This window comes from Sorangium sp. So ce362 (assembly GCF_051519845.1).
In the GTDB taxonomy this organism is placed as follows: domain Bacteria; phylum Myxococcota_A; class Polyangia; order Polyangiales; family Polyangiaceae; genus Sorangium.
In genome coordinates, this window is the sequence record NZ_CP150332.1 from 56,652 (window position 1) to 171,994 (window position 115,343).

Below are 115,343 nucleotides of genomic sequence, written 5' to 3' on the forward strand. Positions count from 1 at the left end.
GCCCGAGGCCTCGAAGCCCTCGCCGTCGAAGGAGAAGCGAGCCGAGGCGCGCAAGCTGCCGAAGAAGTAGCCCCTGAAGTAGAGCGGGCCGCCCGGGAGATCCTACCCTCCCGAACGGCCCTTGATCGCCACCCGTTAGCCCGGAGCGACGACCCATGAGCCGTGTACCTCACCGCGCCTCGAGCGCCAAGAAGTCGACCTCGAAGTCTCCACGCCGCACCCCGAAGAGCCACGCCAGCGGCTCGCGCCCTCGCCGGAAGGCTGCCCGCCCGGCGCGCCCGACCGCGCCCCCTCGCCGCCCTCGAGCGGCGTCGCGCCTGGACAGCTCGACCCTGCGGGGCGCCATCAACAAGGCGCTCCGCGCGCTGCTGAAGCGGCTTGCCGGCGCGCCGACGGTGGACGGCAGCGGGACCGGCCCGGCCGCGCTCGTGCGGCTCGTGCTCGGCACCCTGGCGTTCATGCTCGAGCGCGATGACGAGCGGTTCCAGGTGGCGTTCGATAACGCCGCCCTGGCCTTCTCCAAGGCGGTGCGCACGGCGACCGGCGAGGCCGCAGGGCATGTCGACGGCGCCGCTGCTCGCGACGGAAGCGCGCCCCCCGCGCCCCCGGCGGCTGCTCCGCCCTCGCCGCCCTCGCCGCCCGTGCGGAGTCCAGCGGCGCCGCACCTGCGCGCGCTCGGCATCAAGTTCCACGCTGGCGTTGACGAGCTCGGGCCGGCATCGATCGCGGACATGATGGCGCTCCTGTTCGTGGGGGATAAGGATCCCTCGCTGGCGATCCAAGACAGCGTACGTCGCGACGTGCGGATCATCCGGGATGCGCTCCAGAGCTCCGCCGGCGTGGAGATGGTCGACACCGAAGCGATCGGCATGGCCCTCTGGCAGATCGAGTCGCGCTTGATCGTCGCCCGTGAACTCTACTGCCGCGTCCGGGAGGACTTCTTGGAGGAGCGCGCCGAGATCGCCGCCGCGAAGGGGGGCCGCTCATGAGCCGCGACAAGAACAAGCCCACGCCCGCTCAGCAGGAGTGGCTCTCCGACGTGCGTGCCCTGCTGGAGCAGGCCGTGAAGCTGGCCGAGCGCGGCGGGCGGATCGCGCGCTACCGGCCCGGCATCCCCGAGCATGTCGTTCTGGGGTACCTGGTCGGCACCATCCGCGCCGGCGTCTATTATGCCGAGCTCGCCCGCGCGGAGGGGCGGCCCTTGGAGGAGCGCCACCCGGGCGGCGGCTGGGCGACCAGGTACCTGGTCATGGGCGACCGGTCGGCCCAGGTGATCCCGTTCGCGCCGTACCTTGCCGCGAAGAGAGGGGGCGCCCGTGGGTAGCGCGCACGTCACGGCCGCGGTGGTGAGCATGCGGGACCGGTTCAACGATGCGCTAGAGGCCGCTCGAGCGGCGGGGAGGAGCTGAGTCATGAAGCAGAACGCACCGATCTATCGCCTTCACTTGGACGGGAAGTTGACGGAGGTTCGCGCGTCGCTGTGGGTCGTGAGAGACGGCGGCGAGGAGCTTGTGCGCGCGCTGGGAGGCGACGTCGAGCACGAGAGGGCGATCGGCATCCTCACGTCGTTGGGGCTCAAGGCGGATGACGCGGGGACCGCGTTCGTTGCCCATGACGCGGCCGCGTTGCGCTTTTGGATCGAGGGGATCCCGAGCACCCCCGAAGCCTGGGAGCTGACCATTCCGGAAAGCCTCGCGCCGACGCCTGGCGAAGAAGTCTCGCCGCGCCTCCTAGCTCTGCTGGCGGATGGCGACTACGCGGCGGTGATGACGCTGACCAGGGAGCGCCTGTCGCGGCGCTCTGCTCCGGGGAGCAACTGAACCATGCCGCGGAAGGCCACGGGCAACGTCTACTCCAGCGCGGGGAAGTGGTACGCCCGCGTGAAGCTCGGAGAGAAGCACCGGCCCAACATCGCGCTTCCCACGTGCACCAGCGAGGAGGCCGCCATCGCGCGCAAAGACGTGCTGGCGGGGCTCGCCTCGAAGGTGCGGGCCGCGCCGCACGTCTCCCCCGACATCGCCAGGGGGCTGCTCGAGCGCGCCGCACAGCGCGAAGGGAAGGCCCTCGCCGCGGTTGTCGAGGCGGTCGACACGCTCTGCAGGGCTCACCCGGGGGAGCTCCCCGCGGTGGGCCCGGCGGGGCTCGCCCTCTCGCCGTCGATGTCGTTCCAGGCCTTCGCGGAGCTCTGGACGTCGGGCGAGCTCGCGAAGCGCTACCCCGACCACGTGAAGGCCAAGCGCAGCGTCTCGGATGACGTCTACCGCCTCGCGGCGCACGTCTACCCGATCGCCGGCGGCGTCCCGGTCGGGGCGTTCACGCTGGACGACGCAGAGCGGGTGATGCGCTCGCTCCCGCGCGCCAGGGCGGCGAACACGCGGCGCCACGTCGCGCAGCTCATGGGGCGCGTGCTCTCGCTCGCCGTCTTCCCGGCGCGGCTCATCACGGCGAGCCCGCTCCCCCGGGGCTTCCTCCCGAAGCTCGGCGCGGCGAAGGCGATGGCGCACCTGTACCCGGACGAGGACGCCCGCCTCATGGCCTGCCCGGCGGTCCCGCTGTGCTTCAGGGTCCTCTATGGGTTCCTGGACCGGGAAGGATCGAGGGCGAGCGAGGCCGCAGGGCTGACGTTCGGCGATCTCGACCTCGAGCGCGGCGCCATCCGGCTGGACGTCAACAAGACGGACGAGCCCCGGGCGTGGAGTCTCGGGCCTGACGTCGTGCGCGCCCTCCGCGCGTGGCGCGCCCTCCGAGGCGACCCGCCGCCCGACGCGCTCGTGTTCCTCGATGCCCAGGGACACCAGATCAACGTGGACCGCGGCGCGGAGCGCTTCCGGGCTCACCTGCACGCTGCGAAGATCGAGCGCCCGGAGCTATTCGAGCGGAGCGACGTGCGCCAGCCGATCCGGATTCACGACATGAGGGCAACCTTCATCACGGTGAACCTGGCCAACGGCCGCTCGGAGACGTGGATCGCTGACCGGACGGGCCACCGCTCGAGCATCATGATCAACCGCTACCGCAGGGCGGCGCGCACCTTCGCCGAGCTCGGCTTGGGGCAGCTCGCGCCCCTGGACACGGCGATCCCGGAGCTCGCCCCGGACGGCGGGGGAAAGGGCGCTGGAAAGGGCGGAGCGGGGGAGAGCGCTTCGGGGGGCTCGACGCGAAACAGCGGTAATCACCGCGCGGTGCACGAGGGGGGACTCGAACCCCCAAGCCTCGCGGCGCCGGAACCTAAACCCGGTGCGTATACCAATTCCGCCACTCGTGCGCGCGCACGCTTGTGGCACCCCACGCCAGCCTCATCAAGCGGGAAAATGAGTTTGCTGCGCTGCGTCGATCGCGTCAGGGCGGAGGGGCAGGAGCAGCCCGGACGGGAGGCCCCGGCCCTGGAAGCCGAGCCTGGAGCAACGGGCGAATCGGCGGACAGCACCGCCCTGGAGGGGTCGCAAACCTGGGCTGGCCCGTGCGCACGAACCGCGCACCGGCGGTCGGGGACGCGGTGGGCAAGCCGACAGCATGGGGGGGCGCTCTTCGCCGGGGCGGAGAGGCCTTGCGGAGGGAGCGCGAAATGGGCACAGCGCCGGCCCCGGGAGCGGCGGGGCGGCCTCACCGGCGGCGTCGCTCGAAAGGGCCGCGTTGACGCCGAGAACCGGGGCCGACGAGGGGCGGGCGACGGCGGCGCCACGCTGTCGGCACGTGCGTTGCGAAGAGGGAGGACCGTCCGCGGACGCGGATGCTGCCGCTGAACGGTGGGGCGCGCGCGCGTCGCCGTCCCCGTCGATGCGGCGCAATTCGACTGCAAGCCGCAGGGAACCCCGATGACGTACCAACCGAACGTTCTCCTCTTGGATCAGGACCATGTCCTCCGGAGGGCCACGGGGCTCCTCCTCGGCAACCGCGGCGCCCTCGTCAGCCCGGCCGCGACGCTGGAGGAAGCGATCTCCCTCTCCCTCGAGCGCGTCTACGACGTCGCGCTGATCGATCTCGCTCCCGGGACCCAGGGCGCCCGGGAGATCCTGGGCCGCCTGCGGCGCGAGGGCACGATGCCGCGGCGGGTCGTCTTCTGCGCCGACGAGCCGATCTCGTGCGACGGAGCGGACGACGTGAGCGAGGTCCTCCTCAAGCCGTACGCCTTCGGCCGGCTGCTCAGCACGATCTTCGTCGACCTCAGCCCCCGGCCATCCACGAGGTCCGGGGTCTTTCCTCGCCTCCGGCTGGTCCGCGGCGGGCTCGACAATCCAGAGCGGAGCGGACCGGGCGAGCGAGGCGCGTGCGCACCCGGCCGGGCCGCCCCCGGCGCGGTAGATCGCCCGGCCGAGCCGCGCGGCGGCGACGTCGTCGGGGCGAGCGGCGCCGCCGTCGTCCGGCTCCAGCGCAGGACGCGCAGCGGCCCCTCGGGGCGCACGCTCAGGTCGCCGCGGCGCGCGCCGCGAGGTGCGCGCCATCCCGGATGACGATCCGCCGCCGGTCGAACGAGATCAGGCCGGCGCGCTTCAGCTTGCCCAGCAGCAGGGGGACCGCCTCGCGCGTGGACCCGATCCGCCGCGCGATCTCGGAGGAGCCCGTCCCGGTCGTCGAGCACGGTCGCGCTCTCCGACGCGACCGGCGGGCCCATCCCATCGCGTCGTCACCCAATTTTTCGGGATTTCAAGCCTCCCGATCGGGAGCCGATGGTGCAACGATCCATTGGCGGGAGCCAATTCTAACAGGCCGAGATCACGCTCCGGGCAGGGCGGATAATTCCACCATGGTGGAGCCTGATACCGTGTTCAGCGGTACAGGAGGCAGGCCCTGCGCTATTTTTTGGTGCAGACGTGAAAGCAAGACCCGGGCCGCTGCCCAGTTCGATGCTACGTTGGGGGTGAGGCCACCAATGAAACACTCGATGGCACGAACCTCGCGCAATGCCCCGGCCCCCGTTCGGCGGGTGGCGCAGGCGGCGAACTGAGAGAAGGAGCTCCTCATGGGCATGGAGATGAAGCTCCAGTTCAAGCTGTCCCAGCAGCTTGTGATGACCCCGCAGCTGGTGCAGGCCATCCGGCTGCTCCAGCTCTCGCGGCTCGAGCTGGTCGACGAGATCAGGAAGGAGCTGGACGGCAACCCGGTCCTCGCCGACGACATGACCGACCCGAAGGCGCGGGACGGGGAGAAGGGGGATCAGAGGGGGAGGAACGCCGACCTGCCGACAGAGCAGCGGCTCGAGAACGGCGAACGGTTCGACCGCGACACCGACATCGCGGCGCGCGAGACGGAAAAGCGGGTCAAGGAGGTCGACTGGGAGCAGTTCCTGGAAAACCGCCAGCTGCAGCAGGCCATGCCCGCGCACCGGGGCGGCTTCGAGGAGCTGCCGCCGATCGACCAGAACCTGACGAAGCCGTCGAACCTGCGCGACCACCTGCTCTGGCAGCTCCAGATGAGCGATTTCGTCGAGAACGAGCGGCAGTTCGCCCTGCTCGTCATCGGCAACATCGACGAGAAGGGATACCTCGACCTCAAGGGGGGAGAACGTCCCGACGGCACGAAGGGTCCCGACATGAGCCTCGCCGACCTGGCGCGGGAGGCGGAGCTGCACCCCGAGGACGCCGAGGAGGTGCTGGCGATGATCCAGCGCTTCGATCCGGTCGGGGTCGCGGCGCGCGATCTGTCGGAGTGCCTGCGGGTGCAGGCCGAGGTGCTCGGCTTCGACGAGATCGAGATGGCCATCATCAAGGACCACCTCCACAACGTGGAGCGGCGCAACTTCCCCGCGATCTCCAAGGCGCTGAAGATCCCGCTGGAGGAGGTCTACGACGCGGTCCAGGAGATCCAGAAGCTGGAGAGCGTGCCGGCGCGCAACTTCGCCGAGGTCGACGAGAAGACGATCGCCATCACCCCGGACGTGTACGTCATCAAGGACGGCTCTCAGTTCGTCGTCACCGACAACGACAAGGGGCTCCAGCGGCTCTACATCAACGAGAACCTCGCCCAGCGGATGCTCAAGGACCCGAAGGCGAAGGAGTTCATCAGCGAGAAGCTCCGGAGCGCGCAGTGGCTGATCCGGGCCATCGAGCAGCGGCGGCGCACGATCATCAAGGTGACCGAGTGCATCGTCGAGAAGCAGCGCGAGTTCCTGGAGCGCGGCGTGGGCTACCTGAAGCCCATGATCCTGCGGGACGTCGCCGAGTCGGTGGGCATGCACGAGTCGACCATCTCCCGCGTGACGTCGAACAAGTACGTGCACACGCCCCAGGGGCTCTTCGAGCTCAAGTACTTCTTCAACTCGTCGATCCACAGGGTGGCTGACGAGGACATCGCTTCGGAGAGCGTCAAGCAGGCGATCAAGAAGATCATCGCGGCCGAGGACAAGTCGAATCCCTACAGCGACCAGGCGATCGTCAAGATCCTCGAGGAGACGGACGGCATCAAGATCGCCCGCCGCACCGTGGCGAAGTACCGCGAGATGCTCGGCATCCTGAGCTCGTCGAAGCGCAAGAAGATGTTCTGAACGGCGCCGGACGCGCCCGCTCGACCCCCGTTTCAGCCCCCCTTTCCCGGCCTCCTGCCATGCCCGCCGAACCGATCACGGCCGCCCAGCTCTTCGAGCGCTTCTTCGCGCCGCACTACCCGCCCGACGCGCTCGCCGACCTCGCGGCCGTGCGCTCCACCGACGCAAATCCGGCTGGAAACCCGTCGATCTTGGCCCAGATCGAGCACGCGGCGGAGGTGTTCGCCCGGCTCGCGCCCGGGGCGTTCGACGTGCCCGACCTCGGGCTCGATTTCTCCGATGCGTCGGTCCACCGGCTGGGCGCGGCGCTGACGCGCGAGCGGCGCGACGCCTGGCTCTCGCCGGCAGGAGGAGCGGGCGGCGCGCGCGGGACGCGCGGCACGTCGACGGCGAGCGGGGCCGGCGAGCCGTCCATGCTGCTCACGCTCGTGACGCACGGGGCGCTCTATGTCGGCGCGTGCGTCGTCAAGAATCACGGGGGGAAATGGCAGGTCCGGAGGCCGCTGTGGGAGTCGCTGGTCCGGCTCGAGTCGAGCGCAGGGACCGGCGATCTCGCGCTCTTCCAGTGGTGGCTCAAGGCGCTCAGCGACGAGGAGATCGGCCGCGGCAGGCTCGTGGATCGCTACCGCACCCACGTGGAGGTGCCGACGTTCGACGCGGAGCGGTTGCCGGTCATCGCGGCGGGCGACCGGCGGATCCCGAGGCTCGCGAAGGTGCGCTACGACACGCTCTACAAGCACCTCCGCGCGCACCTGCCGGAGCTCAGGTCGGTGGGGGAGGACTTCCCGTCTCCGGAGCGCTTCGAGGAGATGGCCTTCAAGAGCATGGAGTTCGCGCTGCTCGGCGGCGGGCGGATGCTCCTCATGCACGGGGCGACCGCGGAGGGGGTGCACCTGTTCTGGCTCGACGCGAACGGCTTCGCGAAATCCGTGTACTACCCGGCCGACAGCTTCCCCGCCCACGTGGTCCAGGTCGAGGGCCAGAAGATCCGGGTGATCGTGCCCGTCCGCGGCGAGACCCAGGCGCACGAGATGCTCTGGTGGGGGGCGTAGCCGGCCGCGTCGCCGCGCGCCGGGCTGACCGGCGCGCGTCCCGGGAGTAGGCTCGCCCCGTGCTGTCGCCCGACGTCCGCTTCGAGGGGTTCACCGCGACCGACTGGATCCGCGTGCTGTCGTTGTTCCGGCCCAGACGCACGGGCATCGACGAGCGCGAGGCCGACCGGCCGCGCGGCGGCGTCGTCGCGGTCCGCGCGGGCGGCAAGCTCAGGAAGCTCGTGCACACCGACGCCGGCCGGCTCCGGATCGACGACGCGCAGCGCGCGGCCACGCTCTCCGCGGAGGAGCTCGCCGCGTCCCACCACGCGAGCTGGGCCGCCGTGATCGAGGCGGGCGCCCTCGAGGCGATCGTGGAGCGGTTCGGGGCGCGGGTGCGGCGCGGCGACGACCTCATCGCCCAGACGCTCCTCCTGCTGCAGCTCGCGCGCGAGGAGCTCCTCGTCGGGACGATCGATCTCTGGCCGGCTCGGCTGCGCGGCGTGCCGATCCCGTCGCCGGGCGTCGTGCGGGGCACGCTGGAGTCGCTCGCCGGGGTCGGCAAGACGACGGTGATCGGCCTGTTCGAGGGCGGGGAGCTCTGGACGAGCGTGGCGCTGCGCCGCGACGCGCGCGGGATCAGCCTGATCCTCGGGCCGGACGAGGTGCGCGAGGACATGGGGCTGCTCGCCGGCGACTGGCGCCGCGACTACCGGCACCTGTCGCGCGCCATCGAGGAGCGGGCAGGGGAGCTGTCGCTCGGCTGCTTCGCCGAGGCGGAGACCATCCGGAAGCTCGAGATCGATCCGAGCCCGGGCGCCTGGGCCCGGGCGGTCGCGGTGCGCGACGTGATCCTCGCGCCGGTGCCGGCGGCGCTCGCCATCCCGCTCGGGATCGACGCGGGACGCGCGGCGCTCAGCGCCCTCCGCGCGATCGCGGAGCGGATCGATCCGATGGGGATCGTGGGGCCCGCGATGCGGGCGGTGCTCGAGCGGGCCGGGACCGACAGCGAGATGGCCGCGATGCTGCCGTTCCACCCGCTGGAGCTGCTCCGCAAGCTCATCAGCCGCGAGCGCTGACCCGGCGCGGCCGCGCGTCGCCGCGGCCGCGCGCGTCGCCGCGATGGAAGCCTCAGGGGTGCGCGGTGCTCGAGTCGCCGCCCTGGACCGCCGGGGCGAGCTGGAAGCGGCGCTCCTCGCACGCGTACGCGGTGGGGGTCAGCTCGATGACGGTGTGCAGCGGGATCGGCAGCGTCGGACACGAGGGCGCGGGGCGATCGACGAGGTAGGCGTAGAGCGCGCGCAGCACCGCCTGGTGGCCGATCACGAGCACGGGCGAGCGCTGGCGCTCGAGCTGGATGATCAGCGGGTCGAGGCGCTGGATGACGTCCTCGTACGACTCGCCGCGAGGGTAGCGGTAGCGGAACTTGTCGGCCGCGCGCGCGTTGAAGACCTCGGGCATTTGCTGGCGGATCTCCTCGTAGGTCATGCCCTCGCAGACGCCCGCGTCGATCTCGTCGAGGGCGCGCCACGCGACGTGGTTCTGCGTTATCGGGCGCGCGGTCTGGATCGTGCGGCGCAGGGTGCTCGTCCAGACGTTGACGTGCTCGTCGTCGGAGCGCTCGCGGATGAAGCCGGCGAGGTTCTTCGCGTACTCGTCGCCGCGCGCGCTGAGATCCGAGTCGCCGCCGAGCAGGCCCTTCTCGTTGAACACGCTCTCGCCGTGGCGGGTCAGCCAGATCGGGTGCGGCGTGAGGTGCATGTTCATCAAGAGCGGGACGAGGCGCGCCGGCAGGTAGCCGTGGATGCGGTTCAGCACGACCTGGCGGCCGACGTCGATGATCTTGATGTAGCTCTTCTCGGGTTCGCCGAGCGGCTCGTACGCGCGGGCGTAGTGCGCGATGCGCGCGCGGAAGTCGCGCAGCGCCGCCTCCGGATCGACGCCCTGGTAGTCGGGCGAGCGGAGCTTCGTCTCGCGGACGTTGGTCTCGATGATCGACTCGTCGTTGCAGATCGACTCGATGAAGACGACCGGGAAGCCGTGCGCCTGGCAGCGCTCCATCACGAGGTTCCGGCGGGCGCGGGTGCTGTTCGTGGCGTCGTAGATCGCCACCTCGCCGCCGGAGCTGAGCCAGCCGATGAGATCGTCGAGCGCCGTCATCGCCATGCCGAGCAGCGCCTGGCGGCCCTCGGAGTTGTCCGGGTCGAAGAACTGGTGCGGCTGCGCGGTGCCGAGGTGCGCCCGGCGGTAGTTGCCCACGTTGAAGAGCCGCGTGGGGTGGCCGAGCCACGAGAGGTAGCGCGCGATTTTGCGGGCGATGGATGTCTTTCCCCGCGCGGGCAGGCCCACCATGGCGAGGACGATCGGCGACGAGTCGCGCGCGAGCGAGACCATGGGGAGCGTTCTAGCCGATGACGGTACGGCCGGCGACGACGACGGAAAGCAGCCGGCCGCTTCGCTGTCCGTCGCGCCGGTACGAGAAGAAGCGGGCGGGGTCACACGCGGTGCACCCCGGGACGTCATCGACCGAGGTTGCGTCGAGGCCGGACTCGGCGAGCTGGGCCTTGAGGATGCGCCGGACGTCCGCATGCGGGCGCGCGCCGGGGGCGCCGCGGACGATGGCGGCGTCGCCGGCGCTGGAGCAGGCGGCGAGATCGGCGGCGACGTCGTCGCCGATCTCGAAGCAGCAGGCCTCGATGTGCGGGCCGATCGCCGCGACGAGATCCGCGCCGGGGCCGGCGAGCGCCCTGAGCGCGCGGGCCGCCTCGACCACGACCCGGAGGACGGTGCCGCGCCAGCCGCTGTGGACCGCGGCGACGGCGCCGCTCCGGCGATCGGCGAGGAGGATGGGGGCACAGTCGGCGCTGCGAACGCCGCAGCCGACGCCGGGCACGCGTGCGAGGGTAATGTCGCCAACCTCACGGACGACGTCGTCACGATCCTCGTCTCCGGTGAGCACCCGCGCCGCCACGCCGTGGACCTGGCTGAGGTAATAGAGCCGCGCCGCCGGGATGCCGAGGCGCCGCGCGGCGCGCTCCAGGTTCTGGCGGACGGCGGCGGGGTCGTCCCCGAGCGCCACGGCGAAGCTCAGGGTGTCCCAGGGGGGGGCGCTGGCGCCGCCGCGCCGGGTGAAGAAGGCGTGCGAGAAGCCGGCGGAGGCGAGGAGCGGGCTCTCGAGCGCCTCGGCCGCCCCGGGGATGTCGATTTTTACGGTCATTTGGGGCGCCACGAACGATCGGATGCGTCGGCTGCTTCGGTCATAGACGATACGGGTGGGTTGCGTGGTATTTTCCCGCTCCACGCATGGCCGCCGGTCCGGACCCGAATATCGGTCGAGATCTGCTCGGGGGGCAGTTCCAGATTCTTCAGAAGATCGGCTCCGGTGGCATGGGGTCGGTCTACAAGGCCACGCAGCCGGCGATGAACCGGATGGTGGCGGTGAAGATCCTCCACCCGAAGCTCGCGAACCGAAAAGATCTTGTCTCTCGCTTCCGCCGCGAGGCGCGGGCGATGAGCCACCTCACGCACCCGAACACGGTCAAGGTGCTGCTCTACGGCGAGCTCGAGGACGGCTCGCTGTACATCGTGATGGAGTACCTGGAGGGCAAGAACCTGAACCAGGTGGTCCGCAAGGAAGGGCCGCTGCCCGTCGAGCGCGCGATCCCGATCCTCATCCAGGTCTGCGGCGCCCTGCAGGAGGCGCACATCCAGGGGATCGTGCACCGCGATCTCAAGCCCGAGAACATCTTCCTGTCGACCAACGGCGGGCTGAAGGACTACCCGAAGGTGCTCGACTTCGGCCTCGCGAAGGTGACGGAGCGCGAGCTCCGGCCGGGGTCGGTGATGCTCACGCAGGAGGGCATGGTCTTCGGGACGCCGGAGTTCATGTCGCCCGAGCAGGCGCAGGGCAAGGTGCTCGACGCGCGCAGCGACATCTACTCGCTCGCGACCATCCTGTACGAGGTGCTCACGGGCAAGCTGCCGTTCGAGGCGCGGACGCCCATGGAGTACATCCAGCACCACGTGACCAGGAATCCGATCCCGCTCGACGAGCGCGTGGCCGGGAAGCACTTCCCGCCGGGGCTCGGGGTGGTGCTCGGCAAGGCGCTCGAGAAGCGCCCCGAGGATCGGTTCGAGTCGGCCGCGGAGTTCGCCGACGCGCTCAAGCCGTTCGCAGGGGGCGCGGGCAAGGGCTACACGGCGATGATGCCGAAGAAGGCGAACCCGGCGCTCGAGCAGGCGGCAAAGCAGCACGCCGCCGCGCTCCAGGCGAGCAGGCCGCCCGGGTCGCCGCCGTTCAAGTCGCCTGCGAAGACGGTGCAGATGGCCCAGCAGCCGCAGGCGCCCGCCGCCAGGCCGGCGCACGCGCCCCTCGCCAAGGCGCCGGCCAGGGCGGAGGCGAAGCCGCTGCTCCTCGTCGGCATCGCAGCGGGGTGCCTGATCGCCGGCATCCTGATCACCATCGTGGCGATGCGGCTGTTCCACGGCTGAGCCTCCGCGGCTGCGCCCTGGATCGAGGCGAGCCTCCACGGGCGTGCTAGCGTCGCCGCTCCGGCGCGCCGGGCGCGCTGGATGCGCATCGCCTGCGCCAGCGTTCACGGGGACGTCGTCATGGCCTCGGAGCAATCAGGGAACCCAGGAGGAAACGAGAACGATCCGGCCAGGAGGGCCGATTCGTCGCGGCAGGCGTCGGAGCCGCCGCGGCGGGCGTCGGAGCCGCCGGGGCGGGCGTCGGAGCCGCCGGCGCGGAGGTCCGGACCGCCGGGGCGAGGGAGCGAGCCGCCGCAGCGGAGCAGCGCGGCGGCGCGGCCGGTGAGCGCGCCGCACATCGATGTCCCGTCGCGCCCGTCGCGCCCGCCTCCCCCGCCGGACGACGCGGCCGCACAGGAGCGGAGCGCCAGGATCGCCACCTGGGCGAAGCGCATCGGGATCGCGCTCGCGGCGCTGCTCGTCCTCGCCGCCGCCGCCGTCGTGCTCGTGGTCCGACATTACGAGGCGGATCTCCCCTCGACCCGCGAGCTCAAGGACTACCGGCCCCCGCAGGTGACGCGCATCCTCGCGCGCGACGGGACGCGCCTCGGCGAGCTCTTCACCGAGCGGCGCACCGTCGTGCGCATCGGCGAGATCCCGAACCAGGTGAAGCTGGCCACGCTCGCCGCCGAGGACGCGGGCTTCTACGAGCACGCCGGGCTGAACTACCTCGGCATGCTCCGCGCCCTCGCGGTGAACCTCCGCTCGACCCAGACCCGGCAGGGGGCGAGCACGATCACGCAGCAGGTCGTGAAGAACGTCCTGCTCACGCCGGACCGGACCTACAAGCGCAAGGCGCGCGAGATCATCCTGGCCCGCAGGATCGAGCAGGAGCTCACGAAGGACGAGATCCTGGAGCTCTACCTCAACAAGATCTACTTCGGCCACGGCCGCTACGGGGTCGAGGAGGCGAGCCGCTACTACTTCGGCAAGAGCGTGCGCGACGTGACGCTCGCCGAGGCCGCGCTGCTCGTCGCCGTCGTGAAGGGGCCGTCGGTGTACTCGCCCCGGGCGAACCTCGAGCGCGCCGTGGGGCGGCGCGACTTCGTGCTCGACCAGATGCAACGCAAGGGCTTCGCGGACGAGATCCAGGTCGAGCAAGCGAGGCGGGAGCCGGTGGTGCTCGCCATCGAGACCGAGTCGCTCGCCGAGCTCGCGCCCGAGGTGGTCAGCGAGGCGCAGCGCGTGCTGCGCGAGGTCGTCGGGCCCGCCGCGCAGCAGGGCGGCTACACGATCACGACCACGATCGATCCGGCGCTGCAGGCGGCGGCGCGCGCGGCCGTCCGCAAGAACCTCGACGCCTACGCGAAGCGGCACAAGCTGTTCGGCCCGCTCGCGCGGACCAAGAAGGAGCCGCCGCCCTTCGATGGGACACCGGCCGGCCACAAGGTCTTCCGGGGGATCGTGACCGGCGCCGACGACGCCCGAGGGACGCTCTCGGTGCGCGTGGGCACGCTGGAAGGCACGGTCGCGCTCCGCGGCGCGCAGCGGTACAACCCGAACGGGCTCGCGGCGAGCAAGTTCGCCGACGTCGACAAGGTGGTGCGCGTCAGCCTGATCGGCCCCGCGCCGGAGCCGGTCGTCGAGGCGGTCGCGCCGGGACAGGAAGAGGACGAGGACGCCGCCGCCGGCGAGGCGGCGCGCGCCGCGCCCGCAGGCAACCCGGCGAAGCCGGCGGCGCCGGTGCCGCTGCGGCTCGAGCTCGGACCCGAGGGGGCGCTCGTCGCCGTCGACGTGCGGACGCGCGAGATCGTCGCCCTCGTCGGCAGCTACGAGGCAGTGCGCGGCGGGCTCGACCGCGCGACGTTCGCGCGGCGGCAGCCCGGGTCGACGTTCAAGCCGTTCGTCTATGGCTACGGGATCCACGCGCGCACGCTGACGCCGTCGACGATCCTCGAGACGAACCCGCTGTCCATCGTCGATTACAAGCCGCAGAACCACGACGAGAGCGAGGGGAAGTCGCCTGCGCGGCTCCGCGAGGCGGTGGCGCACAGCGTGAACGTCGCCGCGGTGTCGGCGCTGTCGCGCGTCGGCGCCTCGAACGTGGTCGCCTTCGCCGGCGCGCTCGGCATCCAGTCGAAGCTCGGCGCGGACCTGTCGCTCGCGCTCGGCGCCTACGAGGTCACGCCGCGCGAGATGGCGGCCGCGTACGCGAGCATCGCCGCGGGCGGCGTCTACGAGCAGCCGGTCCTGATCACGAAGATCGTCGGGCCGGGCGGGGCGGAGATCCCGCTGCCGCCGCGCCCGCCGGCGCACCGCGTGATGGACGAGTCGGAGGCCTACGTGCTCACGAGCCTGCTGACGTCGGTCGTGCAGAGCGGGACCGGCAAGCAGGCGCGCGCGCTCGGGCGGCCGATCGCCGGCAAGACGGGGACGACGAACCAGTCGAAGGACACCTGGTTCGTCGGTTACTCGACCGACATCGCGTGCGCGGTGTGGACCGGCTACGACGACGCGGCGCCGCTCGGCAAGGGCGAGGCAGGCGCGACGTCGGCGCTGCCGGCGTTCGTGGATTTCATGAAGCAGGCGCACGGGAAGCGCCCGGTGGCCGACTTCCCGGTGCCGAACGGCGTCGTGCGCGTGAAGATCGATCCGCTGACGGGCCTCCTCGCGCGCGAGGGGCAGGAAGACGCCATCGAGGAGGTGTTCGTCGCCGGGACGGAGCCGGCCGACGAGGCGCCGGTCCCCGAGGCGGACGCGGGCGCGGAGGGCGCCGGCGGCGGAGCGCCGGAGGAGCTGCAGGGCGTCGTGCCGGCGCCAGGCGAGGGGCCGCGGCCGCCAGAGCCGGGGACGGCGCCGATCGAGCCGGAGCACGCGCCGGAGCCAGGACCGCTGCCGGCCGGCGACACGGCGCCGCCGCCGTTCTGAGCGACGCGCGGCGCGTGAGCGCCCCGGATCGGCTCGAGCGGCGGAGCGCCGGAGCGCCCGGAGAGCTCCTTCATCTCCCGGCGCACCGGCCGTGGTCGCCGCTCTACCCGGCGCCCGGTCTCGCCGTCCCTGTCGGGATCGAGCCGCTGGCGCCCGCGGCGACCTCGGGGAACGGGCCCGTGACGGCCAGCGTGAGCCCGTCTTCCTGCAGGTTCACGAAGAGCGCCTTGCCGTCGGGCGAAAAGCACACGCCGGCGAGCTCGCTCAGGCTCAGCGCGTTGCGCGCGAAGTCGAAGATCTGCCCGTCCTCCGTCACGCCTCGAAGATAGTTCCCCCGGCTGCCGTCCTCCGCCAGGAAGAGCTCTCCCCAGGGAGCAAGCGTGATGTTGTCGGGCGCGTCCAGATCCTCCGTGTCGGTCGCGTGGGCGATGACCTGGAGCGTGCCGCCGTCCTCCGCAGGGACCAGCTGGAAGATCTGCCCAGCGCCGGCCGGGCCGCCGCTCGTCGCGCAGAGGTACACGACACCTTGCGAGAGGCAGATGCCCTCCCCGCGCCGGAAGACGGCGGCCCCCTTGGCCTGGGCGTCCTTCCGGACCGTGTCGTCCTGCGGATCGGGATCGTCGACATCCACCCACGCGATCTCGCGGGGCTCCCCCAGCGCCCAGCCCGACGTATCGACCTTGCGGGCCCCGACGACGGCGAGCGCCTGGAGCCGACCCTCGAACGGAGCGGCGGGGTCCGTCGGCTTGAAGCGGTAGAAGCAGCCGTCCGCCCGATCCTCGGTCAGGTAAGCGATGTTCGTCGCGGGGTCGACGACCGCCGCTTCGTGGACGAAGCGGCCATAGCCGCTCAGGCGCTGCGGCGGCGCCACCCTGGACGCGTTCGCCGCGCACACGAAGACATAGCCGTGGCGAGCGTCGAGGTTCTCCTCGCAGGTGAGCCAGCCCCAGGGGCTCACGCCGCCCGCGCAGTTCCGGTTGGTGCCGACGAGCACGAGGTTGCTCGAGCGGCGCTCGAACGTCGCGGCGTCGAGCACGAGCCTCGTGACGCCGCCCATGCTCGCCGCGTCGTACGCCTCCGCCGGCGCATCCTGGCCGGCTCGGTACGGTCCGATCTTCTTGTCCGCCGGCTCGTTCTCGTGATTCCTGAGCAGAATCAACGTGTTATCCGGACCGGAAAAGCACCCCATTCCATCCGGACGGCCGGGCACCTGGTAGCCGTCCTCCATGTCGCCGCCGGCGCGCTCGAGGATCCGGTAGGTGAAGCCCGCGGGGAGGTCGAGGATGCCCGCTGGATCGGGCACGAGGGGCCCGAACCGGCCGGCCGCCTTCTTGGCCGCCCTCCGCGCGAAGATCAGGGAGAACGGCAGGGCCAGCGCCGCGGCGGCAGCCCCGCCGATGCGCAAGAAGGATCGCCTCGGGACGCGTCGCTTCATGACCATGATCTACGTCGAGCGACCACCGCGCGAAAGCCGTCGAGCGGGCGCGCCATGAGGCCGCCGCCGGGGTGATGCACAGGACGAGCGCCGGCCCGCGCGCGTTGACGGTTCGAGTTCGCGACAGCGCTCGTCAGGACGCGCGCCGCCGCGCGGCGTCACCCCACCTGGCTTCCGTCGGGAACGGGACGGATCAGGATCTTCGAGGACACTCGGCCCACGAACCGTCGCAGAAGCTGCTTCGCTCCGATCGCGCCGCCCGCGCCCACCGCGAAGACGAGCGGCGCCGCAGCGCCGCCGGTGACCGCGACGAGACCCGCCGCGAGCAGCACGCCGGCGCCGATGGCCACCGCGCCCGTCGAGGCCTCCTGGGCCGCGTGCGCGATCGCTTCGTTCTTCGTCATCTTGCCGCGCTGATAGGCCGTGACCCCCTCGTACGCGCCGAAGGCGCCGTCGATGACGAACCCGATCCCGGCCGCCTTGCCCGCGCCTTTCAGGACCTCCCGGCCCGCGGTCTTCATCACCTCGCGGGTCAGCGCCCTGGCGACCGCAGCCGACGCGCCGTCGGTGAGCGCCGCCTGGCCCACCTGCCGCGCCGCCTCCTGCGCGACGAGGGCGCCTGCCTGCTTTCCGCCCTGATCCACGATGATCTTCGCCGTTGCCTGCGCCCCCAGCGAGAGCCCGGGCGCGAACACGTCCACGATCGCCGTGGTGTTCTCGACCATCGCGCGCCGCAGGCCCTCCCGCGCGCCCTCGTCGAGCAGCCCCTTGCCCGCCGCCGAGAACAGCGCCTCTGCCGCCCCGCGGACGGCGACCGCGCCGCTCCCTGCCACCGAACCAAGGATCTTGTCTCGCCGTGAGCTCATCTCGACCTCGCCGTCTGCCTGCGCGCGCCCGTGCCTCGTCAAGGGGTAGCGTCCCGGGGCGGAAAGACAAGCTCAGCGCCGCGCGCTCTCACGTCGCGGCGCGGCCAGATCCGTCCCGGCGCGCGCCTGCGACGACGCGACGAAGCGCTCGACCGGCGGCGAGCAGAGGTCGCGGTCGCGGCGCGCAGATCGATCTGCGCAGCCTTGCTCGTGCGCTCGTCGTGGCTCGCAGCGCTGGCTCAGGCGCTCGCCGCCGGCGTGAAGACGACGCGCATACAGCCATCCTGCTTCTTCTTGAAGAGCTGGTATCCGCGCGGGCCCTCCTCGAGGCTCATCGGGTGTGTCACGAGGAACGACGGATCGATCTCGCCGCGCTCGAGGTGCTCGAGCAGGCGCGGGATGTAGCGCTGGCCGTGCTGCTGCCCCATCCGGAAGACCAGGCCCTTGTTCATGGCCGCGCCGATCGGGAACTTGTCGATGAGCCCGCCATAGACGCCGACGATCGATACCGTGCCTCCCTTGCGGCACGCCATGATCGCCTCGCGCAGAACGAACGGGCGATCCGTCTCGAGCCGCATCGCCTGCTTGGCGCGGTCGTAGGCGTACTCGAGGCCGCGCCCGTGGGCCTCCATCCCGACCGCGTCGATGCACGCGTCGGGGCCGCGGCCGCCCGTCATGTCGCGGAGCGCCTCGCGGACGTCCACCTCCTCGTAATTGAGCACCTCGGCGCGGCCGCGCTCCCTGGCCACCCGGAGGCGCTCGGGGAGCCGGTCGATCGCGATGACCCGCTCCGCTCCGAGCAGGTAGGCGCTGAGGATCGCCATCTGTCCCACGCCGCCGGCCCCCCAGATCGCGATCACGTCGCCGGGGCGGATCCCGCACATGTCCGCGGCCATGTAGCCCGTCGGCAAGGCGTCGGCCGCGAACACAGCGCGGTCGTCGGGGATCGCCTCCGGGACCTTGAAGGCGCCGTGATCGGCGAACGGGACGCGGACATACTCGGCGTGGCTGCCGGCAATGCCGCCAAAAGCATGGCTGTAACCGAAGATGGCGGCGGTCGTGTCGCCAAATGCCTTGTCGAGCACGGCGTGGCTCGGGTTCGAGTTGTCGCAGAGCGACCAGAGCTCGTGCTCGCAATAGAAGCAATGCCCGCAGCCGACGATCGAGCAGACGACGACGCGGTCGCCCTTTTTCAGCTTGCTCACGTCAGGGCCGACGTCGACGACCTCGCCGACGAACTCGTGCCCCAGGATGTCTCCCTTCTTCATCGTGGGCACAAACCCGTCGATCAGGTGCAGATCCGAGCCGCATACGGACGACATCTGGACGCGAACGATGGCGTCGTGCGGGGCGAGGATCCCCGGATCCGGCACCGTCTCGACGCGGAGATCGTTCACGCCATTCCAGCAGAGCGCGCGCATGGAGCCTCACCCCCCCAGCGCGGCCGATCTCCGGCCGCTGGGCTGTCCTTCGATCGTCGGTATCTCGCCGGCCTCCATCAGCTGCTTGAAGTGGCGGAGATCGTCCCTGAGCTGCTGATCCGGCGCCTCGCCGAAGACCTTCGCGATCGCCCGGCCGAGCGCGCCGGCAGGCGCCTCGTGGTCGATCGTCACATGGACCTCGGTGCCGCGGCCGCCCGGCGCGGGGACGAACCGGACCGAGCCCGCGTTCTCGATGTCGGCCGGCTCGCGGGAGCGCCACGCGATGAGCTCGTTCTCCCGATCCTCGATGATCTCGGCCCGCCACGACACCGAGCCGCCGGGCGCCCTCGCCTTCCACCGCGAGCGGCTGCCGTCGATGACCTCGACCTCGGTGAGGTGCTCCATGAAACGTGGTAAGTTATTGAAATTACGCCAGAATTTGTAGAGCTCGTCCGCGGGCCTGGCGACGGTCACGGTGCGCGCGACGCGCGTCGCCGCGGGGGCCAGCGCGTCGAACAGGCGGCCGGCGCGATCGCCGGCGCGGAGCAGCGGCGCGCGCGGGGCGGCGCGATCGCCGGGCGATCGAGCAGCACCGCGGCGGCCCGAGACGCCGTGCTGGATCAGCGCTCCGCCCGCGAGCGCGAGGACCAGGCCGGGCACGCTGCGGCGAGCGAACCCGTACGCCACGAGGGCGCTGCCGCCGATCGTGGAGAGCAAGCGCTCCGCCCTTCCAGCGGCTCTGTGCGCCCCAGCCTGGTCTCGCTCGGCCAGCGGCGGCACCTTGGAGATCGGTTCGAGCATCGTCATGGCATCACTCCTCCGCCACCTCGGTCAGCTCGCCTGCGCGCGCCGATGAGGGCCTCCGCCAGCCGAGCGCGCGGCCCTACGCCGCCGCGCGGGGGCGCGACCTCGTCCGGGGCGCGGCTCGATGAGGGCGAGGCGCCCTGTGCACACGCAGACGTCAGCTCGTGTTCACGGCGAGGTGAGGCAAGGCCCGCGCCTGCTCCGATCCAACCGCCGGGGGGGCTCCGGTCGTGTCGCGAGCGCGCGGCCCGCCGCGTGTGCGCCGCCGCGCCGTGCGCCGGACCTCAGAACCTCATGAGGAGGCGCGAGCCGAGGCCGCCCGGCGACGGCGTGAGCGAGAGCTCCGCCACGGGCGGCTTGCCGGGCGCCGGCGAGGCAGCCTCGGAGGGGCTCAGCAGGAGCAGCGTGACGCCGGCGCCGATGCCGACCAGCCCGACGCCGGCGAACACGCCCGCGAGCGTCGTGGCGGTCATCCCCGTCTCGTAGTCCCCTTGCAGCGACCGCGGGCACGTGTAGCCCCCGCCAGCGGCAGGGGAGCACCCGTCCTCGACCGCGGACAGCGCGCCGGCGCGCACGACGAGCGCCACCACGGTCGCGATCGCGCCCGCGCCGCCGACGCCGAGCGCGATGTAGCCGCCCGTGCGAAGACCGCTGGAAGCGGGCGGCGCGGCGGGGCCCGGGGGGGCGTCCGCGTCGCGCGCAGAGAGCGGCGCGGGCACGGTGAGCGGCACGTCCCGATGGGCGCCCGGGGTGAGCTCGATGCGCTCCGTGATCGGCGCGGCGCCGCCGTAGAAGAGCTCGACCGTGTGCGCGCCCAGATCGCGCTCGAGCGCGACGCCGAGGAGCCTCGGATCGAGCGGCTTGCCGTCCAGCACCACCCGCACCGACGACCTCCCCTCGGCGCCCTGGAGGCGGACGGTCAGCGTCCCGACCTTGTTGCCGAGCGCCCGGTAGCGGAGCTCGGCGTCCTCGCTCCACCCGGCATACTTCGCTTCATTGGACTGGAGCGCGGCGCGCCGGAGATCCCACCAGTCCCGCCTCGCCGAGGCGTAGCGGCCCATCTCCTCCTCGCACTCGGCGATGTTCCGCAGCGCGCCGAGCCCCTCGGGGTAGATCTCCAGCGCGCTCCGGAAGGCGATGACCGCCTGCTCGCACTGGCCGGCGCTCCGCAGCTCGCGGCCGCGGGCAAACAGCGTCTTCGCGTCCTCCTCGGCCCCGATGGCGAGCGCCGGGGCCGGCGCCGCCGCGAGCAGGGCGGCGCTGCACAGCGTGATGAGCTGTCGCTCAAAGGATCTCACTCTTGTCGATCTCCTTGCGGCGCCGGGGCACGGGGGGCGGCGGCGCGGACTTGGCGGGCGCCGTGGCGCGGGGAGCGGCCCCGTCAGGACGAGGCTGGGTCGAGCGCGGCCGCGAGGACGCGGGCGCCGTGGCGCGGGGAGCGGACCCCTCCGCCGACGCGACGCCGGCAGCCGGCTCTGCCGGCGCGACGCCGGCAGTCGGCTCCGCCGGCGCGACGCCGGCAGTCGGCTCCGCCGGCGCGACGCCGGCAGCTGGCGCCGCCGCGTCGGCCTGCGGTTGCGGCGGCGGCGAGCGCGGCGCCTCCTGGAGCGCGCCGCGCATGCCGGGGGACAGGTGCCGCGCCGCCTGATCCGGGCGCGGCCGATCGAGCAGGCGAAACGCGAGCGCGGCGGTGCCCACGAGCGTGCCCAGGCAGGCGACGACCACGGCGGCGAGCGCCGCCGGCCGCGCCGCCGGCCACCGCCTCGGCGGCGCCTCCGCGGGCTCGGGCGGCGGCGCCGTGAGCGCGGCGCGGTAGGCCCGCACCATCTCGCGGATCGAGGCGAACCGCTTCGCCTGCTCCTTCGCGAGGGTGCGCGCGAACCAGCCGTCGAGCCCCCGGGGAAGCGACCGCCGGACCGCCGTGGCAGGCTCGAAATCGCGGGTGCTGACCGCCACGATGAGCTCGGCGATGGTGTTGCCCTGAAACGGCGGCCAGTCGGTCAGCACCTCGTAGGCCAGCACGCCGAGCGCCCAGACGTCGGCCCGCGCGTCGACCGAGAGCGGCGTGGAGAGCTGCTCCGGGCTCATGTAGTTCGGAGAGCCCAGCATGACGTCGGCCTCCGTCTCACGCGGCCGATCGAGGCCGAGATCGCCGTGCAGCGCCTTGGCGATGCCGAAATCCGCGACCTTCACCGTCAGCTCCGCGCCGGGATCGTCGAGGAGCATCACGTTCGAGGGCTTCAGGTCGCGGTGCACGATGCCCATGTCGTGCGCGACGGTGAGCGCGTCGGCGATCTGATCGAGCATGTCCGCGAAGCGCATCGGATCGAGCGGCCCCCGCTCGCGCACCTCCGCGAACAGCGTTCGACCCCGGATGTACTCCATCACGAGATAGGGGATGTCGTCGTGAATGCCGGCGTCGTGAACGGCGACGATGTGCCGCGTGCGCGCGCCCAGGCGGGCCGAGATCTGGGCCTCGAACCGGAACCTCTCCAGGACGGTACGGCTCCGCGCGGGGTCGCCGGTCAGCGAGGCGCTGAGGAACTTGATGGCGAGCTCGGTCTTGAGCGTGACGTGTACGGCGAGCCACACCTCCGCCATGCCCCCGCGCCCGAGCGGCCGGACCAGGCGGTACTTGCCGTCGACGATCTCGTCGGCCTCGTGCTGCCAGTGGTCCGACTCGTCGGCGCCCGTCGGGCGCTCCACCGCGCTGGGGCTGACCCTGACGGTCGTCGGCATGCGGGGCGAGTCAGCGTCCACACGCGAAGGATAGTGGATGCAGCGTGCGGGACTGGCACTTTTTCACAGGGCCCGCTGTCGGTCCGTGTCCGCGTGTCCGCGTGTCCGCGCATCCGGCGAGCGCGAGACCGCGGTCGCGGTCCGCCGCGTGTCGGCGGCGAGCGCGGCCGTGTCACTCGGCGGCGTCGGCGAAGAGAGCCGCCGGCGGCTGCTCGAGGTGCGGCGGCGCCTGCGGGGCCGCCCGGCCCACGCCGCGGTCGAGCGCATCGCGGAGGAGCGCGCCCACGCCGGGGACGACGTTGTCGATCGCCGCGTCGGCCTCGCGCGGGTTCAACCACCAGAACGGGTTGAGCAGCCGGCGGAGATCGCGGAGGGAGCGCGTTGGGCGGCTGACCTCCACCGTGAGGGCCAGCGTTCCCAGGTTGGCATCGAGCCAGTCATCCATGTCGCCGACCGTGGGGTACCAGTGCGCCGCCTGCCGGACCTCGTACCGCTCGCGCGGCAGCGCGCGGCAGCCCGCGGCAGAAGGCATCCCCGAGCGCCCGATACAGCGGTGCGCGCGGGTTGGGCGCGCCGGTGTGCGCCCACGGATAGAGCAGGAGGTTGCCGCAGCTGTGGAAGCCGAGCGCGAGCGCAGGCCGCGTCTCCAGCGCGACGTCGCGCAGCGCGCGCGACTCGGGCTCCGAGAACGCATGCGGCCCCGTGTCGTGCGGCGACCACCTGAGCCGCGAGCCCGCGAACGGGTATAGCGCGCTTCCGAAGAGCGCCGCCTCCAGTTCCATCAGCGTCGAAAAGTCATCGCTTCGGAGCGTGCGCGCCACATAACGGCTCATCGTTGGGCCTCCTTATTTCAATTGAATCGTTGATCGGGGCGCAGCATGCCGGTGCTCGGTGGAGAACACGTCACAGAACCCCCGAGGTTGAGAGACACCCCGGGGACGCGGGCGCGTCGGAATGGCCGGGAGATCGCGTACGGAAGGTGCCAGATCGGCCACGTCATCGTGGCTTGAGGCGCCCTGCCACCGCGGCCGGGACCTCGAGCGCGAGGCCGGCGAAGGCCCGGGCGGTGTCGAGGAGCGCGGCGAGGCCCGAGGACGCGCGCCACCCGCCGGTCACGCCGGTCCAGTGCTTCATCGGAAAGAAGATGTTGCCGTCGGTGTGCGGCGCCGCGCGATCCAGGAAGGTCGCGCGGGTCGTGTACGCGGCGAGCAGCCGCTCCGTGAGGGCCGGGAAGGCGACGAACGCCGCGGCGGTGATGCGGCCGGCGACGCCGACGTACGTGTCGCGCCGCGGCCGCTCGGCGAGGGAGACCATCGCGGCCGCGACCCGCTCGGGGTCGACGATCGGCCGGATCGGCTGGACGGCGCGGCCCGTGTAATTGCCGGCGTGCTGGTAGATCGGGGTGTCGACCGACGCGGGAAGGAGCGTGCAGACGTGAATGTCCGGGGTGCCGGCGAGCTCCTGTCTCAGGCAGGACGCGAGCCCGAGGATCCCGAACTTGGAGATCACGTAGGCGCTCATCGTCGGCGCGCCGAACTTGCCGAGGGCGGAGACGTTGTTGATGAGCACACCGGCGCCCTGCGCGCGGAAACGGGGCAGCACGGCCCGCACCCCGTGCACGTAGCCGAGCAGGTTCGTCTCGATGACCTGGCGGTAGGTCTCGTAGGGCGCCTCGTCCGCGCGCGCGTAGAGGAACACCGCGGCGTTGTTCACCCAGACGTCGATCCTGCCGAACACGTCGATCGCGGCGCGGGCGAGGGCCCTGACGGCGCACTCGTCCCGCACGTCCGTCGGGACGGCGAGCGCGCGCGCGCCGACGCTGGCGCACTCGGCGGCGACCTCCTCCAGGGCCGACGCGTTCCGCGCGGCGATGACCACCTTCGCGCCGCGCCGCGCGAACGCGATCGCCGCCGCCCTGCCGATCCCCGAGGACGCCCCGGTGATAACGACCACCGAATCGCGAACGCACTTCCGCATGACTGACAACCTCCCGCGCGGTCTGCTGCTCGCCGAGAGGAAAGCAACGCGCGGGCCACGCTGGCTCGGATCGTGTACAGGGAATCCGAGGTAGCGCGCGATTCCTCGCATGCCGCGGGGGGACGTTTGCGCCCGTCACGCCATGCGCCGACAGAGGGCATGTCGTCGACACCGCGCCGCTTTCTCCAGGAGGATGGGCGGCCCGGAGAAGGGGTGCTCCGCCCGCGGAGGACCCCTGGGCCGCGTGCCCGCTCAGGGCGGGCTGCGCCGCGTCACCCGGAACGGCGTCCCGTTCTTGATGCGCAGGGCTATCGACAGCGCCGGCACGGCGGTCTGGCGCGGCGAGCCGGCGGCGAACGTGTAGCGCTGGACGAGGCGCGCCAGGATGAGCTGCGCCTCGGCCAGAGCGACCGTGCTGCCAATGCACTGGCGCTGGCCCGTTCCGAAAGGGATCCAGGCCAGCTTGTGGCGCGACGCCGTGCGCTCCGGCGTGAAGCGCCCCGGATCGAAGCGTTCGGGATCCTCCCAGCAGTCCGGATGACGATGGATGGCGTACGTCGGGGCGAGGACGAAGGTGCCCGCCGGGACATGAAAGCCGTCGATCTCGTCATCGACGACGGCCACCCGCACCAGCCACCAGAGCGGCGGGCGCACGCGCAGCGCCTCCTGGAAGACCATGCGGGTATAAGACAGCCTGGCGAGGTGGGAGGCATCCGGTCGGCTCCGGCCGACCACGCCATCGACCTCGGCGCGCAGCTCCGCCATGACGGCGGGCTCATGCAGCAGCAACTGCAGTGTCCACGCGAGCCCGGTCGAGGTCGTCTCGTAGCCAGCCAGGAACAGGGTCACGACCTCATCGCGCAGCTGGTCGGCGGTCATCCGCTGGCCGGTCTCGGGATCGACCGTGCTAATGAGCGTCGCGAGCAAGCCCCCGCTGTCCCCGGCGCGCTGCTGCCGGCGCTGGCTGCGCTCGATGATCTTGAGCAGGACCGCGTCCATGTCGCGGAGCGCCTGCTGGTAACGGCGCCTCCCGGGGACAGGGACCCAGGCAGGCAGCTCCTGCGCGACGATGCCGCGGAAGACGTAGTTGAGGGCGAACGTCACGCGGGCGGTGAGGAGCTCGATCTCCTCGCGGTCGATGTCGCCTCCGAGCACCGCTCTCGTGATCAGCTTCATGATGATCGGGCTGACGGCGTGCATCGGGTGGAGCGGTGAGCCCGTCCTCGCGGCGATGTCCCAGACCTCGAGCTCGTCATCGATGGCATCGACCATCACGCCGACGAGCTCGTCGATCCGCTCGCGGTGAAAGTGCGGCTGCATCATGCGGCGCTGGCGCAGCCAGTAGTCCCCTTCGCTCACGCCCAGGCCGTTGCCCAGCAGGGTCCTGATCGAGTCCCACAGCGCGCCGCCCTTCCCGTACTTCGAGCTGCAGTCCCGGAGGACATGCTGGACGTGCCTCGGGTGATTCACGACGATCATGCTCAAGGGACCGAGCCGCAGCCTGTACACGTCTCCGTGTCGCGCGCGGGCCCTCGGGAAGAACTCGGCTTGCTGGCTGAGCAGCGCCGGTAGCGACCCGAGCAGCGGCAGCCCGCCGTCCACGAGCGGCGGCATACGCGGGGCAGTGAGCGGTCGGCTGTCCGGAAACAGCGCAGAATTGGCTCCGATGTTCAAGGCCACTCGTCCTCCTGTTCCCTTTCCCTGCTCCGCCGACGGGGCCCTCCTCTCGACGGAGGGCCGGCGTGCGCTTCACAGCGAGAAATATTTCTCGTTCGAGTACCGGTGGGTGATCATGTACCAATCGAAGGTGCCGCGGATGACCGTGTACCCCGTACGAACGTACCTCGTGATCGCCTCCGCCATCCCCTCGTACCCGTCGACGAGCTCCGGGAGATCCCTCTCTATCTGGACCATGGCCTTCACCATGTCGTCGGCGAGCTTGCCCGCCAGGTCGCAGGCGCTCTGCAGCCCGATGCCGTGCTCGCGCTGAAGGAGGGCGACGAAATTGGCCTCCCCGCTCTTCACGTCCTTGTAGAGCCCGAGGAGCTCGTTGTGGATCACGATGACGAAGGCGACGAGCTCGGTGATGCTCTTGATGTATTGATCCTCCAGCACGGGCTGCATGCGCAGCCCGTGCGCGCGCTCGAGGAACACCGCGGCGAGCGGCATGAAGTAGCTGCTGCCGATGTTGTCCCGCCTCCGCATCAGGTGGGTGGTGGGTCCGAGGACGGTGCGCCGGTCCTGGAGCGCCTGGACCCTCAGCCCTTTGAGGTGGAACTGGAGGGCCCCGGCGAAGGCCTTGAAGAGCGGCGGCGACGCGAACGCCTCGATCTCCTTGAACCACCGGTGCCACGCCCTCACGATGTGATCGTCTCCCGCTGCAGGCGAGTCTCCGCGGGCGATCTGTCCGACCCTCCGAATGTAATCCAGCTTCTTCGAGGCGTCGGCGTTCACGTTGTCAATGACGTCGTCGATCGCGAAGAACAGCGCGAGGGATATCGCCCCGTACAGCACGAGCTCCTTCGGATGATCTGGGAAGATCAGCGCAGAGCAGTCGTCTAGCTTCATGCCCACCAAGACGTCATGACCGTCGGTCCCCCGTTCGATGAGCTCCGCGCTCACCATCCAGTCAATGTACGGGGCCCGTATCTGCTCCAGGTGCTCGCTCACCTTGTACTTCCCCGGGAGGAGCAGCTCCGGGGGCCTGATCTTCTCGAAGTCCGGGAAGTCGATGTCCATGCCACGCAAACGTTCGCCGAACTCCTCGGCCCTGTCCGATCCCTGGATCGCCCCAAACGCGGCTCGCTCGTTCATCTCGTTCTCCTCTCGGCGGCGCCACCCCGCGAGCCCGCCGGTCGTGCGTTCTGGCTCAATCGCCGTCGAGCGCCTTCAGGGCGAACGCGGTGACCAGGGCCTCCGAGCCGACGTAGATATCGGAGCGGCCCAGCTTGTAGATGGGTGATATAGGCCACGAGCCGTCCGACTTCTGCGCCCTTCGCAGGGCGTCCCTCTCGGATGCGTTGTCGACACGCAGGCGGTTGGCCGCGATGACCCTGAGCGCGAGCTCCAGGGGGACGCCGCTGCTCCCGATTCGCGCCCTCAGCAAGCCCTCGACGACGTGCGCATACTTCTGCGTGAACCTCTCGAAGTCCAGCAACCTCGACGCCCAGTAGAGGAGCACGTCCGGAGTTAGATAGTAATAGAAGGCGTCCGGACGCGCGATCTTCTCCGGGCGCAGGGAGTCGATCAGGTACTCCTCCGTGGGCCGCGCCTCGTCCTCCCTCCCCAGGAGGTAGGCCAGGTACAGCGCATTGGCGCAGGGGATCGGGTCGATCCTGCAGCGCCCTTCCCGCTCGCCCCTCGGGGGCATGTACACGTGGATGATGCCGGCTTCGTCGACGTTCTGCAGCACCTTCGAGACGGCCGAAAGAGCGACTCCGATGGGAGCGGCGCCGACCTTTATCAGGACCGACAACGCGAGCCCAGTGTCGTCCACGTCGCGGGGGAGCAGGCTCGCATCAACGAAGTACGAGAAGAGCCCGTCATCGTGGCTCTCGCCGAGAAACTCCGTGAGACGGCGCTTTACCCTGGAGCTCAGCCTGCTGTTCATCAGGAGGTCCAAGATGATCGCGGAGGTGAAGATCTCATCCGGCATCTCGATGCGGGACGTGAAATCCGGCGCCCGGCTCAGCGTGGCCTGGTAGCAGCGGTCGACGTCGAAGGTCTGGCTGAGGTAGCGATAGCCCCGGTCGATCGGGTCTTCATCTCTCCTGCCCAGCGCGCTCAACCGCTTCAGTATCCCTGCCTCCCCCTCTCGCGGGCTCAACATGTCGGCCTGTGTCGAGCACATGCTAACGGTTGACTGTCCGTCGGTGTGAAACGCGCGATCGCTCAGCATAGACGAGCCTCCTGCGGCATGCTGCGGATGCTGACAGCTCCATTCAGTCCACGACAAAATCGCGGAACGAACCACCAATGTCAACGCCCATGCGTGGGCTTGTGGTCGATGCCTACATGTCCGCTCAGCTGCGTCTACGAAGGAGCCAATGACGGCGCCTTCGTTATTTGTGTTATGATAACGTGGGCTTGTGCGATGACTCGCCGCAGGTCATTTCAGCGTTCTGGACACTGAAATGTTCTGGCGCTGAACGAGCGCCGCGCCGCGAGTCATGCATCTGGGACGGGAGCGCTCGCGCGATGTTGCCCGCCCGGGATGGGTGCGCATCACGTTTGCGGCTTCGGGGCGTGGCCCAGTTTGCCTTGGACAGAATCGATTTGCGGGGCGGACGGCAGGCGGACGATGGATCGATCGATCCTGACCGCATGCTCGAACCCGGTCACCGCCGGGCGTCTCGTCGCGCGCGTCCGCGGAGCCGCGGTCGGACCGCGGCGTCGGCGCTGCATCGCGCGTCGGCGGGCCTCAGCGCCGCGCGGCGACCTGAGGCCGGGACACGACGGCGTGGGTCACATCCACTTCCGCCTGCATCATGCGCAGGCAGGTCTGCAGGCCGTGCCGGAGATTGCGGAGCGTGAGCATGGGGCCGAGATCCACGCGCAGCGCGGTGAGCGTCTGCGCCACCGCAGGCCGGACGCCGGTCAACATGCACCGGGCGCCGAGCAGCTCCACCGCGCTCACCAGCCTCAGGAGCCGATCCGCCGTCGAGGAGTCCATGATCTCGACGCCGGTCACATCGATGATGACGAAGCGGGACTGCTTCCGCGCGATCTCCTCGAGCAGCTGGTCCGTCACCTCGCCGCTGCGCCGTGAGTCGAGCATGCCGATGATGGGCAGGACGAGGACGTCATCCCAGATCTCGAGGATCGGAGTCGAGAGCTGCTGGACGGTGAGCCGCAGGCGCTCGAGCGTGTCATTCCTCTCCTTCTCGCGGACGAGCTGCTGATCCATCTCCTGCTCCCACCGCTTGCGCTCGCTGACGTCACGGAACACGGCGACGGCGCCGACGAACGAGCCCTCGGGATCCAGGACCGGGCGCGCGCTCACGAGGAGCCAGCCGCCCTTCGGGTTCTTGTTGTTCCGGAAGAAGATCTCCTGCGCGGTGATGATCTCGCCTCGGAGCGCGCGGGCGAGGGGTAGATCGGTCGGGGGAAACGGCGTCTCCCCATCGACGTGGTAGAGTCCGTACCGCTTGCTCCACTCATCCGGCGAGCTATCGGCGATCGTGAGGTTGATGACCAGCTCGGCCGCCTGGTTGGAATACACGATCTTCCCGTCCTGCTGGCTCACCACCACGCCGTCGACGATGTTGTCCAGGATCGCCTGCTGCGCCCGCGCACGGTTCTCCAGCTGTTCAAGCGTGCTGGCTAGCTCCGCCGGCGAGGCGCGCTTGCCCTTGTCAGCTACGCGGCCGGCGGCCTTCTTCGCGCTGGTGCGCGCCTGCTTCTTGACCTCATCCGACTGGCGGGTGGGATTGGGAGAACGGTCCTTACCTTCGTTTCGGCGAACAGGTTTCATTCCAACGTCTCCTGCTGGCTACGGCACGAAGCTTTAGATGGGTTTCCAGGGCCAGCTCCATCGACCGGGACCTTCAATCCAGACGCAGGATCATCGAGAGCTCTGCCCTTCTGATGACGTACGCGGCTCACGCTATTATCGGCGTTCTGAGCCTTCCAAGACCGCGTCCCAGCTTGCCTCAATTCGAAAGAGGCTAAACCAGTGATGGTACGCGATCAATGGGCCATCTTACAAAAAAAGGTGTGTGGAACCCGGCTCTATGGCCGCGCGTTGACCACACCTCGGCTCGCACGTCGTCCGCATAGATCGCGAAGGTTTTGCCGGTCGAGGAGCGCGCAGCCCGGCAATGCATGGCTGGCGGTGCGCAGGTTCCTCACCTCGCTGGTGCGCCTCCGCGCGGCGACTGCCAGCGCGAAGGCGAGCGGCCACGCCGCGCCCAGGAGGCGTCAGGCGTAGAAGGGCTTGCCGGTCCTCGCCGCCTCGACGAGGGCCGGGGCGGGCGTCCAGCGCTTGCCGAAGCGGCGCTCGTAGACCTCGATGCGGCGGAGCACCTCGGCGGCGCCGAGGGCGTCGACGTAGCGGAACGGGCCGCCGCGGAAGGGCGGGAAACCGAGGCCGAAGATCGCGCCGATGTCGCCGTCGCGCGGGCTCCGCAGGATGCCCTCGCCGAGGCAGTACAGCGCCTCGTTCACGAGCTGGAGCGAGCACCGCATCTGGATCTCCTCGACGGCCACCGGCGGCTTGTCCTTCGCCCTCGGCACCGGCAGCCCGAGCACGGCATAGACGCTTTCGTCAGGGTGCTTCCCCTTGCCCTTCTTCCTCGCCGCCGCGCCGTACAGGTACATCCCGCGCTCGTTCTTGCGGCCCCGGCGGTCGTCGGAGAGCAGCTTGGCCATCGTGGGCGGCGGGGACATGCGATCGCCGAACGCCTCGATCATGATCGGGCCGATGTGCGCCGCCACGTCGATGCCCACCTCGTCGAGCAATGCCAGCGGGCCGACCGGCCAGCCCCACGCGACGAGCGCCCGGTCGACCTGCTCGATCGCCACCCCCTCGGCCAGGAGCCAGCTCGCCTCGTTCATGTACGGCCCGAGGATCCGGCTCGTGTAGAAGCCGACCCCGTCGTTCACGACGATGACCGTCTTGCCCTGCCGCTTGCCGACCGCCACCGCCGTCGCGACCACCTCGGGGGACGTCGCCTCCGTGCGGATGACCTCCAGCAACGGCATCCTGTGCACCGGGCTGAAGTAATGCATCCCCACCACGTTCTCCGGCCGCCTCGACGCGGCCGCGATCCGGGAGATCGGGATCGAGGACGTGTTCGACGCGACGATCACGCCGTCCTTGCCGTTCGCCTCGATGTCCCGCACGACCGCGTGCTTCACCGCGAGATCCTCGAACACCGCCTCGATCACGAGATCGGCGCTCCTCAGGCCCGAGCTGTCCGTCGTCGTCGTGAGCAGCGCGAGCTTCTGGTCCCGCTCGATCGGCGTGAGCTGCCGCTTCTTCACCCGGTCGCCGAGGATGTCGGTCACGACCTTGAGCCCGCGGCCGAGCGATGCGTCGTCGCGATCCCGGAGGCGCACCGCGATGCCGGCGTTCAGGCTGACATAGGCGATGCCGGCGCCCATCAGGCCGGCGCCGATCATCGCGATCTTCTCGACCTTCCTCGGCTGCACGGACGCATCGTCCACGCCGGTGTCCTTCTTCATCGCGTTCGTCGCGAAGAAGAGCTCCATCAGCCGGTGCGCCGTGCTCGACACGACGAGCTCGCCGAACGCCCGCGCCTCGACCTCCCTCGACGCGTCGAAGCCCCGGTCCGCATAGGTCCTCAACACCTCGATGATCCGCTCGGGCGCCGGATAGTGCCCGCCGGTTTTTTCACGCGTCTTCTTCTGTGCTTGCTGGAAAAGTACGGTCCTGCCGAGCGGGTTCTGCTCGAGGGCCGCGCGGGTGAGCGTGGCGGCGTCGAGCTTCGGCCCCTTCTTCGCGGCGCCGCCAGGGCGGAAGGGCGGGCCGCCTCCGACACGCGCGAGCTCCAGGGCGAGCGCCGCGGCCGTCTCCTTCAGGATGGGCGCGGGGACCACGTCGTCGGCGACGCCGAGCTGCCGCGCCTTCGAGGGGCGCATGTTCTTGCCGGTGAGGCCGTGGTCGAGCGCCGCCTGCAGGCCGGCGCGCTCCGCGAGCCGCTGCAGCCCGTTGATCCCGGGGAGCAGGCCGAGCTGCACCTCGGGCAGGCCGAGCACCGTCTTCCTGTCGTCGCTCAGCACCCGGGCGTGGCAGGCGAGCGCCACCTCGAGGCCGCCGCCGAGCGCGGCGCCGTGAATCGCGGCCACGATCGGCTTGGGCGAGCGCACGATCCGCAGGATCGCCTCGTGGCCGGCCCGGCACATCGCCTCGGCCTGGGTCGCCGTTGTGACGCTCTTCAGCATGTCGATGTCGGCGCCCGCGATCCAGGTGTCGGCCTTGCCGGACACGAGGATGGCGGCCTTGATGAGCGGGTTGCTGGCGATCTGGCCCATGATCCGCTCGAGATCGCCGGCGAACGTGGGCTTCAGCGTGTTGACCGCCTCGCCCGGGACATCGTACGTGACGACGCCGACGCCGTCGGGGCGCACCTCCAGGGAGACGGGGCTCTTGGCCGCGGGGGCCGGCGTCACGGGGTCGATCGTCGTCGTCATGCTGCCTCCAGGACCACGGCGGCGCCGAGGCCGCCCGCCGCGCAGACGGTGAGGAGCGCGTGCTGGCCGCCGCGCTTCTTGAGCTCGCGGAGCGTGGAGAGCACCATGCGCCCCCCCGTGGCCGCGAACGGGTGGCCGAGCGCGATCGAGCCGCCGTTCACGTTGAGCTTCTCCGGGTCGATCTCGCCGACGGCGGCGGAGCGGCCGAGCTTGTCCGCGGCGAACGACGGCGACGCGAGCGCCTTCAGGTTGGATGCGACCTGCGCGGCGAAGGCCTCGTGCATGTCGACGAGGTCCATGCGGTCGAGCGAGAGGCCGGCGCGATCGAGCGCCCGCGGCACGGCGAGCACCGGGGCCATGAGGAGCTGCCAGCCCGGGTCGACCGCCGCGTAGGCCCACGACTTCACGTACCCGAGCGGCTGGTAGCCGAGCGCCCTGGCCTTGCCTTCGCGCATGAGGAGCAGGGCGCTCGCCCCGTCGGTGAGCGGCGACGCGTTGCCCGCGGTGATGGTGCCGTGGCGGCGATCGAACGCCGGCGACAGCTTGGCGTAGGCGTCGAGGGTCGAGTCGTCCCGGACCACGTTGTCGCGCTCGACCGGCTTGTCGTAGGGCGGGGGGATCACGTGCATGACCTCGGCCGCGTACGTGCCGTCGCGCCAGGCGCGCGCGGCGTTCGTGTGCGAGCGGTGGGCGATGGCGTCCTGCTCGGCGCGCGTGATGCCGTTCTGCTTGGCCATCTTCTCGGCGGCCTCGCCCATCTGCTCGCCGGTGGTCGGCTCGCGCGAGAAGCCCGGGATCGGCGGCACGATGTCCTTCAGCGAGAGGCGGGAGAGGATCTCGAGCCGGGCGCCGAGCGTCCTGGCCTTCTGGAGGTCGGTCAGCGCGGAGGCGAGCTTCCGGGAGACGCCGAGCGGCACGTCGCTCATGCTGTCGGCGCCGCCGACGAGGGCGACGTCGTGCTGGCCGGCGAGCATCGCCTCGGCGGCGCTCGTCATGGCCTGGAGCGACGTCGCGCACGCGCGCGAGACGCTGTAGGCGTCGATGTCCTTGGGCAGGCCGGCGCGCAGCACGACCTCGCGCGCGATGTTGAGCCAGTCGAGCGTCGGCACGACCTGGCCGTAGACGACAAGCGTGACGTCGCGCGGGCTCACCTCGCTCCTCTGGAGGAGCTCCTTGACGACCGTGGTCGCGAGATCGACGGTGCGCAGCGCCTTGAGCGCCGTCCCCGCCTTGGTGAACGGCGTGCGCAGCCCAGCAACGACCGCCACCCGGTCCTTGCCGCTCTTCCCATTCTTGCCTGAAGCCATGTCGACTCCTCTGCTGCCGGAGAGCCCACCGCGGGCCCGCCCCGCGCGCCCCGCGCAGCCCCCCCGGATCCCGGCTCGCCGGTCGGGTGAAATCCCTTAGGTGCGCTGACGCGACGTGTCAACCTCGCTCGGTCGCTCGGGGATGGCTCGGGGGTGGAGAGAGGGACATGCGCGCTCCAGGAGTGAAGTGAGGATGGAAGATCGGTCGAGTCGTTACTATATCTAATTTGGCCCACACAGGATCTTCCCGATAGCGTTACTTGCCATGGGGAAACTACTTCAGTTCAGTGCGCTGCTCTGCGTCGCTGCGGCGATCGCGGGGTGTGCGACGACGGGCGCCAGCTCCACGGCCCCGGCGACGCCGGGCTATGTGTATGTCACCGGGCACCAGACCACGTTCGGGTTCACCACGCCCGAGGTGTGGAGGTGCCCTGAGCAGGCCGGGAAGGGCGAGTGTACGCGGGTCGAGGTGACGGAGGAGGGCGAATGAAGCGTTCTTTGAAATGGTGCCTGCTGCTCGCGGCGATAGGCTCCACGGGGTGCCAGGCTGTTTACACCGACATCCGGCACGTGGACGGAAACCGGTACATCATCACCCGTAACAAGTCGGGCCCCTTCACCAAGGCCCACGGCACGGTCCTCGACTGCCAGGCGAACGGCGACGCGATGACCTGCGCCGAGATCAGCGACCTTTAGAGCGGCGGGCACCCGCTTCGGATACGGGCCCACCTCGACGTTTTCGGTGCTCAGCTGGAGCGGCGGGCACCCGCTTCGGATACGGGCCCACCTCGGCGTTTTCGGTGCTCAGCGCACTGGAGTGCGCTTCCGCGCCGAAAACGCCGATCTGGGCCCGTCTCCTGTGCGGGTGACCGCCGCTCTGGCCAGATCGACGGCCGAAGAAGCAAAGGCGCAAAGGGACGTCGGGAAGATTCGTTCCTGGCTTCTTTTGGCGCCTTTGCGCCTTTGCGACTTTGCGTTGAATTCTCTCTCTGCGGCTCCGGCGCGCGCCATCTCGGCTCACGCCTCGCGCAGGAAGGCCTCGAGCAGCGTTGCGGATACGTCGAGGAGATCGCGCTCCGTCACGATGCCCACGAGCCGCTCGCCCGCGACCACGGGCAGGCAACCGACGCGCTGCTCGCGCAGGATCCGCATCGCCTCCAAGGTCGGCGTCTCAGGGGTGATCGTCACGGGATCGGTCCGCATGATGGACGCGACCGTGGGCGGGCCGGGACCGTTCGCCGCCGCGCGGCCGCGGGCGACCAGCCGGAGCAGCGCGCGGTGCGAGACGACGCCGACCAGCCGGCCCTGGTCGTCCTCGACCGGCACGTGGCGCACGTGCCGCCAGTCCATCACGCTCGCGGCGAAGTCGATGATGTCCGTGGGCCGCACCGTGAAGAGATCGGTCGACATGAACTGGCCCACGGTCCGGTAGCTGTCGCGCAGGAGGCCCCGGTCCGCCTCGAGCGCGGCAGGCTCCCAGGTGTGCACCGGGCGACCCGCCCCGCCGCTCCGGGCCTCCTCCTGCTGGCGGGCGAGCATCGCGGCGCAGAGCGCGCGGCACTGCAGCTCCGAGGTGCCCTGCCCGGCCATCGAGGCGAGCGAGCCGAGCGCCCACTGGGCGCCGGTCTGGCCGCGGCGCACGCGCTCCTCGACGACGCCGAGATAGCGGTCGATGTCGGCGGCGTCGATGCCCGCGGCCGCGAGGCCCCCCCGGGCGGCCGGGAGGAGGCGCGACAGGATGAGCTCCGGGGCGGGGAAGCTCCGCCCACAGGTCCACGCGAGCTGCGCCTTGAGGCCGTGGCGCGCCGCCGCGAAGAAGTTCGTCTTGGCGTCCTCGAACGGCATCTCGAGGTCGATGCGCGGGTGCTCGGCGGCGAGGCCGGACATCAGGCCGAAGAAGAAGGCGGCGTTCGCCACCTCGTCGAGGATCGTGGGCCCCGCGGGCAGCGCGCGGCTCTCGATGCGCAGGTGCGCGACCCCGCCCGAGACGCCGTAGCAGGGGCGGTTCCAGCGGTAGACGGTGCCGTTGTGGACGCGCAGGGCCTTGAGCTCCGGCACCTCGCCGCGCGCGAGCACCGAGAGCGGCGGCTCGCCGGTCTCGGCGGTCATGATCACGCGGAACCGCGCGATGTCCTCGCGGAAGAGCTCGAGCGCGCCGCCCTGCACCCAGCCGTCGCCGAAGTGGACGCGGGGCTTGTGCTGGCGGACCTCGCGCGCGCTCGGGCGGGTGTCGACCGAGCTCTCGAAGAGGGCGATCCGCGTCTCGTGCCAGAGCCGCTGCCCGAGGAGCAGCGGCGAGTTGACCGCGGCGGCGAGGACGGGCGCGGTCACCGCCTGGGCCAGGTTGTAGAGCGGCGCGAACTCCAGCGCCCCGACCTGGAGGTGGACCTGGAAGCTCGTGTTGCACGACTCGAGCAGGATGTTGTCGTGGGTCATCTCGAGCTCGTCGAGCCCGTGGATCGACACGCGGAAGTGGCCCTGGCGCAGCTCCAGGAGCGCGCGGTTGAGCTCGTGGTAGCGCGGCGCCGGCGTGAGGCTCTCCAGGCGGAGGTCGCCGGCGCGCAGCGTGGGGAGGATGCCCGCGAGCAGCACGTCGGCGCCGACGGCGCGCGCGGCCCCGGCAGCCCGGCCGACGACGTCGGAGAGCTCGGCCTCGAGCCGCCGCAGGCAGTCGCCGCCGAACGGGAGCGGGGTCAGGTTCGCCTCGAGGTTGAAGCGGGCGAGCTCGGTCGTGAGCCGGTCGTCGGCGGCCCGCTCGAGCACCTCCAGCGCGAGCGGCGCGGGGCGGAGCGCGCGGTCGACAAGGAACATCTCCTGCTCGGCGCCGATCCGGCGCACGCCCGACTCGATGCGATCTTCCTGGATGAGGCGCTCGAGCGCCTCCACGTCGTCGAGCAGCGCCCGCATGAAGGACCGGAGCTGCTCGTCGTTCGCCTGCTCGGAGACGTGGTGCTCGCCCATGGTGATCCGCCCCCTCCCTTCGCCCGCCCCGCTCCCGCTCCGCCGAAGCCTACGCCGAGCGGCGGCGCGGCGCGCGCTCAGAACCTGTGGCCGACCGCGAGCCGCAGCGTGGCGACCTTGTCCTCGGCGAGGCCGAACCCGAGCGGCGCGTCGAGCGCCACGAGCAGCCCCGCGCGGCCGTAGAAGCCGGGCTTCTCCGGCGTGTAGCTGACGAACGGCTCCAGCGCGAGCTGCGCCATGTCCTCGCGCGTGAGCGTCAGCGCGGCCTGGAGCCGGAGCCCGCCGCCCAGGGCGCCCTTGCCGCGCATCTCGAGCTCGTTGCCCTGCTCGAGCACGAGGTCGACGTCGCTCCCGCTGGTCGGGAGGGCGAGCATCACCGCGGTGTCCGCGCGGTAGACGAGCCGCGTGGCGAGCTCCGCCTCGACGCCGCCGCGGGCCCTCAGGGGAAAATGCTCGGGGATGAGCCGGTGCAGATCGAAGTAGGCGCGCGCCGGGGCGGTCGCCTGCAGCGTGGCGCGCGCGTCGGCGTTGGGGTCGGTGAGGACGGGGATCGAGAGCGCGCCGCCGCCGAAGACGGCGAGCTTGCGCGACATCGCGCGCGCGTAGTGGGCGCCGATCGTGGGGTTGCCGAAGAGGAGGCTGCCGGCGCTGCTGCTCTCGTCGACGCCGAGCCGGGACGACCGGAACGTGGCGGAGACGTTGCCGTAGGCGAGCGGGAGCTCCGCATCGAGGTGGAGCCGCTTGCGCCACTGGAGCTGACCGACGAGAGCGAAGCTCAGGCCGAACGTGCTCACCTCGGACTCGACGTCAGCCATCGACCACCCGGCCGACTTGCTCAGGACGTCCAGCTCGAGCGCCGCGTGGGAGCCCTGGCTTTTGATCCAGCTGTTCTTTTCCGCTGATGTGGCGATCGGAGCCGCCAGCCAGAGCGAGAGCAGGACGGCGGAGGAGAGCAGCGGTTTCGCGTTCAAGCGGTCCCAGCTGCGATGACTAACATGGTCCGGCCCGCCCGTGTTTACCGAACGGCGCGGTCGGCGCCCGCCGTCTCCTCGCCCTCTTCTTCCTCGTCGTCGCTGTCGTCCTCGTCGTCGCCGTCGTCCTCGTCCGCTTCCTCGTCGTCGTCAGCCTCGCTGTCGCCTTCGAAGAGCAGGGAGGGGGCGCCGCCGGCGCCGTGCTCCGCGAAGATCGTGTCGGCGGCGATCACGAGCTCCTGGAGGCGCTCCGCGTCGACGGGGCCGTACACAGCGAGCGCCATGGCGCGGTCCTGCACGAACAGCCACGCGTCGGGGAAGTCGCGCAGCGCATCGCGGACGCGCGCCGAGAGCCACCGGCCGATGGCCTTCGCTTCCGGCCCCTCGACAAGGAACTGCTCCATGAAGTCCGGGTCCTTCTTGAACTGGACGCCGGTGTTGGGGGCGCGGTTGCCGTCGATGATGGGCAGCGGGGAGACGGTGAGCCGGGGCGCCGCCTTGGCCAGCTTCGCGAGGACCACCTGGTACTCGCTGCCGTTCTTCGCGTCCGGCCCGGCGACCACGACGTAGGCGAGCTTCGGGACGAGCTCGTAGCGGGCGACGACCGCGCCGCCGCCCGTCTCCTCCAGCATGCGCTCGAGGCTGCTCGGTGACGAGCGCACCGGGCGAGGGCCGTCGATGTCGGCGATGGTCTTCCGGGCGTCGCGGTACGCCCCGGGGCGGCGAGCGGCCGCCTTCGGGGTCATCAGCGTACGCCAGCGCACGAGCTCGCCGTCGCGCCGCACCTCGTGCCGACCGCGCAAGCCGGTCAGGTACCAGACGACGAGCAACGCAAGGGGACCTACGTACCAGAGCCAGGGCATGGGGCGGCGATGCTAGCAAACCTCGCGGAGCGGCGGTGGGGTCACGCGCATCCGCGGTGGGGTTGCGCGCATCCAGGGCGGCATCGCGGGCGGCGGCGACGCTCAGGGCGCGGCGCCGGGGGCGGTGCCCGCGGGCACCGGCGCCGCGCCCGAGGGCGCCGGCGGCGCGTCGTCCCGCCGCTCGAAGATGCACCAGTAGCCGTTCTTGCTGTGACGGACCTTCCCGGCCACCTCGTAGATGCCCCGGAAGCGCCGGTCCTTGCGGAGCTTCTCCTGCGCCGGGAACGGGAGCTTGTCGCACGTGTCGGCGCCGCCGATGAACACGAAGTAGCGCGGCGCCTTGTCGAAGACGCGCTGCACGTAGCCGGGGCCCGTCTTGCGCGTGTAGCCGCCCGGGAGCTTGGAGATCACCGGGTCGACGAGGCCGAGGAGATCGAGCACCGGATAGTCGGTCGCGTACCCGATGTACCCGATGTCGCCCACCGCGACCTCGCCGGGCTTGCCGTGCTGCTGGAACCACGCGGCCGTGCCGCCGGCGGCGCTGTCCCAGAACCGCTTGTCGTCGTCGAGGATCCGGAGCTGGGCGCGATCGAGCCGCTGCGCCCGGAAGGCGCCCAGCGCGACGAGGCCGCCGACGGCGAGCACCCCGGCGCCCGCGGCGAGGGCGATCGCGCCGCCGGCGCGCGACTCGGCGGCGCGGGCCGAGAGCGCGGTGAGCAGCGGCTCGAGCAGCGAGCGGGCGCCGAGGCCGGCAAGGAGGAAGCAGAACGGCTCGAACGGGCTCATGAAGCGGTAGAACGGCATCCAGTCCCCGCCGACGAGGAGCACGTAGCCGCCCACCGCGAGCGCGAGGGCCGCGACGCACAGCGCGTCGCGGTGGCGCGAGACGATCGCCACGCAGAGGCCGAAGAGCGCGAGCAGGAGCACCGGCGAGGTGTGCGCCGCGTACTCCGCGAGGTAGTGCCGCCCGCCGGCCAGCTGCTCCGCGAGGCTGCCGGTCTTGGCGCTCAGCGTGTTCGGCAGCCACGTGCCGTAATAGCTGTACCGCCAGAGCATGTGGCACGCGATCGGCGCGGCGAAGACGACCCCGCGGAGGAGGTTCTGCCGCCCGAAGAAGCGCAGGCCGAGGAACAGCATCGGGATGCCGAGGAACATCGGCGCTTCGGGGCGCGTGAGGCCGGCCAGCCCGAAGACGAGGCCCGAGTACGGGAAGCCCGTCCCCCGGTCGCGCTCGCGGAACATCATCTCTGTGCCCGCGAGGACGAGCAGGAGGAAGAGCGGCGTCTCCAGGCCGAAGACGGCATATCCGCTCAGCACGATCGAGGTCGCGAACAGCCACGTGGCGATGCACGGGATCGCGCCGTGCGGGCGCAGCCGGGCCGAGAGGAGATAGACCGCGCCGAGCGAGCCGCAGGCGGCGAGCCCGCCGAGCGCCTTGGCGACGACGTCGGGGTCGAGGCCGAGCTTGATGCCGACCGCGAGCAGCACGGTCCAGAGGAAGTTCGTGTACCCCTCGATGTGCTCGCCGGTGTTGTAGACGAGCCCGAGGCCCCGGGCGAAGTTGCGCGCGTAGCGATAGGAGATGTACGCGTCGTCGATCGTGAACGAGCGCACCCGCACCATGTTCGCGACGAGCAGGAGCGCCGGCAGCACGAGGCCGAGCGCGAGGTGCAGGCGGCCGGAGAGCGGCGCGCCGCGCAGCCAGTCGCGCAGGCTCCGGGCAGGGGGCGCGTCCTGCGCGTCGCCGCCCGCCTCATCCACCACGTCGCCCACGTCGCCGTCGGCCGCGCCGCCCGGAGGAGCGACCTCGCCGCCCGGAGGAGCGACCTCGCCGCCCGGAGGAGCGACCTCGCCGCCCGGAGGAGCGACCCCGCCGCCCGGAGGAGCGACCCCGCCGCGCCCGCGCCCTTCTTCGTCCAGTTCCAGGGAAGCCATGTGCGCGTCTCCCTAGCATGGTTGGTCCATGTCCGGGTCGTTTCTTGGTCGAGCCGGTCATCCCAGCTATCCTTGAAACATGCGTGCAGCCATTGTCGCTCTCGTCGCCTCCTCCGCGCTTTTCCTCGCGGCCCCCGCGCTCGGCGCGCGGGGCGTGCCGTGCGGCTTCTATGGAATCGATCCGGGGGCGCCCGTCGAGGAAGGGAAGGTGATCCTCGACGAGGAGCTCGCGGAGCAGCTCGCGCGGGCGGGCGCCGGCGCCGTGCGCGTCGAGTTCCGGCTCGACGACGCCGAGGCGTGGGACCCGGACAAGCTCGACGAGGTCGACGCCGTCATCGACGCTGTCATCGACGCCGGCCTCGAGCCGCTCGGGCTGCTCTCCCACCGCACGCTCGGGGAAGGACAGGATCACTGGAACGACGATCGGGACGGGGACGGCAACAACGCGTATGTGGAGGCGTTCGCCGCGAGGGCAGAGGCGTTCATGACGAGGTACGCCGGGCGCGTCGAGCGCTGGGAGATCTGGAGTCAGCCGAACTGCTTCGAAAACCCTGATTACGCGCTCGATCCCGAGAACGCCGGCTGCACCTACATCCTGCCCCGCGTGCTCGCGCAGATCCTCGCCCAGATCCGCATCCGCAACGAGGCGCTCTTCAACGTCGGCGAGCTCTCGCTGATCACGGGCGGCCTGCTCGCCTCGGACGACGACGCCGTGCCGTTCTCGGGGGTCGATTACCTGCGCGAGCTCTACGATCAGCCCGTGTGGGACGAGCTCGCGCTGCGCTACGGCGAGCGGACGCCGTGGTCGCACCTCGGCCATCAGCTGTTCGTCGATCAGTTCCGCGAGGTCGATCCGAGGGGGCTCGGCGACTATCTCGACGAGGTGCGCGAGATCGCCGAGCAGGAGGGGGACGAGAGCCCCTTCTTCGTGACCGGGATGGCGTGGTCGACGACGCTCGTCGGCGAGGAGCTCCAGGCGGCGAACCTGACCACCTCGCTCGATCTGCTCTCGAAGCGGCGCGACGTCGCCGGCGCGGTCTGGGCCAGCTTTCAGGACGAGCCGCTCGACGACCAGCGCTACGGTCTGACCGACGAGTTCGGCGTCGCCAAGCTCGCGCTCGCCGCGCTCCGCGGGGCGGCCGCGGGCTGCGAACCCGAGCGAGGCGAGGGGACCGGGAGCAACGGCGGCGGGAACGGCTCGAGCAGCGGCGGCACGGTGGGCGCACCGCTGCCCGGCAGCAGCGGCCAGGGAGGGCGACCCATCGACGGGACGCGGCGCGTGAGCTCCTGCAGTTATGCCGCGGGCGTCCCCCGCGCCCGCGGCGCGTTGCCGGATGTCGCCTGGCTCGCGTTGCTCTCGGCATCCGCGATCGCGATCGCGATCGCGCGCTCCCGTCGCGTCATCTGAAGGCAACACAGGCGAGCGCGGGCATCGCTACACTCGAGCCGTGCCTCACAGATCGATGCGCTTCGCGCGGCTGATGGCCGTGCTCGTCGGTGTCTTGTTCTGGAACGGCTGCGGGAGCGACGACGGCGGCGACAACCCCTCCGGGGTGTGCGGTGACGGCGAGGTCGACGCGGGCGAGGTTGCGACGACGGCAACACGGCGGAGGGCGACAGCTGTTCGCCGACCTGCCATCACGAGGAGGTGCGGCCCCGCTGCGGCGACGGCGCGCTCGACCCCGGCGAGGCGTGCGACGACAGCAACGCGGCGGACGGCGACGGCTGCTCGGCGGCGTGCGAGATCGAGGTGCCCCCGCGCTGCGGCGACGGCGCCCTGGATCCGGGCGAGCCGTGCGACGACGGGAACGTCGCGTCCGGCGACGGCTGCGAGGTCGACTGCACGAAGACGCCGGCCCAGGAGATCGTGGGCGAGGCGCTGGCGCCGTTCGCGCAGGGGACGTGCGAGGTGGTCGCCGGCGCGGGCGCCACGCTGATCCGGGGCACCGTGCTCACGCCGGGCGCGGAGAAGCCGGTCAAATTCGACACCTTCCCGCTCGACGACGCGAGCGGCCGCGAGCTCGTGAGCGGCTGCGGCTACCCGGGCGACATGGTGAGAGGCGAGGACATCGACGGAGGGGACGCCTATTGCCCGCACATCGCCGAGGGGATCGAGGCGTCGGCGCGCAACGAGTTCGTCTGCTTGCACGCGGAGCCCAACGACGTGCTGCTGCCGCAGAGCGCGTACATCCACGGGATCGGCCTGACCGCGCCCGACTACGCGGCCATGGCGGCGAAGGGGACGGCGCTCATCTGGTCTCCGCGCTCCAACATCACCCTCTACGGCGACACGGCCGTGGTGACCGCCGCGGCCCGCCTCGGGGTGCAGATCGCGCTCGGCACGGACTGGATCGCGACCGGCTCGATGAACCTGCTGCGCGAGCTCCGGTGCGCGTCCTCGACCCGGTCGAGGCGCCGGCGCTGGCCGCGCTCGACCCCCCGTCGGCCACGGTGGCGCCGGGCGGCACGGTGTCGTTCACCGTGACGCTCGACATCCCGTCGCCGTCGGAGGGCGCCGTCGTGGCCCTCGCGCTCGAGCCGCCGGGCGCTGGCACCCTCCCGGCGTCGGTCGCGATCCCGGGCGGGCAGCAGAGCGCCACGTTCGACTACGTGGACGGCGGTTCGGCAGCCGGCGCCACCGTGACGGCGACGCTCGGGGCGATCTCGCTCTCCGCGACCGTCGAGACGGTCACGGTGACGGGACGACTCGTGATCAACGAGGTGGATTACGATCAGGAGAATACCGATGGTGCCGAGTTCATCGAGATCTACAACGGCACGGGCGGGCCCGTGGACCTCGCCGGTCACGCGCTCGTGTTGATCAACGGCGCTTCGGAGCTTCCGTCCGCCGACCAGACGTTCGATCTGAGCCCTGCCGGGACGCTCGCGGCGGGCCAGTACCTCGTGGTCGGCAGCACGGCGGTGGTCGGCAGCGACACCCTGCCGGAGGGGGCGCTGACGATCCCGTTCTCGGGCGCCCAGATCAACCGGGTGCAGAACGGAGCGCCCGACGGCCCCGACGGGATCGCGCTGGTGAACACGACGACGGGGAGCTTGATCGACGCCCTCTCCTGCGAGGGGAGCATCACCGCTGTCACGATCGGGGAGGTCAGTGTGAGTCTCGTCGAGGGCGAGCCATTGCCACGCCTCCGTGGCGGACGTAAACAATGCTCCTGGCTCGCTCTGCCGCCTGCCCGAGGGGACGGACACGAATCAGGCCGCGGCCGACTGGGCGTTCTCCGCGACGATCACGTCCGGCGCGGCGAACGTGCCGTGAGCCGCGGCCGAGGCGCGCAGCGCGTCCCGGCGGCCCTCACGGGTCCGGCTCCGCCGCGCGGCGGAGCCGGTGTCCTGGTGCTGTCAACTGGATCTGGACAGGAGAAGCCCTGAGCTGCTGCTCACGGGAGAGGCCCTGAGCTGCTGCTCACAGGCAGCCGCAGAGCGGGTCGCCCTGCTTGCACACGCACTTGCCGCCCTTCTTCGCCGACATCCCCGCACGGGCGCCCCGCGCGGCCTTGGTCGGCGCCGCCCGGCCGTGCTTGACCGCGGCCGACTTGGGCGAGAGCTTCGACGTCTTCGCGTCGGCTTCGTCCTCGCCCTCTGCCGCGGCCCTTGCCTCCTCCTCGGCCTTGTAGGCGGTGAACGCCTTCTGCGCCTTCTCGGCGTCGCTCTTGGCGGCGTCGAGCGCGAGGGTCAGCTCGGAGATCTTCTTGTTGCGCTCCTCGATCTGGAGGTTGAGCTGCGCGATCCTGTCCTGCTCGGCGACGCGCGCGGCCACCGCCTCGGCCTGGGCCGCCTCGGCCTCCTTCACCTTGCCGGCGAAGGTGGTGACCGTGACCGCAGCCGCGCCGGCCACGAGCAGGCCCATCACGACCGCGAACCGACCACGCCGCTTCTGCCGCGCGCCCTGGGCGAGCGCTTCGAGCTCGCGGTCCAGGTCGTCCGTGGTCGACATGGGCGGCACGCTGGCCGCCACCGGCGCGATGCTGGGAGGCGCCTGGAGCGCCGCGTGAGCGCCCACCCTTGGCCCCTGAACGTACGTATCGACGGGATAGGGGGGGGGCACCCCAGCCCTCTCTTGAGTGTGGTTCATCGCGCGAGACCTCCTCCTCCGTGAGCGGCTCCTCAGCAGGCAAATGTGGTGCCCGGTACGAAGACCTCGCCACGGTATCGCACGCACCGCCCAGGAGCGCGCAGAGAAGGCAAAACGAGGGATCTCGAGGCGCTCCAGGGGCGGGTCGCGCTCGATCCGGTGGATCAGTTGTTCTGGTACATGGAGCTCTCACCGGACCATCGCGTGTCCCCCCTGGTCCACCGGAGGTCCTGCCCTGCGCGGCGGAGCTCCCGCGCTGCTGGCAGGCACGGAGATCCGCCTCTGCTCGGTGCAGCACGAGCAGACCTTTCGTGAGTTTACCGCCTGCCAGGACGTGTCAATCGCCGTGCACCGGGCACCTTCGCGGGGAGCGCCGGCGTGGCGGCGGAGCGCGCCTCGACGTGGGGCGGACGTCAGGGCTGCAGCTTGGCGACGAACGCGTCGCTGCCCCCGGCGCTCGTCAGGGGGGCTCCGCCGAGATCGATGCTGCCGCTGAAATTGCCCGTCAGCGCGATGAACCCCAGCGGATCCACGTCGACGGCCGCGGCGCTCTGCGTCGTCGCGTCGCCGAACGACATGGCCCAGGCCGTCGTGCCGTCCGGTTTGAGCTTCGCCAGGAAAGCGTCGAAGCCGCCGCGGGACTCGAGCTGCGGGGGCTTGAGATCGATGGATCTCTCGAACTCTCCGGCCACGAGGACGTTGCCCGCCGGGTCGACCGTCACCCCGAGCGCCCGCTGATTCTCCGCATCCCCGAACTGACGGCTCCAGACATGCTTGCCCTCGGAGTCGAAGGCAGCGACCACCGCGTCGGACCCTCCGGCGTGCGGCGGGGGTGATCCGTCGAAGCTCATCTGTCCTTCGGTCATCCCCGCAACGAAGATGCTTCCCTGGGCGTCCACCGCGACCGACACGAACTCCTGGTCCATGTTGTCGCCGAAGGTCTTGGCCATGAGCGGCTCCCCGTTCTTGTCGAGCTTCGCCATGAAGGCGTCATAGCCGCGGGGGATGAGGTCCGTCTCCCCGAAGCGCATCGGGCCGGCGATGCTGCCGACCAGGACCACGCTGCCATCGGGCGTGAAGGCGGCGTCCAGTGCGACCTGAGGGCTCGTATTGCCGAAGTTCTTGCTCCAGATGTGTCCCCCCTGCGCGTCCATCTTCACAACGAAGATGTCCTCTCCGCCGAAGCTGACGAGGTTGGCCGCACCCAGCACCTCGGCCCGGTCGGTGAAGCTGCCGGCGACGACGATGTTGTCGTCCGCATCCACCGAGAGCCCGCGGACGGTGTCGGCCCCGGGACCGCTGATGCGCTTGATCCAGTCGAGATCGCCCGCCGCGTCGAGCTTCGCCACGAACACGTCCGTGCTGCCGGCGCTGGGGAGCGACGTCCCGTCGAAATAGAGGGTGTTCCCGTAGGTCCCGGCCAGGACCACGAGGTCGTTCTTGGCGTACGCCACGCGCGTGCAAACATCCGTGCCCGACCCGCCGAACGCCTTGTTCCAGATCGGGGTCCCGTCGGGGGCGAGCTTGACGACGAAGCCGTCGGTCGAGCCCTGGCTGGCGGCGAAATCCACGCTCCCGGAGAACCGCCCCGCGATCAGGATGTTCCCTGCCCTGTCGAAGGCGATGTCTTCACCGTGCTGCTCGCCGTCTCTTCCGATCTTGATGCTCCACTCGAGCGTTCCGGTGCACCTGGGCTCACCGTCGCAGCTCTCGTCGACATCATCAACATTGTCAGCGTCCACCGTGCAGCCCTCGGCCGTGGGGATCACCTGACCGACGCACGACCCGTCTCGCAGACAGCCGCCCTTGCACACGCCGAGACCATCGGTCATGGGGGGGCCTTGATAACAATACTCGCACGGCTCCATGCCGGTGGAAGAGGTCGTCGTCCCGCCGGCGCCGCCCTCCGCGCCGGTGCCGCCGCCGCCGCCGCCGGTGCCGCCGCCGCCCTGGCTGCCCGTCCCGCCTTGCCCGGCGCCGCCGACGTTCGCCGCGATCACGCCCTTGTCGAAGCACCCGCCCAGCGCGCCGGCCACGCCGAGCGCGCCGGAGAGGACCAAGAAGTCGCTGCGTCTCATCAGAACACCCCCGCGATCCCCGCGCCCCACGGCGATATCCACGGACGCGCCGTCGCGCCCCCGGGCCTCGACGCAGACGGCATGGTGAGGAGCAGCGCGACGCCGCCCGCGGCGAGCGCCCCGCCCGCGATGAACGCCGGCGCAGGGATGAGGCGCAGGGTGTTGTACGAGCTCAGCGTGTCGCGCGTCTTCGGCGTGTCCGGGCACACGACCTTCTCGGTACACCCGAGATCGATCAGGTCGCTGTGCAGCGCGCTGGTGACGCCGAACGTGATGCCGCCGAGGACGAGCGCCGCCGCGCCCGTGCCCACCGCGGACCAGCCGAGCACGCGCTGCGCGGTCGGCTGCGCGGGGGCGGCCGGGGAGGGGACGAAGACGGGCCGGCGGACGTCGGGGAACGCGAGCGCGACCGCCGTCTCCTGGCGCTCCTGCAGCGTGATCTCCTGCCGGACGACGCGGCCCCCCCACGCGCCCTCGACAAGGTGCTTGCCAGGATCGACAGGCCGGCTGACCCCCACGAGCGCCGGTGGCATGGGCTTGCCATCGATGGAGATCTGCACCTCGCGCTCCGGGGCGCCGCGCACCCCGACTGCGAGCTTGGGGATCCGTGGTTTGAGATCGCTATACGCCTCCTCGGCGTCGGCGACCGCCGCCCTGAAGACGTCGCTGGCCGAGGCGTCGAGCGGCGTGCGGCTCACGTGAAGGTAGCGCTCGGAGGCCTCGATGAGGCGCCCGAGGTGCTCGAGGCACCGCGCCGCGTACAGGCCGATCGTGGGCGCCTGGATCAGCTCTTCCGCGCGCCAGAGCTTGTCGAGCGCCGCCGCATACTCGCCCTTGTCGTAGAGATCGAGGCCCTCCTCCGCGAGCGCCCGGGCAGCGTTCACGGTGGCGGGGTCGACGTCGGCCGCTCGCGCGGGGGTCGCGAGCGCGATTGCAAATGCGAGCGCGACGGTGGTGGTGCCCAGAGCCCTCAATCGCGGGTGCATTCGTCTCCTCAGAAGCCGAGGCGGTCGGCCTTGGGCCGCGTCGCGCTGGAGGCCGAGGGCGCGGCCGCGGATGAGGAGGTCCTGGTCCGCTGCGCGGAGGAGGCGGCCTTGGCCGGTCGAGCGGGCGCCGCGGTCCAGGAGGCGGTCGCGGCGGGCACCCTGGAAGCCTGCGTCGCGCCGGCGTCGCCCGCAGGCACCGAGGTCGCCGCGGCGGCCGCGTCCCGGGAAGGCGCGATCTCGGGCGCCCCCGTGGCCGGAGCCGTCTCCGCCGGCGGATCGTTCGCCGGAGGAGCGGCCGGCGGCGCCTCGATCGCCGCCGGCGGCGACGCCGCGCCGGACGTCGTCACGTGCGCGTTCGGGTCGCTCCCCAGGGCGCGCCAGCCCACGAAGAGCACCACGCCGACGGCCGAAGCCGCGAGGCCGAGCACGAGGGCGGCGACCGGCGCGGCGCGGCGAGGCTTGCCGTCGACCTCCGCCCCCTCGTCGACGATGGGCGGCGAGGCCGCGCCCCCGCCGGGCGAGACGGAGACCGGCGGGGCGGACATCGGCGGCGCGGACATCGGCGGCGCGGACGCCGGCGGGATGGAGATCGGCGCGGCGGTCGCGGGGGCGGGAGTGGAGCTCAGCGATGCCCTCTCGGCCTCCGGCGCCTCGCCCTCCGGCAGGAGCGCCTCGCGCAGCGCCTCGACCATCGCCGTCGCCGAGGGGAACCGCGCGCTCGGATCGCGGCTGCACGCCTGGAGGAACCAGTCGTCGAACGCCGGCGGCACGGGCACGGACGCCACCCGCGAGGGGACGGGCAGCGGCTCACTGCATATCTCGAGGATCATCGCGCCGGGCGCCTCGGCCTTGATCGCCGCGCGGCCGCACACGCACTCGAAGGCGATGACCCCGAGGGCCCACAGGTCCGACCGGAAATCGACGGTCACCCCCTGCGCCTGCTCAGGGCTCATGTACGGCAGCGTCCCGATCAGCACGCCGGCCTGGGTCCCCATGCCCTCGCTGCCGTACAAGCGCGTCTTCGCGACGCCGAAGTCGAGGACCTTGGCCACCTCGCGGTCGTCGTCGCGGGCGAGGAAGATGTTGTCGGGCTTGAGGTCGCGGTGAACGATGCCGGCGTCGTGGGCCTTGCGGACGGCGCGCGCGACGTCGGCGAAGATGCGCGCCGTCTCGGCCGGAGCGAGCGCGCCGACGCGCCCGAGCCGGTGCGCGAGATCCTCGCCCTCGAGCAGCTCCATCGCGATGAAAGGGACGTCGTTGTCGACGCCGTGATCGAGGATCTGCACGACGTTCGGGCTGCGGAGCGCCGCCGCCGCCTGCGCCTCCTGGTGGAAGCGCGCGCGGACCGTCTCGTCCTTCGCGTACAGCGGGCCGAGCATCTTGATCGCGACCGGTGAGCCCAGCGTGAGATCGGCCGCGCGCCAGACGGTGCCCATGCTGCCCGAGCTGAGCGGGCGGATCAGCCGATACCGGCCGACCAGCACCTGTCCCTCCAGCCCGAACGCGTTCGTCGTCATTGTCGCAGGACCTGTCGTGCGCGCGTGGCCTACCCTACGCTGGTGATTGTTCAGTGCTGGTCAACAAGAACAACGGATAGACCTAAAGTCTACGGGGCATGGCGCGCTGCGTCAACCGGCGCACGCGCCTCGCGCTCGCAGGACGCTGCTAGAGCACCGAACAGGTTGAATCCCCTTGCAAGAGAGAGTTTGAACCACAGAGGCAGAGAGGGAACAACAACAAAAACTCTGCGCAACCGTGGCGTATTTCTCCGTCTCTCGAGCGGTCCGGTGATCTAGATGAGCACAAAATCTTCGGCCACGGAGACCTCCTCGGCCATGATGCTCGTTGTCTCGTCGTCGCGCTGGACGGCGAGCTTGTAGAGTTGTGCCAGCACGGCCGGGTGATCCTCGACCAGCCCCATGAACTCGGTGGCCGGCAGGTACAGCGTCACGGTGGGGTGGACGGCGATCACGTCGGCGTTCGCCGCGCGGCGGAGGACCATCGCGATCTCGCCGGCGACGTCGCCCGGGCCGAGCGTCGAGAGCACGAGCGGCTCGCCTCGGGCGTCGTCCGCGGCGTCGCGCCGGACCACGGCGACCTCGCCGGAGGCGATGAGGAACAGGCCGGGGGGCCGCTCGTCCTGCACGAGCAGCCGCTCGTTCTTCTCGAACGTGCGCGTGCGGAAGCGCTTCACGAGCACGGGCCTGTCGGTCTCGGGGACGACGCGGAGCACGTCGCTCATCCGGACGAGGTTCTCGACCATGCGGTCCCTGCAGTAGGCGGCCAGCTCCAGGCCCACCTCGGGCTCGCGCTGCGCGATCTCGTCGATCGCGTCGCGCTTCACCTCGAGGACGATGGACGGCCGCGTGGCGACGACGCTCCCGGTGCGCGGCGCCCGCGAGAGCAGCGCCATCTCGCCGAACATGGCGCCGTTCGTGAGCCGCGCGAGGAGGGTCTCCTCGTCCCCGCGCCGGCGCCGGGCCACGAGCTCGCCGCGCGCGACGAAGTACGCCTCGCTGCGCGCCGCGCCCTGCTCGATCACGGTCGTGCCCGCCGGGACCCAGATGGGCGTGAACGCGGCGCACAGGGCCCGGAGCGCGTCGCGCCCGATGGACGAGAAGACCGGCTGGGGCGCGATCCCGGGGTGGTCGGTCTGGGCGACCAGCCTGCGCGTCGCGTTGTGGATGATCTCGGTCGCCTTGTTGAGCAGGAGCGCGCCCTGGAGCACGGCGGCGAGCGGCTGGAACGCCTCGGCGGTCGGCAGGGGCGGCGGCGGGGGCGCGCCCTCGCCGAGCCGCGGCGAGTCCCTGCAGAACGAGTCGGCGATCAGGTCGAGCCCGGGGCCGGGATCGCCGCCGAAGCGCTCGCTCTCGCGCGCGGCCGCCACGGCGAGCGGCAGGTTCTCCAGGTCGATCGCGCGGATGACCGCGGTGGAGCACGCCTCGCGCGCGGTCTCGTGCCGGTTCAGCTCGCCGAGGAGGCGGCCGCAGAGGCAGAGCGCGGACGGCATGGTCGGGTCGTGCCGGACCAGCGCCGCGGCCCAACGGAGCGCGGCGTCGCGCTCTCCCGCGAGCGCGAGCGCGAGCGCTCGGTCGATCGGCGACTCCGCCTGGTGGGTCGAGCCCGGGAGTACCGGGGGGAGGGCCATGTAAGCGTGTATATCAGGGTTCCTTGAGCGACGGCAAAGAAGGCCGATCCGGTCGCAATGCGGCGGCTCGGCCGTCGCGGCGGCGCGCGGCCGGCGCTGCGCCTCGCGGGGAGGGGCCGGGCGCTGCGCTCAGCCGAGGTGCTGCTTCAGGAACTCGATGCTCCGCTCCCACGCGAGCTTGGCCGCATCGGGGTTGTAGACCTCGGGGCGCGTGTCGTTCGCGAACGCGTGGTCGGCGTCGTAGACGTGGAGCTCCATCGACTGGCCGCGGGCGGCGAGCTCCTTCCGGATCGCCTCGGCGGCGGCCGGCGTCGCCCACGCATCGCGCGAGGCGAAGTGGGCGAGGATCGGCGCCTTGATGCGCGAATAGTCGGGCGCGGGGCTCGGGACGCCGTAGAAGGGCACGACGGCCGCGAGCTCCGGGACCGTCGCCGCGGCGGCGAAGCTGAGCGCGCCGCCCAGGCAGAACCCGATGACGCCGACCTTGCCGTTCGATCGCTCGTGCGCCGACAGGAAGCGGACGGCGCCGGCGATCTCCTCGAGGGCGCGCGGCTTGTCGAGCTCGGTCATGAGCCGGTTGGCCTCGGCCGCGTCCTGGGTGGTCTTGCCGCGGTAGAGGTCGGGGGCGAGGGCGATGAACCCGGCGGCGGCGAGCCGGTCGAGCAGCGAGCGGATGTGGTCGTTCAGGCCCCACCACTCCTGGATCAGGACGACCGCAGGCGCCTTGCCGCCCTGCTTCGGCCAGACGATCGCGCCGGTCGCCGGGGACCCATCCTTCACGGGGAATGAAACCTTCTCGGACATGCGACTCTTCCCTTCAAGGCGGGGCGGCGGCGCCGGCCCCAGTGGACGAACGGGGCTCGGCGTGCGCCGGCCCCTCTGCCGGGCGCAGGATAACCGCGCATCGCGTGATGCGCATCGCGCATCGCAAGATGCCGGGCGCGCGCTCCACGCCGGCGCGCGGGCGATGTAAAATGACGGCGTGGATCCGCTGGCGGGACGATGGAGGCGAGCCGTCTCTTCCTTGAAGGAGCTCCGGCTTCGGGTCGCGTTCGTGCGGAGCGAGATGCTGCGCGCCGAGCCCGCCTCCGTCGCCCGCGCGCTCGACGACCTCTGCCGCGACGCCGAGCAGGCCGACCCCGGCGCGCGCGACGTGCTCGGCGCCGTCGTGCCGGTCCTCGCGGATCCGGCGCTCTCCGAGCGCGTCGCGCAGCTCCGGGAGCTCGCCGCCCCCCTCTCCCTCCTGTCGCTCTCGCGGCTCCTGCGCCGCAAGGCGCGGCGGCACGAGGCGCAGCCGGCCTCGCCGGCGCCCGACGAGCGCCGCCTCGCCACGTCGAGCGCGGGCCGCGCGCTCTCGCTCGGCGAGCGGCGCGCGCTCGCGCGGCGGCCGACGCGCGCCGCCTTCGACGCCCTGCTGCGGGACCCGCACCCGCTCGTCATCCGCAACCTGCTCGCGAACCCGCGTCTGACCGAGGACGACGTGGTCCGCCTCGCGGCGCGGCGCCCGGCGAGCCCGGAGGTCATGACGGAGCTCGCGCGGCACCCCGAGTGGCCCCAGCGCGCGCGGGTGCGCATGGCGATCGTACAGAACCCGGGCGCGCCGCCGGAGCTCGCCGTGCCCATGGTGCGCCTCCTCCTGCGGCCCGAGCTCCTGCAGCTCGCGGCGGCGGCGGACGTGCCCGCCGTCGTGCGCGCCGCGGCGCGGGAGCTGCTCGAGCGCCGTCCGCCCGTCCCGCACAAGCCGGGCGGCGCGCTGGAGCAGTGAGCGGCCCGCGCTGCCCGGGGACGGCGCCCCGTCACCGCCCGGGCACGCCGCGGCGCCGCGCTCGCCGCGCCGCGGCCGCGGCGAGCGCCGCCGCAGCGAGGCCAGGCAGCGCGCCGTGCGCAGGGCCGGCGGCGTGCGCGCAGGCCGCCGCCGAGGCGCCGTCGCCGGGCCGCGCGGGCGCCGGGCGGCGCGCGCGCGTGCAGGGCGCGCTGAGGTCGGGCGCCGTCCAGGGCTGGTGGAACGCCATCGCGCGTTCCACCGGGTCGTCCACGTTGCTGAGCTCCTCGCTCGGCTCCTCGCCGATCGCGATCCAGAGCCGTACGCGGCGCGCCTCCGGGCTCCACGCGACGAGGTGATAGCTCCCGGTCTCGGGCACCTCGATCCGCTGCTCGAGCAGGAGCCAGGAGCGGGCGCCGGTGACGGGCTCGCGGACCACCTCCGCGTCGTGCACGCTCCGGGTCGCGAAGATCCGCGCGCCGATCCCCGCGGGCGCCGGGAAGGGCAGCGCCGCGGGCCGCGGCAGGCCGGGGCCGAGCAGCGCGAGGGAGGGGCGCTCGCGGCGGAGCGCGTCCATCTCCGGCATGCCGAGCTGCACGCGGAGCGTCTCTCCCTGCGCGGCGCCGAGCTTCAGCCACACCGGGCGGCTCGGACACCCGAGCTCGGAATACACGACGCGAGCAAGGTGGAGTTCGGAGAACTCGAGGGCTTCCTCGGCGTTCGCGTGGTCTCCGTAATCGAAGAACGTCTGGCGTGCGCGCGCGGGGGACGCCGACGCGAGGAGGGCCGCCAGCGTGATCGCCAGGAGGGCGAGGCGCTCGAGGCGCCCGCGGAGCGTCGCGCGGCGGGTCCGGGGGATCATGTCTCTCGGCAGGATCCCTGGGGCCGAAGATCGATCTGTCGACGCCGAACGCGCCGCGCCGCGAGGGGGAAATTGTCAGTTATCGCCAGTTCCCGGTGGTTACCGTCAATCGCGGGGAAGGCGCCGGGAAGAAGAAAACGAGCACGATGGGTGGCGCTGGCCGCGCTCGCGGGAGCCGGCGGGGGCTACGCGACCTCGGCCCAGCACCGCGCGAGGCGGCGGACCCCCTCGTCGAGGTCCTCGTCGCGCGAGACCGACGAGAAGCACAGCCGGAGGGCGAACGGGGTCACGGCGCCGTTCGCGCGGAACAGCGACCCTGGGTCGAAGGCGACGCCGTGCTCGATGGCGGCGGCCAGGAAGAACGCCTCGTTCGGCTCGGCGTCGGGCTCGACCCAGAGAGCGAAGCCGCCGGCCGGCGACTCGAACCTCCAGCCGGGCAGGTACCGGCGGAGCGCTTGTCCCATGCGGGCGGCGCGGCGGGCGTAGAACTCGCGCAGGCGCGCGAGCCGCTGATCGAAGTCCTCGTTGCGGAGGTAGTCTTCCAGGATGGCCTGCGGCAGGCTGGCCGCCTGCAGGTCGTCGGCTTGCTTCAGCTTGAGGACATCGGCCCGGAGCGCGCGCGGGGGCACGAGCCAGCCGACGCGGAGCCCGGGGCACAGCGTCTTCGAGAACGTCCCGACGTGGAACACGCGATCGGGCGCCTCGGCCAGGAGCGGCCGCGGGGCGGCGCCGTCGAAGCAGAGATCCGCGTAGGCGTCGTCCTCGATGATCGGCCGGAGGGTCGAGAGGACCTTTGCCCGCTCGTGTGGCGACAGCCTGCGTCCACGGGGGTTGGAGACAGCGGGCATGAGGTAATAGGCATCGACGTGGCTACCGTCGTCGACGAGCGTCGCGCGGCGCGCCTGGAACAGATCGAGCGCGCCGGGGTAGCTCTCGGGGTCGACGCCGATCCTGGCGCCCGGCGCGCGGACCATCTGCGCGGCGAGGGACACGGCCTGCTGCGCGCCGCTGGTCACGATGATGTCGTCGCGAGCGACGCTGGCGCCGCGCCGTCGCAGCTGCCCGGCGATCCAGGAGCGGAGGTCCCCGTCGCCCTCGGGCCAGCCGTACTGGAGCGCCGGACAGCTGGGGATCTGGAGCGCGCGGACGAACGACGCCGCGAGCTTGGACCGCGGGAACTCCCCCGGCGCCGGCAGCCCGCCCGCGAAGCTGATGAGGCCCGGTGTGTCCGCGGCCCGCCGCGTCAGGGCGTCGAACCGGCCGAGGCCGAGCCGCGTCCCGCTCCGCGGCGGATCGCGCGAGATCGGGGCCTGCGACGGCCGGGTGTGGGATGACGGAGGCGGATGGGTTGCGCGCGCGGTGACGTCCATAGATTTCAGGGTCCGGACGCGTCCCATTCAAGGATGGTGCCGCCTGCGCTGTCCGTCTCCAGACGGAGTGGAGACTCTCGGGCCCCGCGGCAGGACGTATTTCCCTGGAAAATTGGTTACATCGCGGCAACGCCGGATGGGCGAAGGCGCGCTGGTGGGTGTGGCGTGCTCGCGCGGCGTGTCAGGCTGCCACAGCGCGCCGACGGGCCTGCGGGGGTGCCCTCCGGGCGGACATGGCCTGGAAATACGGCCGTCTTCGTCTGGTCGATGAGATGTCCTGCCAGGAGATCTGTATCCGCAGCGCACGCTGCTCCGAGCGTGGCGGGCGCTCGCGAGGTGTTTCGCCCGGGCCGGCCGTCGGGGAGGTGTGCTCTGGGCTAGGGCTCGATGCCCCAGGCGAGCATGCGCTCGTGGTACACGGTGATCTGCATCGACGGGATCCAAGCGGTCGTCGCTTCAAACGAGTAGTCGTCGGTCTGCGTCATGCGGTCGTACACGTCGCGGTTGTGGATGCGGACCTGTACCGGTCCGGTCGTGGCGCCCGGGGAGATGCTGCCTGCGGCGGCGAGGAAGCCGAGCTCCAAGTAGTGATCCGCGTCCGTGCCCGACGCCTTGTCGAACGTGCTGGTGACGACGTTGGCGCATATGCTGGTGGTCAACGCGAAGTCGCAGTCGCTCTTGAGATCCACCTCCGTGACGTCGGCCGTGAACCAGTAGCGAATCGTCAGATCGCTGAGCGCGATGCTCTCATCTCCGGTGTTCTTGACCCGGACCTGGAACGACAGCTCCGAGGACTCGGCGGCCGTCGCTCTGGCGGCGTACTGCAGCTCGAGCGCCGGCGTGGTGATGCCGCCGGTGGTGGAGCTCGCGGTGGTAGAGCTCGTGGCGCTGCCGCCGCCGACCCCCGTCGTGCTGCTCGCCGTGGAGCTGACCGAGCTGCTCGCCGTGGAGCTGACCGAGCTGCTTGTCGTGGAGCTGACCGAGCTGCTCGCCGTGGAGCTGACCGAGCTGCTCATCGTGGTGCTCGTCACGTCGGCTCCGCCATCCCCGCCGGCGCCGCCGATGCCGCCAGCGCCGCCCAGACCGCCGGCGCCGCCTTCCCCGCCGACGCCCGTCGTGCTGCTCGTCGCGGAGCTGGTCGTGCTGCTCGTGGTCGAGCCTGCAGACCCCACGCTGCTCGAGCTGGACGAGGACGCCCCGCTCGAGCTCGATGTGGCGCTGCTCCCGCCCCCTCCGCCATCGCCGCCCAGACTGGAGCCTTCGGCACACGCCACGAGCATCAGAAGGGAGGCGGCAGAGAGAGCCCTCGTTCCCTTCAGCCAGGAGCGCGACTCTACAGCTCGATTGCAGCCACTGCCCTGCAGGAGCTGCGTTCCTGAGCTCGTCGACATCCTCATCCGAGGACCCAGGAACCACGCTGCCTCGGACGTCTTCGGGCCGAGCAGCGACGCACACCTTGCCATCGGTCGCATCTTGATGACTCCTGTGAGCGCCCGACCAGGTCCGAAGGTCGAACGGAAGGAAGTTGAGACCAGAAGCTTATACAGATCTCCTCGGCGCCAGCAAGGGGTTTGGGGGCAAGCAAGAGATCTGTCGTGGTAACTTTCTGCTGATGTCGTAGTCGTGTGTGGAGTTTTCCTGCGCACAGGTAGGGCACGAACACTGGCCGACTCCGGGTGTTCTCGCCGTTCTCGCCGCGCTCACCACCTGTGTCCCGGCCCGCGGGATCGCCTCAGGCGTCCTCGAGCGGAGGCGGCGTGTGGAGCCAGTTGAGCTCGGAGTCCTCCATGAACCGTGTCTGCCACTGTGCGGGCTTCTCCCAGTCACGAAACGAGAGCACCGCGCCGCAGAACGCTTCGCCCGTCTTCTTGCCAGGCGCACGGATCAGCTCGTCGGCGAGGTGCAGGAGATCCGCCGGCCTCTCGGGCGCGTCCGCCACGAAGGCCCTCACCCACTTGTGGTACGGATACAGGATGCGGTTGTGCGCCAGGATCAGCCGGTAGCCGAAGAGCACCGCGCGCGCCGAAGCCCAGGTCAGGAGATACCGGTTGTCGTGCTGCTCCGCCGACTCGAGATAATAGCGCATCGCCTCCAGCTGGGCGATGAACCCCAGCATCTTGTGCGCGCGCTCGTGCTCGGGATAGGCCGAGATCGCGCGCACCAGGCCGTCGATGTCCGGGCGCCGCGACCAGGCGACCGTCGCGCCCAGGAACGCCGAGCGCGCCGGCTCACTGCCGCGCTCGCGGGTCTTCTCGAGGAGATCGTGGCTGATGATCTTGCCGTCGACGTAGCCGCCTGGATAGTCAACGAGGCCCGGGTCCCAGGCGACGTAGACCAGCTCGCCGGCCGCATACCGCCGCCTGTGCTCCTCGTCGGTGACCACCCAGAAGAAGTCGACGTCCGACGTCTCCTTCCCCAGCCCCTTCGCCTGGGAGCCTCCGATGATGATCGCTACGGAGCAGGGGTCCGCGCTCAGCCGCTCGACGAGGCGCGATACGGTCCGGAGATGGTGCGCGTGATAGTTGGGTTCTCGCATCGAGGTCATCCACTCTTTCTTGAACTGACGAGTCTGCTGCCCGGCGGTCCGTCGCACGGTAGCGCAGCTCCTGGGAAATTTCCCGCTCGGCGCGCCGCCGAGACCCGGACCGGTCTCCCCGAACGCGCCCCTCCCCCCGCGGCAGGCGGCCATGGACGGCACGCTCCAGCGAGGGTAGAGGTCCGCTCTGCCGCAGTTCACGTACAGGGGAAGACCGTCGACGTAGCCGGTGGACGTGGCCCCCCTGCGCCGTTGATGCCGTGCACTTATCCGCCGGCCCAGGAGCGAAGCCGCAGCCCAGGTTCGGCCGCGAGAGGTGAAAGGATGGGGCGCGGGCGCGGCCACATTCGGCGGACTGACGATCCTGTATTTCACCATTGGTGATAATCCCGGGCGCGAAAATGCAACGCATTGAAATGCTACGAATCTGACGTATCCATGGCCTCCGCGAGAGGCCGGTCCCGACAGGCAGGTTGGACCGGCAGGAGGACTTTGTCGTGAGCGCCGCATCCCGGACTGCCAGATCCTCGCGAGCAACGCGAACCAGGACGCCTCGGGATCCTGGCGACCTCGCGCCTGCGGCGCGCCCGCGATCCCGCCCCCTCTTGCCAACCCGGTCGCTCCTGTTATAGTGAGTGAGTACTCACTCACCACGCTGGAGGCGGGTCATGGCGAGAGCACTCGATGCGCTGGTCGTCGGGGGAGGGCCGACCGGGTTGACGATGGCCGGGGAGCTCGCCCGGCGAGGGCTCGCGGTGCGGATCGTGGACAGGGCGCTGGAGCCGCCCGCGGATCACTCGCGGGCGCTCGCCGTGCAGGCGCGGACGATGGAGATCTTCCGCAGGATGGGGATCGTCGATGCTGCCCTGGAGCGCGCCGTGCGCGTGGGAGGGTTCAACGTCCTCCTCGCGAACGGACAGCGCGCCCGGCTGCCGATCTTCGATTTCCCGGAGCTGTCCACGCCGATCCCGGGCATCTTCGTCATCCAGCAGCTCGACACCGAGCGCGTCCTGGCCTCCCGGCTCCCCGGGCTGGGCGTGGCGCTCGAGCGCGGCGTCGAGCTCGCCGCCTACGCGCAGGACAGCGACGGTGTCACGTGCACGCTCCGCCGGGCCGACGGGAGCCTCGAGGAGGTGCGCGCCGGGTGGCTCCTCGGCTGCGACGGCGCGCGCAGCGCTGTCCGCAAGGGCGCCGACATCGCCTTCGAGGGGGACACCTACGACGATCACTGCATGCTCGGCGACCTCGTCCTCGACTGGCCGCTGCCGGACGGCGAGATCTATCTCAGCCCCTCGCGCCGGGGCGTCCTCGCAGCCTTTCCAGTGCTCGGCAGCCACCGCTTCCGGGTCATCCTCATCCGGCCCGAAGCGCCGCCGGAGCACGGCGCGCCGGTCTCGCGCGAGGAGTTCGAGGCCGCGATGCGCGAGATGATCCCGGTCCCGTTCGAGGTCCAGAGAGCGATCGTCCTCTCGCGCTACCGGCTGCACCACCGCGTGGCCACGCGGCTGCGCAAAGGACGGGTGTTCCTCGCCGGAGACGCGGCGCATATCCACAGCCCGGCCGGCGGGCAGGGCATGAACACAGGAATCCAGGACGCCTACAACCTGGCGTGGAAGCTCGCGGCCGTCGAGCAGGGCCGGATGCCGGCGTGGCTGCTGGACACCTACGAGATGGAGCGGCTTCCCGTGGCACGCCGGCTCGTCGACTTCACCGACCGCCTGTTCGGTCTCCTGGCCGGGCACGGTCCGGTGGGCCGGACGCTGCGCGCGGTCGCGCCGCGCCTCATGGCCCGCGCTTTCGGCATCTCCGTCGTGCAGCGCAGGATCCTGGGATTCCTGTCGCAGCTCCAGATCCGCTACCGGAAGAGCCCGCTGTCGGTGCAGATCGGAAGCCCGCCGGAGCACGGGCCCCGCGCCGGGGATCGCGCGCCGGACGCCGTGGTTCGCGGCGCGGCGGGCGAGCAGGTCCACCTCATCGACCTGATGCGCGGCGCCGGATCCACGCTGCTGCTCTTCACCGGCCCGCAGGCGGACGGCGGAGCCCGCGAGCACGCCCGGAAGCTCGCCGCGCAGCTCGGCGGGCCCGACCTCGAGGTCCTGGTCATCGGCGCGCCCGAGGCCGGAGGGTACGCCGATCCGGACGGCCACGCCCACGCGGCGTACGGCGTCTCGTCCTCGGCCGCCGTCCTCGTCCGGCCGGACGGCTATATCGGCGTGCGCAGCGATCCGCTCGACGAGGACGAGCTCCGGCGCGCCCTCGACCGGCTCTTCACGCGCAGGGCCGGAGCCGCCTAGCGCCCTTGCCGATCGCGGCGCGGCGGCGGCCGAGATCCGTCGGGATCGCTGGCGCGCGGCACCAGAAGGTGAGCAGAAGGAACGCCGATGAGCCGACGACCGCGCTCGAGCGACACGTTGACCGAGGCGCAGAAGAAGATCGTCGAGGCCGCGGTGACCGCCTTCGCAGAGCACGGCTTCCACGGGACCGCGACCCGGGACATCGCCCGGCGCGCAGGGGTCGCGGAGGCGACGATCTTCAAGTACTTCCCGACAAAGAGGGATCTCCTCCTGGGGGTGCTCGGGCCCGCCATCGAGCAGCTCGTGGGGCCCGCGATGGCGCGCTCCATGGACCCGCTCTTCAGCGCGACGTACCCGACCTTCGAGGCGTTCCTGCGGGCGCTCCTCGCCGAGCGCGCCGCGTTCGTGCGCGCGCACCCGCAGCTCGTGCGCATCCTGGCGCAGGAGCTGCCCTTCGACGCCGATCTGCGGATCGGCATCGCCGGCCGGGTGTTCGCGCCGTTCCTCGCGAGGGGGATCGCCTTGATCGAGCGCTTCCAGCGCGAGGGGCAGATCGTCGGATGGCCGCCCGCGCTCGTCCTCCGCTGCGTCGCCTCGACGTTCGCGGGGTACATCCTCCACCGCGTGTTCATCGCTCCCGACGCGGCGTGGGACGACGAGGCCGAGATCGAGCGGGTCATCGCCTTCGTGATCCGCGGCCTCTCGCCCGGCCAGCCGGCGTGACCCCGCGCGGCGCGGCGCCGGCGCGCCGCGATCAGCTCGTCATCAGCAGCGAGCGGAGCTGCGACGGCGACACCTGGTAGTCCTTGCCGCAGTAGTCGCAGCGGATGTCGAGGAGCTTCCCGTCCTCGACCATCTCCTCGATGTCGCTTCGCGGCAGGCTCGCCAGCGTGGTCATGACCCGGAGCTCGCTGCAGCGACAGCTGAAGCTGAGCGGCGAGGCGTCGAGCCGCGAGAACGGCATGCCGTGGAGCAGCTCCTCGAGCAGCACGTCCGCCGAGGCGCCCTCCTGCGCGAGCACGTCGTCGAGGCGCTCGAAGTCCTTGAGCCGCTCGGTCATCACCATGAGCGGACCGCGCTCGACCTCCGGGAGCAGCTGCACGAGGTACCCGCCCGAGGTGCCGACGCCGTCCTCGCCGATCAGCGTCGCCACCGCGATCATCGAGACGACCTGCTCCGACTCCTGCATGTACGTCATCAGGCCGCCCGAGATGCCGCCCTCGGCCGGGACCTCGACGACCCCCTGGTGGAGCATGCCGTTCGGCAGCGTGCGCATCACCTGCAGCAGCGACCCCGCGCCGATCTCCACCGCGCTCTTCTTCGTCGCGCCCTTGCCCAGGTTGACGAGGCCGCGGCTCGTGCCGTCCGGGTGCGAGTCCGCCACCAGGGACCCGTGGCCGGCCGCGCCCTTGACGATCGCCTGCACGCGCAGGTTCGGCGCCATCGCCTCGCGCACGAGGATGGCGCCCGTGATCAGCTCTCCCAGCCGCTGCGCGGTCGCGCCGGTGGCCGTCTGCACCGCGATGGCCCCTCGCACGGTCTCGGTGGTCAGCGCCGTGATGACGCGAAAGGCGCCATCCATCGTGATGGCGCGGACGACGGAATCAGAAGGTCGGAGCAAGATGCACTCTCCCGTGAGGAAATATCGTTAGGCCACGGACGGCGGATGGCAACCCGCGGCGCATCCGACCCGGGCGGGTCGCGGCGCCCCGGACCCGTCGGCCCCGGCGGCAACCTGGGTCGGGTCCGCCTCGGCCCCGGCGGCAACCCGGTCGGGTCCGCCTCGCCTCGCAGGCAGAGGCGCCTGATAGACGAAAATCTAGTTATTTCAAGTATTTGTTGAACAGGCGCCCCCGGCCTGCTCCGGGCGGGGGCGCCGTCGGGGAGGGGCTCAGCCGCGCCGGCGGCGCCGGTGCAGCGCGGCGGCGCAGGCGCCGGCCGCGAGCAGGGCCCAGGGCACCGACGGGCTGCCGTGGCCGTCCGCGCCTGCCGTGCAGGCGCAGCCGCCGCCTTGCACCACGACGCCGTCGCCGGGCGGCGCCGTGGTGCACGGACCGATGCTGTTGTCCGGGTTGCGGCAACCCGGGACGCACTCGTTCGTCGTCGCCTCGTCGCACACCATGCCGGCGCCGCAATCGCCGTCCTGCTCGCACGCCGTGGGCTGGTCGTCCGCAGGGTTGTTCGGATCGCGCTCGCCCGCGTCGATCATGCCGTCGTGGTCCGCGTCCTCGTCGCCGTCGGCGGCGCCGCCGCCGTCGGTATCGGCCTTCGTCGGATCCGTCGTCGTGTCGCCGCTGTCGCCGTCGGGCACGCAGGTCTCCGCGTCGGCGTCCGTGTCCTCGTGCGAGCAGTCCAGGCCCAGCTCGGTCCCATCGAAGAGCCCGTCCCCGTCGCTGTCGGGATCGAGCGCGTTGATCTTCCCGTCCTCGTCCGTGTCGGCGCCGGGCTCGATCTCGTCGCCGTCGAGCACCCCGTCGTCGTCGCTGTCGGCGTCGTCCGGATCGGTGCCGAGCGTCGCCTCCTCGCTGTTCGAGAGGCCGTCGTCGTCGCGATCGCCGCGGTCGTCCCCGGGGTTGTTCGGGTCGGTCTCGTTGCTGCCCTCGTCGATCGTGCCGTTGTGGTTCAGGTCCTCGTCGCCGTCGCTCTCGCCGCCGCGGTCGGTGTCGGGGTCCAGCACGCTCGTCGTCGAGGCCCCACCGTCGGCGTCCGGCGTGCAGGTCCCGGCGTCGCCGGCGGTGTCCACGTCCTCGCAGCCCTTCCCCGCCTCGGTGCCGTCGAAGAGCCCATCCCCGTCGCTGTCCGCGTCCAGGATGTTCGGCTGCCCGTCGCCGTCCGTGTCGTCGCTGGGGTTCGGCTCCTCGCCGTCGAGCAGGCCGTCGTCGTCGGTGTCGCGATCTCCCGGATCCGACCCGAGGAACGTCTCGAGGTCGTCGCCTACCCCATCGCCGTCGCTGTCGACGGTCTGGCCGTCGTCGTCGCCGTGGCCGGCGGTCGGGTCGGTCTCGTCGGCATCGACCGCGCCGTTCAGGTTGGCGTCCTCGGAGCCGTCTGTCGCGCCGCCCCGGTCGCTGTCACGGCGCACCGCCGACGTCGTCGTGGCCCCGCCGTCGGCGTCCTCCGTGCAGTGCCCAGCGTCGGCGTCGGTGCCGGGGCCGTCGCAGCCGAGGCCCATCTCCGTGCCGTCGTAGAGGCCGTCGTCGTCGCTGTCGACGTCGAGCGCGTTGATGAGCCGGTCGCCGTCCGTGTCGTCCGACGGGTTCGGCTCCTGCCCGTCGGGCACGCCGTCGTCGTCGGTGTCGGCGTCGTTCGGATCCGTGCCCAGCGTCTCCTCGAGATCGTCGCTCAGCCCGTCCTCGTCCCTGTCCGCGTTGTTGCTGTCGTCGTCGCCGTGCCTGCGGGTCGGGTCGCTCTCGCCGTTGTCCACGACCCCGTTCAGGTTGGCGTCCTCCGAGCCATCGCTCACGCCGCCGTTGTCCGTGTCCGCGTCGAGCGGCGACGTCTTCGTGGCGCCGGCGTCCGCGTCCGGGGTGCAGCGCCGCGACGGCGCGTCGGTGCCGGGGCCGTCGCAGCCGAGGCCGAGCTCGGTCCCGTCGAAGAGGCCGTCGTTGTCGCTGTCGACGTCGAGCGCGTTGATGAGCCCGTCGCCGTCCGTGTCGTCCGCCGGGTTCGGCTCGAGCCCGTCGGGCACGCCGTCGTCGTCGGTGTCGGCGTCGTTCGGATCCGTGCCGAGGTACAGTTCGAGGTCGTCGCTCAGCCCGTCGTCGTCGCTGTCGGCGTTCAGCCGATCGTCGCCTCCCTGGCCCGCCCGGGGATCTGTCTCGCCCGCGTCGACCACGCCGTTCAGGTTGGTGTCCTCGGAGCCGTCGGTCACGCCGCCGCCATCGGTGTCGGCCTCGAGCGGCGACGTCCTGGTGGCGCCGGCGTCGCCGTCGGGGATGCAGTTGCCCGCCGCCGCGTCGGTGCCCGGTCCGTCGCAGCCGAGGCCCATCTCCGTGCCGTCGAAGAGGCCGTCGTTGTCGCTGTCGACGTCGAGCGCGTTGATGAGCCCGTCGCCGTCGTGATCGTCCGTCGGGTTCGGCTCGAGCCCGTCGGGCACGCCGTCGTCGTCGGTATCGGCGTCGTTCGGATCGGTGCCGATGTACCGTTCGAGGTTGTCGGCGAGCCCGTCGCCGTCCGTGTCGACGATCTGGCGGTCGTCGGCGCCGTGCCCAGCCCTCGGATCCGCCTCGCCCTCGTCGAGCACGCCGTCCAGATTCGCGTCCTCCGAGCCGTCGAGCACGCCGCCGTTGTCGGTGTCCTCGTCCAGCGGGTCGGTCGTCGTCGCCCCGGCGTCGCCGTCGGGCACGCAGTGCCCCGCCAGCGGGTCCGTCCCCGGGCCGTTGCAGTCCGTCAGCCCGCGCTCCGTCGCGTCGAAGAGGCCGTCGTTGTCGCTGTCGACGTCGCGCGCGTTGATGAGCCCGTCGCCGTCGGTGTCGAGATCCCAGAGGTCCTCGTCGCTGTCCTTGATGCCGTCGTCGTCGGAGTCGGCGTCGTTCGGGTCCGTGCCGGCGCGCTTCTCCTCGCCGTCGCTCAGCCCGTCGCCGTCGCTGTCGACGAGGATCCTCGTGGGCGGCGCGCCCGGCTCCGCGCCGTTGCCGTCCGTCGGGTACGCCTGGGCGGCCCCTCCCTCCGGGCTCTGCGCGGCGACGGTCGCCTGGTTCGCGATCTCGCCGTCCGTGCCCGGGTCGATGGTGACGCGGAACCGCACCGTCGTGGTCTCGTCGACGCCGAGCGACCCGCCCTGGGCCGCGTCGGCGCCGTCGCCGAGGCGGATGCGGACCGTCCTCGTGCCGTCGATGTACTCGCCCCTGTCGTCGCCGGGGTCGTCGGTCACGCCGCCCATGCTCGGGCCGGCGGTGATCTCGAGCGAGCCCGGGACGTAGGTGACCCCGGGGGGCAGCGGGTCGTTCAGCACGACCGCCGCGGCGTCGTCGTCCCCGGTGTTGGCGACGATGATCGTGTACTCTAGCGTGTCGCCCGGCGTGACGCCGCCGCCGTTGAGGTCCAGGACCCGCTTTGTCGACGTGGTGAGATCCGGCAGGCGCGTCGGCACCGACGCGATGAAGCCGCCGAGCAGGTAGCCGTCGGAGGTGGAGCCGATCGCCTTGATCTGCGCCGACGTGTCGCCGGTCCTGAGCAGGTTGGACGGGACCCGGACCACGTCGATGTCGATGCTGCTCATGCTCAGCGGCGCGCCGGTGAGCCGCGGCAGATCGCCCGCCGACGACGACGGCGCGCCGAGGAACGAGCGGGAGCTGTTGAAGAAGTTGTTCGCCGGGTTCTGCTGGTCGAACAGCGCGGTCCCGTTCCACTGGATCGCGTCGCCGGTCGAGCTGTCGCCGTCGTAGCCGATGACGCCGAGCTTCGCCTCGCCCGCGCCCGAGGGGACGACGAACCCCGAGATCGGCCAGGGCGCCGTCGCGTCGTTGGTCACCGTGTCCAGCCCGTCGAAGACGGCGAGGTAGCGCGCGGGCGCGGTCGTCAGCTCGTAGAGCACGACCATCCACCAGCCGGCGAACGTGAAGGCCTGGTTCTGGTTGTCACCGTCGAGGCGGGCCGCGTTGCTGATGCCGCTCAGGCGATAGGCCCCGGCGCCGCGCGCCTGCACGATGGAGGTGACGTCGGCGACCACCTGGGCGTGGGTGAGATCCGAGCTCGCCTGTCCCGAGAGCGCGCCGGTCACGTTGCTGGTGAAGGTGGTGCCGGGCCGATCCAGGGTCACGCTGAGATCGGCCGTGCCCGTCTCGCGGCTCGCCGCCCAGTAGAGGTACGCGTGGGTCACCCGCGAGCCCGGGGGGAGGTTGAGGACCGCGGTGCTGCGGGCCGCCGAGGGCGCTATCGTGGTGTTCGCCTCGGCCTGCCCCGCGAGCGGGCTGTCGGATCGCCAGTAGATGTCGGGCGCCGAGTCCCCGAGCGTCGCGGCGTCGCCGCACGCCCCGACCGTGCCCACCAGCGGCGCGGGCGTGGAGGGCGCGCAGTCGTGCGCGAGCGTGTTGCCGATGAGGACGAAATCGCCCCGCTGCGCCACCTGGACCCGGTTCACCTGGGCCGCGTGCGAGGTCCCCGAGAGCGCCCCGAGGAGCGCGGCGCCGGTCAGCCCCGTGATTGCCAATCGCTTTGCCATCGACGCCTCCAGCCCTATGGCTGCTTCTTTGCCTTCTCGATGATGTTGAACTGGACGCGCCGGTTCTTCTGGCGCCCCGCCTCGGTCTTGTTCTCCGCGATCGGGACGTCGGGGCCGTAGCCCTTCGCCTGCATGCGATCGGCCGCGATGCCGTGCGCGACGAGCGCCTTCAGCACCGACTCCGCGCGGGCCTGGCTCAGCCTCGTGTTGAACTGGCGCGTTCCGCGGTCGTCCGTGTGCCCCTGGACCTCGATCTTGACGATCTCCGGGTGGTCCTTGAGCACGCCGGCGACCTCCTCGAGCAGCTCGTTGCTGACCGGCCGGATGGTCGCCTTGCCGATGTCGAACTGCACCTGCTGCAGGATGACGATCTCGGTCTCGGTCACCCGGACCGCCGTCGGGCACCCGTGCTGCTTCGGGTCCTCGTTCGGCTTGCCCTTCTCGTTCGGGCAGCCGTCCTGGTCGTCGCGGATGCCGTCACCGTCGGTGTCGCCCGGGCAGCCGTTCGTGGTGGGGTCGGTCGTGGCGATGCCGGGCAGCTCCGGGCACGCGTCCGAGGGATCGGGGATCGTGTCGCTGTCGCGATCGGGCGGCGGCGGGCAGCCGTGCTTCTTCGGGTCGTCGCTGGTCGGGCCGGCCTGCTCCGGGCACGCGTCGACGTCGTCGGTGATGCCGTCCTTGTCGAGGTCCCCGGGCGGCGGGCAGCCGTTCTTCTTCGGGTCGGGGGAGGCGACGCCGGCCACGGCGGGGCAGGCGTCGTCGGCGTCGAGGATGCCGTCACGGTCCGCGTCCTTGGGCGGCGGACAGCCGTTCTTCGCGCGCTCCGCGCTCCCGACGCCCGCGACGTCCGGGCACGCGTCGGCGTCATCGAGGATGCCGTCGCCGTCCCGGTCCTTCACGGGCGGCTTCACCTCGGGCGAGTAGGCGACCATGGCCACCGCGCGGAACGAGGGCGTGCCGACGCCGGCGGTGAGGCCGGGGCCCACGGCGAGCCCGGCCTCGAAGTCGCTGGCGAAGCGGTAGCGCCCGCCGAGCAGGGCTTCGAGGTTGGTCGTGCGCTGCTGGACATCGGAGACCGTGATCGCGCCGGTGATCTCGGGCCCGATCTGCAGCCGCCGCTCGTCGTCGAGCAGCAGCCCGACGCCGGCGCCCCAGTGCACCGTCGTCCCCTGCTCGACGTTGGCGAACTGCCGGTTCGACCTGAACTCGGGCCCCGCGGCGAGCGACCACACCGCGCGATCCAGGTGGCCGCCGAGGACGAGCTGCGGACCGCCGCGCACGTCGCCGTCGCCGGAGTACGCCTCGGGGTCGCCGGTCGGCAGCCACACGTAGCCTGCGAGGGCGATCTGGAACGGATCGAAATAGTCGCCGTAGAGGGTCGCGCGCGCGCCGAGCCGGAGATCCCCGAGCGCGCTGCGGGTCGGCGGCGGGAGCACGGCCCCCGAGGCGGCCCCGCCGTCGCCGGACTGGAGCGCGAGCGGCAGATCGACGTTCACCGTGAGGTGCTTCCAGAGGGAGAGCGAGGCGCTCAGGTGGAGCAGGAACTGGCTGCCGACGACCTTGCCGTCGCCGAGCCCCTCGTTCCCGTCGAGCCGCCGCAGCACGAGCGGATCCTGGGCGTAATCGCCGAGGATCATGATGTGGGGCGATGCGTCTCCTGCTGTGTAGGCGGACTGGACACCGAACATCCTGTCGCCGGCCGGCGCGGGGTGGAACCTGTCGAGCGCGAACCCTTCGGGTCTCGCGGGTTCCTGCGCTTCGGCCTGAGCCGCTGTGCCGAGCAGGCACAGCGCCGCCGCGAGCGCGGCCGTCGGATGGGTCCCCTGTGTACGAGCCGGCATGAACGAGGTCGCCTCCCTGCGCGAAGGAACAGCAAGCCCGAGGAGTATCGACCGAAACGCCTGCGGCGTTCAACGTTTCACCAGGTTTTCACGCGCGCGGCGTGCGATCGAGCCGGCTCGAGGGAGGCGCTGTGTGCGCTGCGGCGCGGGCCTGGTCGCGGCGGCCACGTCGCGCATTCGCGGTGCGCCTTGAGCTGGCGTACGGCGTTTCCCGCATGGAGGTCAGGCCCGCTGGCGTCGTGCGGCCGCGCGGTGTCTTCGCGCACGGCAGGGTTGCTACCGGAGGGCAGCGGCGGTAGAGCGGCCATCTAACCCTGCGGCACGCGTTGGCGTTGCTCGCGGCACTCGTTTAGGAGGCACCATGGCCCGCGAACCCAAGAACTTCGACAATCTCCTCGGCGGCAACGCCAAGGGCTTGAGTGATCTGCAGCTCAAGGCGCATTTCACGCTCTACCAGGGCTACGTGAAGAAGCTGAACGAGATCTGGGAGCAGCTCGGCAAGGCGGATCGCAGCGCGCCGAACTACTCGTACAACGTGTACAGCGAGCTCAAGCGCCGCGAGCCTGTCGCGTTCAACGGCACGGTGCTGCACGAGCTGTATTTCGAGAACATCGGCAACGGCTCGACGCAGCCGAGCGCCCAGTCGAAGCAGCTCATCGAGGCCTCGTTCGGCAGCTTCGACAACTGGCTGGCGGACGCGAAGGCGGCGCTCCTGAGCGCGCACGGCTGGACGGTGCTCGTGTACGACTACCAGGAGAAGAAGCTCTTCAACAACCTCATCCGGACCGAGCACGATGTCGGTCTGTTCGCGAACACGCATATCATGGTCGCCGTCGACGCCTGGGAGCACGCCTACTTCGCGGACTACCAGACCAAGAAGGCGGACTACGTGTCCAACGTGCTCTCGGGCCTGAACTGGGACGTGATCAACGCGCGCCTCCAGCAGATCGGTCAATAGTCTCACGGCGGGGGCACGCGCCCCCGCCGCCCCACCGAGCTAAGCTCGGTGGGGCCCCACCACCCCGCGATCCACACGCGCCACCCGGAGCGTGATGCCGCTTCGGGCCTGACGTTCGTCGCAGCCTGATACGAGCGCCTTTCGGGGCGTGATGCCGCTTCGGGCCTGACGTTCGTCGCAGCTTGATACGAGCGCCTTCTGGTGCGTGATGCCACTTCGGGCCTGGCGTCCGTCGCAGCCTGGTACGAGCGCCTTCTGGGGCGTGGGGTGTCGGGCCTGGCGTTCGCGGTCAGAGCTCGGCTGAGCCGTGCTGGCGTAGGGTCGTCGGCAACGACAGGGCGTGATCGATGCAGGCACGGATGTCGTCGAAGTTGGTCAGGCCGTACCAGAACACCGTCCAGTTCTCGTTGCGGTAGCTGCCCTCGGCCTGCTGAAAATACCAGGGGTTGATCTCGTTGCCGTTCCGGGCGCGCCAGAACAGCTTCGGGTTCTCGTTCTTCATCCGCGTCCAGAGCGAGCCGCCGATCCCCACGCCCTGCGCCTCCGTGGTCACCGCGAACTTGTCGAGGTACGGCGTCAGGGGCGCCCTCTCGCCCGCGTCGAGCGTGAGGATCGCCGTCGCCCGGTACGAGTCGGACAGGTAGATGCGGTAGAACGGCTTCTTGTCGAAGTAGTGCTCGTCGAGCTTCCGCTCGAAGCACGCCTCGAGCAGATCGCGCAGCCGGTCGCGATCGATGCCGTCCAGCGTGTCGTGCCGCAGGATCCGCTCGCCGCGGCGGACCAGCGTGCCGGACCCCGTGTGCGTGAAGAGCTCCTTCGCCAGGTGATCCGGCGATGTGATCGACACCGAGGAGGTCGCCGGCAGCCCGTCGAGCAGGAGCTTGATCTCCTGCAGCTTGAGCCGCATGCCCCCGGTGAGCCAGGGCTGGGTGACGAGGCCCGCGTAGTCCTCCTCGAGGTTGATGGCCGAGATGATGCGCCCATGCTCGTCGAGGAGGCCGCCCGTGCTCGTGAGGAAGATCATCTTGAACGGCTGCGTCGCGAGCGCGAGCTCGCGCGCGGCCACGTCGGCGTTGATGTTGACGATCTGCCCGCCCGGCGTCTCGCCGAGGCAGGCGAGGATGGGCAGGTGCCCCGCGCGGAGGCTGGACCTCACCGCGTCGACGTGGACGCGCTCCACCCTGCCCACCAGCCCGAGGCGCCCCTCGTCCATCAGCGACGCCTCGAAGACGCCCGCGGTGATCGGCCGCGTGCGCGTGCCCATCTCCTCGAGCGCCTCGACGAGCCGCAGGTTCTCGCGGAGGAAGACGCGGCGAGCGATCTCCAGGACGCGGGGCGTCGTGACGCGCAGCCCGTCGACGCGCTCGGTCGGGATGCCCGCCTCGGCGAGCGCCCGATCGAGCTGCGGCCCGGCGCCGTGGATCACGATGGGATACAGCCCGACCTGGTTCAGGAACACGAGCGAGGTCGCGAGCGCCTCGATGTCCTCGTCGAGGATGGCGCCGCCGACCTTGATGACGGCGAATTTCTGCTGATCGACGGCCGCGTACTGCTTCAGGTACTGCTCGACCTCCTTGCGGCTGCCGAGGTTCCTGAGGAGGCGGACGATGACGTCTTGCGTCGAGCCCATCGTGGTCACCACCCGTTGGCCAGCACGTCCATCACGGCCTTCTGCACATGCAGCCGGTTCTCGGCCTCGTCGATGACCATGGATGCGGGCGAGTCGATCACCGCGTCCGTGACCTTGACGTTGCGCCGGGCCGGCAGGCAGTGGGAGAAGAGCCCCCCCGCGGTGAGCGCCATCTTCTGCTCGTCGACGATGAAGTGCTTGTGCCTGTCGCGGATGGGCTTCTCCTGCTCCCAGCGCCCGAAGTAGGGAATCGCGCCCCAGCTCTTCGCGTACACGACGTGGGCGCCCCGGTAGGCGGACTCGATGTCGTGGGTGATCGAGAGCTTCCCCCCGCTCTCGGCGGCGCTCTTCCTGGCGGCGTCGAGGTAGCGCTCGTCGAGGTGGTACTCCTCGGTGGGGCAGAGGAGGGTGACGTCCATGCCGAGCTTGGAGGCGATGAGAACGGCCGAGTTGGCGACTGCGGTGTTGAGCGGGCGCGGGTGGTACGTCCAGGTGAGGACGAACTTCTTGCCGTCGAGGCGGCCCAGGCGCTCCTTCATGGAGAGCGCGAGCGCGAGCTCCTGGCACGGGTGGGTGATGGTCTCGAGGTTCACGACCGGCACGGTCGCGTGACGGGCGAACCCCTGGAGCACCTTGTCCTGGCGATCCTCCTCCCAGCGCTGGAACTTGGGGAACGCGCGCACGCCGATGAGGTCGGCGTAGCGCGAGAGCACGCGCGCGACCTCCTGGACGTGCTCCTCCGGCTCGCCGTCCATCACGGCGCCGTCCTCGAACTCGATGGGCCACGCGCCTCGCCCAGGCTCGAGGATCACAGCGTGGCCGCCGAGCTGCCGGATGCCGACGTCGAAGGAGGTGCGCGTCCGCAGCGAGGGGTTGAAGAACACGAGCGCGATGGTGCGATCCTTGAGGCTCGAGCCGATCGGCCTCCGCTTGAAGCGCTGCGCGCGCTCGAGGAGGCCCTCGATCTCGGCGCGTGTGTAGTCCATCGTGGTCAGGAAGTGCCGCATCGAAAGCCTCCTCGTCTGCGCAGCGCGGAGCGGGCGCTCGCATTGGAGCAATCCTGGCGGCGATGTCAACGATGCACGCAGGCCGGCGCGGCGCGCGCCGTCAGACGGAGTCGAGCGCCGGATCCGCGCGGCGGCCGCGCTCCCCGGCGGGAGCGGCGCACGCCGGCGTCGAGCGGCTGGGCTCAGCCGACGACGTCGGGCCTCGGCGGCAGGTACGGCGCCACGCCCGGAGGCCGCTCATGATACCACCTCTCGTGCATCGGCACGACGCCGCTGGGTCCTCTGCGCGCCCCGCGCATCCACGGCGCGATCGAAGGCGGCCGCCTCCGGAGGGGTCCCCCCGACCGTGCACGTGCACGGTCGGGAAGAAACAGATGCCCTGTCAGGATTGCACGGGCTGATTTCAGGATCGAAAGGATGGACACACGTCCCCTACGAAAAATGCGCGGAAATCCACGGGGTAACGCTTGGTCCGCATCCTGCTAAACGTGGAAACGGAGCGCCCGTGACGGTTTCCCCCCCCCACCGTCGAATGGGCGCTCTTTTTTTGTGCACCTGCGGCGGCGTGGCGTGAGCACGCAGGGGTTCCGGTGACGCTGGTCGTGATCCTCACGGTGCGGTGCGAGGCGCTCGACGCGTTCCGCGCGTACGAGAGGAAGGCTGCGGCCGTGATGGCCCGGTACGGCGGCGCGATCGAGCGGACCGTGGTGACCGCGCCCGACAGTTCTGGGCGCAGCCTGAAGGAGATTCACCTCGTCACCTTTCCGGACGAACAAGCCTTCTCGGCGTACCGCCGCGACGGCGAGCTCGGCGCGGTGGCGCACCTGCGGGACGCGTCGGTCGTGCAGACCGAGATCCTGCGCGGGGAAGAGGGGCCGGACTACCACGCTGCCTGCGGCTGACCGGCGCCGCGCGGCCGAGCGCGCGCCTCGACATCCCGGGGGTGCAACCCCGGTGAGCACCTCAGCTGCGAACGATCGAGATCCGAGGATCCGAGAGCAACCAGAAGTAGATGCCCAGCTGACCCGCGATGAGGGCGAACGCCACCGCGAGCCCGACCGGCCCGATCTCCTTGAAAACGTCGCGCCCCACCGCGGCGATCAGCCCGATGCCGATCATCGAATAGGATTGAAATCGCCTCACCTTCTGCGCGTGCGCGACGAGCGCGTCCCGGGCCAGGTAGGGGCTCACGAACCCGAGCGCGACGCCGGGCAGGGTGGGCCAATACGACAGCGCATGCACGGTGAGCATGACGGCGCCAATCATTCACCGATCCAGAGCGGCCGGGCTGGAACAAGCGCGCGCTGGATCGCGCTGCGCAGGATGCTGAAGGAAGTCGCCTGGGTGGCGAGGTTCGTCGCCTCCGATCACCGAAACGCTGGCCGGGTTTCGCCGTTATTTGCTGCCGCTTGCGAGGTGCCGAAGAAGCGGCGCTCCAGGGCGAAGCCGGCCGGCCGAGGCGCCCGCGGCCGCGCCACCGCCGGCCTGACGCCCCCGGCTCACCTGTCGCCGCTCTCGTCCCGCTCCGGCGCGTCGTCGTCCAGGAGCGGCGCCACCTCGGCCCAGAGCGCGTCCAGATCGAGCTCCAGCCCGTCCAGCCCCGGTACGCGCACCTTGCCTTCCGATGCGGGCAGCCGCTGCACGTAATACCCGTCGGGGCCGAGCTCGCACAGCTCGAAGAGCTGCGCCTCGGGATCCACGAGCCAGTACCAGCGCACCCCGAAGCGGGCGTACTCGATCGCCTTCTCCATCCGGTCGCGCCGCACGTCGCGCGGCCGCTGCGAGAGCACCTCGACCACCACGGTCGGGGGGATCCGGGAGAGCGCGTCCCGGCCGCGAAGAGGCGCGCCCTGGGCATACATGCACACGTCGGCCTTGCGCCCGCGGCGCGCCGATACGCCGAGCTTGTACTCCGAGCCAAACACCCAGCCGCCCCGCGGTCGGGCCCATCCGCGGAGCACCTCGATCAGCCAGCTGACCACCGCTTCGTGCAGCGTCGTCGGCACCTCTTCCTCCACGAGATGACCGTCCAGGAGCTCACCCGGCTGGTCCTCCTCCAGGTCGGCCCACTGCTCCAGCGTCATCAGCTCAGGTCGGAGGAGCTCCGCTGTCGCTGTCGAACCCATGCCACCCATCGTACCACCCTCGGGCCTCCCGCGACGCGCCACGCATGGCCCACCCCCCGCGCCATGCCCGGTGGCGCCCCTCACACCCGGAGCACCACCCCTCTCGCCCGCTCGCCCGTCGCCTCGGCGATCGCCTGCACGTAGAGCCGCACCTGCGCCTCCTGCGCCGCGTGCGCCGTGCCCGCGTCCGAGCCGGTCTTGAAATCGACCACGGTCCAGACCCCCACGTCGCCCACGCTCTCCCGGAACGAGAGATCGACGACGCCCTCGGCGATCGTCCCGTCCTCGAGCCGCAGGAGCAGCGGCGTCTCCCGCTCGCATCCGCCGCGCGCCGCGCTCTCCGCCGCGCGCCGGAGCAGCGGGTGCTCGAGCGCCGCGACCGCCGCCGCGACCGCCGCGTCGACCTCCTCGGCCGGCGCCCCCAGGAGCCGCGCCTGCGCCGCGGCCACCGTCCTCACCTCGTCCTCGCCCGCCCGGAGGTCCACCTCGGCGAGGACGGCGTGCACAAGCGTTCCGAAGCGCTTGCCGTAGGGCCGGCCCTCGCGCGCGATCGCCGTCTGCTCGAACGAGATCACCGGCAACGCGTCCGCCCGATCTCGCCGCTCCGCCCCGGCCACCGCCGCTTCCGCCGCCTCGTGGCTGATCTGCGTCGCCGTCTTCACGCGCAGCGCCGCCACCGCGCCATCCAGGAGCGCCCGCTGCCGCGCCTCCAGCCACACCTCGTGCCCGCGCTGCCCGAGCTCCCCCGCGCCCGCCGCCGCCGCCCCGGCCCCGCTCGCGTCCGCCTGCAGGATCCGCTGCTGCCGGAGCCCGGCCTCCGGCTCGCGATCCAGGTCGAGCGTGCCCGGATCCCACCACACGACGCGGTGCGACCCCGCCATCGGCGTGTGCTCCCCGGGCGCGACAGCGTCGCGCTCGTCGGCCTCGCACCGCGCCGGGCGCTCCAGCACCGTGTCGGTCCCGAACGGAGGGCAGCCGAGGTCCTCGCAGCGCCGCGCGCTCCGCCGGTCGCGCGGCGCCGGGTAGAGCACGGGGTGCAGCACGTCGAGCCAGCCGTCGCTCGATCCGTCGCCCGGGCGCGCGTCGCCCACCGCGGGCACCACGAGCAGCTCGCGCGCCCGCGTCGCCGCCACGTACGCGAGCCGCACCGCCTCCTCGCGATCGCGGCGCAGCACCTCGTCGCGGCGCTCGCAGAGCTCCGCGGGCACGCAGCCCGCGATCGGCTCCGCCCACAGGCCGAGCTCCTGATCCACGTGCCGCGACGGGTGCTGGTGCACCGCCGGCGACGCCGGATCCGCCAGGATCACCACCGGGAACTCGAGCCCCTTGGCACGGTGCACCGTCATGATCCGCACCCCCTCCGTCCCCTCCTCGACGACAGGCGCCTCGGCGACCTCGCCCCGCTCGGCGTCCACCTCGAGCCGCTCCACGAACGCCCGGAACGACGTCGCGCCGCCCGACTCGAACCGCCGCCCGAGATCCATCACCCGCAGCACGTTCGCGAGCGCCTGCTCCCCCGTCGGCCAGATCGCGATGCCCGCGTGCGCGCGCGTCTCGTCGAGGAGCCCGCCGATCGTGTCCGCGATCGGCCGCCGGTTGCGCTCGCGGTGCAGGCGCCCGAGCACCGCGAGCGCCTCCGCGACCTCCCGGAGCGGCCGCGCCCCGCCCTCGGCCACGAGATCGAGCGCCCCGTCGTCGGGCTGAAACAGCGGGTGCAGGCGCTGGAACCTGTCGCGGTACAGGAGGAGCACGTCGTCGGTCAGCGCGAAGAGCGGCCCGCGCAGCGTCGCGTACACGCTGAGCTCGTCGTCCGGCCACTCGATCGCGAGCAGCGCGCTCCGCACCGCCATCACCTCCTCGCGATCGTGGAACGACCGCCCGCCCACGAGCACGTGCGGGATCCGCCGCGCCTCGAGCGCCCGCACGTAGGCGCGGGTCGCGTCCTCGCCGAACGTCTGGAAACGCTTGAACAAGAGGCAGATGTGCCGCGCTTCGATCGGCACCCGCTGACCCGGGCGCTCGCGCTCGGTCACCGTCCATCGCGGGCCGCTCATCGTGCCCCGGCCGCCCCGGCCGCCGTGGATGAGCTGGTGGACGAAGGCGCCCACCGCGTCCGGGATCGACTGCCGCACCCGGTAATCGGAGATCTTCCCGAAGTCGCCGTACGGCCGCGGCACCGGGAGCGCGATCACCGTCGGCTGGCCCACGGGGTCGTCCCGGAAACGCTCGAGCGCGACGTACCGCGCCTGGCTCGCCGCGCCCTCGCCGGACCCGCCCTGCATCCGCGGCGCGAACGCCGCGTTGACGGCCTCCTGGATCGACGGGGCGCCGCGGAAGCTCGTCGAGAGGTACAGCACGCTCGCGCCGCACGCGACGAGCCGGGCCTTCGTCGCCTCGTAGAGCGCGACCTCGGCGCGGCGGAAGCGGTAGATCGACTGCTTCGGATCGCCGACGACGAACAGCTTGCCGGGCACCGGGCGCGCCCGCGTCCAGTCGATCTCGGCCGGGTCGTCGGCCGCGAGCAGGAGCAGGAGCTCCGCCTGGAGCGGGTCGGTGTCCTGGAACTCGTCGACGAAGAGGTGCGAGAAGCGGAGGTTCAGCTCCTCGCGGACGGCGCGGCTCGAGCGGAGGAGGTTCCTGGCGCAGAGGAGCAGGTCGAGGAAGTCGAGCTTGCCGGCGCGCGCCTTGAGCGCGTCGTAGGCGTCGATCGGCGGCCGGAGCTCGCGCGAGAGGCAGGCCGCGAGGTCGGCGCTCGCGGCCGTGAGCACGGCGTCGAGCTCGGCCTTCACCCGGTCGCGCTGCGCGAGCACCTCGGCGCGCGAGAGGTCCGCGCCGAACGCCTTGCCCGAGCCCTTCCAGCGCCATTCCTTCCAGCGGGCGAGCTCGCCGAGCTCGGCCTCGAGCCCGTCGTGATCGCGCCCGCCCGTCACCTCCTCGCGGCGGCGGAGCTCCGCGAGGTACCGGTCGAGGTTCCTGAGGCTCTGCGCGAGGTAGTCGCCCTCCCGGTCGGCCTCGGCGCCGAGGTCCGCGAGGACCGCGAGGCGGCAGAGGATCTCGTCGATGGCGCGCTCGCGATCGAACGGATCGCGGCGCCAGGGGCGCGTGAAGTCGCGGTGCTCGGCGAGCTTGAGCGCCGCGCTCCGGAGCAGGTCGCGCGGGCCGTGCGCGCCGTCGCGCGGGCGCCGGCGCAGGATCCGGCGCACGCCCTCGGGCGGGTCGTTCAGGGTGCGCTGGAACCAGGCGTCGAAGGCCTGGTCGAAGAGCGCCTCGGCCTGGTCCGCGGCCGCGACCTGGAACAGCGGGTCGACGCGCGCCTCGACCGGCCACTCGCGCAGGAGGTCGGCGCAGAACGAGTGGATGGTGCCGATGCGGGCCGCCTCCAGGTGCGCGAGCGCCTCGTCGAGCCGCGCGCGCTCGGCCGGGCCGGACCTCGCGTCGCCGCGCGCCCGCTCGATCTCGGCCCGAAGGCGCAGCTTCATCTCGCCGGCCGCCTTCTCCGTGAAGGTCACCGCGACGATGCGATCGAGCGTCCCGCCCCCCTCCTCGGGCGCCCTCCGCAGCACGGCGACGATCCGCGACACGAGCGCCGTCGTCTTGCCGGTGCCCGCGGCGGCCTCGACGACGAGCGTCGTCCCGAGATCCTCGCGGATGCGGCGGCGGGCGGGCTCGTCCACGAGCTCCCGCGCGCCGCGCGCCCGGGCCGCGTCGGCGCTCACGCGCGCCTCCGAGCGGGATCAGCGCGCTGCGCGGGGCGGCGCTGCGCGGGGCCGCGCGGCGCCGCGCCGGCCAGGCTCGGGGAGGGGAGGAGTGCGTGCGGCACGAGTCGCGTGTCGGAGCTGTCGGGGGGGATAGGGTGGCTCAGATCGGCGTGGAGGGAAACGCTGCACCGACCGCCCTGCCGGGGCCCCGGTCCGGGCGCCGCGCCGCACCGGAGCGCCGCGCCGGGGAAACCGGAGCGCCGGGACGCATGGGCGCAAAAATACTGAGAAATCTCTGGTTTGCGCCTTTGCGTCTTTGCGTCTTTGCGTTGAAATTCTTCCTCGGGATCCCTGGCCAGATCTCCGGCACGCTGTACTAGCAGCAGGAAGACCTGATCCATGCGCGTCGAGTCGATGAGCCCTGGAGCGCGGTGGTGGTACGCGCTCAAGCCCGCGAGCTGGCCCAAGGTGCTCGTCCCGGCCGTGTGCGGGCAGGCCGTGGGCGCGGCCGTCGCCGGCCGGGTGTCCGCGGGCGCGCTCGCCTTCGGCGCGCTGTGGATGATCGCAGACGTCGCCTTCGTCGTGCTCCTGAACGACTGGGGCGATCGCGAGGTCGACGCCCTCAAGCGGCGCATGTTCCCGGACGGCTGCTCGCCGAAGACCATCCCGGACGGCATCCTTCCGGCCCACGCGCTCCTCCTCGCCGGCCTCGGGGCCGGCGCCGCCGCGCTGATCGTCGCCGGGGGCGCCGGCATCGCGCTCGATCGCCCGCTGCTGCTCCCCCTGGCCGCGGTCGGCCTGCTCGTCTTCGCCGCGTACACGTTGCCGCCGCTCCGGCTCAATTACCGGGGCGGCGGCGAGCTCCTCGAGATGATCGGCGTCGGCGGGGTGCTGCCGCTGCTGCACGCGTATGCGCAGTGCGGCGCGTGGGCGCCGGCGTGGCTCGCGGCGCTCCTGCCGGGCCTGCTCGCGCTCGCGCTGGCGAGCGCCCTGGCCAGCGGGCTGTCCGACGAGGAGAGCGACCGCGCCGCCGGAAAGCGTACCGTGACCGCGCTGCTCGGCAACGCGATCTCGCGCCGGGTCACGGAGGCCCTCGCCGGCCTCGGCCCGCTCCTCTGGCTCGGGGCGCCCCTCGTCGCCGGGGGCGCTCCGCCGACCTGGTCGATCGCGCCGGCGGCGGCCATTGCGCTCTGGTTCAGGGAGCGGCTCGTCGAGAAGAGCCCGGAGGCGGTGACGAACGCCTTCGCCGCGCAGGCGGCCTACAAGCTCGAGCTGCACCGCGCGATCTGGTGGGGGACGGCCGCCCTGTCGGCGGCCGTGCTCGCCGCCGGGCTCGCCGCCGGCGGGGGGACGAGGTGATCGGCGCCCCGGCCGTCCCCGCGATCCCCGCCGAGGCGCGCGACGAACTCGCGCGCCTCACGCCGCTCCTCGGTGCGCGGGCCTCTGTCGCGCCGGGCCGGCCGTGCGCGCCCACCCCCGTCGCGCTGGTCGAGCAGGTCCTGGGCGGCAGCGAGGACACCGAGCGCGCGCGGGCCTTCGCGCGTGGGCTCGCCGAGGTGATTCGCGCGGTCGCCGATAACTTCCCCGACAACATCTTCTGGGACCTCGACTACCTGGCGTGCTGCCTGTGGCAGGCCGGGAGCGCCCCCGCGATCGGCGACTTCGCCCGCCGCGTGGTGTCGCTCTGCGTGGGCTTCGGCAACAAGTCGAAGCTGCGCTTCCGCTACGCGCACGACTTCCTCTACGGCTACGACTGGGCCCGCTGGGTGATGCGCAAGCCGGACGAGCGCGCGGGCGTCGGGCCGTTCGACCTCGCGTTCTTCGACTACCTCGACGGCCGGCAGAAGGCGCTCGTCGAGCTCGTGGCCAGCAACGATCGCAAGTACTCCCAGCTGAACGGCCGGGAGTACCGCAACCCCTTCACCTTCCTCCGCGAGCCGCCCGAGGAGTCGCAGCTCCACTACCTGCTCGCCCAGGTCGACCTCATCCCGCTCAAGGCGTGGCGCCTCGACGGCGAGCGCCGGTGGGACCTCCCGTTCACCGATCTGCGCGCCAAGCTGGCCGAGCGCCTCGGCCTGTCGCGGGGCAGCGGACGATGAGCGCGACGAGCGGCCGGCCGGGGGCGCTCCGGGCCTGGCTCGCGGCGTCGCGGCTCCCGTCGCAGCCGACCCTCGCGCTCCCGCTGCTGCTCGGGCAGCTGCTCGGCGCGCGGACGGCCGGCCGCCCGCTCGACCTCGGGACGCTCGCGGCGGTCCAGCTCTTCGGCCTCCTCGACCAGCTCTTCATCGTCTACGCGAACGACGTCGCCGACCAGGAGACCGATCGCCGCAACCGGACCGCCTCCCCCTTCTCGGGCGGCTCGCGCGTGCTGGTCGAGCGGCGCCTCTCGCCCCGCGCGCTCGGTGGCGCTGCCGTCGCCTGCGCCGCGGCGCTCGTGGCCGTCTCGGCGGCGCTCGCCGCGGCGGTGGGCGCGCCGCTCCTCGTGGTCCTCGCGATCGCGGCGCTCCTGCTCCTCTGGGCCTACAGCTACCCGCCGCTCCGCCTCTCGTACCGCGGCGGCGGGGAGCTGCTCCAGATGGTCGGGGTCGGCGCGGTCCTGCCGCTCTACGGCTACCTCGCGCAGGGGGGCGACCTCGAGCGCTTCCCGTTCGCGCTGCTCGCCTTCCTGCTGCCGAGCCACCTCGGCTGCGCGATCGCCACCGCGCTCCCGGACGAGCCCTCGGATCGCGAGAGCGACAAGCGGACGCTGCCCGTGCGCGTGGGCGGAGAGCGGGCCGCGCTGTGCGTGGCGCTCCTGAACGGGCTCTCGCTCCTGCTCGCGCCGGTCGGCCTGGGCGCGGTGGGCCTGCGCCCGGGGCCGGGCCTGCTCGTGCCGGCGGCGGCGGCGCTCGTCGTGCTGCTGGCCCGCCCGGCGCCGCCGGGCTCGCGCCTGCTTCTCGTCCGGGTCGCGGCCGCGGGGACGGCGACGCTGTCGCTTGTCGCCATCACCGCCCTCGCGCTCGCCGCGCGCTGAGGAGGGCGCGGCGGTGACCCACGAGTTCCTGCTGCTCTCGCTCCTCTTTCTCCTGCCAGGGGGCGTCATCTGGCTCGCGCGCCCGGATCTGCGCTCGCTGATGAAGCGGATGGCGCTGGCCTCGCTGCCGTTCGCGGCGACCGAGCGGCTGTTCTACCCGAGCTACTGGACGCCCAAGTTCCTGTTCGACCTGGCCGATCGGATCGGGTTCGGCATCGAGGACGTGCTGTTCGTCGCCGGTCTCAGCGCCTTCTCGTCCACCGCGTATGCCGTGGTGTTCCGCCGCGCGCCGGTGCCCTGCGCCGCGCCGGGCGCGCGACCGTGGTTGCGGGCGGCGGCGGGGATCGCGCTCGCGCTCGCGGCGGCCGTGGCGCTGCTCGCGGCCGGGGTGCCGGTCCTCTATGCCGCGGTGGCGGCCATGGGCGCGGTCGCCGTGGCGCTGCTCGCGACGCGCCGCGACCTGATCGTGCCGAGTCTGCTCGGAGCGCTCCTGTCGGCGACCGTCTATCTCTGCCTGTGCCTCGTCTTCGCGGCGCTCGTGCCCGGCGTGTTCGAGCGCACGTGGCGGCCCAGCGCGCTGCTCCCGGGCAAGGCGCTCCTCGGCGTCCCGCTCGACGAGATCCTGTACGGGCTCGGCGCGGGCCTCGTGGCCACGGTGTTCCCGGCGTGGGCCTTCGGGTTCAGGTACGGACACGCCGGAGGCGCCGGGGATTGAAATTCCCCCGGCGCTTCCGGCGCGTCTTTTCTTCCGTCGGAGCGGAGTTGCTCAGGGCGGCGGCGGCCGTCGAGCGGCCGCCCCATCCATCAGCCTGAGCGTCAGCAGCTGTTGCTCAGTTTGCGGTTACAACCACCTCTGAGCCGTTGTACGTGACCATTTGATCTGGAGCAGCAGTGACGTCGACGCCGGCGCCATGATCGGAGCCTACCAGCACGACCCTGAACGTCCTGCTGGCCGGCATTCCGGGATAGCTCCCCTTCCTTGCGCCAATGGTCAACGCCTTGGCAGAGTCGTCCCATGTGAGTGGGATTGTCGAGTGTTGACCTTCCTCATAGTTATAGGTGTCGCCCTCGTCCTCATAAATAGTGAAGGACCCGTCTTGGCCTGTATAGATCCGGATCTCCAGCGGGTCGATGCTCTGCGTTGCATACTGGATGCTGGGACCCATGGGAACGATCGAGCCCGCTTTGACGTAGAGCGGCATCTCGCTCAGCGGCGCGGGAGCCGAGACCGTACGCCCGCCGTCTGTCGTCGCGCCTGTCCAGAAATCGTACCAGGTGCCCGCGGGGAGATAAACGGAGCGGCTGGTAGCGCCCGCGGTGGTCACTGGATTGACCAGGAAGGCAGGGCCGAACAGGAACTGATCCTTGATGCCGAATACCTTCTCATCATTGGGATAGTCGAAGACCAGGTGCCGCATCATGGTGTAGCCTTCGCTGGTCACCTTCCATGCCAATGAGTAGATGTAAGGCATCAGCCGATAGCGCAGGTTGTCGATCTTGAGGAGATTGGCCTTGGTGGCAGCGCTCCAGCTGTTGCTGTACAGTTCCCTTGTACCGCCGCCATGTATCCGGAAAATCGGGTTGAAGGCGCCATACTGAAACCAGCGGGTAAAGAGCTCATTGTTCGCGCTGGTGGTCCAGTCCACGTTGTGGCCCCAGTACCCGCCTATGTCAGTGGTCCAATAGGGCATCCCCGCGATCGAGAAATTGAGCCCCGCGGGGATCTGCCTGGCAAAGGTTTGAAAATTGCTGTCAATGTCTCCCGACCAGCACGTCGTGGCATATCGCTGCTGGCCGGCAAAGGCGCTGCGGCTGAGGACGTAGACTCGCTTCTGTTTCGGACCGGTGGCGCGCCAATGCTCGTACAACCCCTGGGCGTGTCCCAGGGGATAAGCATTCACGTACAGCGCCCCCTTGCCGAGCTCGGTATCAGCCGCCCGCACATTGACGGGGTCCGGATAGCCCTGAGGCTCGGTGTTGTCGGCCCAGATGCCGTCCCAGCCATGCGGCCCCAGCAGGCGATCATGGATCTGCTGGTACACCAGAGCTCTGGCGTCGGGGTTGAATGTGTCATAGAAATGGTGTGTGCCGCCGCTGGCGAACAGCGCTCCGATGTCGTCGAGCGCATTGAAGTTGTCCATCTCTCTCGCCTTCATCTCCGTGTTCACGCGTTCATACAACGGCCAGATCGATATCATCGTATGAATGTTGGCTTTGTGCATCTCGGAGACGAGAGCTGCTGGATCTGGATAGCGTCTTTGCTCCATGAAGTGGGAGCCCCATGCGTACGGATTCCAGTAATCCCAGTCTTGAACGATGCAGTCGACCGGAATGTTGTTGTTGCGGTAGCCGTCCTTGATCCTTAGCAGCTCAGCCTGGCTACCGTACTTGTCCTTCGACTGGAAGAGACCGTAAGCCCACTTCGGGAACAATGGTGCTGCGCCGGTTGCGGTGCGGTATCGGGCTACGACCTGGTCGATGCTTGGACCATAGAAGAAGTAGTAGTCCACCATCTCGCCGGCTTCGGACGAGTAGCTGTACTTGGTGTTGTTGGACCTGGTCCCGTCGAAGGTCGAGGCGGAATAGTTGTCCCAGAAAATTCCGTAACCCCTGTTGGACACCAGCACCGGAACGTTGATCTCCGTGTTGGCGTTGATGATACGTCGAGTCGTTCCCTTGCGATTCATTGCGTTGTCCTGGTGCTGGCCAAGACCGAACAACGCTTCGTTGGCGGGTGAGTTGAAGGCGGTCTCGACGCGATTCGTGCTGACGCCCTCGACGGTCGCGGGTGTCAAGGTTTTGCTATCTTCCGCCAGGATGACGCTATCGTTCAAGTCGGTATAGGTGACCAGGCCGTTGGTCGTGTCGACGTTGGCCTTCAGGCGTGATGTGGTAATGGTCACGGTCCCCGAGTTCTCTGCGATGCAAAAGCTCGGTGTGTCCCACTTCTTATTGACAGACAGAGAAGCCTTGTCGGGGAGTGAAGGAGCAGTGGCGTACTGGACTCTGATTATGCTCTCGTTGCAAACTTCCAGTCTCAGCAGGCCGGTTTCCAGGTTGAAGGTGATGCCGTTGGCGTCGGCAGTATAGAGCCCAGTCTCCGGAGGTGCAGGCGGGCATTCGAGCTGGTCGCCGCCGCCCTCGCCGCCGGCGCCGCCGCCGCCGCCGGCGCCGCCGATCCCGGTCGTGCTGGACGCACCGCCTCCCATCCCGGTCGTGCTAGCGGCGCTGGTCGTCGTGCCGCCGGCGCCCGGACCGGGGTCGGACCCGCCCGAGCATGCGCCGCCAAGCGGCAAGAGACCGACCAGAGCCGCGTATAGATAATGATTGATCGACTTCAACTTTCGCATGACTCCTCGCGAGCAACCGAGTCCACAATGGTCTTCATTGCATTCGTCGATTTGTGCAAAATGTAAGAGTGTTTGCTGTCGCCGTGCGGTTGGGGCAGGGAGCTGCTTCCGCCTACGCTTCGCACCGCTGACTCAGGGCAAGAGCACCCAACAGCAGCTCGCTGAGACCGCTCCCTTGAGAGGGGCGGAGGGGCGACAGAATACGGCGCGGGCAAGCTGCTGGTGCCGGACGAACTCCGGGGGCGAATTCAACATCTACTGCCGAAGACGGAGCCGAAGCCGCAGGGCGGCCGGCCGCGGGCGCCTGTTCGGAGCGTCCCGACGGGAATCTTGTTCGTGCTCAAGACGGGGATCCCTTGGAAGTACTTACCGCAACATAGGTTATCCCGTTCCTAAGGTTGCCATCCGGCGCGCTTCGCCAGCATCGCCGGATAAGAGCTCATCTCTGGTGGACAGGCCCCCAGGATTTCATGTCAGTCGTCGAGTAACCGAGGATTGTCGCGTCCTCTGGTGGATCAACCTGACAAAACGCCAATCACCATCGATCCGCAATCGCTTCAGCGACGGCCGAGCGAACGGAATCGGTGCCAAAATCGACCGAAATTCATCAGATGATGAACGTCTCGATGCGCATCACGACCCGAGTAAGGCGGACGAAGAGATGCCCCTCGATCAAAATGTGAACGATCACATGGCCGATGTCAACGCCGATCGACCGGCCCGCGGGTACCCTCGAGCCCGAGCGAGGACAAGGCTGGCGGGGCTCCTCCGGAGCGCCGCGTCAAGAGGGGCGGGCGCCGGACCGCGAGCATCGCGGGATAGCATCCTGGAACAATCTCCTGTCACGGAAATGTGAAGGAGTGGCACGCAGCTTCGCAACTCTTCGCTGATGACTGACCAGGAGCGATGAGTAAGCTCGCGGAGAGGTTGGCGATGACCAAGAAATATCCCGTGATCGGGCGGGCCATGTGCGGTTTCTTGTGCAGCGTTCTCGTGGCTTGCAGTAACGAGCCCGCGGCCGATGGACTTGGCGAGGCGGGCCATGGCGGTTTCGGAGGTGCGGCAGGTGCGGGTGCAGCCGACGGGGGCGGTGCGGCCGGTGGCGGCGGGGCAGGAGGCGTGGCCGGTGGCGGCGGGGCAGGAGGCGTGGCCGGTGGCGGTGCGGGTTCGGGAGCGGACGCTGGTGGCGGAGGCTCGGCGGGTGACGGCGCGGGCGGCAGCGCGGGCTCGGGCGGCTCCGGCAATGCGCTCTGCACCGGGACGGCGGCGAAACCCGTGAAAATCTACATGATCGGCGACTCGACGATGAGCGTTTATGGGAGCGACCTGTATCCGCGCATGGGCTGGGGGCAGCCGCTCGGCAGCCTGTTCGATGCCCGCTGCGCGACCGTCGTGGACAAGGCGCTCTCCGGGCGAAGCTCGAAGAGTTTCTTCGACGAGGGGGCCTGGACGCCGATCAAGAGCACGCTCCAGAGCGGCGACTACGTGATGATTCAGTTCGGGCACAACGACGAGAAGAGAGACGACCCGACGCGCTATACGGATCCGCAAACGACGTACAAGCAATACCTGACCACTTACGTGAACGACACGCGCGCGAAGGAGGCGACGCCGATCTTGTTGACGTCGATCAATCGCAACAAATGGAGCGGGGGCCAGCTGTCAGACACGCATGGCGCCTATCCGCCCGCCGTTCGCGAGCTGGCGAGCTCGCTCGGCGTCGACTTGATCGACCTGACCGCCCTGACCGAAACGTACTTCGAGCGGATCGGTCAGGACGAGACCGCCAAGCTGTTCCTCATCTTGACTGCCGGTCAGTCTCCGAACTATCCGAGCGGCGTCACCGACAACACACACCTTCAAGAAACGGGGGCACGCGCGATCGGACAGCTAGCGATGGCGGAGGCGTACCAGCAGGAGCTCACGCTGGCGAGCAATCTCAAGGCCATACCTGTCGCGCCCTGAGCTCGGTCCTCACGGCGGGTTATCCGACGAGCAGAGCGTCCCGCGGGCGGCTCAATCGACAGATTCGACGCAATCCACCCCGTCGCTCACGGCGTGGTCGGCCACGATCGTGTCGTCCATGGATATCCAGACGTCGTCGCTCGATTCGAAGGAGAAAGAGCTCCCCCGCGCGTAGGTGAACGGCACCTCGAGCTCGACGGTGAAGCCGAAGTTGTGCGCGTAGCCCTCGTTGCCGAAGCCACGGCCGTCGAGGGAATAGGAGCTCCTGCCGCCGAGCTGGCCACGGCCGCTCCGGAGCTCGAGGTGGATGAGCTGGTCGAACGTCTTGTTGACGACCGGGTCGTCGTGGAACCGTTCGTTGAAGCTGTCGTCGTCGCCGCCGGCGCCGTTCGCGGGTGGGGTCCCGACGACAGGCTTGCCGTTCCGGAGCTCTGTATCGGGCTTGAAGCTCTTTCCCCCGGTGGTCTGAGAGGGCCCGAGATCCGGGTGCTTCTCGGAGAAGTCGCGCACGGTCATGGGGAAGCTCGCCGTGCAGAGGCTCGTGTCGGGGGGCCCGGGACGAGGTCTGCCAGGAGCGCTGCCGCCGACCAGGAGAGCTCGGCCGCGCAGGGCCGCCGCGGCTCCCTCGCGGACCGCTGGTGCGCCAAAAAGCGCCACGGGATTGGAATTTCCCGGGCGCTTCTGGTGCTTTTCTTCAGTCGGAGCGGTGAGGGTTCAGGGCGCGGGCGATGCGGTCGTGTTCCAGACGCCTCCCGTGGCCGGGGGGATCGCCCGCGCCCGCCGCGTCACGGGAGCATCAGGACGCACTCGGTCCGGCAGACCGGGGTCGATCCGCCGCCGGCCGGCTGCTCGCAGATGGTTCGCTCGATCGATTCGGGGGGGCAGATGGAGCCCTCCACGCACTCGGTCCAGCACTCGCCGGGGTACGCGGCGTCGCCCATGCCGGTGCCGGTGCTGCCCGCGCCGGAGCAGACCTGCTGCTCGATGCTGCCCGGCGGGCAGTAGGGCTCCACGGGCACGCACTCGAAGAAGCAGCCGCCCCAGCCGCCGCCGCTGCCGCCGTAACCCGTGCCGACGCTGTCGCTGGGCTCGGGCATGCCGTCGTAGCAGACCTGCTGCGCCTGCGTGCCCGGAGGGCAGTAGGGCGCCACGGGCACGCACTCGGTCCAGCAGCCGCCCCAGCCGGTGCCGCTGCTGCCGCCGCTGCCGCCGGTGCCGGTGCCGGTGCCGGTGCTGCCGACGGAGACGGCGCTGCCGCTGCAGACGGTCTGCGGGATGGTGTCCGGCGGGCAGTAGGGCTCCACGGGCACGCACTCGGTCCAGCAGCCGCCCCAGCCGGTGCCGCTGCTGCCGCCGGTGCCGCCGCCGCCGGCACCGCCGAAGCCGCCGGCGCCGACGCTGGTGCTGACGTCGACATCGGGGCCGCCATCGCAGGCGGTCTGCGCCTGCGTGCCCGGCGGGCAGTAGGGCTCCACGGGCACGCACTCGGTCCAGCAATCGCCGGGGTAGGGGGGGGCGACCAGGTTGGCCCCGCCGTCGGAACCGCCGACGCCGACGCTGCTGCTGCTGCTGGCGGTGACGGTGGTGCCACCGCAGACGGTCTGCGCCTGCGTGCCCGGCGGGCAGTAGGGCTCCACGGGCACGCACTCGGTCCAGCAGCCGCCGGTGCCGCTGCTGCCGCCGCTGCCGCCGTAGCCGGCGCCGCCGCTGCCGCCGTAGCCGGTGCCGGTGCTGCCGGGGCCGCTGCCGCCGTAGCCGGTGCCGGTGCTGCCGGGGCCGCTGCCGCCGTAGCCGGTGCCGGTGCTGCCGGGGCCGCTGCCGCCGTAGCCGCCGGCGCCGACGCTGACGGAGGAGCCGCCACCGCAGACGGTCTGCGCCTGCGTGCCCGGCGGGCAGTAGGGCTCCACGGGCACGCACTCGGTCCAGCAGCCGCCGGGGTTCGGCGGGATCGCGACCCCGCCGGCCCCGCCGGTGCCCTCCCAGGCGCCAGCGCCGCCGGAGCCGCCGGAGCCGCCGACACCGACGCTGACGGCGATGGTGGTGCTGCCACCGCAGACGGTCTGCGCCTGCGTGCCCGGCGGGCAGTAGGGCTCCACGGGCACGCACTCGGTCCAGCACTCCTCGGGAGGAGGCATCGGCATCATGCCGCCGGTGCCCCAGCCGCCGACGCCGCTGGTGCTCGCGCTGCCCCAAGCGCCGGCACCATCGCTGCCGCCGGTCCAGCCGCTGCACACGGTCTGCTCGATGGTGCCCGGGGGACAGAACGGCTGCGGCGGGACGCACTCGGTCCAGCACCCGCCCGGATCGACCGGCATGGGGCCGCCGCCGGCCATGCCGCCCTGGCCCACGGAGGTGGTGGCGCTGGTGCTGCTGCCGCTGCAGAAGGTCTGCTGACTCCATCCAGGAGGACAGATGTTGTCGGGCACACACTGCTCCTCGCACATTTCGCCGATCTCGCACGGCGAACAGACCGTCTCCCAGTGGAAGCCAGGTCCGCAGTCGGGATCGGGCGGCGGCTCGCTCACGGACCCACAGCCCTGCCCCTTGGCACCGGTGAGCACCACGAGCGCGGAGAGCGCGACGAGCCCTTGGAGCGAGGAGCGAGCGGTCGACGAACGCGAGACAAGAGAGGAGAAGATCGCGAATCGCATGGGAATACTCCGTCCTGCGTGCCGGTGACAGACACGCGATCAAGGAACGATGGCTCTGCGCCGCGGCATGCGGAGCGCTGCTGCTCCGCGGCTTCGCTGCGCCACTCGGAGAGCTCGCGTGGAGCTAAAGCACTGGACGTGCCATGCTCGTCCGCCCGCTCGACGGTGCCTCCGCCGCCGGGCGTAGGCGTTTTGGCGGGCTTTTCGATGGGGTTTCGAGGGAGGAGGGCTCCCCTGTGCGACGCCGCAGAGCGTGGCCGGGCCACAGTGCGACGGAAGGAGCCGATCAAGTGCCAGATTGCGCCAACTGTGCCGCCGGGCCATGGGCGGGCGACCCAACCCAGGTTGAGGTCCGGGCGACCCGGCGACCCGGGGCGACCCGACCCAGCCCAGGTTGAGGTGCCCAGGTGCCCGACCCAGGTTGAGGTGCCCCAGGTTGAGGTGCCCGGCCATGCCGGCGACCCGACCCAGGTTGAGGTGCCCGACCCAGGTTTGAGGTGCCCCCCGGCGACCCGACCCAGGTTTGAGGTGCCCGACCCAGGTTTGAGCCGGCGACCCGACCCAGGTTGAGGTGCCCGGAGGTGCCCGACCCAGGTTGAGGTGCCCCGCAAGGTGCCCCGGTGCCCGGCGCCGATCGAGCGGCGGCTACTGCGCCGCGGCGCGCTGCACGTACGGCAGCCGCGCCGCCAGCTTCTGGACCTCGTCCGCCCCCTCGAGCAGCTGGGCGATCGGGTCCCACGTGCCCCGGAGCAGCGACTCGCGCGCCCCCGGCTTGATGGTGAACGGCACCGCGAGATCGCTCCCCGCCCGGACGACCTGCTCCTGCAGGTCGATCGTGACGAGCGTCGTGGGGTCGGCGCTCACGCGGGCCACGAGCGCGGCGCGGTGCTCGGGACCCACCGAGACGCAGGGGATGCCGAGCGTCGTCGAGTTGCCGAAGAAGATCTCGGCGAAGCTCTCGGCGATGACCGCCTTGAAGCCGGCCTTGGCGATCGACTGCGGCGCGTGCTCGCGCGACGACCCGCAGCCGAAGTTGCGGTCGGCGATCAGGATCGCGGCGCCCGCGAAGCGCGGGTCGTTCAGCGGGTGCTCCCGCTTCTCGCCGCGCTCGTCGAAGCGCACGTCCCGGAAGAGGTGCTCGCCGATGCCGTCGAAGGTGACGCACTTGAGGAAGCGCGCCGGGATGATGCGGTCCGTGTCGATGTCGTCCCCAGGAACGTGAACGGCGCGGCCGGTGACGGATTGGATCAAGTCGAGTGCCATGGAGATCTCCCTCGGGTGCGAGCGTCGTCAGATTCCGAACACGTCACGAGCATCGGCGATCTCGCCGCGAACCGCGGCGGCGGCCACCATCACCGGGCTCATGAGCACGGTGCGGCCCGTGGGGCTCCCCTGCCGGCCCTTGAAGTTGCGGTTCGACGAGGACGCGCACAGCTCCTCGCCGATGAGCTTGTCGGGGTTCATCGCCAGACACATCGAGCAGCCCGGCTCGCGCCACTCGAAGCCAGCCTCGCGGAAGACGCGATCCAGCCCCTCCGCCTCGGCCGCGCGCGCCACCTCCATCGACCCGGGGACCGCCAGCGCGCGCACGTGCGCCGCGACCTTGTGCCCCACGATGCGCCGCGCGACCTCCCGGAAATCCGAGAGGCGGCCGTTCGTGCAGCTGCCGATGAACGCGACGTTGATCTTCGTCCCCTCGATCGGCTTGCCGCCCTCGAGGCGCATGTACTCGAGCGCCTCGCGGATCAGCGCCCGCTCGGACTCGTTCGCCGCGTCCTCGGCCGCCGGGACCTTCTCCTTCACCGAGATCGCCTGGCCCGGCGTGATGCCCCACGTGACCGTCGGCGCGATCGCGCTCGCGTCGATCCGGACGACATCGTCGTAACGCGCGTCCTCGTCCGACGCGATCGAGCGCCAGTACCCGAGCGCCTCCTCCCACGCCTCCCCCTTCGAAGCGTACGGGCGGCCCTTGATGTAATCGAACGTCGTCTGATCCGGGTTGACGTACCCGACCCGGGCGCCGCCCTCGATCGACATGTTGCACAGGGTCATTCGCTCCTCCATCGAGAACCCCTCGATGGTCGAGCCGCCGTACTCGTACGCGTAGCCCGTGCCGCCGGACACGCCCAGCCGGCGGATGATCTCGAGGATGATGTCCTTGGCGTAGACCCCCGGGCCGAGCTTGCCCTCGACCTGGATCCGCCGGACCTTGAGCCGCTGGAGGCTCAGCGTCTGCGTGGCGAGGACGTCGCGCACCTGCGTCGTCCCGATCCCGAACGCGATCGCGCCGAACGCGCCGTGGGTCGAGGTGTGCGAGTCGCCGCACGCGATCGTCATGCCAGGCTGGGTGAGGCCGAGCTCGGGTCCGATGATGTGCACGATGCCCTGCCGCCCTGACTCGAGATCGAAGAAGGTGATCCCCTGCTCGGTGCACGCCTTCCTGAGGGCGTCGACCATCCCCTCGGCCAGCGAGTCCTTGAACGGCCGCTTGCGGTTGTCGGTGGGGACGATGTGATCGAGGGTCGCGAACGTCCGCTCGGGCATGCGCACGCGCAGGCCCAGGTCGCGGAGCATCCCGAACGCCTGCGGGCTCGTCACCTCGTGGATCAGGTGAAGGCCGATGAAGAGCTGGTCCTCGCCGTTCGGCAACGTGCGGACTTTGTGGAGGTCCCAAACCTTGTCATAGAGACTCTTACCCATGATGGCCTCTCGCGATGCGGCTGAACGCGGCTGAAGGGAACGGCGTGCGAAGCGGGCCGGCCCGAGCGCAGGCGCCGGGGCGCGGCGGCTGCCTCTCCGGAGACGGCCGCCGCGCCCCGAGCCGGCGATCCGGCGTCGGGCAGGCGGGAGGACTATGCGTGCAGGGTAGAATTAAGTCGAATGAAACTTTTTTCACGATGGGTTAAGTAACGCTACATGGATGCGTCGCTCCTCCCCGCGCTCGAGGATGTGCTGCTGGTGGCCCGGTCGGGCTCGGTCGCCGAGGCGGCGCGGCGGCTGCACAAGACGCCGTCGGCGGTGAGCCAGCAGGTGCGCCGGGTGGAGGAGCATTTCGGGGTGGCGATGTTCGAGCGCGACGGGCGCGGGGTGCGGCTGAGCCCGGCGGGCGAGGCGGCGCTCGGCGCGATCACGCGGCTGTTCGACCAGGCGGAGGGGGTGTTCGAGCTGCTCTCGGAGCTGGCGGGGGAGCCGTCGACGACGCTGCGCCTCGCGGCGAGCGACTACCTCGGCAAGGGGCTGCTCGTGCCGGTCATCCGGCAGATGCTCGACAAGCGCGCGCCGGTGCGGTTCGCGATCACGACGGCGAACTCGATCGACGCGGCGCGGTGGGTCGAGCGCGGGGAGGTGGACCTGGGGCTCGCGTCGGCGTCCTCGGCGGGCGGCGACCTCGTGAAGCAGCCGCTGTTCGTGCAGCCGTTCCTCTGGGTGGGGCCGCGGCTCAAGGGCAAGGCGCCGGCGCTGCGCGAGCGCCTCCGGCACGAGCCGCTGCTCCGGCTGGCGCCGGGCAGCGTGGGGCGGCGGATGCTCGACGCGTACCTGGATCGCGAGCGGATCCGGCCGATCTCGACGATCGACGTGTCGAGCGTGTCGCTCCTCGTGTCGTACGTGTCGGGAGGGCTCGGCATCGGCCTCGCGCCGGCGCTCGCGCTGACCGAGGTTGCGCGCTCACGGCTGGACGTGGAGGTCGCCGAGGTGGAGCCGCTGCCCGTCGAGCTGATGACGCGTGAAAACTTCCGTCGCAATCCGGTCATCGAGCGCTTCATCGACCGGCTGGCGACCGAGGGGCGCCGCGCGGAGCAGCGGACGCGGGCGCTGCTCCGGGCGTAGCAGGCGCAGCGCTCGACGGACGCGCGCCGCGCGTCGCCGGAGGGGACGCCGAGGCGGATCGAGGGCGAGCAGCGGGGGCAGGAGAGGCCGGCGCGGCCGGGGCCTCCGGGGGCTCAGGCCTCGCGCGGGCTGCTGCGCGTGTCCTTCAGCGTCACGTCGTGGACGCCGCCCTCGTGGATGCTGACCGCGGAGGCGACGGTCAGGCGCGCGCGCATGTACAGGTCACGCAGCGAGATGGCGCCGCAGTTGCACATCGTCGAGCGCACCTTGGCGAGCGTGACGTCGAGGGTGTCCTTCAGCTTGCCGGCATACGGAACGTAGCTGTCGACCCCCTCCTCGAACTCGAGCTGGTCCTTCTTCTTGCTGGCGTCGCCGTGGTCGTAGCGCTGCCAGTTGCGCGCGCGGTTGCTCCCCTCGCCCCAGTACTCCTTCATGAACTGGTTGTTCACGCGGACCTTGCGCCCGGGCGCCTCGTCGAAGCGCGCGAAGTAGCGGCCCATCATCACGAAGTCGGCGCCCATCGCGAGCGCGATCGTGATGTGGTAGTCCTGGCTGATGCCGCCGTCGGAGCAGATCGGCACGTAGATGCCGGTCCGCTGGAAGTACTCGTCGCGCGCCTTGGCCACCTCGATCACGGCCGACGCCTGGCCCCGGCCGATCCCCTTCTGCTCGCGGGTGATGCAGATCGAGCCGCCGCCGATGCCGACCTTGACGAAGTCGGCGCCCGCCTCGACCAGGTAGAGGAAGCCCTCGCGATCGACGACGTTGCCGGCGCCGATATAGGCAGGCTTGCTGTGCGACTTCACGAAGGCGATGGTGTCGCGCTGCCACTCCGAGTAGCCATCCGACGAGTCGATGCAGAGCACGTCGGCGCCCGCCTCGACGAGCGCGGGCACGCGGTCCTTGTAGTCGCGCGAGTTGATGCCGGCGCCGACGATCAGCCGCTTCTCGTGGTCGACGTTCTCGATCGGGTGCGCCTGGTGCGACTCGTAGTCCTTGCGAAACACCAGGTATTGCAGGTGCTGTCGCTCGTCGATGACGGGCAGGGTGTTGAGCTTGTGATGCCAGATGAGCTCGTTGGCCTCCTGGAGATCGACGCCGACCTTGCCGCAGTGGATCGACTTGAACGGCGTCATGATCTCGCGCACGGGCGTGCTGAGCGGCGTCTTGCCGAGCCGGTAATCGCGGCTCGTGATGATGCCGACGAACTTGCCCGTGGGGGTGCCGTCCTCGGTGATCGCGATCGTGGAGTGGCCCGTGCGATCGGTCAGCGCGAGCACGTCGCCCAGCGTCGCGTCGGGGCGCAGGTTCGAGTCGCTCACGACGAACCCGGCCTTGTAGTTCTTCACGCGCCGCACCATGGCGGCCTCCTCCTCGATGCCCTGCGAGCCGTACACGAACGACAGGCCGCCGCAGCGCGCGAGCGCGATCGCGAGATCGGCGCCCGAGACCGACTGCATCAACGCGCTGGTGATCGGGACGTTGATCGTGAGCGGCGCGCGCGTCGGGTCCGGCGGGCTCGCGCCCCGATCGGCCTTGAACCGGACGACGGGGGCCGTGAGGTCGACGTTCGCAGGGACGCAGTCCTTCGTCGTCAGATTCGGGACGAGCAGGTACTCGCCAAACGTCCTGCTCGGCTCATCGTAGATGAATGCCATGTCGGCTCGTAGTGCAAGCGTTTCGCCCTGTCAAATGCGACCGGGGCGAGCCTTCGCAGAAATGCATGTAAAATCGTGGATTTGTGGGCGCGTAGAGGCGGCGGGAAGGGGTCCCGGGGGGAGCCGCTCCGGGGCGGCCGGGACGACCGGACGCCTGCGCGGGCGGGGCGGGGGTGGAGCGGCGCGGAGGTCCGGCCAGGGGGCCGGACCTCCGCCGGGCGCAGCTAGAGCGGGCGCATGGGCATGCGGGCGGGCGACCCGACCCAGGTTGCGTGACCCGACCGCGACCCGACCCAGGTTGCGTGACCCGACCCAGGTTGCGTGACCCGACCGAGGTTGGGGAGGTGACCCGACCGCGACCCGCGACCCGACCCAGGTTGCGTGACCCGACCCAGGTTGCGTGACCCGACCCAGGTTAGGCGACCCGACCCAGGTTGGGGAGGGGGGGAGGCGTGACCCGACCGAGGTTGGGGAGGAGGTAGCCCAGGTTGGAGGAGCAACCGCAGGTTGGGCGAGCCCAGAGAACTCCCAGGTGGCGGACCACCTGGCGGCGCCACCCACGGGGCAATGTAAAGCCTTGAAATCATTCGTCGCAACCCCCGGCACGGCCTTTGTCATTGTACGCCGGCCATGAGCCAGCCCCGCGAAATTGCTGCAGGCGCTACCTACCTCATCACCCGTCGCGTCCTGCGCAGGCATCTGCTCTTCCGCCCGGATGCAGCCATCACCCAGCTCCTGCTTTACTCCCTCGCCGTCTCGACGCGTCGCTTCGGCATCGAGGTCCATGCGCTCTGCGCGATGTCAACGCACCTGCACCTCGTCGTGACCGATACGATGGGCGTCTTGCCGCGCTTCTTGCAATTCTTCCATCGCATCGTCGCGCTCGGAACGAAGGTGCTCCGCACGTGGGAAGGGCCAGTGTGGGACCACGAGGCCACGAGCGTGGTGCGGCTGCTGACGCGCGCGGCGGTGGTGGAGAAGATTGCCTACGTCCTCGCGAACCCGGTGGCTGCTGGCCTGGTCCGACATGCGCGTGAGTGGCCGGGCGCCAAGGTGGATGTGGACGAGCTCGGCTGCGGCGTGCTGCGCGCGCTGCGGCCCTCGGCATATCTCGATCCGAAAAACCCCCAGTGGCCCGAGGAAGTAACGCTCACGCTCGCGCTGCCCCCCGCCATCGAGCAGGACGGCGGCGACGGCTTTCGATGCGAGGTCGCTGCGGAGCTCGAGCGACACGAAGCGCAGGCCCGTGCGGAGGTGGAGCGGCAAGGGATGCGCGTCCTTGGCGCTGAGCGCGCCAGGAACGTCTCCCCTTACGAGCGCGCCACGAGCTTCGAGGCGCTGCGCGGTCGCAATCCGACGTTTGCGGTCGGGCGCGAGCAGGGGGATGCATGGCGAATCGCTGCCGCCGCCGTGCGTGCGTTTCGCGCATCGTACCGCGCGGCGCTCGAACGGTGGCGCGGCGGGGTACGCGGCGCTGTATTCCCGTCGGGGACGTGGTGGATGCGCACGTTTCACGGCGCCAGCGTGACCGACGTCGTCTTCACGGTGTAGTCACTGCGTCGGGTGTGGCACGGCGAGGCGGGCGGGGAGGGCGACGGGGGCGACGCGTCGTCGTGGGGCACGTCCGTCGGAAGATGGCGGAGCGGGCCGCTAAACGCGCGCATGGTGTGGAGTGCATGGCGACGTACGAAGGCATGCCAAGCCGAACGCTCACGACGCGGCGCCGGAGGCTGGTTTTTGTAGGCTCGGCTTGATCGAACAGGATCGTGCGTGCCGGTGGCCGGGCCCAATTGATAGATCCACCCAGGTGGGTTCTCCCGACAGCTCAACCTGGGTCGGGTCGCGCTCAACCTGGGTCGGGTCGCGCGGGTCGGGTCCTCAGGTCCGGTCAACCCGGGTCAGGTCCGGTCAACCCGGGTCAGGTCCTCACGGGTCGGGTCCTCAGGGGCCTCATTCGAGCTCCAGCTCGACGAGCCGGATCTCTCCCTCCAGAAATCCCGTCTCCCGGAAGTACGTCACGTACTCCACGCGCCCTCCTTCCCGCGCGAGCTCCGCGTGCCCGAGGCCGGCATACGGCCATGCCTCCGGGTTCGGCGGGGACTCGGCGGTGAACACCACCGCGCTGTCGGACCACGGGCCCTCCGGTGCGGGGGCCGTCCGCAGGGAGATCTCGGACGATACCGGCTCGCTGTATAGCGCGATGTACCGTCTGGCGTGCTCGTTCCAGTGCACCGACATCATCGGCGCTCCCGCCATGATCGGCTCCGCCTCGCCATGGCCCTCCACCCAGCTGCCGTCCGAGAAGAACCGCCACGCCCCGCGCTCGGTCGCTTCCGCGAGCGGGGCGCGCGCGACGAGGCACGGGCACGTGAGCCCCGAGCACGCGCAAGCATAGGCATAGAGCGTCCCGTTGCGCACGAGCGCCGCCGCCGTCAACGGAGGCTCGTCCGCGCCGAAGAGCAGCGTGGGATCCGTGGCGTCCGGGCGCACCTCCGGGCGTTCGAGCGGCCCGTCGAGGCGCTCCCAGATTGCGATGGACGAGCCCAACGCGTCGAAGTTGAACGCGCCAGGCCGCGCCATCAGCTTGCTGTAGAAGACGAGCGCGCGGCCGGTCGCCTCATCGGCGACGATCGGACCAGGCCACAGCGCATAGCGCGCCCCGCAGTCCTCCTTGCACGTCCGTTCCGCCTGAGGACCGAAGTGCGCGAGGTTGAACGCGAGCTCCTCGTCGGTGAACGGCAGGAGCTCCCCCGGCGCGCCGGCCGCGTCGAGCGGCTCGGCGAGCGACGAGAGCCCGTTCGACGCGTCCAGATCGTCGGTCGAGCAGAAGGTGCTCGATCTCCAGTTCGAGCCGTCCGACCCCGGCGCCTCCAGGGTCGTATCGCCGAACACCCACACAGAGCGGTCGCCCCACCGCGCGCTGTACCCGCCGTCCCGACCGCGGATCACCGGCTCGAAGGCCAGCCGGCCCAGGTCGCGCGCCGCGCGCACCCCGGCCTCCGGCGCGCCCGCGCCGCACCCGGCGCACAGGAGAGCGACCCCGGCCGCTCCCATCCTCCTTCGATAGCGCATGCGCGCGAGGGTATCATGGCGAGGCCGATAGCCAGCGTCGCGCTCCGCTGCCGGAACGCGCGGCCGTGAGGGCTCGAGCCGGAAGGCCCGACGCGCAAGGTCGGTGGGCTCCGCCGCTCCGCCGCTTCAGATCTGCCGGCAAGCGGTGGCGCAGCGGCGGCACTCGTCCGCGCACGCCTTCATCTGGGGGTCGCCGGCGAGCTTGTCGCAGCTCGCCGCGCACAGGTCACAGAGGCTCGCGCACGCGCTCGTGATCTGGGCGCGCTGCGGCGAGCTGCGCAGGAGGAGCTTCGAGGCCGCCTCGCAGATGTCGGCGCAGTCCTGGAGCAGCCGCATGTGCGTGGCGTCGGCGTGAGCGCCGCCCATCTCGAGGCAATACTGGCTTGCATGGGTGCAGATCGAACCACAATCCTGGGTGAACCGGGCCACCTCCCGGAATGATCTGTCCCCCGGAAACCTGCTCATGACAATCCCCCTCGGTCAACTGGGCCGCTCTCCGCCGCGGGGGTATCTCGCGACAAAGAGGCAACCTTGGTATCCAGAGGTTGAATGGATCGAGCGGCCTTCGCACGTCGGGCCATCCCGCATATGGGCCTCAGAACAGCGACCGACGCGCCGGGACGCCGGTGTCCCGAACGCGCCGCGCGAGCGGCTCGTCGCCTGGAGACGCACGCGATCGCGGTCCGAACGGCCGCTCCCGCCCGGGTCGCTCGTTCATGCCGAGCCGTGGACGCGGCGTCCTCCGCGTCGCGAGCTGGCTAGCACCCCGGCGCGCGGCAGATACCCATCTTGATGCGCGCGATCTCCTGGAGCTCCTCGGCGATCTCGAGCGTGCGCATCGCGGCGGCGCGCGCGAGCGCCTGGGCCTCCTCGGTGTTCGCGAGGCGCGCGAGGAGCCGCCGCCCCAGCTCGTGGTGGTGGCCCTCGTCGGGCTGGATGACGTCGCGGTAGAGGCGCGCCGTCTCGGCGTCTCCCCGCGCCTCGCAGTACTCGATGAAGGCCTGATTATGCACCTTGGCCAGCGCCTCCCGCGTGAACTGGCCCGCTGCGACGCGCTCGACCGTGGAGCCGAGCCCCTTCAGGTACACGAACATCGGCGTGGGCGGCCCGAACCTGGCCGGCATCGCCGCCGGATCGACGCCGAGCGCGCGGAGGCGCTCGGCGATGAGCCGGTAGTGCTTCGCCTCGTCGCCGCACTGGCGGGCGAGGGCGAGCTTCACCTCGATGTCGGTCTCGGTGGTGAGCCAGAGCGCAGCCTCCTCGGTCGCCTCGAGCTCCTTCTTGAGCGCGGTCGCGAGCAGCTCCGGGACGCCGAGCCCGCTCCCTGGCTCCGCCGCGCCGGCCGCGGCCCCGATGCGGGCAAGGCGCTCTCCGACCCTCTGGTCGAGATCGTCGAGGAATTCCTCTGGGTTCATGGGAGGTATGATGGGCGTGCCCCGGGCGGCAGGTCAATAGGCCGCCCGTCGACGGGCGAGATGGGTGTACCCTCCCTGAATGGCCTGGCGCTTCCTGCCCCCGTGGCTCGATCTCGAGGCGGTCTCGATGGCGTTCGAGCTTCCCGCGCGCACCGTCCTGAAGCGCACCGGGGTGGCCACGCTCGGCACGTCGAGCGCCACGGCGCTGCGCGTGACGCTCGCGCCGACGCTCCTGCGCGTCGCCTTCGAGCCTTACCTCGTCATCGACCTGCCGCCGCCGCTCGGCGACATGGGGTTGCAGCAGGTCGAGTACGATTTGCGCTCAGGCGCCATGACGCCCAACGTCTTCTACACGGGAGGGCTCGTCCGGGTCGGGAAGGGCTCGGCCGAGGACGAGGCCCGCGCCTTCATGCGCGCGCTCGTCACCTCGACGCCCATGGCCATTCCCCCGTACGATCCGACGAGCGACCCCGATCTCGTCGTGACGGTGCGCCAGTTGCTCCTGAACCTCGAGTCCGACAGCGGCGGCCCCGCCGTGCGCGGCGCCCGCGTGTCCGCGCGGCTGACGCTGCGCGAGGAGCTCGCGGGCGCGGTGGGCTCGGACGGGTTCCGCATCCCGGCCGGCGCGACCATGGCGGCCAGCGTCGACGTCGAGGGGACCCGGCAGGAGATCGAGACGGCGCCGCGCGTGCAGCGCATCGAGGTCGACTGCTCGTCGGCGGTGCTCCGCAAGCACGGGGTCGACCAGGCCGATCTCCGCCGCTTCGTCGTGAAGCGCGGCGGGGAGATCGCCGTCGAGCGGGTCGAGCCGCTCGGCGCCGCCGGCCAGGCCGCGGGCGTCGAGTCGCTCGTGCGCCTGTTCGGCGCGCTGGCCGCGGGCGGCGGCGTCGCGCTCGACCCGCAGCGCCTCGGGCCGAGCGTCGTCGAAGGGCTCGTGAAGGAAGAGATCGCGCGCGCCCTGGGCCCCGTGCTGGTCGACTGGGTGCGGCAGAACGCCGAGATCATCGTGGGGATGGACCTGCGGCAGGTGCTCGGGATCTCGGAGGGAGACGGCGTGGCGTGAGCGCGAGGGGAGCGGCGGGATAGGGGCCCGGACGCCGTGCTCGCGGAGGGGACTCGCGTGATCCTCGCGGCGGAGACGCTCGACGACGACGGCTCGACGGAGCACACCGCGCAGGTGGCGGTCGTCCTCGGCGAGACCGAGGCCTGGGGGCGGCCCTCGCATCGACGACACGGAGACCTGCGGCGCCCCCGGCGACACACCGTGTTGCACAGGCTGAGCGATGCTGCCACCGAGGAGAGCGTCACCCGCGGGCGCGGGGGCGCGCGGCGCCGGAGCCCTCGGCGGACCAGAGAAGTGTTATAAGGCCACGAATGCGACTCGCCGCCATCCACGTCTATCCCGTCAAAGGCTGTCGGGGCCTCGCGCTCGACACGGCGGCCGTCGACGAGCTCGGCCTCGCCGGCGACCGGCGGTTCATGGTCGTCGACCTCGAGGGCAAACCCCTCACGCAGCGCCCGCTGCCGCGCATGGCGCTCATCGAGACCCAGCTCTCCGAGAGCACGCTCACGCTCGGCGCCGCCGGCCGCCCGCCGATCTCCGTGCCGCGCGCGGCGCCGTCGGCGCAGGGCGCGCGCCTGCTCACCGTCGAGGTCTGGAGCAGCACCGGCCTCCTGGCCGAGGACTGCGGCGATGAAGCCGCCGCGTGGCTCAGCGACTTCCTGGAGCACCCGGCGCGGCTCGTCCGCGCCGGCGAGGCGTTCTGGCGGCCCGTCCTCAAGGCGCCGGTGGCGCGCCAGGAAGATGTCGTGTCGTTCGCCGACGAGTTCCCGTTGCTCGTGATCTCCGAGGCCACCCTCGCCGATCTGAACGCTCGCCTCGAAGGCAGGGGCGCCGCGGCGTTGCCGATGGACCGCTTCCGGCCCAGCCTCGTCGTGAGCGGCTGCGCTGCCTTCGATGAGGACCGGTGGAGCCGCATCCGCATCGGCGACCTCGTGCTCCGCGCCAGCGGCCCATGCGCCCGCTGCGTCGTCACCACGACCGATCAGCGCACCGCGGAGCGCGGCCTGGAGCCGCTCCGCACGCTCGCCACGTACCGGCGCGATCCGCAGAAGCCCAGCGACTTGAACTTCGGTCAGAACTATATCCACGAAACGAAGTCCGGCACATTGCGCGTGGGCGACGGGGTGACGTTCGTTTGACGGGGCGCGCGAGACGCCCGTGCGCGCCGCGCTCGGCGCGCCGCCGCCTGCGCTACCGCCGGTAGACCAGGAAGCCGGCGATGGCGTCGAGCAGCGCCCGCGGCTCGTCGGCGCGCACCGAGTGGCTGCTGCGCTCGAAGCGTCATAGGCGAGCAGCGCCCGGTCGGCGAGCGGCGTCATCCTACCCTTGTGCGAGGAGTGATCGGCGCCCGGCCCGCCGTGCACGACCAACAGCACCGGCTTGTCGCGCATCCGCGGGCCGTCGGGGACGAGGCTCATGACCTCGACGTCGAAGTCGAGCACGGTGTCTCTGATCCTCGCGCGCACGGCGTCAGGGTATCCGATCGGCGGCGCGGGCGCGGAAGGGCGAAAGGGGGCGCGGGTGCGTGTGGAGTAGCAGCGGAGGCGCAGGATGCTGCCGGGGCACAGCAGCGGCCGCGGCGGCGCGGTCGCGGCTGGCCTGCCCCGGGTCAGCCAGTCGAGCTGGCGCCCCCAGGCGTCAGGGGCGGCCTCAGGACGGTAGCTCGGCCGGTAGTCGGCGCAGAAGGCGTGCGGGACGTCGGGGTAGCCCCGGATCTCGGAGCGCGCGGCACCGGGCGCGCCGCTGGCCTCGGAGGCCGCCTGGAGGGCTTGCAGGTGGCCGACCCGGGTTGAGGTGGCCGACCCGGGTTGAGGTGGCCGACCCGGGTTGAGGTGGCCGACCCGGGTTGAGGTGGCCGACCCGGGTTGAGGTGGCCGACCCGGGTTGAGGTGGCCGACCCGGGTTGAGGTGGCCGAGGTGGCCGACCCAGGTTGAGGCGACCCGACCCAGGTTGAGGCGACCCGATCGCAGTGCATTACCTGAAATTATGTACTGGACGCTACACGCGCTGCCCGTGAGGACCCTGAAACCACGTCCGCTCGGCGCCTGCGCTCGCGGCGGTCACGCCTGCGCCTCCGCCTCAGGCGCCTTGTCTTTCCGGGCGGCCTTCAGCTTGCTGGGAGGCCGCTTGCCGAACGGCTCCCCGGCCACGATCTCGGAGCGGACGCCGTCGACCCCGACCGGGATGTCCCCGGTCAGCGTCACGCGGTAGAGCACGCGCTCGACGTCGAGGTACCCGAGATCCTGCGGGCCGAGGTGCGCGGTGGCCCGGTTGTCCCAGAACGCGACGCTGCCCGGCTCCCACCGGAACCGCACCGTGTAGGCCGGGCGGCTGATCTGCTCGAAGAGCAGGTCGAGGACCGCGCTGCTCTCGCGCGCGGACAGGCCCACGATGTGGCTCGTGAACCCGGGGCTGACGAACAGCGCGCGCTCGCCGGTCTCGGGGTGGACGCGCACCACGGGGTGGATCGAGATCAGCGGGTTCTCGCGCACCTTGCGCAGGTACGGGCTGTCCTGGTCCTGCGGGGCGAACCGCAGCCCGAAGCGGTGCTCGGCGCGCAGGCCGTCGACGAGCGCGCGCAGCGGCGCGGAGAGCCCCTCGTAGGCCGCCACGAGGTTGGTCCAGGTGGTGTCGCCGCCGTAGGGCGGCAGGATGTGCGCCCGCAGGATCGACGCCGCCGGCGGGTTCACGGCCGCGGTGACGTCGGTGTGCCAGCGGTTCTCGTAGCTGAAGCGCTTGCCGTAGCGCCGATCGTAGCGGCGGCTGTCGATGGCGAGGATCTCCGGGCGCTCGTCGAACGGCTCGTCCTCGTGCGGGTGGGCGTAGGTCACGTCGCCGAAGCGTGCCGCAAAGGCGATCTGCTCGGCGTGGCCGAGCGTCTGGTTCCGGAAAAAGACGACCTTCCACTTCAGCAGCGCCGCGCGGATGGCCGCCACGGACGCGTCGGGCAGCGGCCTGGAGATGTCGGCGCCGTGGATCTCGGCGCCGGTGTGCCCTGCGAGCGGCTTCACCTGAATGGCTTGATCGGATGGTCTCTGGCTCATGGTCTCCTCCGCGTGGTCCCCCCGTCACGGTCGACGGCGGCCGGGTATGCGGGTGCCGTGCCAGGGAGCGGGCGGCGGCGAGCGCGCGTGGACACAGCAGGGTGGGGGGGGCGGCCAGCGGAAGCTCGTTTTGCTGGGCGACCGAGGTAGCTGGGGCAGCGCGCAGTGCCGTGGTTGCCGCCCTTTCTCGATCCAGCCTGGCACCGGTGGACGAGCCGAGGAGGAGACGCCGAAGGCGAAGCGGCGATCGGGTCGCACCGGCGGTGGGTTGCCCTGGGAGGGCCGCGCTCGAGCGCCTGCTACCCGCGGCGAACGCCGCTCGCTGTGCCATACTGCGTGGCCATGGTCGCCCCGGCCCATCGCATCCACTACACGTACGCCGATTACCTGGCCCTCGAGGCGTCCAGCAACGTCAAGCACGAGTACCTCGACGGCCAGATCTACGCCATGGCGGGAGGCACGCCCGAGCATGCCGCGCTCGCTGCGGCGGTCATCGGCCTCCTCTTCGCCGAGCTTCGCAGAGGTCGATGCCGTGCTTACGACGCCGACCTTCGCGTGCGCGTGCCCTCGACTGGCCTCGCCACCTACCCCGACGTCACGGTCGTGTGTGGGTCGAGCGAGCGCGACGCCCTGGACGAGCAAGCCGTGACGAACCCCACGCTCATCGTCGAGGTACTGAGCCGCAGCACCGAGGAGTACGACAGAGGCGACAAGTTCGAGCATTACAAGAGCCTCGCTTCATTGCGCCAGTACGTCCTCGTATCGCACCGGGAGCGCAGCGTGGAGGTGTGGACGCGCGGCGTTGACGGCGGCTTCACGTCTGCCACTGCGCGCGAGGGCGACGTCGCGCACCTCGCGTCGATCGGCGCCCGGCTCGACGTCCGCGAGCTCTATGAGGCTGCGGCCGAGCCGGAGGCCTGAGGAGGGCATTGTCGACAGAGCGCCGTGCCAGACCCGGTGCTCGGGGGCGCATACCCGGTCGCGGGCAAGGACCGGGGCGATGTTCCTTATCGCCAGCGACAACGCCAGGGGCTATGCCAATGAATATGGTGTCTGCAAAGCTGAATTTTTCGATGCGATGATTGGTCGGGTGACCGGCTATGAACATGGAAGCACATGTGATGCTCATCGCGATGCCCGAGGGCAGGCCCGCGATTGTGCCAATGGTTGCGCCGGCAACCATGCTGGCCACTTCTGCTGAGCCGACCAGCGGCGACGGCATAGGTGTCCCAGTGGCTGTAAGCGTACTGGGTAGCGGTCCGATGCTGTTCAGTGTGGCTGTCAGAGCTACGAGCGACATTCGTCGCACGTAAGCTGGATGGATTGACCGCTCTCCCTCCGAGGCGAGCCACAGCCGCCATCCGGGATCGCTCGGCTCGTCTGTTCCGCAGGAAAGGAGCCGCCGGCGCGACCTCACGGGCATCCTGAGGAACATCCACAGAAGCTCCCAGTACCCGGAGCTTCGCCCCCTCCCGGCTCACTCCTCCTCCTTGACCCACTCGACCAGCACCTGTCCGAAGGGCTTGCCCTCCTCCGTCGCCGCCCCCCGCCGCCGCAAGCAGCGCCGCCGCGGCGCGAGCTCGACGCGCTCCGCGATCGCGGCCCGTCGCGCGACGGGCCCCGTCGAGTAAGCTGCGCCGCCATGAAGGTCCCCCGACTCACGGGCCGCGCGCTCACCGCAGCGCGCCTCGCGGCCGAGGCGCCCGGATCGTCCGTCGCGCTCCGGAACGTGCTGAAGCGCACCATGGGCATCGATCGGCTCTCGTCGCTCCCAAACGCCTGGCGCGACGAGGTCCCCGCGCAGGCCCGGCCGATCCAGGCCGCGGCGCCGCGGAGCTGGGACGACGCCGGGCTCGGCGCGCTCCCGCTCCGCGACTGGCCCAGGACCTCGCTCGCCTATGCCGCGGCGTACCGCCGGGGCGCCACGACCCCGCGCCGCGTCGCCGAGCGCGCCCTGTCCGAGATCGACGCGCTCGCCGCGCAGCGCCCGTGCATGAACATCGCCGTGGCCGCCGCGCGCGAGGCGACCCTCCGGGACGCCGACGCCGCGACCGCGCGCCACGCCGCGGGAAGGGCGCGGGGCCCGCTCGACGGCGTGCCCTTCCTGGTGAAGGACGAGTTCGACGTCGAGGGCCTCCCCACCACGCTCGGCTCGCGCTGCGGCCCGCTCTCCCCCGCGCCGCGCGACGCCGCGGTGGTCGCCCGGCTCCGGCAGGCGGGCGCCGTGTTCCTCTGCAAGACGGTGCTGACCGAGTGGGGGATGTCGCCGATCGGCAACAGCGTCCACCAGCGCATGCCCCACAACCCGCACCACAGCGGGCGCGCGGCCGGCGGCTCCTCCACCGGCTCCGCCGTGGGCGTCGCGCTCGGCCTCGCGCCGCTCGCGGCGGGCGGCGACGGCGGTGGCTCGATCCGCACGCCCGCCGCGCTGAACGGCGTCTTCGGCATCAAGCCGACCTTCGGCCGGGTGAGCCGCGCCGGCGACGGCTTCAAGGGCTCGGTCGCCCACGCCGGCCCGATCGCCTGCAGCGCCGCCGATCTCGCCCTCTTCCTCGACACCGTCGCGAGCGAGCCCGACCCGGACGACGACCTCACCGCGTGGGCGCCCCCGCCGCCCCCCGGCGGCTTCGGCGCGCTCCTCGGCGCCGGCGTGCGCGGCCTGCGCATCGGCGTGGACGAGGCCGAGTGGCGCGACGCCAGCATCCCGGTCGCGAGCGTGTGCCGGGGGGCGCTGCGCGAGCTCGAGCGCGAGGGGGCCGTCCTCGTGGACGTGCAGATCCCCATCGCGCGGTACGCGGCGCAGATCGGCTACCTCGTCATCGGCCCCGAGTCGCTCGCGGCCCACGAGCGCGCCTTCCGGGAGCAGCGCGACCTCATCAGCGAGGACCTGCGCGTCACCTTCAGCGTGCTCTCGGGCGTCACCGCGCGCGAGCAGCGCGACGCCGCGCGCCTGCGCGCGGGGATGCGGCGCGACGTGGCGAGGGCCCTCGCCGGCGTCGACGTGCTCGCGCTCCCGACGACCGCGATCACCGCGCCCCGCTACCTCCAGGCGGAGGAGGAGCGCGCGTTCCTGGATCCCGCGGCCCTCGACGGGCTGTGCCGCTTCGCCTTCCTCGCCAACCTCACCGGCCTCCCTGCCGGCACCGCGCCCGTCGGGAGCGACGCCGAGCGCCTGCCCATCGGCCTGCAGATCGTCGGCGACGCGTGGGACGAGGCGGCCGTCCTCGCCGTCCTCGCCCACCTCGAGCGGTCGGAGCTCGCGGTCGCGCCGCGGCCCCCGGCAGGGATCGACCTGCTCCGGTAGCGGGCCCGCCGCGCCTCTCCGTCAGTCCACGGCCGCCGTCACGACCCACACGGCGCCTCCCATGCGCACGCCCTCGGGGCCCGCATGGGGCGCGATGGCCTCGCGCAGATCGGCCCGCACGCGATCGACGAGCTCCGGCGCGGCGTTCGTCTGGCGCAGCGCGGCGGACGCCGGACCCATCTGCAGGAGGAAATCCACGGTCTCGTCGAGCGATTTCCCGCCTGCCACCGAGAGCTCCCGGTCGATGGGCTCGTGATGCACCCGGACGAACCCCGCGCGCGAGAGGATCGCTCCGACGCGCGCTGCGTCGGCGAACGCGAACGGGCCGGGCGCGTGCGGATCGGGCTGCGGCAGGGGGAGGTGCCTGGCCACGGCCAGGGTCGGCACGAAGAGCCAGGGGTTCTCCTGGAGCGAGCGCCAGCAGACGAACGCGAGCCGCGCGCCGGGCCGCAGCGCCTTCCGGAGGTTCGCGAAGGCCGCCGCGGGGTCGGCGAAGAACATGACCCCGAAGCGCGAGTAGAGGACATCGAACGGCCCGGGCAGCGCCGCGGTCTGCGCGTCCGCGTTCTCGAAGGCCACGTTCGCGGCGCCCGCCGAGAGCGCCGCCGCGCGCGCCCTGTCCAGCATCGGCGCGGACACGTCGACGCCGACGACGGCGCCGCCGGGGCCGACGCGGCGGCCGAGCTCGAGCGTTGTGTCGCCGATACCGCAGCCGACGTCGAGGACGCGCTCGCCCGCGGCGAGCCCGGCACGATCCATGGCGAGGGCGCCCAGCGGCCGGATCTGCGCCGAGATTACGTCGTGGAGGGCCACCCACTTCGGCCCGGCGACCTCGTTCCAGTACTGGATCTGGTCGGCGTTCGGGCCAGAGACCTTGATCATCGCTCGAGCTCCTTTCGATGCGCGCGCGGCGGGCTTCCCCGGCGGCCCCTGAGAGCTACCTCCCTTCGGCGCCCGGTTCCACGCTCCTCGCGGTCGCGCGCTGCGGGCAGCACCTGCGCCTCGGCCGGAGCAGCGACGGCGCAGAGGAGCGATCAGCTGAGCGAGATCATCGCGGCCGTCGCCGCGTAGTCGACGCGCTGCGCGCGGTACGGGTAGGTCGGCGGGAAGCGCTCGAGCGCCGCCCGGAGGCGCCGGCTCGACGCGCGGTCGAGCGGATCGAAGCGCAGGCCCACGGCGCGGCCCGGGTCGCCCTCGCGCCGCCCGTGCAGGGTGCGCGCGATCGTCGCCGTCGCGTCGACCCAGAGGTCCGTGCCCGGGATCCGGAACGAGACGATCACCGGCTCGCCCGTGAGCGCCCGGGCGCCCGTCAGCACGAGCATGCCGTCGATGGACAGGTCGATCGCCCGGGTCCCGAGCAGCCGGAAGCCCCGCTCGCGCACGGCCTGGCACTCCACGATCGCGGCGCGGCGCGTGACGCGGCGCTCGCTGGCGAGCAACATTTCCATGGTCGTCCTCCTCGGTGCGGTACGCTACGGAGGAACGCTACAGGCGGGCAATAAACTTACATGGGGTGCCCTGCGCTGCGGCAGCGTCGAGGGCGAACGTAGGTGGGAGCGGGTGGGGTCTCTCGGTGCCTCCTGAGGAGGCCCACGGCGTCCTGAGGAGGCCCACGGCGTCCTGAGGAGGCCCACGGCGTCCTGAGGAGGCCCACGGTCGCTGGAGGGGGCCTCCCCCCGCGAGGCGGGGGGAGGCGCGGCCGTGGGCTCTCTCGTTTCCGCTAGCGGCCCGCGCGGCGGCGCCGGCGCAGGACGAGGCCGGCGAGGGCGGCGAGCATGGGCAGGAGCGCGGCCGCGCGGAGGTTGCCCGCGGGGCCGGGCCGCGCGGCGCAGAGGCCGTTGCCCTCGGCGAAGATGCCGCTCGGGTCGTTCGCCGCGGGCCCGCAGGTGCCCGGCGAGCTGTCGATCGAGCTGCACGCCTCGCCTGACGGGCAGCTGTTCCCGTCGGCGCCGCGGCAGCCCTCCACGCAGGCATGGTTCTCGCAAATCATCCCGCTCGTCGGCCCGCCGCAGTTGATGTCCTCCCGGCAGGTCTGGGGCTGATCGTCGGAGCCGTCGTTGGGATCGGTCTCGCCCTCGTCGACGGCGCCGTTGTGGTTCGCGTCCTCCACGCCGTCGGGCACGCCGCCGTCGTCGGTGTCCGCGTCGAGCGGGTTCGTGGTCGTCGTGGGATCTGCATCCGGGATGCAGGTCTCCGCCGCCGCGTCGGTCGCCGCGTTGGCGCAGTCGCGCCCGAGCTCGGTGCCGTCGAACAGCCCGTCGCCGTCGCTGTCCGGGTCGAGCGCGTTGATGAGCCCGTCGCCGTCGTGATCGTCGCTGAAGTTCGGCTCCTCGCCGTCGAGCACGCCGTCGTCGTCGCTGTCGGCGTCGTTCGGATCGGTGCCGAGGTGCTCCTCGAGGTCGTCGCTCAGCCCGTCGCCGTCGGTGTCCGTCGGCGGCACGTCGTCCGCGCCGTCGTTCGGATCGGTCTCGCCCTCGTCGATGGCGCCGTTGAGGTTGAAGTCCTCCTGGCCGTCGGGCACGCCGCCGTCGTCGGTGTCCGCGTCGAGCGGGTTGGTCTTTGTCGCCCCCTCGTCCGCGTCGGCGCGGCAGTGGCCCGCGGCGGCGTTGGTGGCCGGGTTGTCGCAGGGCAGGCCGAGCTCGGTGCCGTCGAACAGCCCGTCGTTGTCGCTGTCCACGTCGAGCGCGTTGATGAGCCCGTCGCCGTCGGTGTCCTCGCCGGGGTTCGGCTCCTGGCCGTCGAGCACGCCGTCGTCGTCGCTGTCGGCGTCGTCCGGATCAGTCCCGATCATCTCCTCGACCGCGTCGGGCAGCCCGTCGCCGTCGCGATCCTCCCCCACCGCGTCGTCGTCGCCGTTGTTCGGATCGGTCTCGCCCTCGTCGATGGCGCCGTTGTGGTTCGCGTCCTCCGCGCCGTCGGGCACGCCGCCGTCGTCGGTGTCTGCGTCGAGCGGGTGCGTGGTCGTCGTGGGATCTGCATCCGGGATGCAGGTCTCCGCCGCCGCGTCGGTCGCCGCGTTGGCGCAGTCGCGCCCGAGCTCGGTGCCGTCGAACAGCCCGTCGCCGTCGCTGTCCGGGTCGAGCGCGTTGATGAGCCCGTCGCCGTCGTGATCGTCGCTGAAGTTCGGCTCCTCGCCGTCGAGCACGCCGTCGTCGTCGCTGTCGGCGTCGTTCGGATCGGTGCCGATCGTCTCCTCGAGGTCGTCGCTCAGCCCGTCGCCGTCGGTGTCCGTCGGCGGCACGTCGTCCGCGCCGTTGTTCGGATCGGTCTCGCCCTCATCGATGGCGCCGTCGAGGTTGAAGTCCTCCACGCCGTCGGGCACGCCGCCGTCGTCGGTGTCGGCGTCGATCGGCGAGGTCTTCGTCGCCCCTCCGTCCGCGTCGGCGCGGCAGTGGCCCGCGGTGACGTCGGTGGCGGCGTTGTCGCAGGCCAGGCCGAGCTCGGTGCCGTCGAACAGCCCGTCGTTGTCGCTGTCCACGTCGAGCACGTTGATGAGCCCATCGCCGTCGGTGTCGTCGGCGGGGTTCGGCTCCTGGCCGTCGAGCACGCCGTCGTCGTCGCTGTCGGCGTCGAGCGGATCGCTCCCGATCGTCTCCTCGAGGTCGTCGCTCAGCCCGTCGCCGTCGGTGTCCACCGGCGGCACGTCGTCCGCGCCGTTGTTCGGATCGGTCTCGCCCTCGTCGACGACGCCGTCGAGGTCGAAGTCCTCGTGCCCGTCGGGCACGCCGCCGTCGTCGCTGTCGGCGTCGAGCGGATCGGTCTTTGTCGCCCCCTCGTCCCCGTCGGCGCGGCAGTGGCCCGCGGCGGCGTTGGTGGCCGGGTTGTCGCAGGGCAGGCCGAGCTCGGTGCCGTCGTAGAGCCCGTCGTTGTCGCTGTCGGGGTCGAGCGCGTTGATGAGGCCGTCGCCGTCGGTGTCCTCATCGAAGCTCGGCTCCTGCCCATCGGGCACGCCGTCGTCGTCGCTGTCGGCGTCGTTCGGGTCGGTGCCGGCGGCGATCTCGGTGGGATCGTCGATCCCGTCCTCGTCCGAGTCGCAACCGTTGTTGATCACGCCGTCGCAATCGTTGTCGATCGCGTCGCCGCAGACCTCGGCCCCCGAGGGCTCGCACACGCAGGCGTTGCCCGCGGGATCGCACGTCGGCGCGAGCGGCCCGCAGTGGGCGTCGGTGAGGCACTCGACGCACGTAAAGGGCGGCGCCGTCGTGTCGCAGTACGGCGCCGGCGCGGCGCAGTCCGCGTTCGTCTCGCACTCGTCGACGGACACCTCGGTCGGCGGCACGCCGCCCTCTGGGCCGTTGCCGTCGGTCGGCGTGTCCTCGGCCGGCGAGCCCTGCTGCCCGGCGGCGTTGACGATCGCCTGGTTGGCGATGAGGCCCGAGACGCCGGCGTCGACCCTCACCTGGAAGGTGATCGCCGTCGCCGCGCCGGCGGCGAGCGTGCCCCCCGCCGTCCCGTTCGCGCCGGCGCCGAGCCGCACGCGGATCGTGCGCGTCGAGGCGTCGAACTCGCCCTGGTCGTCGCCGGCCGCGTCCGTCTTCGCGCCCGTGTTGGCGCCGGCCGTGACCGAGAGCGATCCCGGCACGTACGTCACGCCCGCGGGCAGCGGATCGGTGAGCACGGTGCCGACCGACGCGTCGTTGCCGCTGTTGACGACCTCGACCGTGTACTGGAGCACGTCGCCCGGGCGCAGCCGCCCGCCGTTCACGTCGGTGACCGTCTTCGTGGAGGACGTGAAGTCCGGCTTGAAGGTCGAGATCGACGTGATGAAGCCGGCGAGGAAGTAGAGGTCCATGGTGCTCGACGCCCGGATGGGCGCCGAGGTCAGCCCTGGGCTCACCATGGAGGTGATATCGAAGACGTCGATATCCATGCCGGCCATGCTCCCCGCGGTCCCGGCGAGCTGCGGCAGGTCCCCGACGTTCGACACCGGCGCGTTGAAGTACGAGCGCGTGCCGTTGAAGAAGTTGTTGGCCGGGTTCAGGTCGTTGCCGAGGGCGGTCCCGTTGAAGAAGAACTGGTCTCCCTCGTGGGCCACGTCCCCCTCGAACGCGACCATCCCGATCTTCGCGTCGTAGCCCGCGTTCGGCACCAGGAACCCGTCCAGGGTGGCCTCCCGGGCCGACCCGCTGGCCACCGTGTCGAAGCCGTCGAAGAGCGCGAGGTTGCGCGGCGGCTCGGAGGCGAGCTCGTAGAACACGACCAGCCACCACCCGGCGAAGTGGTTGTCGAAGTTGTTGTTCGTGAAGCTCGCGCTGTCGACGCCGCTCACCCGGTACGCGCCGGGCCCTCGCGCCTGCACGAGGGCGGTGATGTCCGCGACCGACTGGTAGTAGACTCGGCCCGAGCTGATCGTCCTGACGCTGTCGATGGCGGTCACCTCCTCGGCGAAGCCGCTCGCGCCGGGCCGCTCCAGGGTGACGGCCGTATCCGCGTCCCCGGTGGTCCCGAGGTGCGCGCCCCAGTACAGGTACGCGTGGGTGACCGCCGCGCCGGCCGGCAGCTGGAGCACCGCGGTGCTGCGCGCCTGGGCGGCGGTGATGCTGGTGCTCGCCTCCGCCTCGCCCTCCGCGGGCGAGTCGGCGCGCCAGTAGGTATCGGGCGCGCTGTCGCCCGTGTTGTTCCCGCAGGGGCCGACATCACCCACCAGGGGCGGGTCGATGTCGTCCCTGCCGCACTCGTTGCCCAGCGTGTTCCCGATCAGGGCGAAGTCGCCCCGCTGGTCGACCTGCACGCGCAGCTCGGGCGCGGCGTGCGCGGTGCCGCCCTGCCCGCCTACCCAGGCGAGCCCGACTAGACCACCTATCGCGTAACGTCTCTTCACGGCGCCTCCTGCTGCTGCTTCGGCTTCTTTTCGAGGATCTTGAACTGCACGCGGCGGTTCTGCTGGCGTCCCTCGTCGGTGTCGTTGTCCGCGATCGGGACGTCGGGCCCGTAGCCCTTCGACGCGAGCCGATCGGCCTCGACGCCGCGCTGGACCAGCGCCTTCGTGACCGACTCCGCCCTCGCCTGGCTGAGCTTGATATTGTACGCGCGTCCGCCGCGCGGATCAGTGTGCCCTTGCACCTCGATCCTGGTGATCTCCGGGTGCTCCTTCAGCACACCCGCGACCTCCTCGAGGAGCTCGTCGCTCGCCTTCTTGATGGTCGCCTTGCCGGTGTCGAACTGCACCTGCTGGAGGATGACGATCTCCTGCTCGGTCACGCGCACCGCGACGGGGCAGCCGTTCTTCGCCGGATCCGAGTTGGGCTTGCCCTTCTCGTCGGGGCACGCGTCCTGATCGTCGCGCACCGTGTCGCCGTCGCGATCGCCGGGGCAGCCGTTCGTCGCCGGATCCGAGGTGCGGATACCGGGGATCTCGGGGCAGGCGTCCTCCGCGTCGATCACACCGTCGCCGTCCTTGTCCGGCGGCGGCGGGCAGCCGTGCTTCTTCGGGTCCTCGTTGCTCGGGCCGGCCTCGTCCGGGCACGCGTCGACGTCGTCGGTGATGCCGTCCTTGTCGCGGTCCCCTGGCGGCGGGCAGCCGTGCTTCTTCGGGTCGTCGTTCGCGATGCCGGCCGTGTCCGGGCACGCGTCGACGCGGTCGAGGAAGCCGTCCTCGTCGCGATCCGAGGGCGGGCAGCCGTTCTTCTTGGGATCGTCGTCGCGGACGCCGGGCACGTCCGGGCAGGCGTCCTGCGCGTTGAGGATGCCGTCCTTGTCGCGGTCGGGGTCCTCGCGCCGGACCTCGGGCGAGTACGCGAGCATCGCGATGGCGCGGAAGTCCGGGGTGCCGATGCCCGACGTGAAGCCGGGGCCGGCGGCGACGCCGAGCTCGAAGTCGCGCAGCGTCGGCGCGAAGCGGTAGCGCACGCCGAGCAGCGCCTCGACGTTCGTGTTGCGCGCCTCCGGCTCCTCCAGCACGGTCGACACGGTCACCTCGGGCCCGATCTGGAGCTGCTCCTCGGGCAGCAGCAGCAGGCCGACGCCCGCGCCGCCGTTGAACATCAGGCCTTGCCGCACCTGCGCGAACGTCTGCGCGGGGCGCAGGTCGACGCCGGCCGCGGCCGACCAGACGAAGCCCGGGATCCGGCCGCCGGCGATGAGCTGGGGCATGCCGCGCACCGAGTCCTCGCCCACGAACGAGCCTTCGCCGCCGCCGGTCGGCAGCCAGACGAAGCCGCCCACGGCGAGCTGGAACGGGTCGAAGTACTCGCCGACCAGGCGCAGGCGCAGCCCGACCCGGAGGTCGCCGAGCTGGGCGCCGCTCGGCGAGGCGAACGAGAGGCCCTCGGCTGCCGGGCTATCGCCCTCCTGCAGCACGGCGAGCGGGGCGTCGACGTTGATGTGCAGCCGGTCCCAGAGCGAGAGCGACGCGTTGAGGTGCAGGAACAGCTGGTGGCCCACGATGGCGCCGAGGTGGTCGTCGGTGCCCACGCGCGTGAGCACGAGCGGGTTGTGGGCGTAGTCGCCGAGCAGCGCGAGGTGGAGCGTCGGGCTGCCGTCCTGGTGCGGCGAGGCCGCGTACGGCGACGGCACGCTGAACATCCGGTCGCCGGCGGGCGCGGGGTTGAAGCGGTTGAGCGCCAGGCCGCGCGCCGGTCCCGCCTCCTGGGCGGACGCTGGCGCGGCCCACGCCGCCGCCGCTAGCCCTCGATCAAGCGCGTCGAAATCGCTTCGTAGCGGGATCAAAATGAAAAGCCCGGGTGTTCGTCGAGTTGCTGAAGCTTGACACAAAACACCCGGAGGCTTTTCAGGTGAAGGATCGACGAAATTGGGCCGAAAGTGAAGCGAGAAAGATCGCGCGCCGACTGAAGCCCGTCGAGGGCGGACGCGAGCCGCGTGGAACGGGTCCCGAGTTCGCTGCACGCACGATTCGTTACGAGGCGTCCGACCGGGTTCACGCCATCCCCTGTGGCGGGCTCGGGGCCATTCATCAACTGGCCTGGAAGGTCGGGCTGGTGACCGCGCTCGACACGAGGCTGCCGATCTTGAAGCGCCGGCGCCCGTACAGCGAGGCCGACCATGTTCTCAACATTGCCTATAATTTCCTGTGCGGCGGAGCGGTGCTCGATGACATCGAGGTGCGCCGCAACGACAGGGCGTTCCTCGATGCGCTCGGTGCGCGTACGATCCCGGATCCCACCACTGCGGGCGACTTCTGCAGGCGCTTCGGGGCCGAGCAGATCCAGGGCCTGATGGACGTCGTGAACGACGTGCGCGTCGGCGTCTGGCAGAGGCAGTCGCAGGCGTTCTTCGAGCAGACGGCGCGAATCGACGCGGACGGCTCGCTCGTCGCCACCAGCGGTGAGTGCAAGCAGGGCATGGACATCGCGTACAACGGAATATGGGGCTACCACCCGCTTGTGGTCTCGCTGGCGAACACCGGGGAGCCGCTGTTCGTCGTCAACCGCAGCGGGAACCGACCTTCCGAGGAGAGAGCGCCCGAATTCTTCGCGCGCGCGATCACGCTCTGCCGTCGCGCCGGCTGGACGGACATCCTGCTGCGCGGCGACACGGCCTTCTCGCAGGCCGCGTACTTCGACCGTTGGCACGACGACGGCGTACGCTTCGTGTTCGGGTACGATGCCTACAAGCCGATGGTGGCACGCGCTGAAGGTGACGATGTGAGCGATTATCAAGAGCTCGTTCGCAAGGCCGACACCCTCTTCGAGGAGAGCAAGCGGCGCGCGAAGCAACCACGCATCAAGGAGCAGATCGTCCGTGAGCGCGAGTATCGTAATATGCGCCTCGAGCGTGAGGAGTTGGCGGAATTCGAGCATCGACCCACCAAGGCGGCGCGATCGTACCGCTTCGTCGTGCTTCGCAAGACGATCGTTGAGGAAAGGGGCCAGCGGTACCTGGGACAGACCTTCCGCTACTTTTTCTACGTGACCAACGATCGCGAGATGACGTGCGAGCAGGTCGTCCGCGAGGCCAACTGCCGCTGCAACCAGGAAAATCTGCTCGCGCAATTGAAGAGCGGCGTCCCGGCGTTGCGCGCCCCGCTGAACACGCTCGAGTCGAACTGGGCCTATATGGTGATCGCGTCGCTCGCGTGGTCGCTCAAGGCTTGGTTCTCTTTGCTCATGCCCACGGCGCCGCGATGGCACGAAGCACACCAAGCCGATCGAGAGCGCGTTCTGCGCATGGAATTCCGCTCCTTCGTGCAGCGTTTCATTCTCGTTCCGGCGCAGATCCTCCATACCGGTCGAACTCTCGTCTATCGGCTCCTTGCCTGGCGTCCCGAGCTGCCCATCTTCTTCCGCTTCCTTGATGCGCTCTGACGGCCGGGGCTGCCCGACGCACTGAGGCACGGGCAGCCCGACCGCGAACCCACAACCTCGAACCACGAAACGAGGGATCCTTGACCAGCCGCAGCGACGATCACCGAATCCCGGCTCTCCGGCAGGACGGATCCGCTCGGCGATTCGAGACGGCGGTTCGGCCCATTTCGAGGGTCGCCAAGCGCTTGTTTGAGGGCTAGCACGGCGGCGCCGCAGAACCATCGAGGGGGGAAATGGGCTCTCATGCGCAGGATCACCTTTGAAGTGCATTGGGCGAGCGGCCGTCGGCTGCACCGGCGCGCAGGCACGTTGGGGAAAACACCGCGTCCTCGATGTGGGGGGAGCGGCGTGGAATCCCGGGCCGTCTTATATTCTCCGCCGGACGCCATCGGTGGACTTTTCGATGGGCGGCCGGCCGAATTCGGATCGGCCTCAACTGGGCGGCTCCTCCTGCAACCCGGGCTTCGCAGCGCCGCCCTTGCAAGCGTTGTGCACGCCTCTCCGCGCGCGGCGCCGGCTCGTTCCGGCGACTTCGCGCGTCACAGCGGCTCCGCGGCGGGGCGATAGAGGCCTACAGACATCAGCGCTGCGGCCCGGGTGCATCGGGTGCCGGCGGGGTGCGCGCTTCTCTCGCGGCCGCCGCCGCGCCTGCGCCACGCCGTCTCCGTGGAGCGGCGCCCATCTCGCCAGCCGGCGGGCCGCCCCACGGCGCCTCCGACGAGCGACCCCTTGGGAAGCTCCGCTCCGTTCACGCCGTGCACGGCGCTTCGCGCTGTTCCACGTGGGGAGCGGCGCGCTCCTCCTGATTCACGCGCATCATC

General features: G+C 71.2%; 89 protein-coding genes, 1 tRNA gene and 2 pseudogenes (1 of these 92 only partly in view). 35 read left to right on the forward strand and 57 right to left on the reverse strand.

The genetic code is table 11. The annotated features are described in order from the left end of the window. The 4 genes from WMF17_RS00240 to WMF17_RS00255 all read left to right on the forward strand — a co-directional run. Positions 1–70: the end of a hypothetical protein gene (locus tag WMF17_RS00240; RefSeq protein ID WP_437647336.1), read on the forward strand. Its footprint begins 197 nt before the window's first position; only the last 70 of its 267 coding nucleotides appear in the window; its start codon lies beyond the left edge, outside the window; the stop codon is at positions 68–70. A gap of 85 nt (positions 71–155) precedes the next feature. Beyond that, the gene (locus WMF17_RS00245; protein ID WP_437647338.1) at positions 156–989 is read left to right on the forward strand and encodes a hypothetical protein; all 834 of its coding nucleotides are present in this window, start codon (positions 156–158) and stop codon (positions 987–989) included. After that, positions 986–1,324 (forward strand): hypothetical protein, encoded by a 339-nt coding sequence (locus WMF17_RS00250; protein ID WP_437647340.1) that lies wholly within the window; start codon positions 986–988, stop codon positions 1,322–1,324. Before WMF17_RS00245 ends, WMF17_RS00250 begins: the two co-directional genes overlap by 4 nt. An 88-nt stretch (positions 1,325–1,412) precedes the next feature. Then, the gene (locus tag WMF17_RS00255; protein WP_437647342.1) at positions 1,413–1,820 is read left to right on the forward strand and encodes a hypothetical protein; all 408 of its coding nucleotides are present in this window, start codon (positions 1,413–1,415) and stop codon (positions 1,818–1,820) included. A gap of 458 nt (positions 1,821–2,278) precedes the next feature. On the opposite strand, the gene WMF17_RS00260 is transcribed toward WMF17_RS00255, so the two are convergent. Further along, positions 2,279–2,533, reverse strand: a complete 255-nt coding sequence (locus WMF17_RS00260; protein ID WP_437647343.1) for a hypothetical protein — start codon at positions 2,531–2,533, stop codon at positions 2,279–2,281. On the opposite strand from WMF17_RS00260, the pseudogene WMF17_RS00265 reads away from it, so the two are divergent. Next, positions 2,532–2,966, forward strand: a pseudogene (locus tag WMF17_RS00265) (tyrosine-type recombinase/integrase); the annotation flags it as partial. The gene WMF17_RS00260 and the pseudogene WMF17_RS00265 sit on opposite strands and share 2 nt — an antisense overlap. A gap of 217 nt (positions 2,967–3,183) precedes the next feature. Here WMF17_RS00265 and WMF17_RS00270 read toward each other — a convergent pair. Further along, positions 3,184–3,265: transfer RNA gene (locus tag WMF17_RS00270), tRNA-Leu, on the reverse strand. Between the two features lie 550 nt (positions 3,266–3,815). Between WMF17_RS00270 and WMF17_RS00275 the strand changes: the two genes are divergently transcribed. After that, entirely contained in the window at positions 3,816–4,451 is a 636-nt protein-coding gene (locus WMF17_RS00275) for a response regulator (protein ID WP_437599947.1), read from the forward strand. Here WMF17_RS00275 and WMF17_RS00280 read toward each other — a convergent pair. Continuing rightward, positions 4,405–4,617 (reverse strand): helix-turn-helix domain-containing protein, encoded by a 213-nt coding sequence (locus WMF17_RS00280; RefSeq protein ID WP_437599948.1) that lies wholly within the window; start codon positions 4,615–4,617, stop codon positions 4,405–4,407. The two genes, WMF17_RS00275 and WMF17_RS00280, sit on opposite strands and share 47 nt — an antisense overlap. Before the next feature lie 343 nt (positions 4,618–4,960). Here WMF17_RS00280 and rpoN point away from each other — a divergent pair, with 343 nt between their 5' ends. From rpoN to WMF17_RS00295, 3 genes are read left to right on the forward strand one after another with little or no spacing between them, the layout of a single operon-like run. After that, a complete protein-coding gene (gene rpoN, locus WMF17_RS00285) occupies positions 4,961–6,481 on the forward strand; it encodes an RNA polymerase factor sigma-54 (RefSeq protein WP_437599949.1) in 1,521 nt (506 codons plus the stop codon). Between the two features lie 59 nt (positions 6,482–6,540). Continuing rightward, the gene (locus tag WMF17_RS00290; protein ID WP_437647345.1) at positions 6,541–7,533 is read left to right on the forward strand and encodes a hypothetical protein; all 993 of its coding nucleotides are present in this window, start codon (positions 6,541–6,543) and stop codon (positions 7,531–7,533) included. A gap of 59 nt (positions 7,534–7,592) precedes the next feature. Then, on the forward strand, positions 7,593–8,591 hold the full coding sequence (locus WMF17_RS00295) for a hypothetical protein (RefSeq protein ID WP_437647347.1): 999 nt from the start codon (positions 7,593–7,595) through the stop codon (positions 8,589–8,591). 52 nt (positions 8,592–8,643) lie between these two features. Here the strand turns inward: WMF17_RS00295 and WMF17_RS00300 are convergent, their stop codons facing one another. Both WMF17_RS00300 and pgeF read right to left on the reverse strand, forming a co-directional pair. Next, a complete protein-coding gene (locus tag WMF17_RS00300; RefSeq protein WP_437599952.1) occupies positions 8,644–9,906 on the reverse strand; it encodes a bifunctional nucleoside/nucleotide kinase/histidine phosphatase family protein in 1,263 nt (420 codons plus the stop codon). 10 nt (positions 9,907–9,916) lie between these two features. Further along, positions 9,917–10,729, reverse strand: coding sequence for a peptidoglycan editing factor PgeF (gene pgeF, locus WMF17_RS00305; RefSeq protein WP_437599953.1), 813 nt, complete (start codon positions 10,727–10,729; stop codon positions 9,917–9,919). Positions 10,730–10,815: 86 nt separating this feature from the next. Here pgeF and WMF17_RS00310 point away from each other — a divergent pair, with 86 nt between their 5' ends. Next, the gene (locus WMF17_RS00310) at positions 10,816–12,003 is read left to right on the forward strand and encodes a serine/threonine-protein kinase (protein ID WP_437599954.1); all 1,188 of its coding nucleotides are present in this window, start codon (positions 10,816–10,818) and stop codon (positions 12,001–12,003) included. A gap of 120 nt (positions 12,004–12,123) precedes the next feature. Then, positions 12,124–14,910 (forward strand): PBP1A family penicillin-binding protein, encoded by a 2,787-nt coding sequence (locus WMF17_RS00315; RefSeq protein ID WP_437647349.1) that lies wholly within the window; start codon positions 12,124–12,126, stop codon positions 14,908–14,910. 103 nt (positions 14,911–15,013) lie between these two features. Here WMF17_RS00315 and WMF17_RS00320 read toward each other — a convergent pair whose 3' ends face one another. The 15 genes from WMF17_RS00320 to fadI form a co-directional block, all read right to left on the reverse strand. Further along, positions 15,014–16,345 (reverse strand): alkaline phosphatase PhoX, encoded by a 1,332-nt coding sequence (locus tag WMF17_RS00320; protein ID WP_437647351.1) that lies wholly within the window; start codon positions 16,343–16,345, stop codon positions 15,014–15,016. Between the two features lie 158 nt (positions 16,346–16,503). Next, entirely contained in the window at positions 16,504–17,211 is a 708-nt protein-coding gene (locus tag WMF17_RS00325) for a hypothetical protein (protein WP_437599957.1), read from the reverse strand. 239 nt (positions 17,212–17,450) lie between these two features. Further along, a complete protein-coding gene (locus tag WMF17_RS00330; protein ID WP_437647353.1) occupies positions 17,451–18,632 on the reverse strand; it encodes a zinc-dependent alcohol dehydrogenase in 1,182 nt (393 codons plus the stop codon). A 6-nt stretch (positions 18,633–18,638) separates the two neighbouring features. Beyond that, positions 18,639–19,439 (reverse strand): SRPBCC family protein, encoded by an 801-nt coding sequence (locus WMF17_RS00335; RefSeq protein ID WP_437647355.1) that lies wholly within the window; start codon positions 19,437–19,439, stop codon positions 18,639–18,641. 281 nt (positions 19,440–19,720) lie between these two features. Continuing rightward, positions 19,721–20,734 carry a tetratricopeptide repeat protein gene (locus tag WMF17_RS00340; protein WP_437599962.1) on the reverse strand — a complete coding sequence of 338 codons (1,014 nt, stop codon included), beginning with the start codon at positions 20,732–20,734 and terminating at the stop codon, positions 19,721–19,723. Further along, positions 20,721–22,175, reverse strand: a complete 1,455-nt coding sequence (locus tag WMF17_RS00345) for a serine/threonine-protein kinase (RefSeq protein WP_437647357.1) — start codon at positions 22,173–22,175, stop codon at positions 20,721–20,723. The genes WMF17_RS00340 and WMF17_RS00345 overlap by 14 nt, the downstream gene beginning before the upstream one ends. A gap of 172 nt (positions 22,176–22,347) precedes the next feature. Beyond that, a complete protein-coding gene (locus WMF17_RS00350) occupies positions 22,348–22,707 on the reverse strand; it encodes a hypothetical protein (RefSeq protein WP_437604393.1) in 360 nt (119 codons plus the stop codon). Continuing rightward, entirely contained in the window at positions 22,613–23,008 is a 396-nt protein-coding gene (locus WMF17_RS00355) for a M14 family zinc carboxypeptidase (RefSeq protein WP_437647359.1), read from the reverse strand. The genes WMF17_RS00350 and WMF17_RS00355 overlap by 95 nt, the downstream gene beginning before the upstream one ends. 163 nt (positions 23,009–23,171) lie before the next feature. Next, entirely contained in the window at positions 23,172–24,152 is a 981-nt protein-coding gene (locus tag WMF17_RS00360) for an SDR family oxidoreductase (protein WP_437647361.1), read from the reverse strand. Positions 24,153–24,404: 252 nt separating this feature from the next. Then, the gene (locus tag WMF17_RS00365; protein ID WP_437599968.1) at positions 24,405–25,766 is read right to left on the reverse strand and encodes a cytochrome P450; all 1,362 of its coding nucleotides are present in this window, start codon (positions 25,764–25,766) and stop codon (positions 24,405–24,407) included. A gap of 135 nt (positions 25,767–25,901) precedes the next feature. Continuing rightward, positions 25,902–26,966, reverse strand: coding sequence for a terpene synthase family protein (locus WMF17_RS00370; RefSeq protein WP_437599969.1), 1,065 nt, complete (start codon positions 26,964–26,966; stop codon positions 25,902–25,904). 55 nt (positions 26,967–27,021) lie between these two features. Further along, entirely contained in the window at positions 27,022–28,050 is a 1,029-nt protein-coding gene (locus WMF17_RS00375) for a hypothetical protein (RefSeq protein ID WP_437599970.1), read from the reverse strand. Positions 28,051–28,572: 522 nt separating this feature from the next. Then, a complete protein-coding gene (locus WMF17_RS00380) occupies positions 28,573–29,625 on the reverse strand; it encodes an STAS domain-containing protein (RefSeq protein ID WP_437599972.1) in 1,053 nt (350 codons plus the stop codon). Between the two features lie 446 nt (positions 29,626–30,071). Continuing rightward, entirely contained in the window at positions 30,072–32,306 is a 2,235-nt protein-coding gene (gene fadJ, locus WMF17_RS00385; RefSeq protein WP_437647363.1) for a fatty acid oxidation complex subunit alpha FadJ, read from the reverse strand. Further along, positions 32,303–33,613, reverse strand: a complete 1,311-nt coding sequence (fadI, locus tag WMF17_RS00390; RefSeq protein ID WP_437599974.1) for an acetyl-CoA C-acyltransferase FadI — start codon at positions 33,611–33,613, stop codon at positions 32,303–32,305. The genes fadJ and fadI overlap by 4 nt, the downstream gene beginning before the upstream one ends. 265 nt (positions 33,614–33,878) lie before the next feature. Here fadI and WMF17_RS00395 point away from each other — a divergent pair, with 265 nt between their 5' ends. Together WMF17_RS00395 and WMF17_RS00400 are read left to right on the forward strand one after the other, a co-directional pair. Then, complete coding sequence (locus tag WMF17_RS00395) at positions 33,879–34,103, forward strand: hypothetical protein (RefSeq protein WP_437599975.1); 225 nt, start codon at positions 33,879–33,881, stop codon at positions 34,101–34,103. Continuing rightward, the gene (locus WMF17_RS00400) at positions 34,100–34,309 is read left to right on the forward strand and encodes a hypothetical protein (protein ID WP_437599976.1); all 210 of its coding nucleotides are present in this window, start codon (positions 34,100–34,102) and stop codon (positions 34,307–34,309) included. The genes WMF17_RS00395 and WMF17_RS00400 overlap by 4 nt, the downstream gene beginning before the upstream one ends. Positions 34,310–34,630: 321 nt before the next feature. Here WMF17_RS00400 and WMF17_RS00405 read toward each other — a convergent pair whose 3' ends face one another. The 4 genes from WMF17_RS00405 to WMF17_RS00420 form a co-directional block, all read right to left on the reverse strand. Beyond that, entirely contained in the window at positions 34,631–36,574 is a 1,944-nt protein-coding gene (locus tag WMF17_RS00405; protein WP_437647365.1) for a CBS domain-containing protein, read from the reverse strand. 77 nt (positions 36,575–36,651) lie between these two features. Beyond that, positions 36,652–37,545, reverse strand: a complete 894-nt coding sequence (locus tag WMF17_RS00410) for a hypothetical protein (RefSeq protein WP_437647367.1) — start codon at positions 37,543–37,545, stop codon at positions 36,652–36,654. Positions 37,546–37,589: 44 nt separating this feature from the next. Next, complete coding sequence (locus WMF17_RS00415) at positions 37,590–38,408, reverse strand: hypothetical protein (protein WP_437599979.1); 819 nt, start codon at positions 38,406–38,408, stop codon at positions 37,590–37,592. 102 nt (positions 38,409–38,510) lie between these two features. Continuing rightward, positions 38,511–40,343 (reverse strand): hypothetical protein, encoded by a 1,833-nt coding sequence (locus WMF17_RS00420; protein ID WP_437647369.1) that lies wholly within the window; start codon positions 40,341–40,343, stop codon positions 38,511–38,513. 79 nt (positions 40,344–40,422) lie between these two features. Here WMF17_RS00420 and WMF17_RS00425 point away from each other — a divergent pair, with 79 nt between their 5' ends. The 3 genes from WMF17_RS00425 (at position 40,423) to WMF17_RS00435 (ending at position 43,733) form a co-directional block, all read left to right on the forward strand. Then, positions 40,423–41,751 (forward strand): hypothetical protein, encoded by a 1,329-nt coding sequence (locus tag WMF17_RS00425; protein ID WP_437599981.1) that lies wholly within the window; start codon positions 40,423–40,425, stop codon positions 41,749–41,751. A 240-nt stretch (positions 41,752–41,991) separates the two neighbouring features. Next, entirely contained in the window at positions 41,992–42,828 is an 837-nt protein-coding gene (locus tag WMF17_RS00430) for a DUF4215 domain-containing protein (RefSeq protein WP_437599982.1), read from the forward strand. Beyond that, complete coding sequence (locus WMF17_RS00435; protein WP_437647370.1) at positions 42,732–43,733, forward strand: lamin tail domain-containing protein; 1,002 nt, start codon at positions 42,732–42,734, stop codon at positions 43,731–43,733. The genes WMF17_RS00430 and WMF17_RS00435 overlap by 97 nt, the downstream gene beginning before the upstream one ends. Positions 43,734–43,767: 34 nt before the next feature. On the opposite strand, the gene WMF17_RS00440 is transcribed toward WMF17_RS00435, so the two are convergent. The 6 genes from WMF17_RS00440 to WMF17_RS00465 form a co-directional block, all read right to left on the reverse strand. Continuing rightward, positions 43,768–44,436 carry a hypothetical protein gene (locus WMF17_RS00440; protein ID WP_437647372.1) on the reverse strand — a complete coding sequence of 223 codons (669 nt, stop codon included), beginning with the start codon at positions 44,434–44,436 and terminating at the stop codon, positions 43,768–43,770. Positions 44,437–44,849: 413 nt separating this feature from the next. Beyond that, positions 44,850–46,514, reverse strand: a complete 1,665-nt coding sequence (locus WMF17_RS00445) for an SBBP repeat-containing protein (protein ID WP_437647373.1) — start codon at positions 46,512–46,514, stop codon at positions 44,850–44,852. Next, the gene (locus tag WMF17_RS00450) at positions 46,514–47,500 is read right to left on the reverse strand and encodes a tetratricopeptide repeat protein (protein WP_437647375.1); all 987 of its coding nucleotides are present in this window, start codon (positions 47,498–47,500) and stop codon (positions 46,514–46,516) included. The genes WMF17_RS00445 and WMF17_RS00450 overlap by 1 nt, the downstream gene beginning before the upstream one ends. 8 nt (positions 47,501–47,508) lie before the next feature. Then, on the reverse strand, positions 47,509–49,017 hold the full coding sequence (locus tag WMF17_RS00455; RefSeq protein ID WP_437647377.1) for a protein kinase domain-containing protein: 1,509 nt from the start codon (positions 49,015–49,017) through the stop codon (positions 47,509–47,511). Positions 49,018–49,292: 275 nt separating this feature from the next. Beyond that, positions 49,293–50,648: a cyclic nucleotide-binding domain-containing protein gene (locus tag WMF17_RS00460; protein ID WP_437599989.1), complete on the reverse strand. Its 1,356-nt coding sequence runs from the start codon at positions 50,646–50,648 to the stop codon at positions 49,293–49,295. Between the two features lie 129 nt (positions 50,649–50,777). After that, complete coding sequence (locus tag WMF17_RS00465) at positions 50,778–51,452, reverse strand: dienelactone hydrolase family protein (protein WP_437599990.1); 675 nt, start codon at positions 51,450–51,452, stop codon at positions 50,778–50,780. Positions 51,453–51,672: 220 nt separating this feature from the next. Between WMF17_RS00465 and WMF17_RS00470 the strand changes: the two genes are divergently transcribed. Next, positions 51,673–52,413, forward strand: coding sequence for a hypothetical protein (locus WMF17_RS00470; RefSeq protein WP_437599991.1), 741 nt, complete (start codon positions 51,673–51,675; stop codon positions 52,411–52,413). A gap of 31 nt (positions 52,414–52,444) precedes the next feature. On the opposite strand, the gene WMF17_RS00475 is transcribed toward WMF17_RS00470, so the two are convergent. From WMF17_RS00475 to WMF17_RS00490, 4 genes are all read right to left on the reverse strand, one after another. Continuing rightward, on the reverse strand, positions 52,445–53,272 hold the full coding sequence (locus WMF17_RS00475; protein ID WP_437647378.1) for a hypothetical protein: 828 nt from the start codon (positions 53,270–53,272) through the stop codon (positions 52,445–52,447). 185 nt (positions 53,273–53,457) lie between these two features. After that, entirely contained in the window at positions 53,458–54,642 is a 1,185-nt protein-coding gene (locus WMF17_RS00480) for a PLP-dependent aminotransferase family protein (RefSeq protein ID WP_437647380.1), read from the reverse strand. Positions 54,643–55,019: 377 nt separating this feature from the next. Further along, positions 55,020–55,814 carry a cellulose binding domain-containing protein gene (locus tag WMF17_RS00485; protein ID WP_437647382.1) on the reverse strand — a complete coding sequence of 265 codons (795 nt, stop codon included), beginning with the start codon at positions 55,812–55,814 and terminating at the stop codon, positions 55,020–55,022. Between the two features lie 560 nt (positions 55,815–56,374). Then, the gene (locus tag WMF17_RS00490) at positions 56,375–57,178 is read right to left on the reverse strand and encodes a nucleotidyltransferase domain-containing protein (RefSeq protein WP_437599995.1); all 804 of its coding nucleotides are present in this window, start codon (positions 57,176–57,178) and stop codon (positions 56,375–56,377) included. 668 nt (positions 57,179–57,846) lie between these two features. Here WMF17_RS00490 and WMF17_RS00495 point away from each other — a divergent pair. Together WMF17_RS00495 and WMF17_RS00500 are read left to right on the forward strand one after the other, a co-directional pair. After that, a complete protein-coding gene (locus tag WMF17_RS00495; RefSeq protein ID WP_437647384.1) occupies positions 57,847–59,472 on the forward strand; it encodes an FAD-dependent monooxygenase in 1,626 nt (541 codons plus the stop codon). Positions 59,473–59,559: 87 nt separating this feature from the next. Then, on the forward strand, positions 59,560–60,195 hold the full coding sequence (locus tag WMF17_RS00500) for a TetR/AcrR family transcriptional regulator (RefSeq protein WP_437647386.1): 636 nt from the start codon (positions 59,560–59,562) through the stop codon (positions 60,193–60,195). Between the two features lie 31 nt (positions 60,196–60,226). On the opposite strand, the gene WMF17_RS00505 is transcribed toward WMF17_RS00500, so the two are convergent. The 3 genes from WMF17_RS00505 to WMF17_RS00515 form a co-directional block, all read right to left on the reverse strand. Further along, on the reverse strand, positions 60,227–61,093 hold the full coding sequence (locus tag WMF17_RS00505) for an Hsp33 family molecular chaperone HslO (protein ID WP_437599999.1): 867 nt from the start codon (positions 61,091–61,093) through the stop codon (positions 60,227–60,229). A gap of 270 nt (positions 61,094–61,363) precedes the next feature. Continuing rightward, a complete protein-coding gene (locus tag WMF17_RS00510; RefSeq protein ID WP_437647388.1) occupies positions 61,364–65,635 on the reverse strand; it encodes a hypothetical protein in 4,272 nt (1,423 codons plus the stop codon). Positions 65,636–65,649: 14 nt separating this feature from the next. Next, complete coding sequence (locus WMF17_RS00515) at positions 65,650–67,476, reverse strand: OmpA family protein (RefSeq protein ID WP_437647390.1); 1,827 nt, start codon at positions 67,474–67,476, stop codon at positions 65,650–65,652. A gap of 361 nt (positions 67,477–67,837) precedes the next feature. On the opposite strand from WMF17_RS00515, the gene WMF17_RS00520 reads away from it, so the two are divergent. Next, entirely contained in the window at positions 67,838–68,434 is a 597-nt protein-coding gene (locus WMF17_RS00520) for a superoxide dismutase (protein ID WP_437600003.1), read from the forward strand. Positions 68,435–68,723: 289 nt separating this feature from the next. Here the strand turns inward: WMF17_RS00520 and WMF17_RS00525 are convergent, their stop codons facing one another. Together WMF17_RS00525 and WMF17_RS00530 are read right to left on the reverse strand one after the other, a co-directional pair. Beyond that, positions 68,724–70,064, reverse strand: coding sequence for an acetylglutamate kinase (locus tag WMF17_RS00525; RefSeq protein ID WP_437600004.1), 1,341 nt, complete (start codon positions 70,062–70,064; stop codon positions 68,724–68,726). Positions 70,065–70,069: 5 nt separating this feature from the next. Next, positions 70,070–71,071 (reverse strand): N-acetylornithine carbamoyltransferase, encoded by a 1,002-nt coding sequence (locus WMF17_RS00530; RefSeq protein WP_437600005.1) that lies wholly within the window; start codon positions 71,069–71,071, stop codon positions 70,070–70,072. A gap of 590 nt (positions 71,072–71,661) precedes the next feature. Here WMF17_RS00530 and WMF17_RS00535 point away from each other — a divergent pair. Continuing rightward, the gene (locus WMF17_RS00535; protein WP_437600006.1) at positions 71,662–71,973 is read left to right on the forward strand and encodes a hypothetical protein; all 312 of its coding nucleotides are present in this window, start codon (positions 71,662–71,664) and stop codon (positions 71,971–71,973) included. Between the two features lie 61 nt (positions 71,974–72,034). On the opposite strand, the gene WMF17_RS00540 is transcribed toward WMF17_RS00535, so the two are convergent. The 3 genes from WMF17_RS00540 to WMF17_RS00550 all read right to left on the reverse strand — a co-directional run bounded on the left by WMF17_RS00540 (position 72,035) and on the right by WMF17_RS00550 (position 76,913). After that, positions 72,035–72,322, reverse strand: a complete 288-nt coding sequence (locus WMF17_RS00540) for a hypothetical protein (RefSeq protein ID WP_437600007.1) — start codon at positions 72,320–72,322, stop codon at positions 72,035–72,037. A 248-nt stretch (positions 72,323–72,570) separates the two neighbouring features. Then, positions 72,571–73,197 carry a Uma2 family endonuclease gene (locus WMF17_RS00545; RefSeq protein ID WP_437600008.1) on the reverse strand — a complete coding sequence of 209 codons (627 nt, stop codon included), beginning with the start codon at positions 73,195–73,197 and terminating at the stop codon, positions 72,571–72,573. An 80-nt stretch (positions 73,198–73,277) separates the two neighbouring features. Then, positions 73,278–76,913: a UvrD-helicase domain-containing protein gene (locus WMF17_RS00550; protein WP_437647392.1), complete on the reverse strand. Its 3,636-nt coding sequence runs from the start codon at positions 76,911–76,913 to the stop codon at positions 73,278–73,280. A 381-nt stretch (positions 76,914–77,294) separates the two neighbouring features. On the opposite strand from WMF17_RS00550, the gene WMF17_RS00555 reads away from it, so the two are divergent. From WMF17_RS00555 to WMF17_RS00570, 4 genes are read left to right on the forward strand one after another with little or no spacing between them, the layout of a single operon-like run. Beyond that, positions 77,295–78,254 (forward strand): prenyltransferase, encoded by a 960-nt coding sequence (locus tag WMF17_RS00555; RefSeq protein WP_437647394.1) that lies wholly within the window; start codon positions 77,295–77,297, stop codon positions 78,252–78,254. Further along, a complete protein-coding gene (locus WMF17_RS00560; protein WP_437600011.1) occupies positions 78,251–78,994 on the forward strand; it encodes a ferrochelatase in 744 nt (247 codons plus the stop codon). The genes WMF17_RS00555 and WMF17_RS00560 overlap by 4 nt, the downstream gene beginning before the upstream one ends. Next, positions 78,991–79,908, forward strand: a complete 918-nt coding sequence (locus WMF17_RS00565) for a prenyltransferase (RefSeq protein WP_437600012.1) — start codon at positions 78,991–78,993, stop codon at positions 79,906–79,908. The genes WMF17_RS00560 and WMF17_RS00565 overlap by 4 nt, the downstream gene beginning before the upstream one ends. 13 nt (positions 79,909–79,921) lie before the next feature. Further along, on the forward strand, positions 79,922–80,623 hold the full coding sequence (locus WMF17_RS00570; RefSeq protein WP_437600013.1) for a lycopene cyclase domain-containing protein: 702 nt from the start codon (positions 79,922–79,924) through the stop codon (positions 80,621–80,623). Positions 80,624–80,738: 115 nt separating this feature from the next. On the opposite strand, the gene WMF17_RS00575 is transcribed toward WMF17_RS00570, so the two are convergent. Beyond that, the gene (locus WMF17_RS00575; protein ID WP_437647396.1) at positions 80,739–83,258 is read right to left on the reverse strand and encodes a glycoside hydrolase family 31 protein; all 2,520 of its coding nucleotides are present in this window, start codon (positions 83,256–83,258) and stop codon (positions 80,739–80,741) included. 222 nt (positions 83,259–83,480) lie between these two features. On the opposite strand from WMF17_RS00575, the gene WMF17_RS00580 reads away from it, so the two are divergent. Beyond that, positions 83,481–83,654, forward strand: coding sequence for a transposase (locus WMF17_RS00580; RefSeq protein ID WP_437600015.1), 174 nt, complete (start codon positions 83,481–83,483; stop codon positions 83,652–83,654). A 537-nt stretch (positions 83,655–84,191) separates the two neighbouring features. After that, positions 84,192–85,223, forward strand: a complete 1,032-nt coding sequence (locus tag WMF17_RS00585) for a rhamnogalacturonan acetylesterase (RefSeq protein WP_437600016.1) — start codon at positions 84,192–84,194, stop codon at positions 85,221–85,223. Positions 85,224–85,274: 51 nt separating this feature from the next. Here WMF17_RS00585 and WMF17_RS00590 read toward each other — a convergent pair whose 3' ends face one another. From WMF17_RS00590 to leuC, 4 genes are all read right to left on the reverse strand, one after another. After that, complete coding sequence (locus tag WMF17_RS00590) at positions 85,275–85,739, reverse strand: hypothetical protein (RefSeq protein ID WP_437600017.1); 465 nt, start codon at positions 85,737–85,739, stop codon at positions 85,275–85,277. A gap of 269 nt (positions 85,740–86,008) precedes the next feature. Next, entirely contained in the window at positions 86,009–87,874 is a 1,866-nt protein-coding gene (locus tag WMF17_RS00595) for a hypothetical protein (protein WP_437647398.1), read from the reverse strand. 645 nt (positions 87,875–88,519) lie between these two features. Then, positions 88,520–89,137: a 3-isopropylmalate dehydratase small subunit gene (leuD, locus tag WMF17_RS00600; RefSeq protein WP_437600019.1), complete on the reverse strand. Its 618-nt coding sequence runs from the start codon at positions 89,135–89,137 to the stop codon at positions 88,520–88,522. 27 nt (positions 89,138–89,164) lie between these two features. Then, entirely contained in the window at positions 89,165–90,574 is a 1,410-nt protein-coding gene (gene leuC / locus WMF17_RS00605) for a 3-isopropylmalate dehydratase large subunit (RefSeq protein WP_437647400.1), read from the reverse strand. Positions 90,575–90,790: 216 nt separating this feature from the next. Between leuC and WMF17_RS00610 the strand changes: the two genes are divergently transcribed. Then, on the forward strand, positions 90,791–91,702 hold the full coding sequence (locus WMF17_RS00610) for a LysR family transcriptional regulator (RefSeq protein ID WP_437600021.1): 912 nt from the start codon (positions 90,791–90,793) through the stop codon (positions 91,700–91,702). Between the two features lie 113 nt (positions 91,703–91,815). Here WMF17_RS00610 and WMF17_RS00615 read toward each other — a convergent pair whose 3' ends face one another. Continuing rightward, a complete protein-coding gene (locus WMF17_RS00615) occupies positions 91,816–93,360 on the reverse strand; it encodes an IMP dehydrogenase (RefSeq protein WP_437600022.1) in 1,545 nt (514 codons plus the stop codon). 630 nt (positions 93,361–93,990) lie between these two features. Between WMF17_RS00615 and WMF17_RS00620 the strand changes: the two genes are divergently transcribed. Further along, positions 93,991–94,911, forward strand: coding sequence for a transposase (locus WMF17_RS00620; protein ID WP_437600023.1), 921 nt, complete (start codon positions 93,991–93,993; stop codon positions 94,909–94,911). Between the two features lie 399 nt (positions 94,912–95,310). Here the strand turns inward: WMF17_RS00620 and WMF17_RS00625 are convergent, their stop codons facing one another. From WMF17_RS00625 to WMF17_RS00635, 3 genes are all read right to left on the reverse strand, one after another. Continuing rightward, positions 95,311–96,432: a DUF4185 domain-containing protein gene (locus WMF17_RS00625; RefSeq protein WP_437647402.1), complete on the reverse strand. Its 1,122-nt coding sequence runs from the start codon at positions 96,430–96,432 to the stop codon at positions 95,311–95,313. 126 nt (positions 96,433–96,558) lie between these two features. Then, positions 96,559–96,897, reverse strand: coding sequence for a four-helix bundle copper-binding protein (locus WMF17_RS00630; protein ID WP_437647404.1), 339 nt, complete (start codon positions 96,895–96,897; stop codon positions 96,559–96,561). Positions 96,898–97,190: 293 nt separating this feature from the next. Continuing rightward, positions 97,191–97,847, reverse strand: coding sequence for a ferritin-like domain-containing protein (locus tag WMF17_RS00635; RefSeq protein ID WP_437647406.1), 657 nt, complete (start codon positions 97,845–97,847; stop codon positions 97,191–97,193). Between the two features lie 79 nt (positions 97,848–97,926). On the opposite strand from WMF17_RS00635, the gene WMF17_RS00640 reads away from it, so the two are divergent. Both WMF17_RS00640 and WMF17_RS00645 read left to right on the forward strand, forming a co-directional pair. Further along, positions 97,927–98,910 carry a hypothetical protein gene (locus tag WMF17_RS00640; protein ID WP_437647408.1) on the forward strand — a complete coding sequence of 328 codons (984 nt, stop codon included), beginning with the start codon at positions 97,927–97,929 and terminating at the stop codon, positions 98,908–98,910. Between the two features lie 311 nt (positions 98,911–99,221). Next, positions 99,222–100,049: an MOSC domain-containing protein gene (locus WMF17_RS00645; RefSeq protein ID WP_437647410.1), complete on the forward strand. Its 828-nt coding sequence runs from the start codon at positions 99,222–99,224 to the stop codon at positions 100,047–100,049. A gap of 480 nt (positions 100,050–100,529) precedes the next feature. Here WMF17_RS00645 and WMF17_RS00650 read toward each other — a convergent pair. Both WMF17_RS00650 and WMF17_RS00655 read right to left on the reverse strand, forming a co-directional pair. Then, positions 100,530–100,886 (reverse strand): annotated as a pseudogene (locus WMF17_RS00650) (dienelactone hydrolase family protein); the annotation flags it as partial. Between the two features lie 85 nt (positions 100,887–100,971). Further along, complete coding sequence (locus WMF17_RS00655) at positions 100,972–101,955, reverse strand: TauD/TfdA dioxygenase family protein (RefSeq protein ID WP_437647411.1); 984 nt, start codon at positions 101,953–101,955, stop codon at positions 100,972–100,974. Between the two features lie 342 nt (positions 101,956–102,297). Between WMF17_RS00655 and WMF17_RS00660 the strand changes: the two genes are divergently transcribed. The 3 genes from WMF17_RS00660 to WMF17_RS00670 all read left to right on the forward strand — a co-directional run bounded on the left by WMF17_RS00660 (position 102,298) and on the right by WMF17_RS00670 (position 105,259). Further along, a complete protein-coding gene (locus WMF17_RS00660; RefSeq protein ID WP_437600028.1) occupies positions 102,298–102,876 on the forward strand; it encodes a Uma2 family endonuclease in 579 nt (192 codons plus the stop codon). A gap of 79 nt (positions 102,877–102,955) precedes the next feature. After that, a complete protein-coding gene (locus WMF17_RS00665; RefSeq protein WP_437647413.1) occupies positions 102,956–103,156 on the forward strand; it encodes a hypothetical protein in 201 nt (66 codons plus the stop codon). A gap of 441 nt (positions 103,157–103,597) precedes the next feature. After that, a complete protein-coding gene (locus tag WMF17_RS00670; RefSeq protein ID WP_437647414.1) occupies positions 103,598–105,259 on the forward strand; it encodes an amidase in 1,662 nt (553 codons plus the stop codon). Positions 105,260–105,280: 21 nt separating this feature from the next. On the opposite strand, the gene WMF17_RS00675 is transcribed toward WMF17_RS00670, so the two are convergent. The 4 genes from WMF17_RS00675 to WMF17_RS00690 form a co-directional block, all read right to left on the reverse strand. Continuing rightward, positions 105,281–106,141, reverse strand: coding sequence for a class I SAM-dependent methyltransferase (locus WMF17_RS00675; RefSeq protein ID WP_437647416.1), 861 nt, complete (start codon positions 106,139–106,141; stop codon positions 105,281–105,283). 152 nt (positions 106,142–106,293) lie between these two features. Then, positions 106,294–106,707 carry a PilZ domain-containing protein gene (locus tag WMF17_RS00680; RefSeq protein ID WP_437600031.1) on the reverse strand — a complete coding sequence of 138 codons (414 nt, stop codon included), beginning with the start codon at positions 106,705–106,707 and terminating at the stop codon, positions 106,294–106,296. 272 nt (positions 106,708–106,979) lie between these two features. Continuing rightward, on the reverse strand, positions 106,980–111,080 hold the full coding sequence (locus tag WMF17_RS00685) for a DUF3344 domain-containing protein (protein WP_437647418.1): 4,101 nt from the start codon (positions 111,078–111,080) through the stop codon (positions 106,980–106,982). Beyond that, positions 111,077–112,927 (reverse strand): OmpA family protein, encoded by a 1,851-nt coding sequence (locus WMF17_RS00690; protein ID WP_437647420.1) that lies wholly within the window; start codon positions 112,925–112,927, stop codon positions 111,077–111,079. Before WMF17_RS00690 ends, WMF17_RS00685 begins: the two co-directional genes overlap by 4 nt. A gap of 65 nt (positions 112,928–112,992) precedes the next feature. On the opposite strand from WMF17_RS00690, the gene WMF17_RS00695 reads away from it, so the two are divergent. Beyond that, on the forward strand, positions 112,993–114,522 hold the full coding sequence (locus WMF17_RS00695; RefSeq protein ID WP_437604211.1) for an IS1380 family transposase: 1,530 nt from the start codon (positions 112,993–112,995) through the stop codon (positions 114,520–114,522). The last annotated feature ends 821 nt before the right edge of the window (positions 114,523–115,343 follow it).

Bases quoted from the DNA above. Each gene is read 5' to 3' on its own strand.
- WMF17_RS00670 (WP_437647414.1), top strand. From the start codon at position 103,598: ATGAAGGTCCCCCGACTCACGGGCCGCGCGCTCACCGCAGCGCGCCTC.
- WMF17_RS00260 (WP_437647343.1), bottom strand. From the start codon at position 2,533: ATGAGGCGGGCGTCCTCGTCCGGGTACAGGTGCGCCATCGCCTTCGCC.
- WMF17_RS00465 (WP_437599990.1), bottom strand. From the start codon at position 51,452: ATGTCCGAGAAGGTTTCATTCCCCGTGAAGGATGGGTCCCCGGCGACC.
- WMF17_RS00440 (WP_437647372.1), bottom strand. From the start codon at position 44,436: ATGAACCACACTCAAGAGAGGGCTGGGGTGCCCCCCCCCTATCCCGTC.
- WMF17_RS00425 (WP_437599981.1), top strand. From the start codon at position 40,423: ATGCGTGCAGCCATTGTCGCTCTCGTCGCCTCCTCCGCGCTTTTCCTC.
- WMF17_RS00495 (WP_437647384.1), top strand. From the start codon at position 57,847: ATGGCGAGAGCACTCGATGCGCTGGTCGTCGGGGGAGGGCCGACCGGG.
- fadI (WP_437599974.1), bottom strand. From the start codon at position 33,613: ATGGCTTCAGGCAAGAATGGGAAGAGCGGCAAGGACCGGGTGGCGGTC.
- WMF17_RS00355 (WP_437647359.1), bottom strand. From the start codon at position 23,008: ATGAGCCGTTATGTGGCGCGCACGCTCCGAAGCGATGACTTTTCGACG.
- WMF17_RS00365 (WP_437599968.1), bottom strand. From the start codon at position 25,766: ATGCCGCCGCTCGTGGACGGCGGGCTGCCGCTGCTCGGGTCGCTACCG.
- WMF17_RS00450 (WP_437647375.1), bottom strand. From the start codon at position 47,500: ATGCACCCGCGATTGAGGGCTCTGGGCACCACCACCGTCGCGCTCGCA.
- WMF17_RS00275 (WP_437599947.1), top strand. From the start codon at position 3,816: ATGACGTACCAACCGAACGTTCTCCTCTTGGATCAGGACCATGTCCTC.
- WMF17_RS00445 (WP_437647373.1), bottom strand. From the start codon at position 46,514: ATGAGACGCAGCGACTTCTTGGTCCTCTCCGGCGCGCTCGGCGTGGCC.
- WMF17_RS00320 (WP_437647351.1), bottom strand. From the start codon at position 16,345: ATGAAGCGACGCGTCCCGAGGCGATCCTTCTTGCGCATCGGCGGGGCT.
- WMF17_RS00660 (WP_437600028.1), top strand. From the start codon at position 102,298: ATGGTCGCCCCGGCCCATCGCATCCACTACACGTACGCCGATTACCTG.
- WMF17_RS00510 (WP_437647388.1), bottom strand. From the start codon at position 65,635: ATGGCAAAGCGATTGGCAATCACGGGGCTGACCGGCGCCGCGCTCCTC.
- WMF17_RS00245 (WP_437647338.1), top strand. From the start codon at position 156: ATGAGCCGTGTACCTCACCGCGCCTCGAGCGCCAAGAAGTCGACCTCG.
- WMF17_RS00540 (WP_437600007.1), bottom strand. From the start codon at position 72,322: ATGCTCACCGTGCATGCGCTGTCGTATTGGCCCACCCTGCCCGGCGTC.
- WMF17_RS00500 (WP_437647386.1), top strand. From the start codon at position 59,560: ATGAGCCGACGACCGCGCTCGAGCGACACGTTGACCGAGGCGCAGAAG.
- WMF17_RS00610 (WP_437600021.1), top strand. From the start codon at position 90,791: ATGGATGCGTCGCTCCTCCCCGCGCTCGAGGATGTGCTGCTGGTGGCC.
- fadJ (WP_437647363.1), bottom strand. From the start codon at position 32,306: ATGACGACGACGATCGACCCCGTGACGCCGGCCCCCGCGGCCAAGAGC.
- WMF17_RS00545 (WP_437600008.1), bottom strand. From the start codon at position 73,197: ATGGGTTCGACAGCGACAGCGGAGCTCCTCCGACCTGAGCTGATGACG.
- WMF17_RS00680 (WP_437600031.1), bottom strand. From the start codon at position 106,707: ATGGAAATGTTGCTCGCCAGCGAGCGCCGCGTCACGCGCCGCGCCGCG.
- WMF17_RS00255 (WP_437647342.1), top strand. From the start codon at position 1,413: ATGAAGCAGAACGCACCGATCTATCGCCTTCACTTGGACGGGAAGTTG.
- pgeF (WP_437599953.1), bottom strand. From the start codon at position 10,729: ATGACCGTAAAAATCGACATCCCCGGGGCGGCCGAGGCGCTCGAGAGC.
- WMF17_RS00655 (WP_437647411.1), bottom strand. From the start codon at position 101,955: ATGAGCCAGAGACCATCCGATCAAGCCATTCAGGTGAAGCCGCTCGCA.
- WMF17_RS00370 (WP_437599969.1), bottom strand. From the start codon at position 26,966: ATGAACGAGCGAGCCGCGTTTGGGGCGATCCAGGGATCGGACAGGGCC.
- WMF17_RS00325 (WP_437599957.1), bottom strand. From the start codon at position 17,211: ATGAGCTCACGGCGAGACAAGATCCTTGGTTCGGTGGCAGGGAGCGGC.
- WMF17_RS00575 (WP_437647396.1), bottom strand. From the start codon at position 83,258: ATGCGAAAGTTGAAGTCGATCAATCATTATCTATACGCGGCTCTGGTC.
- WMF17_RS00565 (WP_437600012.1), top strand. From the start codon at position 78,991: ATGAGCGCGACGAGCGGCCGGCCGGGGGCGCTCCGGGCCTGGCTCGCG.
- WMF17_RS00280 (WP_437599948.1), bottom strand. From the start codon at position 4,617: ATGGGATGGGCCCGCCGGTCGCGTCGGAGAGCGCGACCGTGCTCGACG.
- rpoN (WP_437599949.1), top strand. From the start codon at position 4,961: ATGGGCATGGAGATGAAGCTCCAGTTCAAGCTGTCCCAGCAGCTTGTG.
- WMF17_RS00290 (WP_437647345.1), top strand. From the start codon at position 6,541: ATGCCCGCCGAACCGATCACGGCCGCCCAGCTCTTCGAGCGCTTCTTC.
- WMF17_RS00455 (WP_437647377.1), bottom strand. From the start codon at position 49,017: ATGACGACGAACGCGTTCGGGCTGGAGGGACAGGTGCTGGTCGGCCGG.
- WMF17_RS00300 (WP_437599952.1), bottom strand. From the start codon at position 9,906: ATGGTCTCGCTCGCGCGCGACTCGTCGCCGATCGTCCTCGCCATGGTG.
- WMF17_RS00665 (WP_437647413.1), top strand. From the start codon at position 102,956: ATGTTCCTTATCGCCAGCGACAACGCCAGGGGCTATGCCAATGAATAT.
- leuD (WP_437600019.1), bottom strand. From the start codon at position 89,137: ATGGCACTCGACTTGATCCAATCCGTCACCGGCCGCGCCGTTCACGTT.
- WMF17_RS00615 (WP_437600022.1), bottom strand. From the start codon at position 93,360: ATGGCATTCATCTACGATGAGCCGAGCAGGACGTTTGGCGAGTACCTG.
- leuC (WP_437647400.1), bottom strand. From the start codon at position 90,574: ATGGGTAAGAGTCTCTATGACAAGGTTTGGGACCTCCACAAAGTCCGC.
- WMF17_RS00625 (WP_437647402.1), bottom strand. From the start codon at position 96,432: ATGCGCTATCGAAGGAGGATGGGAGCGGCCGGGGTCGCTCTCCTGTGC.
- WMF17_RS00405 (WP_437647365.1), bottom strand. From the start codon at position 36,574: ATGGGCGAGCACCACGTCTCCGAGCAGGCGAACGACGAGCAGCTCCGG.
- WMF17_RS00330 (WP_437647353.1), bottom strand. From the start codon at position 18,632: ATGCGCGCGCTCTGCTGGAATGGCGTGAACGATCTCCGCGTCGAGACG.
- WMF17_RS00345 (WP_437647357.1), bottom strand. From the start codon at position 22,175: ATGCCGACGACCGTCAGGGTCAGCCCCAGCGCGGTGGAGCGCCCGACG.
- WMF17_RS00675 (WP_437647416.1), bottom strand. From the start codon at position 106,141: ATGATCAAGGTCTCTGGCCCGAACGCCGACCAGATCCAGTACTGGAAC.
- WMF17_RS00640 (WP_437647408.1), top strand. From the start codon at position 97,927: ATGGCCTGGCGCTTCCTGCCCCCGTGGCTCGATCTCGAGGCGGTCTCG.
- WMF17_RS00420 (WP_437647369.1), bottom strand. From the start codon at position 40,343: ATGGCTTCCCTGGAACTGGACGAAGAAGGGCGCGGGCGCGGCGGGGTC.
- WMF17_RS00380 (WP_437599972.1), bottom strand. From the start codon at position 29,625: ATGAAACCTGTTCGCCGAAACGAAGGTAAGGACCGTTCTCCCAATCCC.
- WMF17_RS00555 (WP_437647394.1), top strand. From the start codon at position 77,295: ATGCGCGTCGAGTCGATGAGCCCTGGAGCGCGGTGGTGGTACGCGCTC.
- WMF17_RS00525 (WP_437600004.1), bottom strand. From the start codon at position 70,064: ATGGGCTCGACGCAAGACGTCATCGTCCGCCTCCTCAGGAACCTCGGC.
- WMF17_RS00415 (WP_437599979.1), bottom strand. From the start codon at position 38,408: ATGCCCTGGCTCTGGTACGTAGGTCCCCTTGCGTTGCTCGTCGTCTGG.
- WMF17_RS00595 (WP_437647398.1), bottom strand. From the start codon at position 87,874: ATGCGATTCGCGATCTTCTCCTCTCTTGTCTCGCGTTCGTCGACCGCT.
- WMF17_RS00480 (WP_437647380.1), bottom strand. From the start codon at position 54,642: ATGGACGTCACCGCGCGCGCAACCCATCCGCCTCCGTCATCCCACACC.
- WMF17_RS00375 (WP_437599970.1), bottom strand. From the start codon at position 28,050: ATGCTGAGCGATCGCGCGTTTCACACCGACGGACAGTCAACCGTTAGC.
- WMF17_RS00310 (WP_437599954.1), top strand. From the start codon at position 10,816: ATGGCCGCCGGTCCGGACCCGAATATCGGTCGAGATCTGCTCGGGGGG.
- WMF17_RS00315 (WP_437647349.1), top strand. From the start codon at position 12,124: ATGGCCTCGGAGCAATCAGGGAACCCAGGAGGAAACGAGAACGATCCG.
- WMF17_RS00335 (WP_437647355.1), bottom strand. From the start codon at position 19,439: ATGACGATGCTCGAACCGATCTCCAAGGTGCCGCCGCTGGCCGAGCGA.
- WMF17_RS00620 (WP_437600023.1), top strand. From the start codon at position 93,991: ATGAGCCAGCCCCGCGAAATTGCTGCAGGCGCTACCTACCTCATCACC.
- WMF17_RS00475 (WP_437647378.1), bottom strand. From the start codon at position 53,272: ATGATCCCCCGGACCCGCCGCGCGACGCTCCGCGGGCGCCTCGAGCGC.
- WMF17_RS00585 (WP_437600016.1), top strand. From the start codon at position 84,192: ATGACCAAGAAATATCCCGTGATCGGGCGGGCCATGTGCGGTTTCTTG.
- WMF17_RS00630 (WP_437647404.1), bottom strand. From the start codon at position 96,897: ATGAGCAGGTTTCCGGGGGACAGATCATTCCGGGAGGTGGCCCGGTTC.
- WMF17_RS00645 (WP_437647410.1), top strand. From the start codon at position 99,222: ATGCGACTCGCCGCCATCCACGTCTATCCCGTCAAAGGCTGTCGGGGC.
- WMF17_RS00520 (WP_437600003.1), top strand. From the start codon at position 67,838: ATGGCCCGCGAACCCAAGAACTTCGACAATCTCCTCGGCGGCAACGCC.
- WMF17_RS00530 (WP_437600005.1), bottom strand. From the start codon at position 71,071: ATGCGGCACTTCCTGACCACGATGGACTACACACGCGCCGAGATCGAG.
- WMF17_RS00250 (WP_437647340.1), top strand. From the start codon at position 986: ATGAGCCGCGACAAGAACAAGCCCACGCCCGCTCAGCAGGAGTGGCTC.
- WMF17_RS00590 (WP_437600017.1), bottom strand. From the start codon at position 85,739: ATGACCGTGCGCGACTTCTCCGAGAAGCACCCGGATCTCGGGCCCTCT.
- WMF17_RS00490 (WP_437599995.1), bottom strand. From the start codon at position 57,178: ATGCGAGAACCCAACTATCACGCGCACCATCTCCGGACCGTATCGCGC.
- WMF17_RS00515 (WP_437647390.1), bottom strand. From the start codon at position 67,476: ATGCCGGCTCGTACACAGGGGACCCATCCGACGGCCGCGCTCGCGGCG.
- WMF17_RS00395 (WP_437599975.1), top strand. From the start codon at position 33,879: ATGGGGAAACTACTTCAGTTCAGTGCGCTGCTCTGCGTCGCTGCGGCG.
- WMF17_RS00635 (WP_437647406.1), bottom strand. From the start codon at position 97,847: ATGAACCCAGAGGAATTCCTCGACGATCTCGACCAGAGGGTCGGAGAG.
- WMF17_RS00360 (WP_437647361.1), bottom strand. From the start codon at position 24,152: ATGCGGAAGTGCGTTCGCGATTCGGTGGTCGTTATCACCGGGGCGTCC.
- WMF17_RS00350 (WP_437604393.1), bottom strand. From the start codon at position 22,707: ATGCCTTCTGCCGCGGGCTGCCGCGCGCTGCCGCGCGAGCGGTACGAG.
- WMF17_RS00400 (WP_437599976.1), top strand. From the start codon at position 34,100: ATGAAGCGTTCTTTGAAATGGTGCCTGCTGCTCGCGGCGATAGGCTCC.
- WMF17_RS00460 (WP_437599989.1), bottom strand. From the start codon at position 50,648: ATGGCCCTCCCCCCGGTACTCCCGGGCTCGACCCACCAGGCGGAGTCG.